The 111,868-nt window shown below is 64.7% G+C and carries 115 protein-coding genes and 1 pseudogene (1 of these 116 cut by a window edge); 51 read left to right on the top strand and 65 right to left on the bottom strand.

The window, feature by feature from the left end; genetic code table 11:
- The 3 genes from EN786_RS22340 to EN786_RS22330 all read right to left on the bottom strand — a co-directional run.
- Positions 1-190: the 5' portion of a hypothetical protein gene (locus tag EN786_RS22340; RefSeq protein WP_127309921.1), read on the bottom strand. Its footprint begins 23 nt before the window's first position; only the first 190 of its 213 coding nucleotides appear in the window; the start codon lies at positions 188-190; the stop codon falls past the left edge of the window.
- Between the two features lie 23 nt (positions 191-213).
- Complete coding sequence (locus EN786_RS22335; protein ID WP_245478233.1) at positions 214-1,764, bottom strand: acid phosphatase; 1,551 nt, start codon at positions 1,762-1,764, stop codon at positions 214-216.
- A gap of 114 nt (positions 1,765-1,878) precedes the next feature.
- Positions 1,879-3,795 carry an adenylate/guanylate cyclase domain-containing protein gene (locus tag EN786_RS22330; protein WP_135908872.1) on the bottom strand — a complete coding sequence of 639 codons (1,917 nt, stop codon included), beginning with the start codon at positions 3,793-3,795 and terminating at the stop codon, positions 1,879-1,881.
- Positions 3,796-4,007: 212 nt separating this feature from the next.
- Between EN786_RS22330 and EN786_RS22325 the strand changes: the two genes are divergently transcribed.
- Complete coding sequence (locus EN786_RS22325; protein WP_127309923.1) at positions 4,008-4,943, top strand: LysR family transcriptional regulator; 936 nt, start codon at positions 4,008-4,010, stop codon at positions 4,941-4,943.
- Between the two features lie 77 nt (positions 4,944-5,020).
- Here EN786_RS22325 and EN786_RS22320 read toward each other — a convergent pair whose 3' ends face one another.
- Positions 5,021-6,253, bottom strand: coding sequence for an aldo/keto reductase (locus tag EN786_RS22320; protein WP_127309924.1), 1,233 nt, complete (start codon positions 6,251-6,253; stop codon positions 5,021-5,023).
- A 39-nt stretch (positions 6,254-6,292) separates the two neighbouring features.
- Positions 6,293-7,207: an alpha/beta hydrolase gene (locus EN786_RS22315; protein ID WP_127309926.1), complete on the bottom strand. Its 915-nt coding sequence runs from the start codon at positions 7,205-7,207 to the stop codon at positions 6,293-6,295.
- Positions 7,208-7,707: 500 nt separating this feature from the next.
- On the opposite strand from EN786_RS22315, the gene EN786_RS22310 reads away from it, so the two are divergent.
- Entirely contained in the window at positions 7,708-8,262 is a 555-nt protein-coding gene (locus EN786_RS22310) for an HdeD family acid-resistance protein (RefSeq protein ID WP_135908870.1), read from the top strand.
- A gap of 1 nt (position 8,263) precedes the next feature.
- Here the strand turns inward: EN786_RS22310 and EN786_RS22305 are convergent, their stop codons facing one another.
- The 3 genes from EN786_RS22305 to EN786_RS22295 form a co-directional block, all read right to left on the bottom strand.
- A complete protein-coding gene (locus tag EN786_RS22305; RefSeq protein ID WP_245478544.1) occupies positions 8,264-8,638 on the bottom strand; it encodes a hypothetical protein in 375 nt (124 codons plus the stop codon).
- Between the two features lie 68 nt (positions 8,639-8,706).
- Entirely contained in the window at positions 8,707-9,699 is a 993-nt protein-coding gene (locus tag EN786_RS22300) for a bifunctional riboflavin kinase/FAD synthetase (protein WP_135908868.1), read from the bottom strand.
- Between the two features lie 9 nt (positions 9,700-9,708).
- Positions 9,709-10,569, bottom strand: coding sequence for a TIGR01459 family HAD-type hydrolase (locus EN786_RS22295; protein ID WP_127310851.1), 861 nt, complete (start codon positions 10,567-10,569; stop codon positions 9,709-9,711).
- A 315-nt stretch (positions 10,570-10,884) separates the two neighbouring features.
- Here EN786_RS22295 and EN786_RS22290 point away from each other — a divergent pair, with 315 nt between their 5' ends.
- From EN786_RS22290 to EN786_RS22280, 3 genes are all read left to right on the top strand, one after another.
- A complete protein-coding gene (locus EN786_RS22290) occupies positions 10,885-12,801 on the top strand; it encodes a TadE/TadG family type IV pilus assembly protein (protein WP_245478352.1) in 1,917 nt (638 codons plus the stop codon).
- Between the two features lie 199 nt (positions 12,802-13,000).
- The gene (locus EN786_RS22285) at positions 13,001-14,965 is read left to right on the top strand and encodes a pilus assembly protein (RefSeq protein ID WP_189340576.1); all 1,965 of its coding nucleotides are present in this window, start codon (positions 13,001-13,003) and stop codon (positions 14,963-14,965) included.
- Between the two features lie 139 nt (positions 14,966-15,104).
- Positions 15,105-15,737, top strand: coding sequence for a LysE family translocator (locus EN786_RS22280; protein WP_135908866.1), 633 nt, complete (start codon positions 15,105-15,107; stop codon positions 15,735-15,737).
- A gap of 163 nt (positions 15,738-15,900) precedes the next feature.
- Here EN786_RS22280 and EN786_RS22275 read toward each other — a convergent pair whose 3' ends face one another.
- Positions 15,901-16,605, bottom strand: a complete 705-nt coding sequence (locus tag EN786_RS22275; RefSeq protein ID WP_127310852.1) for a glutathione S-transferase family protein — start codon at positions 16,603-16,605, stop codon at positions 15,901-15,903.
- Between the two features lie 115 nt (positions 16,606-16,720).
- On the opposite strand from EN786_RS22275, the gene EN786_RS22270 reads away from it, so the two are divergent.
- Together EN786_RS22270 and EN786_RS22265 are read left to right on the top strand one after the other, a co-directional pair.
- Complete coding sequence (locus EN786_RS22270) at positions 16,721-17,074, top strand: helix-turn-helix domain-containing protein (RefSeq protein WP_127286644.1); 354 nt, start codon at positions 16,721-16,723, stop codon at positions 17,072-17,074.
- Between the two features lie 67 nt (positions 17,075-17,141).
- Positions 17,142-17,657: a CAP domain-containing protein gene (locus tag EN786_RS22265; RefSeq protein WP_127310853.1), complete on the top strand. Its 516-nt coding sequence runs from the start codon at positions 17,142-17,144 to the stop codon at positions 17,655-17,657.
- A 7-nt stretch (positions 17,658-17,664) separates the two neighbouring features.
- On the opposite strand, the gene EN786_RS22260 is transcribed toward EN786_RS22265, so the two are convergent.
- From EN786_RS22260 to EN786_RS22245, 4 genes are all read right to left on the bottom strand, one after another.
- A complete protein-coding gene (locus EN786_RS22260; protein ID WP_246688749.1) occupies positions 17,665-20,403 on the bottom strand; it encodes an EAL domain-containing protein in 2,739 nt (912 codons plus the stop codon).
- 308 nt (positions 20,404-20,711) lie between these two features.
- On the bottom strand, positions 20,712-22,244 hold the full coding sequence (locus tag EN786_RS22255) for a DHA2 family efflux MFS transporter permease subunit (RefSeq protein ID WP_127311646.1): 1,533 nt from the start codon (positions 22,242-22,244) through the stop codon (positions 20,712-20,714).
- Positions 22,245-22,595: 351 nt separating this feature from the next.
- On the bottom strand, positions 22,596-23,792 hold the full coding sequence (locus EN786_RS22250; RefSeq protein WP_135908864.1) for an HlyD family secretion protein: 1,197 nt from the start codon (positions 23,790-23,792) through the stop codon (positions 22,596-22,598).
- Positions 23,789-24,268 (bottom strand): MarR family transcriptional regulator, encoded by a 480-nt coding sequence (locus EN786_RS22245; RefSeq protein WP_127311648.1) that lies wholly within the window; start codon positions 24,266-24,268, stop codon positions 23,789-23,791. Before EN786_RS22245 ends, EN786_RS22250 begins: the two co-directional genes overlap by 4 nt.
- Before the next feature lie 194 nt (positions 24,269-24,462).
- On the opposite strand from EN786_RS22245, the gene EN786_RS22240 reads away from it, so the two are divergent.
- From EN786_RS22240 to EN786_RS22215, 6 genes are all read left to right on the top strand, one after another.
- The gene (locus EN786_RS22240) at positions 24,463-25,353 is read left to right on the top strand and encodes a hypothetical protein (protein WP_127311520.1); all 891 of its coding nucleotides are present in this window, start codon (positions 24,463-24,465) and stop codon (positions 25,351-25,353) included.
- Between the two features lie 217 nt (positions 25,354-25,570).
- Positions 25,571-26,710: an efflux RND transporter periplasmic adaptor subunit gene (locus EN786_RS22235; RefSeq protein ID WP_127311521.1), complete on the top strand. Its 1,140-nt coding sequence runs from the start codon at positions 25,571-25,573 to the stop codon at positions 26,708-26,710.
- Positions 26,707-28,281, top strand: a complete 1,575-nt coding sequence (locus EN786_RS22230; protein WP_210212325.1) for an FAD-dependent monooxygenase — start codon at positions 26,707-26,709, stop codon at positions 28,279-28,281. Before EN786_RS22235 ends, EN786_RS22230 begins: the two co-directional genes overlap by 4 nt.
- A gap of 113 nt (positions 28,282-28,394) precedes the next feature.
- Entirely contained in the window at positions 28,395-31,493 is a 3,099-nt protein-coding gene (locus EN786_RS22225; protein WP_281405018.1) for an efflux RND transporter permease subunit, read from the top strand.
- A 75-nt stretch (positions 31,494-31,568) separates the two neighbouring features.
- The gene (locus EN786_RS22220) at positions 31,569-31,979 is read left to right on the top strand and encodes a hypothetical protein (RefSeq protein ID WP_127312281.1); all 411 of its coding nucleotides are present in this window, start codon (positions 31,569-31,571) and stop codon (positions 31,977-31,979) included.
- A 29-nt stretch (positions 31,980-32,008) separates the two neighbouring features.
- On the top strand, positions 32,009-32,341 hold the full coding sequence (locus EN786_RS22215) for a hypothetical protein (RefSeq protein WP_135859303.1): 333 nt from the start codon (positions 32,009-32,011) through the stop codon (positions 32,339-32,341).
- 14 nt (positions 32,342-32,355) lie between these two features.
- Here the strand turns inward: EN786_RS22215 and EN786_RS22210 are convergent, their stop codons facing one another.
- Entirely contained in the window at positions 32,356-33,855 is a 1,500-nt protein-coding gene (locus tag EN786_RS22210; RefSeq protein WP_127285528.1) for a winged helix-turn-helix domain-containing protein, read from the bottom strand.
- Positions 33,856-34,003: 148 nt separating this feature from the next.
- Between EN786_RS22210 and EN786_RS22205 the strand changes: the two genes are divergently transcribed.
- A complete protein-coding gene (locus EN786_RS22205; protein ID WP_127285527.1) occupies positions 34,004-34,837 on the top strand; it encodes an AraC family transcriptional regulator in 834 nt (277 codons plus the stop codon).
- Here EN786_RS22205 and EN786_RS22200 read toward each other — a convergent pair.
- The 4 genes from EN786_RS22200 to EN786_RS22185 all read right to left on the bottom strand — a co-directional run bounded on the left by EN786_RS22200 (position 34,834) and on the right by EN786_RS22185 (position 39,516).
- Positions 34,834-35,769, bottom strand: coding sequence for a bifunctional helix-turn-helix transcriptional regulator/GNAT family N-acetyltransferase (locus EN786_RS22200; protein ID WP_127285526.1), 936 nt, complete (start codon positions 35,767-35,769; stop codon positions 34,834-34,836). The two genes, EN786_RS22205 and EN786_RS22200, sit on opposite strands and share 4 nt — an antisense overlap.
- Before the next feature lie 141 nt (positions 35,770-35,910).
- Positions 35,911-37,044 (bottom strand): alanine racemase, encoded by a 1,134-nt coding sequence (locus tag EN786_RS22195; RefSeq protein ID WP_127285525.1) that lies wholly within the window; start codon positions 37,042-37,044, stop codon positions 35,911-35,913.
- Positions 37,041-38,321, bottom strand: a complete 1,281-nt coding sequence (locus EN786_RS22190) for a D-arabinono-1,4-lactone oxidase (RefSeq protein WP_127311370.1) — start codon at positions 38,319-38,321, stop codon at positions 37,041-37,043. Before EN786_RS22190 ends, EN786_RS22195 begins: the two co-directional genes overlap by 4 nt.
- Positions 38,322-38,334: 13 nt before the next feature.
- Positions 38,335-39,516 (bottom strand): MFS transporter, encoded by a 1,182-nt coding sequence (locus tag EN786_RS22185; RefSeq protein ID WP_135908861.1) that lies wholly within the window; start codon positions 39,514-39,516, stop codon positions 38,335-38,337.
- 129 nt (positions 39,517-39,645) lie between these two features.
- Between EN786_RS22185 and EN786_RS22180 the strand changes: the two genes are divergently transcribed.
- Positions 39,646-40,272 carry a TetR/AcrR family transcriptional regulator gene (locus tag EN786_RS22180; RefSeq protein ID WP_187331454.1) on the top strand — a complete coding sequence of 209 codons (627 nt, stop codon included), beginning with the start codon at positions 39,646-39,648 and terminating at the stop codon, positions 40,270-40,272.
- Positions 40,273-40,278: 6 nt separating this feature from the next.
- On the opposite strand, the gene EN786_RS22175 is transcribed toward EN786_RS22180, so the two are convergent.
- The gene (locus EN786_RS22175) at positions 40,279-41,175 is read right to left on the bottom strand and encodes a LysR family transcriptional regulator (RefSeq protein WP_127287065.1); all 897 of its coding nucleotides are present in this window, start codon (positions 41,173-41,175) and stop codon (positions 40,279-40,281) included.
- Between the two features lie 107 nt (positions 41,176-41,282).
- On the opposite strand from EN786_RS22175, the gene EN786_RS22170 reads away from it, so the two are divergent.
- Positions 41,283-42,044 (top strand): SDR family oxidoreductase, encoded by a 762-nt coding sequence (locus EN786_RS22170; RefSeq protein WP_127287064.1) that lies wholly within the window; start codon positions 41,283-41,285, stop codon positions 42,042-42,044.
- Here the strand turns inward: EN786_RS22170 and EN786_RS22165 are convergent.
- Positions 42,041-42,280, bottom strand: a complete 240-nt coding sequence (locus tag EN786_RS22165; protein ID WP_245478470.1) for a hypothetical protein — start codon at positions 42,278-42,280, stop codon at positions 42,041-42,043. The genes EN786_RS22170 and EN786_RS22165 overlap by 4 nt on opposite strands.
- 286 nt (positions 42,281-42,566) lie before the next feature.
- Between EN786_RS22165 and groES the strand changes: the two genes are divergently transcribed.
- The 5 genes from groES to EN786_RS22140 all read left to right on the top strand — a co-directional run bounded on the left by groES (position 42,567) and on the right by EN786_RS22140 (position 48,033).
- The gene (groES, locus tag EN786_RS22160; RefSeq protein WP_006203049.1) at positions 42,567-42,863 is read left to right on the top strand and encodes a co-chaperone GroES; all 297 of its coding nucleotides are present in this window, start codon (positions 42,567-42,569) and stop codon (positions 42,861-42,863) included.
- Between the two features lie 69 nt (positions 42,864-42,932).
- A complete protein-coding gene (gene groL / locus EN786_RS22155; protein WP_135859304.1) occupies positions 42,933-44,585 on the top strand; it encodes a chaperonin GroEL in 1,653 nt (550 codons plus the stop codon).
- Between the two features lie 348 nt (positions 44,586-44,933).
- The gene (locus tag EN786_RS22150; protein ID WP_127284166.1) at positions 44,934-46,991 is read left to right on the top strand and encodes a pilus assembly protein TadG-related protein; all 2,058 of its coding nucleotides are present in this window, start codon (positions 44,934-44,936) and stop codon (positions 46,989-46,991) included.
- On the top strand, positions 46,991-47,596 hold the full coding sequence (locus tag EN786_RS22145) for a TadE/TadG family type IV pilus assembly protein (RefSeq protein WP_127284167.1): 606 nt from the start codon (positions 46,991-46,993) through the stop codon (positions 47,594-47,596). Before EN786_RS22150 ends, EN786_RS22145 begins: the two co-directional genes overlap by 1 nt.
- Positions 47,593-48,033, top strand: a complete 441-nt coding sequence (locus EN786_RS22140; RefSeq protein ID WP_127309758.1) for a TadE/TadG family type IV pilus assembly protein — start codon at positions 47,593-47,595, stop codon at positions 48,031-48,033. Before EN786_RS22145 ends, EN786_RS22140 begins: the two co-directional genes overlap by 4 nt.
- A gap of 78 nt (positions 48,034-48,111) precedes the next feature.
- Here the strand turns inward: EN786_RS22140 and EN786_RS22135 are convergent, their stop codons facing one another.
- A complete protein-coding gene (locus tag EN786_RS22135) occupies positions 48,112-48,714 on the bottom strand; it encodes a TetR/AcrR family transcriptional regulator (protein WP_127284169.1) in 603 nt (200 codons plus the stop codon).
- A 110-nt stretch (positions 48,715-48,824) separates the two neighbouring features.
- Here EN786_RS22135 and EN786_RS22130 point away from each other — a divergent pair, with 110 nt between their 5' ends.
- Together EN786_RS22130 and EN786_RS22125 are read left to right on the top strand one after the other, a co-directional pair.
- Complete coding sequence (locus EN786_RS22130; RefSeq protein WP_127309759.1) at positions 48,825-49,265, top strand: OsmC family protein; 441 nt, start codon at positions 48,825-48,827, stop codon at positions 49,263-49,265.
- A 17-nt stretch (positions 49,266-49,282) separates the two neighbouring features.
- Positions 49,283-49,669, top strand: coding sequence for a nuclear transport factor 2 family protein (locus EN786_RS22125; protein ID WP_127284170.1), 387 nt, complete (start codon positions 49,283-49,285; stop codon positions 49,667-49,669).
- 12 nt (positions 49,670-49,681) lie between these two features.
- On the opposite strand, the gene EN786_RS22120 is transcribed toward EN786_RS22125, so the two are convergent.
- From EN786_RS22120 to EN786_RS22100, 6 genes are all read right to left on the bottom strand, one after another.
- Complete coding sequence (locus tag EN786_RS22120) at positions 49,682-50,293, bottom strand: LysE family translocator (RefSeq protein WP_127284171.1); 612 nt, start codon at positions 50,291-50,293, stop codon at positions 49,682-49,684.
- A gap of 69 nt (positions 50,294-50,362) precedes the next feature.
- The gene (locus EN786_RS22115; protein ID WP_127284172.1) at positions 50,363-50,761 is read right to left on the bottom strand and encodes a YkgJ family cysteine cluster protein; all 399 of its coding nucleotides are present in this window, start codon (positions 50,759-50,761) and stop codon (positions 50,363-50,365) included.
- A 4-nt stretch (positions 50,762-50,765) separates the two neighbouring features.
- Positions 50,766-50,924, bottom strand: coding sequence for a hypothetical protein (locus EN786_RS37775; protein WP_187331455.1), 159 nt, complete (start codon positions 50,922-50,924; stop codon positions 50,766-50,768).
- A gap of 291 nt (positions 50,925-51,215) precedes the next feature.
- Positions 51,216-51,995, bottom strand: a complete 780-nt coding sequence (locus tag EN786_RS22110; RefSeq protein ID WP_127309760.1) for an SRPBCC domain-containing protein — start codon at positions 51,993-51,995, stop codon at positions 51,216-51,218.
- Positions 51,995-52,315: a metalloregulator ArsR/SmtB family transcription factor gene (locus EN786_RS22105; protein WP_127284174.1), complete on the bottom strand. Its 321-nt coding sequence runs from the start codon at positions 52,313-52,315 to the stop codon at positions 51,995-51,997. Before EN786_RS22105 ends, EN786_RS22110 begins: the two co-directional genes overlap by 1 nt.
- 151 nt (positions 52,316-52,466) lie before the next feature.
- A complete protein-coding gene (locus tag EN786_RS22100; protein ID WP_127284175.1) occupies positions 52,467-53,126 on the bottom strand; it encodes a glutathione S-transferase family protein in 660 nt (219 codons plus the stop codon).
- A gap of 168 nt (positions 53,127-53,294) precedes the next feature.
- Here EN786_RS22100 and EN786_RS22095 point away from each other — a divergent pair, with 168 nt between their 5' ends.
- A complete protein-coding gene (locus EN786_RS22095; protein WP_127284176.1) occupies positions 53,295-53,474 on the top strand; it encodes a CsbD family protein in 180 nt (59 codons plus the stop codon).
- An 18-nt stretch (positions 53,475-53,492) separates the two neighbouring features.
- Here EN786_RS22095 and EN786_RS22090 read toward each other — a convergent pair whose 3' ends face one another.
- Positions 53,493-54,626, bottom strand: coding sequence for a metallophosphoesterase (locus EN786_RS22090; RefSeq protein WP_127284177.1), 1,134 nt, complete (start codon positions 54,624-54,626; stop codon positions 53,493-53,495).
- Positions 54,627-54,750: 124 nt separating this feature from the next.
- Between EN786_RS22090 and EN786_RS22085 the strand changes: the two genes are divergently transcribed.
- Positions 54,751-55,338: a hypothetical protein gene (locus tag EN786_RS22085; protein ID WP_127284178.1), complete on the top strand. Its 588-nt coding sequence runs from the start codon at positions 54,751-54,753 to the stop codon at positions 55,336-55,338.
- A 33-nt stretch (positions 55,339-55,371) separates the two neighbouring features.
- Here EN786_RS22085 and EN786_RS22080 read toward each other — a convergent pair whose 3' ends face one another.
- The gene (locus EN786_RS22080) at positions 55,372-56,028 is read right to left on the bottom strand and encodes a TetR/AcrR family transcriptional regulator (protein ID WP_245494514.1); all 657 of its coding nucleotides are present in this window, start codon (positions 56,026-56,028) and stop codon (positions 55,372-55,374) included.
- A gap of 236 nt (positions 56,029-56,264) precedes the next feature.
- Here EN786_RS22080 and EN786_RS22075 point away from each other — a divergent pair, with 236 nt between their 5' ends.
- A complete protein-coding gene (locus tag EN786_RS22075) occupies positions 56,265-57,038 on the top strand; it encodes an NIPSNAP family protein (RefSeq protein WP_127284180.1) in 774 nt (257 codons plus the stop codon).
- On the opposite strand, the gene EN786_RS22070 is transcribed toward EN786_RS22075, so the two are convergent.
- The 3 genes from EN786_RS22070 to choX are packed head-to-tail and all read right to left on the bottom strand — an operon-like array spanning position 57,027 to position 60,348.
- Positions 57,027-58,535: an amidase gene (locus EN786_RS22070; protein ID WP_127284181.1), complete on the bottom strand. Its 1,509-nt coding sequence runs from the start codon at positions 58,533-58,535 to the stop codon at positions 57,027-57,029. The two genes, EN786_RS22075 and EN786_RS22070, sit on opposite strands and share 12 nt — an antisense overlap.
- The gene (locus EN786_RS22065) at positions 58,532-59,413 is read right to left on the bottom strand and encodes an alpha/beta hydrolase (protein WP_245478207.1); all 882 of its coding nucleotides are present in this window, start codon (positions 59,411-59,413) and stop codon (positions 58,532-58,534) included. Before EN786_RS22065 ends, EN786_RS22070 begins: the two co-directional genes overlap by 4 nt.
- A complete protein-coding gene (gene choX, locus EN786_RS22060) occupies positions 59,410-60,348 on the bottom strand; it encodes a choline ABC transporter substrate-binding protein (protein WP_127284182.1) in 939 nt (312 codons plus the stop codon). Before choX ends, EN786_RS22065 begins: the two co-directional genes overlap by 4 nt.
- An 83-nt stretch (positions 60,349-60,431) precedes the next feature.
- Between choX and betI the strand changes: the two genes are divergently transcribed.
- The 5 genes from betI to EN786_RS22035 all read left to right on the top strand — a co-directional run bounded on the left by betI (position 60,432) and on the right by EN786_RS22035 (position 64,750).
- Positions 60,432-61,070 (top strand): transcriptional regulator BetI, encoded by a 639-nt coding sequence (gene betI / locus EN786_RS22055; protein WP_127309763.1) that lies wholly within the window; start codon positions 60,432-60,434, stop codon positions 61,068-61,070.
- A gap of 106 nt (positions 61,071-61,176) precedes the next feature.
- A complete protein-coding gene (locus EN786_RS22050; RefSeq protein WP_127309764.1) occupies positions 61,177-61,953 on the top strand; it encodes an SDR family oxidoreductase in 777 nt (258 codons plus the stop codon).
- 283 nt (positions 61,954-62,236) lie between these two features.
- The gene (gene fumC / locus EN786_RS22045) at positions 62,237-63,634 is read left to right on the top strand and encodes a class II fumarate hydratase (protein ID WP_127284746.1); all 1,398 of its coding nucleotides are present in this window, start codon (positions 62,237-62,239) and stop codon (positions 63,632-63,634) included.
- A 113-nt stretch (positions 63,635-63,747) separates the two neighbouring features.
- Positions 63,748-64,170: a DoxX family protein gene (locus EN786_RS22040; protein WP_126055158.1), complete on the top strand. Its 423-nt coding sequence runs from the start codon at positions 63,748-63,750 to the stop codon at positions 64,168-64,170.
- Positions 64,171-64,327: 157 nt separating this feature from the next.
- A complete protein-coding gene (locus EN786_RS22035; RefSeq protein ID WP_127284745.1) occupies positions 64,328-64,750 on the top strand; it encodes a DoxX family protein in 423 nt (140 codons plus the stop codon).
- A 114-nt stretch (positions 64,751-64,864) separates the two neighbouring features.
- Here the strand turns inward: EN786_RS22035 and ppx are convergent, their stop codons facing one another.
- Together ppx and EN786_RS22025 are read right to left on the bottom strand one after the other, a co-directional pair.
- Positions 64,865-66,400, bottom strand: a complete 1,536-nt coding sequence (ppx, locus tag EN786_RS22030; RefSeq protein WP_127284744.1) for an exopolyphosphatase — start codon at positions 66,398-66,400, stop codon at positions 64,865-64,867.
- Complete coding sequence (locus tag EN786_RS22025) at positions 66,397-68,592, bottom strand: RNA degradosome polyphosphate kinase (RefSeq protein ID WP_127284743.1); 2,196 nt, start codon at positions 68,590-68,592, stop codon at positions 66,397-66,399. Before EN786_RS22025 ends, ppx begins: the two co-directional genes overlap by 4 nt.
- A gap of 214 nt (positions 68,593-68,806) precedes the next feature.
- Between EN786_RS22025 and EN786_RS22020 the strand changes: the two genes are divergently transcribed.
- Positions 68,807-69,052, top strand: a complete 246-nt coding sequence (locus EN786_RS22020) for a zinc-finger domain-containing protein (RefSeq protein WP_127284742.1) — start codon at positions 68,807-68,809, stop codon at positions 69,050-69,052.
- 19 nt (positions 69,053-69,071) lie between these two features.
- Positions 69,072-70,307 (top strand): FAD-dependent monooxygenase, encoded by a 1,236-nt coding sequence (locus EN786_RS22015; protein ID WP_127284741.1) that lies wholly within the window; start codon positions 69,072-69,074, stop codon positions 70,305-70,307.
- 230 nt (positions 70,308-70,537) lie between these two features.
- On the opposite strand, the gene EN786_RS22005 is transcribed toward EN786_RS22015, so the two are convergent.
- The 7 genes from EN786_RS22005 to EN786_RS21975 form a co-directional block, all read right to left on the bottom strand.
- Entirely contained in the window at positions 70,538-71,203 is a 666-nt protein-coding gene (locus EN786_RS22005) for a TIGR02117 family protein (RefSeq protein WP_127284740.1), read from the bottom strand.
- Between the two features lie 103 nt (positions 71,204-71,306).
- A complete protein-coding gene (locus EN786_RS22000; protein WP_127284739.1) occupies positions 71,307-72,110 on the bottom strand; it encodes an amino acid ABC transporter ATP-binding protein in 804 nt (267 codons plus the stop codon).
- A 70-nt stretch (positions 72,111-72,180) separates the two neighbouring features.
- Positions 72,181-73,338 (bottom strand): amino acid ABC transporter permease, encoded by a 1,158-nt coding sequence (locus EN786_RS21995; protein ID WP_127284738.1) that lies wholly within the window; start codon positions 73,336-73,338, stop codon positions 72,181-72,183.
- A gap of 4 nt (positions 73,339-73,342) precedes the next feature.
- Positions 73,343-74,530, bottom strand: a complete 1,188-nt coding sequence (locus EN786_RS21990) for an amino acid ABC transporter permease (RefSeq protein ID WP_127284737.1) — start codon at positions 74,528-74,530, stop codon at positions 73,343-73,345.
- 63 nt (positions 74,531-74,593) lie between these two features.
- Positions 74,594-75,622, bottom strand: a complete 1,029-nt coding sequence (locus EN786_RS21985; RefSeq protein ID WP_127284736.1) for an amino acid ABC transporter substrate-binding protein — start codon at positions 75,620-75,622, stop codon at positions 74,594-74,596.
- 440 nt (positions 75,623-76,062) lie between these two features.
- A complete protein-coding gene (locus tag EN786_RS21980; RefSeq protein ID WP_135908859.1) occupies positions 76,063-76,941 on the bottom strand; it encodes a DUF2182 domain-containing protein in 879 nt (292 codons plus the stop codon).
- A 7-nt stretch (positions 76,942-76,948) separates the two neighbouring features.
- On the bottom strand, positions 76,949-77,584 hold the full coding sequence (locus EN786_RS21975; protein ID WP_127287197.1) for a DUF1326 domain-containing protein: 636 nt from the start codon (positions 77,582-77,584) through the stop codon (positions 76,949-76,951).
- Positions 77,585-77,893: 309 nt separating this feature from the next.
- On the opposite strand from EN786_RS21975, the gene EN786_RS21970 reads away from it, so the two are divergent.
- The 5 genes from EN786_RS21970 to EN786_RS21950 all read left to right on the top strand — a co-directional run bounded on the left by EN786_RS21970 (position 77,894) and on the right by EN786_RS21950 (position 82,049).
- Positions 77,894-79,066 carry a cystathionine beta-lyase gene (locus EN786_RS21970; protein ID WP_127311951.1) on the top strand — a complete coding sequence of 391 codons (1,173 nt, stop codon included), beginning with the start codon at positions 77,894-77,896 and terminating at the stop codon, positions 79,064-79,066.
- A 216-nt stretch (positions 79,067-79,282) separates the two neighbouring features.
- Positions 79,283-80,362 (top strand): HPP family protein, encoded by a 1,080-nt coding sequence (locus EN786_RS21965; RefSeq protein WP_128275128.1) that lies wholly within the window; start codon positions 79,283-79,285, stop codon positions 80,360-80,362.
- A gap of 87 nt (positions 80,363-80,449) precedes the next feature.
- Complete coding sequence (locus EN786_RS21960; protein ID WP_127311608.1) at positions 80,450-81,127, top strand: RNA polymerase sigma factor; 678 nt, start codon at positions 80,450-80,452, stop codon at positions 81,125-81,127.
- An 86-nt stretch (positions 81,128-81,213) separates the two neighbouring features.
- Positions 81,214-81,738, top strand: coding sequence for a DUF4142 domain-containing protein (locus EN786_RS21955; protein WP_135908857.1), 525 nt, complete (start codon positions 81,214-81,216; stop codon positions 81,736-81,738).
- The gene (locus tag EN786_RS21950; RefSeq protein WP_127311606.1) at positions 81,735-82,049 is read left to right on the top strand and encodes a cupredoxin family copper-binding protein; all 315 of its coding nucleotides are present in this window, start codon (positions 81,735-81,737) and stop codon (positions 82,047-82,049) included. Before EN786_RS21955 ends, EN786_RS21950 begins: the two co-directional genes overlap by 4 nt.
- On the opposite strand, the gene EN786_RS21945 is transcribed toward EN786_RS21950, so the two are convergent.
- On the bottom strand, positions 82,010-82,903 hold the full coding sequence (locus EN786_RS21945) for a crotonase/enoyl-CoA hydratase family protein (RefSeq protein WP_127311605.1): 894 nt from the start codon (positions 82,901-82,903) through the stop codon (positions 82,010-82,012). The genes EN786_RS21950 and EN786_RS21945 overlap by 40 nt on opposite strands.
- A gap of 81 nt (positions 82,904-82,984) precedes the next feature.
- Between EN786_RS21945 and EN786_RS21940 the strand changes: the two genes are divergently transcribed.
- From EN786_RS21940 to EN786_RS21930, 3 genes are all read left to right on the top strand, one after another.
- Entirely contained in the window at positions 82,985-83,635 is a 651-nt protein-coding gene (locus EN786_RS21940; RefSeq protein ID WP_127286162.1) for a TetR/AcrR family transcriptional regulator, read from the top strand.
- 251 nt (positions 83,636-83,886) lie between these two features.
- The gene (locus EN786_RS21935; RefSeq protein WP_127286161.1) at positions 83,887-84,444 is read left to right on the top strand and encodes an OsmC family protein; all 558 of its coding nucleotides are present in this window, start codon (positions 83,887-83,889) and stop codon (positions 84,442-84,444) included.
- Between the two features lie 56 nt (positions 84,445-84,500).
- The gene (locus EN786_RS21930; RefSeq protein ID WP_281034329.1) at positions 84,501-85,730 is read left to right on the top strand and encodes an NAD(P)-binding domain-containing protein; all 1,230 of its coding nucleotides are present in this window, start codon (positions 84,501-84,503) and stop codon (positions 85,728-85,730) included.
- Positions 85,731-85,742: 12 nt separating this feature from the next.
- On the opposite strand, the gene EN786_RS21925 is transcribed toward EN786_RS21930, so the two are convergent.
- Complete coding sequence (locus EN786_RS21925; protein WP_127286159.1) at positions 85,743-85,961, bottom strand: hypothetical protein; 219 nt, start codon at positions 85,959-85,961, stop codon at positions 85,743-85,745.
- Positions 85,962-86,108: 147 nt separating this feature from the next.
- On the opposite strand from EN786_RS21925, the gene EN786_RS21920 reads away from it, so the two are divergent.
- Positions 86,109-87,632 carry a winged helix-turn-helix domain-containing protein gene (locus EN786_RS21920; RefSeq protein ID WP_189340489.1) on the top strand — a complete coding sequence of 508 codons (1,524 nt, stop codon included), beginning with the start codon at positions 86,109-86,111 and terminating at the stop codon, positions 87,630-87,632.
- A gap of 89 nt (positions 87,633-87,721) precedes the next feature.
- On the opposite strand, the gene EN786_RS21915 is transcribed toward EN786_RS21920, so the two are convergent.
- The 4 genes from EN786_RS21915 to EN786_RS21900 all read right to left on the bottom strand — a co-directional run bounded on the left by EN786_RS21915 (position 87,722) and on the right by EN786_RS21900 (position 90,435).
- Positions 87,722-87,910, bottom strand: a complete 189-nt coding sequence (locus tag EN786_RS21915; RefSeq protein WP_127310271.1) for a DUF1059 domain-containing protein — start codon at positions 87,908-87,910, stop codon at positions 87,722-87,724.
- Positions 87,911-88,256: 346 nt separating this feature from the next.
- Positions 88,257-88,715 (bottom strand): CoA-binding protein, encoded by a 459-nt coding sequence (locus tag EN786_RS21910; protein WP_127310272.1) that lies wholly within the window; start codon positions 88,713-88,715, stop codon positions 88,257-88,259.
- Positions 88,712-89,083 (bottom strand): 2Fe-2S iron-sulfur cluster-binding protein, encoded by a 372-nt coding sequence (locus EN786_RS21905; protein WP_127310273.1) that lies wholly within the window; start codon positions 89,081-89,083, stop codon positions 88,712-88,714. Before EN786_RS21905 ends, EN786_RS21910 begins: the two co-directional genes overlap by 4 nt.
- A complete protein-coding gene (locus EN786_RS21900) occupies positions 89,080-90,435 on the bottom strand; it encodes a selenium-binding family protein (RefSeq protein ID WP_127310274.1) in 1,356 nt (451 codons plus the stop codon). Before EN786_RS21900 ends, EN786_RS21905 begins: the two co-directional genes overlap by 4 nt.
- A 434-nt stretch (positions 90,436-90,869) precedes the next feature.
- Between EN786_RS21900 and EN786_RS21890 the strand changes: the two genes are divergently transcribed.
- Positions 90,870-91,142: a hypothetical protein gene (locus EN786_RS21890; RefSeq protein WP_127286070.1), complete on the top strand. Its 273-nt coding sequence runs from the start codon at positions 90,870-90,872 to the stop codon at positions 91,140-91,142.
- A 79-nt stretch (positions 91,143-91,221) separates the two neighbouring features.
- Here EN786_RS21890 and EN786_RS21885 read toward each other — a convergent pair whose 3' ends face one another.
- Together EN786_RS21885 and EN786_RS21880 are read right to left on the bottom strand one after the other, a co-directional pair.
- Positions 91,222-92,223 (bottom strand): L,D-transpeptidase, encoded by a 1,002-nt coding sequence (locus tag EN786_RS21885; RefSeq protein ID WP_127310275.1) that lies wholly within the window; start codon positions 92,221-92,223, stop codon positions 91,222-91,224.
- Between the two features lie 171 nt (positions 92,224-92,394).
- Positions 92,395-93,687: a mechanosensitive ion channel domain-containing protein gene (locus EN786_RS21880; protein ID WP_135908855.1), complete on the bottom strand. Its 1,293-nt coding sequence runs from the start codon at positions 93,685-93,687 to the stop codon at positions 92,395-92,397.
- A gap of 260 nt (positions 93,688-93,947) precedes the next feature.
- On the opposite strand from EN786_RS21880, the gene EN786_RS21875 reads away from it, so the two are divergent.
- Entirely contained in the window at positions 93,948-95,444 is a 1,497-nt protein-coding gene (locus EN786_RS21875) for an ATP-binding protein (RefSeq protein WP_127286073.1), read from the top strand.
- Between the two features lie 57 nt (positions 95,445-95,501).
- Here the strand turns inward: EN786_RS21875 and EN786_RS21870 are convergent.
- The 6 genes and pseudogenes from EN786_RS21870 to EN786_RS21845 form a co-directional block, all read right to left on the bottom strand.
- Positions 95,502-96,492 (bottom strand): annotated as a pseudogene (locus EN786_RS21870) (substrate-binding domain-containing protein).
- Between the two features lie 78 nt (positions 96,493-96,570).
- Positions 96,571-97,644 (bottom strand): ABC transporter permease, encoded by a 1,074-nt coding sequence (locus EN786_RS21865; RefSeq protein ID WP_245478264.1) that lies wholly within the window; start codon positions 97,642-97,644, stop codon positions 96,571-96,573.
- Positions 97,644-99,161, bottom strand: coding sequence for a sugar ABC transporter ATP-binding protein (locus tag EN786_RS21860; RefSeq protein WP_127286444.1), 1,518 nt, complete (start codon positions 99,159-99,161; stop codon positions 97,644-97,646). Before EN786_RS21860 ends, EN786_RS21865 begins: the two co-directional genes overlap by 1 nt.
- The gene (locus EN786_RS21855; RefSeq protein ID WP_127286443.1) at positions 99,158-100,156 is read right to left on the bottom strand and encodes a LacI family DNA-binding transcriptional regulator; all 999 of its coding nucleotides are present in this window, start codon (positions 100,154-100,156) and stop codon (positions 99,158-99,160) included. Before EN786_RS21855 ends, EN786_RS21860 begins: the two co-directional genes overlap by 4 nt.
- Before the next feature lie 161 nt (positions 100,157-100,317).
- Positions 100,318-101,544: an anion transporter gene (locus EN786_RS21850; protein ID WP_127286442.1), complete on the bottom strand. Its 1,227-nt coding sequence runs from the start codon at positions 101,542-101,544 to the stop codon at positions 100,318-100,320.
- A gap of 185 nt (positions 101,545-101,729) precedes the next feature.
- Entirely contained in the window at positions 101,730-101,975 is a 246-nt protein-coding gene (locus EN786_RS21845; protein WP_127286441.1) for a hypothetical protein, read from the bottom strand.
- A gap of 268 nt (positions 101,976-102,243) precedes the next feature.
- On the opposite strand from EN786_RS21845, the gene EN786_RS21840 reads away from it, so the two are divergent.
- Entirely contained in the window at positions 102,244-102,498 is a 255-nt protein-coding gene (locus EN786_RS21840) for a hypothetical protein (RefSeq protein WP_127286440.1), read from the top strand.
- A gap of 39 nt (positions 102,499-102,537) precedes the next feature.
- Here EN786_RS21840 and EN786_RS21835 read toward each other — a convergent pair whose 3' ends face one another.
- Entirely contained in the window at positions 102,538-103,932 is a 1,395-nt protein-coding gene (locus EN786_RS21835) for a PAS domain S-box protein (RefSeq protein WP_245478412.1), read from the bottom strand.
- Positions 103,933-104,179: 247 nt separating this feature from the next.
- Here EN786_RS21835 and EN786_RS21830 point away from each other — a divergent pair, with 247 nt between their 5' ends.
- The 5 genes from EN786_RS21830 (at position 104,180) to EN786_RS21810 (ending at position 106,825) form a co-directional block, all read left to right on the top strand.
- Complete coding sequence (locus EN786_RS21830; protein ID WP_127311445.1) at positions 104,180-104,518, top strand: hypothetical protein; 339 nt, start codon at positions 104,180-104,182, stop codon at positions 104,516-104,518.
- A 147-nt stretch (positions 104,519-104,665) separates the two neighbouring features.
- On the top strand, positions 104,666-104,833 hold the full coding sequence (locus EN786_RS21825; protein ID WP_127287442.1) for a Thivi_2564 family membrane protein: 168 nt from the start codon (positions 104,666-104,668) through the stop codon (positions 104,831-104,833).
- Between the two features lie 19 nt (positions 104,834-104,852).
- Positions 104,853-105,164 carry a hypothetical protein gene (locus tag EN786_RS21820; RefSeq protein ID WP_245478413.1) on the top strand — a complete coding sequence of 104 codons (312 nt, stop codon included), beginning with the start codon at positions 104,853-104,855 and terminating at the stop codon, positions 105,162-105,164.
- A gap of 169 nt (positions 105,165-105,333) precedes the next feature.
- Positions 105,334-105,804 carry a GFA family protein gene (locus tag EN786_RS21815; RefSeq protein WP_127311446.1) on the top strand — a complete coding sequence of 157 codons (471 nt, stop codon included), beginning with the start codon at positions 105,334-105,336 and terminating at the stop codon, positions 105,802-105,804.
- Positions 105,805-106,279: 475 nt separating this feature from the next.
- A complete protein-coding gene (locus EN786_RS21810; RefSeq protein ID WP_135908853.1) occupies positions 106,280-106,825 on the top strand; it encodes a hypothetical protein in 546 nt (181 codons plus the stop codon).
- Positions 106,826-106,833: 8 nt separating this feature from the next.
- Here EN786_RS21810 and EN786_RS21805 read toward each other — a convergent pair whose 3' ends face one another.
- Positions 106,834-107,103, bottom strand: a complete 270-nt coding sequence (locus EN786_RS21805; RefSeq protein ID WP_127311448.1) for a hypothetical protein — start codon at positions 107,101-107,103, stop codon at positions 106,834-106,836.
- A 168-nt stretch (positions 107,104-107,271) separates the two neighbouring features.
- On the opposite strand from EN786_RS21805, the gene EN786_RS21800 reads away from it, so the two are divergent.
- Positions 107,272-107,466, top strand: a complete 195-nt coding sequence (locus EN786_RS21800) for a hypothetical protein (RefSeq protein ID WP_126055200.1) — start codon at positions 107,272-107,274, stop codon at positions 107,464-107,466.
- 288 nt (positions 107,467-107,754) lie between these two features.
- Here EN786_RS21800 and msrA read toward each other — a convergent pair whose 3' ends face one another.
- From msrA to EN786_RS37765, 8 genes are all read right to left on the bottom strand, one after another.
- The gene (gene msrA / locus EN786_RS21795; RefSeq protein ID WP_127312217.1) at positions 107,755-108,273 is read right to left on the bottom strand and encodes a peptide-methionine (S)-S-oxide reductase MsrA; all 519 of its coding nucleotides are present in this window, start codon (positions 108,271-108,273) and stop codon (positions 107,755-107,757) included.
- A gap of 130 nt (positions 108,274-108,403) precedes the next feature.
- Positions 108,404-109,303, bottom strand: a complete 900-nt coding sequence (locus EN786_RS21790) for an ankyrin repeat domain-containing protein (RefSeq protein ID WP_127312218.1) — start codon at positions 109,301-109,303, stop codon at positions 108,404-108,406.
- A gap of 117 nt (positions 109,304-109,420) precedes the next feature.
- Positions 109,421-109,744 (bottom strand): hypothetical protein, encoded by a 324-nt coding sequence (locus tag EN786_RS21785; protein ID WP_127392067.1) that lies wholly within the window; start codon positions 109,742-109,744, stop codon positions 109,421-109,423.
- Entirely contained in the window at positions 109,744-109,938 is a 195-nt protein-coding gene (locus EN786_RS21780; RefSeq protein ID WP_127287363.1) for a hypothetical protein, read from the bottom strand. Before EN786_RS21780 ends, EN786_RS21785 begins: the two co-directional genes overlap by 1 nt.
- Positions 109,923-110,162: an ABC transporter permease gene (locus EN786_RS21775; RefSeq protein ID WP_127287362.1), complete on the bottom strand. Its 240-nt coding sequence runs from the start codon at positions 110,160-110,162 to the stop codon at positions 109,923-109,925. The genes EN786_RS21780 and EN786_RS21775 overlap by 16 nt, the downstream gene beginning before the upstream one ends.
- Positions 110,163-110,267: 105 nt before the next feature.
- Entirely contained in the window at positions 110,268-110,471 is a 204-nt protein-coding gene (locus EN786_RS21770; protein WP_127287361.1) for a hypothetical protein, read from the bottom strand.
- Positions 110,468-111,157: a glycosyl hydrolase 108 family protein gene (locus tag EN786_RS37770; RefSeq protein ID WP_246688747.1), complete on the bottom strand. Its 690-nt coding sequence runs from the start codon at positions 111,155-111,157 to the stop codon at positions 110,468-110,470. The genes EN786_RS21770 and EN786_RS37770 overlap by 4 nt, the downstream gene beginning before the upstream one ends.
- The gene (locus EN786_RS37765; protein ID WP_189524301.1) at positions 111,073-111,525 is read right to left on the bottom strand and encodes a terminase family protein; all 453 of its coding nucleotides are present in this window, start codon (positions 111,523-111,525) and stop codon (positions 111,073-111,075) included. The genes EN786_RS37770 and EN786_RS37765 overlap by 85 nt, the downstream gene beginning before the upstream one ends.
- Positions 111,526-111,868 lie beyond the last annotated feature (343 nt).

Here is a 111,868-nt window from a genome sequence, read left to right as displayed (position 1 = left end):
GCAGGTCCAGCAGCCTGGCCACGGCCCTGGCGCCCTTCCCGGCAATGCGTGCCGACCCGTCGTCACCCACCTCCACGGTGGCGCCGTTGGAGAAACTAAGCGACCAACCGTCGCCCTTGGCGTTGCGGCGGCGGTCGGTGAGTTCGATGCCGCCAGCAGTGACCAGGGCAACAACCCTGTCGACGTCCATCTTCGTCCTCCAGATACGCGCCCTCAATTCAGGTCGAGCCCACCGGTGAGATCGCCGAGCGGCGGTTCGCCATGCGCTGACATTGCCCTGTCGCGAACCACGATGCCATGCAGGACCGGCAATTCGAAACGCTCGGTGATGAAGCGCAGGATCGAGGTCGTGTCATAGGGCGTTTGATCGACATAGCCATGCTTGGCAAAAGGCGAAACGATGATCGCGGGGATGCGCGTGCCCGGTCCCCAGCGGTCGCCTTTGGGCGGCGCGACGTGATCCCAGATGCCGCCGTTCTCGTCATAGGCGACAACGACCAGCATATGCGGCCATTGCGGGCTCTTCTCCAGATGGCCGATGACATCGGCGATATGGCGGTCGCCGGCCTGGATGTCGGCATAGCCGGAATGCTCGTTGAGATTGCCCTGCGGCTTGTAGAAGGAGACCTGAGGCAGGGCGCCGTCGTCGATCGCCTGAATGAAGCTCACGCCAGCCAGCCCGGCGTCGCGCAAGTGTTCCCGCCTGGCCTCGGTGCCCGGCGCGTAGTTGGCGTAATAGTTGAACGGCTGGTGATGGTACTGGAAATTCGGGATCGGCGTGTGATTGCCATGGTCGAGCGTGTACTGCCAGGCGCCCGAATACCATGCCCAGCTGACCTGCTTGAGACTGAGCATATCGCCGATGGTCGGCTCCGTCTGCGGCGGCAGCGTGGTCGGCTTGGACGGGTCCGCGAGGAGCGGATCGCCGCCGGGCGCCGGATCATTGCCGCTCGGCTGGTATGGCGGCTGCATCGTGTTCACCGCGTAGAAATCCGGCGTCAGATTGCCGTCGGAGACGAATTTCGGGATACCGTCGCGCACCGATTTCGGCGAATTGTCGGCGAGCTTCAGCGCTGTGCCGCCATCGTCCGTCACCGAGATCGACGGCTTGGCCGGGTTCTTGTCGGCATCCGCGTAGTAAGGCGCGCAGGCGCAGATCAGCCACTGATGGTTGAAAAAGGAACCGCCGAAACCGCCCATGAAGAAATGGTCGGCCAGCACGTATTTTTGCGCCACCGCCCACATGTCGGTCTTGGAGGCGTCCCAGTTGCTCATCGGCATGGCGCCTGAATCGGCCCAGGCTACGAACATGTCGTTCTTGCCGCCGTTGATCTGCATCTGGTTCTGGTAGTAGCGGTGCCAGAGATCGTGCGTTGCGACGCTGAGCGGAACGTTGAACCCCTTGGGGTCGTTCACGGTGAACGGCGCGTTCGGAAGGTGCTCGGTCATCGCCTGCGTCACCGGCGGCGTGACGCCCTTGGCCGTCAGCCCGTCCCAGACAGGCGGCAGTTCGGACAGCACGGATCCGTCACGGTCACGCTGCTGCAGGCTTTCCTTGCTTGCCTGGTCGATGCCCTCGGCTCCAGGGAAGTGACCATAGAGATTGTCGAAGGCGCGGTTCTCGGCGAAGATAACGACCACCGTTTCTATCTTGGCGATGTTGGCTGGCGGATCGCCGGGCTGCGCTGCGGGCGCGGGAACCGAAGCCGCAGCGCACAGGACGAGAGTCGAGGAAAACAGGGCGAGCCCATGGGATCGCTTCATCGTCATACCTCCGTGGTGCAAATGGGATGACACCAGCTTCGCGGCATATTGGCAATAGCTGCCGCGTTGGACGGGCAACGCCATGGGGGGCGGTCCGCCAATGGCCGGGCTGTTCTACGGCTGCCCGAGAGGCTGCGCCTCGCATTCCGGCAGCCGCACAGGTTTGGCGAGTTTCGCCAGCGCCTCGGGCTTGGCGCAAGACGGAAAGCCGGCGAGCGGCATCGTTTCAATAAACCGGCTGCGCTCACTAGTGCTCAAGCCGACTTCATTGATCATGCTCTCGACGGTCAGGTCGGGGTAGTGCTTGAGAGTTTCCCTAACCGCGGCATTCGCCTCATCCATCCGACCCAGAGCCGCAAGGGAGCCGCTAAACACCACCCACCTCCAATGGTCGTAGTTGTCAGGTGTCATGCGCTCCAGCATCTTCAACGCGTCCTCATACCGGCCGGCCATAAAATAGGCAGGGCCGAAGAAGTTGGACGTCCACATCGGATAGTTCGGGTCGAGCCGCATTACCTGGTCGACCATCTGAGCGCCGCGTTCGGGTTCACCGAAGCGTGCCGCATAGCCGGTATAGAATGTCAGGATTTCGGACGAACCGGGAGCGAGACGAAGAGCCGTATCCAGTTCGGCCTTGGCGCGGGCGTTGTCGCCCTTGTGGCTGAGACTCATCCCAAACACGGCGTGTGCCTCAGCGTCGCCTGGATCGAGCCGCACCGCGTGTTCGGCCACATCGGCAGCCGCCTTGATCTCGCTCTCGGGATTGATACCGAAGCCAGCCAATATACCGTGAGCATGGTAGAGTTCTACCCAGGCGCGAGCCAGGCCGGGGTCCAGCTCAATGGCGCGGTTGAGAAGCGCGATTGCCTCCTGCTCATCGGCTACGGTGATCTTTTCAATCTTCTCGGTCCCGAGCAGATAATAGTCATAAGCATTCAGGTTTTCAGGTCGTTTGCGTTTGGCCGCGGCCCGCCCGGCCGTTTGAATCAACCCTACGCCGCCGCCCAGACGGTTGGAGACTTGCTCTGCGATCTCGGTCTGGACGGCGAACACGTCCTCAGCGGGCCGGTCCCAACGATCCGACCAAAGGTGATTTCCGGTTTGTGCATCGATCAACTGCGCGGTGACCCGCACCCGCTCATCTTGCCGCTGGATGGAGCCTTCCAGTACGAAACCGACATGGAGCGCATGTGCGACCTGGCGGGCATCCACCGGCTTGCCCTTGTAGACTTCCGTCGAATTCCGGGCCACGACGTCGAGTTCGGGAAACCGCGCAAGGTCGGTGATGATATCCTCAGTCAAGCCATCGGCCAGACGCCCGCTGGCCTCGTCGCCATAATTATTGAAAGGCAGCACCGCGACCGACGGCTTGCCCCCCAGTGACGTGGGCTGAAAGAACCACCAGGTCCCCCCACCCACCAGAGCCAGCACCACGATCGCCGCCGCAGCCGTCCTGGTCCAGTGCGGCATCGCCTGGCGTAAGGTCCGGTGCACCCGCTTGCCATCGAGCCTCACCCGGTACATCCGCACCGGGCGGTTGATATTCTTGACCTGCTGCTCGCCGACGAAATCGAGTGGCCAATCAAGCTTGCCCTGCAAATGGTCGTAGGCGGTACCTGACACCATCACCCCGCCCGGATCGGCCAGTTGCTCTATGCGAGCGGCGACGTTGACGCCGTCGCCATACACATCGCCATCCACCAGCGCCACATCGCCAAGATTGATCCCGATGCGGAACACAATCCGCTCATGCTCCGGCAATCCGCCATTGCGAACGGCCACAGCTTTCTGAATTTCGGCTGCGCAGATCACCGCATCGACGATGCTGTCGAAGACGACAAGTGCGCCATCTCCCAACAGCTTGACAATTCGACCCTGATGCAGAGCGATCGCTGCATCGGTTACGTCGGCCCGGATAGCTCTCAGGCGCCCGATGGTGCCAGCTTCGTCAATCTCGGTCGCCTTTGAATAGCCGACCATATCCAACGCAAGGATCGCCAGCAGTTTCCGGTTCAATGGAGGGACATTCATCATCCTGCCCCGGACCCAAACTGGCCAAAATGGTACACCTAACCCAGCACGCTGACGAGAGGCCGCCCCGCCAGGCCAGGAACAGGCCGAGCATCCACAGGCTGTTGACCGACCAGCCCACGTTGCCGGCGGCATCCGGGATCTATCTGGCGTTTGGAGCGGCAATCGCTTAGATGCTTAAATGCGTATGAACCCATAAGGTGGCGTGATAAGTGCGACGTAACGACCTTGGCGATCTCAACGTTTTCCTCGCGGTCGCCGAGGAACGCAGCTTCACGCGTGCCGCAGCCAGGCTAGGCCAGTCCCAATCATCGCTGAGCCAAACGGTGCGCCGGCTCGAGGAGCGGCTCGGGATGAGGTTGCTGACCCGCACGACGCGCAGCGTCGCTCCGACACAGGCGGGTGCGCAACTCATCGAAACCCTGAAGCCGGCGCTTGCCGATGTCGAGGCGCGGCTGGCAACCTTGAGCGAGCTCCGGGACACGCCAAGCGGCCTCGTTCGGGTGACCGCCGAACTCCATGCAGCCCAGACCGTGCTGTGGCCGGCAGTCTCGCGATTGATGTACGCCTACCCTGACGTGCAGGTGGAAATCTCGGTCGATGCCTCCTTCACCGATATCGTTGCCGATCAGTTTGATGCCGGTATTCGGATGGGTGAGCAGGTCGCCAAGGACATGATTGCGGTCCGCATCGGACCCGATCTGCGCATGGTTGTTGTCGGCTCTCCGTCGTACCTCGCCAAGCACGGAACTCCTCACACCCCCCATGACCTGATTCAGCACCGCTGCATGAACTTGCGCCTCCCGACAGCCGGCGGTCTCTACGCCTGGGAGTTCCAGAAGGATGGCCGCGAGCTGCACGTCCGTGTCGAGGGACCGCTCATTCTGAACGACGAGCGTCTTGCCATCACCGCCGCGCTTGCGGGGCATGGTCTCGCAATGGTCACAGAGGACAGCACCGCGCAAGCTGTTGCCGACGGGGCATTGATACGCGTGCTCGATGATTGGTGCCGGACCTTCCAGGGATATCATCTCTATTACCCGGACCGTCGGCATCCCTCCCCGGCTTTCGCTGCTCTGCTCAAGGAGTTGCGGCACCAATTGGCATCGGGTGGGCGAGCAACGGCAGCTAGAAGGTCCAGGCGCTGACCGGTTCCTTCTCGTAATGCGACGCGGCCCGGCCATGCCGGATCCCGGCATGGTTGCGCTTGCTTCCCGTCTCCAGACTACTGTTTCGGCGGAGTGTCGGCCCCGACGACGTGCTCCTCTTCCTTGGGAAGACGGGCTCCGTGAATTTCCACGCTGGCGATATCGCTATTGATCTCCTGAAATTCGGCGGCCGAGAACGTTATCGATGCAGCACCCACGTTCTGTTCCATATGGGCAATCTTTGTCGTCCCGGGGATCGGAACGATCCAGGGCTTCTGCGCAAGCAGCCATGCAAGTGCGATCTGCGCGGGCACAGCCTCCTTGCGTTGCGCCCATTTCAACACCACGGCGTAAAGGGCCATGTTGGATTTGAGGTTTTCCGGTTCGAAACGGGGAACAAGAGCACGGAAATCGAATGAGCCCGCACCGGGCTGAAGGTCGAAGGAAGCGCCGCTTCCAAACCGGGTATCGGCACTCATTTTTCCAGAAAGAAAGCCCATTCCGAGGGGGCTCCAGCAGACGAAGCCGATACCCAGTTCCTCGCATAGCGGAAGCACCTCCGCCTCCGCTCCTCGCCACAGCATCGAGTATTCGTTCTGGATGGCTGCGAGAGGCTGCTCCGCATGGGCGCGGCGGATGGTCTGGATTCCCGGCTCGGAAAGACCCCAGTTGAGGACTTTCCCTTCCGCCATCAAATCCTTGACCACACCGGCGACGTCCTCGATGGGGACGGTTGGATCGACACGATGCTGGTACAAGAGATCGATGCGGTCCGTTCGCAGTCGCTTCAGGCAGCCTTCGACCGCCCGGCGGACGTGCTCCGGCCGGCTGTTCATGCCGCGCTCGCCCATCTTGCCTGTGTCGGGATCGATATCGCCGCCGAATTTCGTCTCCAGTGCCACCTGATCACGAACAGCCTGGAGCGCTTCGCCGACAATGTCCTCGGATATGAAAGGCCCGTACATCTCGGCGGTATCGATAAGCGTCACACCTCGATCCACTGCGCTGCGAATGAGGCGGATCGCTTCGCCGCGGTCGAGCGTGCTGGTGTAAAAATCAGAAACGGTGCCCTCCTTTGGCCCAGGCAACCATTGGCAGCCAAGCCCGACCGGCGAGACTTCGAGGGAGCCCAGCCTCCTGCGGCCAGCGGCGGGAGCGGAACCCGATTGCGCTGCGGCTGTGGCCGTCCGCGCCGTGGCTGGCAGGCTCGGCATCATTGATGCCAATCCCAATGCGCCGCCCGCTAGTAGAATATCGCGACGATTCACGCGAGGAGATTGTGGGATAGCAGTGCTGCTGTCGGTAGACATGACAGATCTCCGTTCGTATCGAAGTTGGGGCGACCCGCCTCAGGCGGGTGACTTCAAATGCGTCGAATAGAAATCCGCGAACTTCGCCACGGCCCTGTCGACATATTCGGGCTTGTCATAGAGGTCGAAATGCGACGCTCCCTCGAAAACCAGCAGGTCTTTCTGGGCTGAGCCGACGCGTTCGTAGACTTCGTGCCCGTCCCGGTTGGAACCGAAAGCGCCTGGCTCGCTGCCGACGATGACCTGCAGCGGCTGGGTGAGAAGCATGTCGGCCAGATAGAAGGCATCGAACGCCAACACGGCGTCCATTCCCACGAAGCGGGATTTGTTTTGCCAGTTCGGATGCTGACCGCGGGGCGTACGGTAGTAGTCGTAAGCTTGGCGAAGATCGATGTCGCCGGATTCTTTGTATTCATCAGGGATCCACGGCAAGATCATCGGCTCGGCTCCACGAGCCTCGGCCGTGCGCTGCTCGGCAATTGTGCCAAGGGTCGCAATCGTCGCTTCCCTGCCGGCAGCCCTCATTTCTCTCCCGCCGTTGACGGGGACTGAGAGGCCGACGGCCTTGATGCGCCGCTCGGTCATCGCTGCACTGGCAGCGTAGCCGCCACCCGCACAGATACCGAGAACACCGATGCGTTTTTCATCGACGTAGGGAAGGCTTACAAGGTGATCGACCGCACCACGGACATCTTCCACGCGTGCTATCGGGTCTTCCTTGTACCGGGGCTCCCCACCGCTTTCGCCCTGGAATGACGCGTCGAAAGCGATTGTCACAAACCCTCTCTGCGCCATCTTTTTCGCATAAATGCCTGCGGTCTGTTCCTTTGCCCCGCCGGCGGGCGCAACAGTGATGATGGCCGCATATTTCCTGCTCGCGTCAAAGCCACCCGGATAATGGATGTTTCCAGCGACTTTGATGCCGTTGTTGTTGATGAACGACGTGTTTTGCATGGCTGCTGCGCTTCCCGCATTGTGTTGATGGCCTGCATCGGCGCCGGCCTCGGACGTTTCCGCCGCTGCCGGGAGGTCCGGCATCAATGACGCCAGCCCGAGAGCTGTCGCCGACAGGAAAGCGGCGCGGCGGGTCATGTTGAGGGAACCTGACGTATCCCCATTGCGATCACTGTCGGCTGGCATGATGGATGCTCCAAGTAAGGCGGCCGGCTTTATCCAACCACCGTCTTTGAAGCTTCTATCGCCCCACATGCTCAGCGATTAGGTGCTTAATTGTGCTTGTGCCTATAAGCAGGCGTAATGAATTGCTTGGGTTTGGCCATGTCACCTGAACAGACTCCAGCCCGTGATGCCGAGTCCGGACCTCCGCTTTTCGGGCGTCTCCCGGAAGGATTTTCCGCGCGAGCATGTGTCCGCCCGCTCCGCTGGACGGGCAATGCTATCGGGATTACCTTCGTTCCCAGCATGACGCGGCGACTTCCGAGGGAGATGCGGTGATGAGCTTGCAAGGCGATGCCCTGAAAGACGCAATCGGCCGGACACGGGACAAATGGGGATGGTTCGTGGCGCTTGGCGTGCTGCTCTTGATCTTCGGCGGTATCGCCTTCGGCAATCTGCTCATCGCCACCGTCGCCTCGGTCTATCTCGTCGGCTGGATGATGCTGATGGCAGGGGTGATCGAGATCATCCATGCCTTCGGGGTCAAGACCTGGGGGCGCTTCCTCTACTGGCTGGCGAGCGGCCTGCTCTATGCCGTGGCCGGCTTCTTCGCCTTCGACAATCCAGCGCTCGCCTCGGCGGTGCTGACCTTGCTGCTGGCGGCCTCGCTCGTCGCCTCGGGCGTGCTCAGGGCCTGGGTGGGCTTCCACCACCGGCCGGAGAAAGGCTGGGGCTGGCTGGTCGCGGCCGGCGTCATCAGCGCGCTCGCCGGCCTCGTCATCGCCATGGGCTGGCCGGTCAACAGCCTGTGGGTGCTCGGCCTGTTCCTGGCCATCGACCTCGTCTTCCAGGGATGGAGCTTCATCGCCATCGGACTGGCGCTGAAGAGATAGCTCAGTCCAAATTAAGCAGCGTCATCGAGACCAGCGCCAGCGCGATCCCGAGATACTGCATCGAGGAGACTTCCTCCTTGAAGACGAGCGCGCCGACCAGTACGGCGCCGGCAACGACGATCGTGTTGACCAGCGCCCCCGTCACGGCGAGGTTCAGCCTGGTGTTGATGAAGGCGAAGGCCCAGTAGGACAGCGGCGACAGCAGCATGACGACGGCAAGGCTGCGGCCGCTGCCCGTCTTGCCCCAATGCGCGCTCAACCCATCGCACAGGATGAACAGCGACGCGCAAAGGAGGACGACGCTCCAGACGGGGATGTCGGTCTTCATCGGCACGTTCTGCCCGCTCGGCAGGCCGGATTCGGTGAAGCGCTTCACGCACGCGGATCAGCCGTCTGGTCGAGTCCGTAACCCGCGTCTAAACACTTCTATCTAGTTATTTCGAGCTAGAACGCGATCGCGGCGTCAAGCTCCGACAGCGGGCGCACGCCTGCCAGCAGCGCCCTCGCCTCGGCCTCGTCGCGCTTCATCTGCGCGACCAGCGGGTCGAGCCCGTCGAATTTCAGCTCCGGCCGCAGGTAGCCGAAGAACGACACTTCGCACGTCTCGCCGTAGAGGTCGCCGGAGAAGTCGAAGACGAAGGTCTCGAGCAGCGGCGCGCCATTGTCGTCGACGGTCGGACGGCGGCCGAAGCTGGCGACGCCGTCATGCAGCGTGCCGTCGGCGCGGCGGAAGCGGACGGCATAAATCCCTTCCTTCAGGGCCGCTTCCGGCGAAAGCCTCATATTGGCGGTCGGAAAGCCCAGCGTGCGACCGAGCTGCTGGCCGCCGATCACCTGGGTCTCGACGGTGAAGCGGTAGCCGAGCAGGCCGGCGGCCTCGGCCACGGCGCCTTCGCCGAGAAGGGCGCGGATGCGGCTCGACGAGATCACCTCGGCGCCCTCGTCGCGAAAGGCATCGACCAGCGTCACGCCGAAACCATGTCGCTCGCCCGCCGCCATCAGGAAGGCGGGGCCGCCCTGGCGGTCCTTGCCGAAATGAAAGTCGAAGCCGGTGACGGTATGCGCGATGCCGAGGTTCTTCTCCAGGACGTCGGTCACGAAGGCCTCGGCCGAGAGCGCGGCGAATTCGCGCGTGAAGGGCTGCTCGACCAGGGCCGCGAACCCGAGGCGAGACAACAGCCGCGCCTTCATGGGCGGCGGCGTCAGCACGAAGAGCGGGATTTCGGGCCTGAACACCTTTCGCGGGTGCGGTTCGAAGCTCAGCACCAAGGCCGGCGCGCCGCGGCGCCCGGCCTCGGCGAGCGCGCGCTCCAGCACCGCTTGATGGCCGCGATGGACGCCGTCGAAATTGCCGATCGCCACAACGCCGCCGCGCAAATGGGCGGGCAGCGGCGACGTCGCCGAGATGCGGTCGAAGGGTTTCGAGGTTTCCGTCATGGAACGCCCCTATTGCAGTCTCGGAATGACGGCGACCGGGCGGTAGCCATGCTTTTCCAGGAAGGCGGCCAGCCGCTCGCGGTCGGGCCGCAGCGGGTCGCCATAGTCGCGGGCATGGATGCCGCCCGAGACATAGAGCACTTCGAAGCCATTGTCGGCCGCGCCCTTGATATCGGTCATCATGCCGTCGCCGATGGCCAGCACCCGCGAACGCTCGACCGGGCGACCGATCAGGCTGGCAACCTCCTTCATCGCAACGTCGTAGATCGGCGCGTAGGGCTTGCCGGCGATGAGCGTTCGCCCACCGAGCTGGGCGTAGTCGCGGGCAAGCGCCCCGGCGCACCAGATCATGCGCTCGCCGCGCTCGACCACGATGTCGGGATTGGCGCAGATGAAGGGCAGATCGCGAGCGCGCAGCCGCCGCAGCAGCTCGGCATAGTCGGACGGTTTTTCAACCTCGTCGTCGAACAGGCCGGTGCAGACCACGCCCGAGGCCTCGAACTCCTCGACCAGATCGACGCCGAGCCCGTCATAAAGGGTGAAATCGCGGTCGGGACCGATATGGAAGATCTTCCTCGGCCCTTCGGCAATCAGGTCGCGGGTGACATCGCCGGAGGTGACGATGCGGTCGTAGGCGTCAGTGGGGACGCCGATCGCGTTCATCTGCGCCACTACATCGGCACTGCGGCGGGGCGAGTTGGTGATCAGCACGACGGGCACGTTCGCCGCGCGCGTCGCGGCCAGCGCCTGCGCGGCCTGCGGAAAATGCCATTCGCCATTGTGCACCACGCCCCAGACATCGCACAGGATGGCGTCGTACGAGCCCGACAGGTCCGCGAGCGAGCCGATGATGTCGGGCGAATCCGCCATGCCGTTTTCCCAAGGTGGTTGTTGCGAGAGCCGCCGCCGACGGTCCGCCGCGGCCGGTCCCGCATTAACCGAAGCGCCTCATCCTGTCACCAGCTTTCGACAGGCACCGGCCGCGGCGGCGGGACGGATGCTGAAGACCGGACCTGCGTCGCGGTGGAATTCCCGGGGCATCCGCGCAGCTGGCCCGATAGTTAACGAGCCTTGAAAACGCAGGTTGATGTTGGATGCATTCGCGCAACCTGAAATTTAATGATCTGTGGGCATGGTCGCAGATCAATTACGACTTTGGTCGTACATTAGCGGGGGCTAAAGGCGATGATCCGCAGATTCGAAGCGACGATGCGCAGGTTCGCGCGCGACAGGCGCGGCAACTATGCCTTGATCGCCGCCATCGCCATGGTGCCCCTGATGGGCGCGGTTGCGCTTGCGGTCGACTATACGGACCTGGTGCGCCAAAAGCAGGAAACGCTGAACGCGCTGGATGCCGCGGGCGTCGCCACCGCGCAGCAGATCGTCGCCAATGTAAGCGACGCCGATGCCAAAGCCTATGCGAAGAACTTCTTCGAAGCCAATCTGTCGCATGTCAGCCCGGCTGACACGGCGCTGAGCGTCACCTTGCCCAGCAACAATGCCGGCGGCGGCACGCTGAAGCTTTGCGCGACCCTGCGCTACCATCCTTATTTCCTGCCAGCCGCGGCGATGCTGATCGGCAGGACTGCCGGCGACACGACTTTGACCGCGTGCTCGGAAGTTCGCCTCAAGAACACTCTCGAGGTTGCCCTGGTGCTCGACAATTCCGGCTCGATGAGCACGAATGGATCCGGTACCGGCCAGCAGCGCATAGAGCTGCTCAAGACCGCCGCGACCGAACTCGTCAACACGTTGGCCCTGCAGGCAGGGCAAATGAAGCAGGTCACCAAGCCGGTGCAATTCGCCCTGGTACCCTTTTCGGCCTCGGTCAATGTCGGCTCTGCCAACAAGGACAAGACCTGGATGGATCTCGACGGCATCTCGCCGATACATCATGAGGATTTCGACTGGACCCAGATGTACAAGACCGTCTCCGGCGTCGATCCGAACAAATACATCGAGAAAGTCGGTGCCGCCTACTACCAGAGGGGCACCGGCTGGGGAGCGGACGCGGGCAAGGCAATGACCCGCTTCACCCTCTACCAGGATATGATGGCCACGACGCGAACCTGCACCAAGAAGAAGAACGGCTCGTGTCAGACTTATGTCGACACGACCGCCCAATACCAAGCCTGGAAAGGCTGCGTGGAAGCAAGGCCGTATCCTTACAATGCCGACGACACGACGCCGACAACGTCCACACCCGCCAGCCTGTTCGTGCCGATGTTCGCTCCGGACGAGGCCGGCAATTTCTGGACCGACTCCACCCACGCCAGCACGACGTCATGGGGTTACCCGAACAATTGGTGGGTGGACTCGGCCGACAGCCTGGCCGTCGCGAAACGCCAGTCGGACATGCGAAAGTATTTCGTCACAAAGCCCTACAATGCGGCGGCGGAGCCGGTTGACGGCGGCCCCAACTCCGGGTGCACGACTTCCGCCATCACACCGTTGCAGGACATAACCACGACCACAGGCAAGAGCACCATCACAAACGCCATCAGCGCAATGACGCCGACGGGCAACACCAACGTGCCGGAAGGGCTTGCCTGGGGCTGGCGGGTGCTGTCGAGCAATGAGCCTTTCACGGACGGTCGGGCCAACAGCGAAAAAGGCAACGACAAGGTCGTCATCGTGCTGACCGACGGCGCAAACACCTACAGCCCGATCGCCGACGCCACCTATGCCAAGAACATGTCGACTTACGCCGCGTACGGCTACACGGGCCTGACCTATCCAGGCTCCGGTACGGTGACCCGGCTGTTCATGAACACCAGCGCTTCCGTTGGCAAGACGACCTACACCGGCGCCAACTACACGACGGCGCTCGACGAGCAGATGCAGACGCTTTGCGCCAATGCAAAGAATTCGAACATCATCGTGATGACGGTTTCGCTTGACCTCGTGGACACCAAATCCGCGGAAAAGGCCGCAATGACCGCGCTGAAGACGTGTTCCTCGGACTCGAGATTCCGAAAAGACCCGGCCGACCCGACCGGCAAGACCGCGGCCAAATTGTACTGGAACGCGACCGGCGCCACGCTGTCGAAAAGCTTCAAGGAAATCGCCGACGAACTGTCGAACCTGCGCATCGTCGGCTGATCGACGGGCAATCGACGCGGCGAAACGCGCTGCCTTCGCGGGGCGTTTGCTTGAACGCGGCGGCCTTGCCCGGCGCGATTGGTTAGCGTTCGGTGAAACACCGAGGCTGCAATCGAGCGGTTTCCCACACCCGTCCTTCAGCGTTTTGTGAAACGGTGGCCCTGGGCAAAAAATCCGCAGGCGGGGCCGCTTACAACACATGCGTGGATTCTGGCGTGACTTCTGCCGCGACCGGCGCGGCAACTATGCTCTCTTGACCGCGGTCGCCATGGTGCCGCTGATGGGCGCCGTGGCGCTGAGCGTCGACTATTCCGGCGTGGTCAACGAGAAGCAGAGGGTGGTGAACGCGCTCGACGCCGCCAACTTCGCCACCGCCCGTCGCCTTGCCGAAGGCGCCACCGACGACCAGCTGAGGGCCTACGCGCTGGAGTTCTTCAGGGCCAACCTCGGCGACAGCATCGATCCGGCCAACACCACGCTCAGCGTCACGCTGCCCAGCAGCACGACCGGCGGCGGCCTGGTCAAGCTCTGCGCGGCGCTGGTGTACAAGCCCTATTTCCTGCCGGCAGCGGCACTGCTGGTGGATAAAGAGTCTTCGGACGTCAATTATTCCGTCTGCTCGGAAGTGCGCCTTAAGAACACGCTCGAAGTCGCCATGGTGCTCGACAATTCCGGCTCGATGAGCAACCTCGGCACCGGTGCGGGGCAGAAGCGCATCGACCTGCTCAAGCAGGCCGCCAAGCAGCTCGTCGACACGCTGGCGCAGCAGGCGGCCGCGATCAAGCAGATCGACAAGCCGGTCCAGTTCAGCATCGTGCCCTTCGCCGCCTCGGTGAATGTCGGGACGCAGAACGACAATGCTTCCTGGATGGACACCTACGGGCTGTCGCCGATCCACCACGAGAATTTCGACTGGACGACGCTGAACGCCACCAACAAATACGCGCAGAAGATCAACGGCATCTGGTACAAGAAGGGCTCAGACTGGGGCGAGCAGGAAGGCCAGATGCTCACCCGCTTCTCGCTCTATCGCGACATGAAGGTGGTCACCAGCCACGAGCGCATCGTCGGGTCCAAGCGTGTCGTGTGCGACGAATACCGCTCCAACCACACCTGCAAGCGCAGCCACGACGAATACGACTATAACGACACCTATGGCCCGTTCGCCAGCTGGCAGGGCTGCGTCGAGGTCAGGCCCTACCCCTACAACGTCAATGACGCGGCGGCCTCCGGCGGCCCCAACAACACCGGCACCGGCGTCGGCGACCCGGCGACCATGTTCGTGCCGATGTTCGCGCCGGACGAGCCTGGCAACCACTGGTATTTGACGCAGGATCCCGACGAGGCGAAGCCGGTGACCTACGGCGCCGCCAACAGCTGGTGGAACGACGATCCGACAAGCACGACCGGCAAGACGCGGCAATCCAACATGGCCAAATATTTCCAGCCGCGGCCGATCAATGCGCCGGTGCTGTCGACCGGCGCCGGTCCCAACTACAGCTGCACCACGACACCGATCACGCCGCTGACCGATGTCACCCAGGCGGCGGGTCTGACGGCCATCAAGGCGGCGATCGACCTGATGCAGCCGAACGGCAACACCAATGTCCCGGAAGGCATGGCCTGGGGCTGGCGCACCGTGTCGAGCACCGAGCCCTTCACCGAAGGGCGGCTGGAGAGCGAGCGCGGCAACGACAAGGTCGTCATCGTGCTCACCGACGGCGAGAACACCTATTCGACGGTCAGCAGCGACCCGGCCGGCAACAAGTCGACCTATGCCGCCTATGGCTACACCGGCCTCGCCTATTACGGCACCGCCGTGACCCGGCTGTTCACCGGCACATCGAACGCCATCGGCCAGTTCAACTATTCGTCCAGCAACTACACCGCCGCGCTCAACGAGCAGATGGCGAGCCTGTGCGACAACGCCAAGGCGGCCAACATCATGGTCATGACCGTCGCGCTCGACATGTCCGCGACCGATGCCGGCGACAAGAAGGCGATGGACGCGCTGAAGGCCTGCTCTTCCGACTCGCGCTTCCGCAAGGATCCGACCGATCCCAGCAAGCCGGCCAAGCTGTTCTGGAACGCGACGGGCGCCACGCTGTCCGACAATTTCAAGGAAATCGCCAACGAACTGTCGAATTTGCGGGTGGTGGGGTAAAGCACCCGGCGTTGGAGGAATGGCGCCGGCGCGGACGCTGCCAATTTTCAACGCTGGAGCAAGAACTCCCGCCGGCATGCCCTTGCGGTCGATGAAAACGCGTGGTGAATGGGCCCCGCCACCACCCGGAGACGCATCGATGCCCGACACCGCAAACCACTTCGCTTTCGCGCTGGTCTGCCTCGGCATGGTGCTGACGCCCGGGCCGAACTTGATCTACCTGATCTCGCGTTCGCTGTCGCAAGGGCCGAAGGCCGGGCTGATCTCGCTCGGCGGCGTCGCCTGCGGCTTCCTGTTCTACGTGGTCTCGGCGGCCTTCGGCATCACCGCGCTGCTGCTCGCCGTGCCCTTCGCCTATGATGCGCTACGCATCGCCGGCGCGCTCTATCTTCTGTGGCTCGCCTGGCAAGCGGTGAAGCCCGGCGGGCGCTCGCCGTTCGAGGTTCGCGAATTGCCGAAGGATGGACCGCGCAAGCTGTTCGCCATGGGGCTGATGACCAATCTGCTCAACCCCAAGGTGGCGGTGCTCTACCTTTCGCTGCTGCCGCAGTTCATCAGTCCCGGCAAGGGCCATGTGCTGTCGCAGCTTCTGGTGCTTGGCGTCACCCAGATCTCGATCAGCCTCACCGTCAACGCCATCATCGCGGTGACCGCCGGTTCGATCGCGACGTTCCTCGCCGGACGGCCGTTGTGGATGGTCATCCAGCGCTGGATGATGGGCACGGTGCTGGCGGCGCTGGCGCTGAGGATGGCGACCGAGGCGCAGCGCTGACGGCGAAAGTATCCAGCCGTTCGGCGCCGCCAAGTTACACGGCCTCCAGCATGGAGGACGACGACCTTTCAGGCACCTTTCGTCCTGGCTCTGGTGAAATAGGTCCTATTCGGGCGGCGCCAGCCACGCTGGCGCCGCCCGTTGACCAAAGGCGCGTCGTGTATCAGGCCGCGAAGCGGTCGATCACCTCGGCCAGCGGGACATGCCCCAGGCAGGCGCCCGAGCCGACAGGCATTTCGCCATTCTCGACGGCAAGCGCGTAGCGCACCTCTGGCACGGCCTCGATGCGGCGGCGCAGGGCGGCAAGCCTGGGGTAATCGGCGCCCTCGATGGCCTGGTGAAATTCGGCCCAACGCGCCACGCCGATCAGCGTGGTATCGGCCAGCGTCAGCCGGTCCCCGGCCAGGAACTCGGTTCCGTTGATCATCTCCTCAAGCTGGTCGTGACGCTCGGCGACGGCCTTGCGGCCGAAGTCGCGCAAGGTCGCCTGCAGCACCGGATCCGGCGACGCCATTTCCAACGCCGCCCAGAGCGGCATGAAAGCGGCGGTGAAGCCGGTGTTCACGAAAGCCACCAGCTGGTGCATCCGATCGGCTTCCGGCGTGCGCGGATCGAAGCTGATGCGGCGCTGCGTATCGCGGGCCTCGAGCCATGCGGTGATCGCCATGGTCTCGGTCAGCACCTTGCCCTCGTCCGTGATCAGCACCGGCGTTTCCTGCCGGCCGTTGATGCCGGCATAGGCTTCGTTCTTCATGTCGGCCAGCATGTCCACCCGGCACAGCCGGTAGGGCAGCCTGAGGCGTTCGAAGGCAGCGACGAGCCCCATCGAGCTTCCCGCCGGGAAGCCGTAAAGGAGGATAGGTTCCATGTGTTGTCTCTTCCATGTTCGAGGGTCACGCCGCGCAGCGAAACTTGACCCTAAACACCGGTCGCCCCATGTAAATTACGCACTATTCTGTAACCACGCGTCCAGGTCCCTCCCCATGAAAGATGTCGTCTCGCGCTGCCCGATCGAAGAGACCATGCGCGTGCTCAGCGGCCGCTGGCCGACCTTGCTGCTCTACTATCTGAAGGACGGCACCAAACGCTTCAGCGAACTCAGGCGCGACAATCCGACCGTTTCGCACCGCATCCTGGCGCTGGAACTGCGCAAGCTGGAGGACGCCGGCATTGTGCGGCGGACCGCGCATCAAGGCTACCCGCTGCGCGTCGACTACGACCTCACGGCACCCGGCCGCCAGCTCGTGCCGCTGATCGATGCGCTCGGCGCCTGGTGGGTGCACACGGCCGGCGATCGGACCGGCGGCTCGGAAGCAAATCTCGAAACCGCAGCCTAGGGCCGTCTGCCGAGATTTTCGCCGCCCTGCCCGGCAAAAGCCATGATCACCATTATTTCAGGCGGGCATGACCGTTGCGCGACTCGAAAACCACCCGATCCCGAACCCGAACAGGCGCCTGCTGCTGAAGGGTGCGGCTCTTGCCGCGCTGGCGGGCCTTGCCGCCTGCTCCACCACCGTGCTGCCGACCGGCGAAGGCGCAGGCGTCTCCTCCTCCGCCACGACGACGCTCGCCGGCATCCGGTCCACCGCCGGGCTGCCGGCGCTGGTTCCGGACACGCAGCTCGAGCAGGCAGCCTTGCAGCAAGCCGGATACATGGCGTCACGTGCCCGGATGACCCACACCACCGGCTGGGGCAAGGATTTCGCCTCGCGCATGAAGGACAATGGCGTGCGCGGCGCCGCAGGCGAGAACATCGCCGAGGGCCGCTTCGACCTGCAGAAGCTGTTCGACATCTGGATGCATTCGGACGGCCACCGCCGCAACATGCTCGACCCGGACTTCTCCCGCTTCGGCCTCGCCTATGTGCGCGACGGCCGCGATCCGAGCCTGCGCTACTGGAGCCTCGTGCTCGGGCGATAGGCCTCGCCTATCTCTGTTTTGTCGTCAGGGTTCCCGACGCCGGAACGCCTTGGCCGTCATCCGCCACGCTCGCCGTGTGGAGCAGCTTCTCGATGCCCTGGGCAGAGACCGGCTTGCTGAAATGATAGCCCTGCATTTCATCGCAATTGTTCTTGCGCAGGAAGGCCACCTGGTCGTCTGTCTCGACGCCCTCGGCAATGACCCTCAGGTGCAGATTCTGACCCAGCGAAATCACGGCGCTGGCGACAGCCTGATCGTTCTCGTCGGCGGCGAGATCCTTGATGAATGACTTGTCGATCTTCAGCCGCGCCACGGGAAAGGTCTTGAGCGCGCTAAGGCTGGAATAGCCTGTTCCGAAATCGTCGATCGATATCTGAACCCCCAGGCTCTGCAAGGCGTCCATCGTCGCGACCGCCAATTCGACGTCCTGCATGATAAGGCTCTCTGTTACCTCGAGCTCGAGATATCTGGCCTCCAGGCCGCTGTCCGTCAGCGCGTTCACGACACGGCCAATCAGGTTCGGTTCCCTGAATTGCCGCGCCGAGACGTTTACGCAGACCGTCAGGGGCGGCAGACCGGCATCCTGCCAGGCCTTGTTCTGCCGACAGGCTTCGTGCAGGACCCAGTCGCCAATCGGCACGATCAGCCCGGTCTCCTCGGCGGTCGGAATGAACGTGTCCGGCGCCACCATGCCTCGTGTCGGATGCTTCCAGCGCAGCAAGGCTTCGACTGCAAAGACCTCTCCTGAGCGAAGATCGACCTGCGGCTGGTAGAGCAGAATGAACTCCGAGCGCGCCAGGGCATTTCGCAATTCCTCCTGAAGCAGGAATTTCTCATGCGCCCTGGTGTTGAACTCGGGAGCGTAGAACTGGAAATTGTCGCGGCCGAATTCCTTCGCGCGGTACATTGCGGCATCGGCGTTGGCCAGCAGCTGATCCGGACTCGTCCCATCCTTGGGATAGTTGGCGATGCCGATGCTGGCCGTCGCCCTCAGCCGATGCCTTCCCAGATGAACCGGCTCCGCGATCGCCGCCCGGATCTTTTGCAGGGTCTCCGAGATCAGATCGACGTTCGTCGGCTGGTCGAACAGGACTATGACGAACTCGTCGCCGCCAAGCCGCACGACGGTGTCGGTCGGCCTTACGCAGTCTACCATGCGGTTGGCAACGGTCTTCAGCAGCACGTCGCCGGCATTGTGGCCGAGCGTATCGTTGACGAGTTTGAAATTGTCGAGGTCGATGAACACCACCGTCACCCAGCGATCGTATCGCTGCGCATAGAGCAGAGCCTGCGAGAGCCGGTCCTCGAGCAGAGCGCGATTTGGAAGCCCTGTCAGCACATCATGGTTGGCCATGAAATGAATCTGGTCTTCAGCCAGTTTGCGCTCGATGGCGATGCCTGCAATCCGCGTCGTGAAGTCGATCAGCCGCGTTTCGGCCTCGGTCGGTTCGCGCACCGTCATCGAATACATCGCAAAGACGCCGAGCACGGCGCCTTGATGCGACAGGATCGGGGTCGACCAGCAGGAACGATAGCCGAAGGGCGCCACCACCTGGCGGTATTCTTCCCAAAGCGGGTCCTGCATGATGTCCGCGACGATGACCGGCTCCCGCCGGTAGACGGCGGTGCCGCAGGATCCAACCTTGGGGCCGATGGCGATCCCGTCGATGGCAGCGGTATATTCCTTCGCCAGGCTCGGCGCGCCGCCGTGCCGCAAATGGCTGCCGTCCTTGTCCAGCAGCAGGACGGAACCGAAGATCCCGGTCAGCTGCGACTCGACGAGGCGCATCAGACGGTCGAGCACGTCTTCGAGCAAAGCGCTCATCGCGATCATTTCCAGGATGTGCGCCTGCCCCTCGCGAAGGACGTCCGCCTGCTTGCGTGCGGTTACATCGTGAGCGATGCCGACCAGACCGATGATGTCATTGTGGGCATTGCGCAACGGCACCTTTGTCGATGACACCCACTTGCCGGCGCCCGACGCGTCGACAATGAACTCTTCCTTGTCGATCATGGGTTGGCCGCTGCTGAGCACGTTCTGCTCCACCGCGCGAAATTTCTGCGCAAGTTCCGGGGCATGGAGATCAAAATCGGTCAAGCCGATCATGTCACTCGTCTTCCCCCGCCCGCTGTCGACCGCAAGCGCCCTGTTGGCCACGACGAAGCGGCTCTCCGTGTCCTTGACCCAGAGATAATCGGGCACCCAGTCGATCAGCGTTTGCAGCGAGATGCGCTCGTCGACGATCTGTCGGTTGGCAACGAGCGCAGTAATGTCCTCATGCGTGGCCACCCAGCTGCCGTCGGCCATGGGCTGATGGCAGACCTGAACCGTCCGACCGTCGGCGAGGTTGGCGGTCCATACCCTTGGAGCCATGCCCGAATTGACGGAGCGGGCCAATGCAAGATAGGCGTCGGCATCGGTCACAGATGTCCCGGCGGCGACGCGATGTTCGACGATTTCCCGGAGCGTCACACCCGGCTGCAATTGCTCTGGCGCAATGTGGTAGATTTCAGCGTAGCGGCGGTTGCACAGGATCAGCCGTTCGGCGGCGTCGAAAAAGCAGATGCCCTGCGAAACATTGTCGATCGCCGTCTCAAATCGCAGCGCCTGCCCTTCGAGCGTTGCGATCCTGGCTCGCAGATCGCGCTCGAGCGTTTCGTATGAAGCGATGGTCAGCTTCGCCAGCGCCGCCAGATTGGCCGACTCGGGTGTCTCGGCGGCTTTCCTGGATGATTTCTCGCCCAAACAGAGTTCCTCCAGTTTGGTGCCGGCGCAAAGCAACACGGCTCGCTTTCAACCCAAAAGCGACGACATCGTGATCGATATATACTAATGGTAGATGAACCAGGCGCAGTCGGTTGTAGATATCCGAGAATCCTTGCGCTGTTCTCCCGGCCACGATTTCAGTCCCGGATGCAGGCGCGGCGGCTCCGCCTCGCGATCAGAGCAGTTCAGCGTCTGGTAGAACCGCTGAACTGCTCTGACTATTTGTTTGTACGCAATTCCGGACGGAAAACCGTTTCACACTTTTCCTGGAATTGCTTCAGCAACCGTCAGTCCATGTGCGCGGCAGGGGCGCCGGCGGCCGGCGCCGCCTTCGGCTTGCGCAGCAGGAAGACGAACGGGATGGCGAGCAGCGTCATCACCATCAGGATCTTGAAGTCGTTGACGTAGGAAATCATCATCGCCTGGAGGTTGACCAGCCGATCGACCTGCGAAAGCGCCGTCGGATCGCCGCTCGCAGCCGCCGGCGAGGCCGACCACAGATTGGGGTTGAACGGGTTGATGAAGGCCGCAAGCTCGGTGTGGTTGATCTGCGTGTTGCGCACCATCAGAACCGTCACCACCGAGACGCCGATCGAGGAGCCGAGATTGCGCACCAGGCTGAACAGCGCGGTGGCATCGGTGCGGTAGCGCGCGTCGAGCGTGGCGAAAGCGATCGTCGACAGCGGCACGAACACCATGCCCATGCCCAGGCCCTGGATGACGCCGGAGGTGAGGATGAGCCAATTGTCCATCTGCGGCGAGAAGCTGGACATGGTGTAGAGCGACTGCGCGGTCAGCAAGAAGCCGATGACGACGAGGATCCTGGCGTCGACCCTGTGCATGATGCGGCCGACCAGGAGCATCGAGATCATCGTGCCGATACCGCGCGGACCGATGACGACGCCGATGGTCATGGTCGGATAGCCGAAAATGTTCGCCAGCATGGGCGGCAGGAGCGACATCGAGGCCAGGATGAGCACGCCCATGACGAAGATAAACGCCAGGCCGGTCACGAAATTGCGGTCGAGGAATATCTTGGGGTCGATGAAGGGGTGCTCCGCCGTCACCGTGTGGATGGTGAACACCCAGAAGCCGGTGATGGCAAGGCCGAGCTCGATCCAGATCTCGACGGAGGAAAACCAGTCGACCTCGCCGCCGCGATCCAGCATCAGCTGCAGCGCACCGACGCCGAGCGAGATCATGGCGAAGCCGAAGAAATCGAAGCTGCGCACGCGCTTGGCGACCGGAGGCAGATAGGCGGCCATGCCGAGGAAGGCGAGGATGCCGACCGGCAGGTTGATGAAGAACACCCAGCGCCAGTTGAAGTTCTCGGTCAGCCAGCCGCCGAGCGTCGGGCCCAGGATCGGCCCCAGCATGATGCCGGCGCCCCAGATGGCCATCGCCTGGCCGTGGCGCTCCCTCGGGTTGATGTCGAGCAGGAAGGTCTGCGACAGCGGCACGATCGCGGCGCCGAATACGCCTTGCAGCAGCCGGAACAGCACGATGGTCTCGAGGCTCCACGCCAGGCCGCACAGCATGGAGAAAATGGTGAAACCGACAACGGCCGTCAGGAACAGCTCCTTTCGGCCGAGCCGGTCGGCAAGCCAGCCGGTGACCGGCGTCATGATCGCCGCCGCGACGATGTAGGAGGTCAGCACCCAGTTGATGTTGTCCGGGGAAGCGCCGAGATCGCCGGTCATGGTCGGCAGCGCGACGTTGGCGATCGTCGTGTCAAGCGCCTGCATGACGGTGGCCAGCATCAGCGCGACGGTGATCAGGCCGCGGTGCGGTACTTCCTTGAAGGGTTCTGGCGTGCTCATGATGCGGAACTTCCAGCAGGTAACAAAAGCGTGTACACGAGGGTTTCCGGGCGGCGAGGCCTTCCGTTTGGAGACCCTCATCGCGGTGGGACGCGACTATCGATGTGGGGGTTACATCGAACGAAAGTCTCTGTTGATCGGACGCCTGCCGCCCGGAAACCTGAGGACCGAAGAGGTCTGTGTCGAAGGCTTCAGGTTTCGATCAGGCCGCGACGCGGCCCGGTTCAAATCCCGATCCTCCCCACTCCTCCCATCGGACCAATCCCCTGCCGTTTTGCTTCCACCCGCCGGGTCCCCGGCAGGCTTCCGCCACTTGTCCATTCCGGCCGCCAGGACGTCCGGGATCGTCGCTTACTCGGCCGCCTCGCTGGCCGTGGCGTGGCCGAAGATCTTCGGCAGGCCGCGCGCCACGCCGGTGTCGACGGTGACGGTGGCGCTCATGCCGGTGCGCAGCGCCATTTTGGCGTCGGGGTCGGTCAGCTCCAGGCGTACGGGAATCCGCTGCGTGACCTTGACCCAGTTGCCGGTGGCGTTCTGCGCCGGCAGCAGCGAGAACTCCGCCCCGGTGCCGGCGCCGATCGCCTTGACGGTGGCCTCGAAGGTCTTGCCCGGATAGGTGTCGACGACGATCTCCGCCTTCTGGCCCGGCTTCATGTGGGTGAGCTGGGTTTCCTTGAAATTGGCGTCGATCCAGGTGTCGCCGGTCTCGACCAGCGAGAACAGCGGCGTGCCGATGGCGACATACTGGCCGACCTTGAACGAGGAGGCCTGGCTGACGACACCGTCGGCCGGCGCCGTGACCGTGGTCTGCGCCAGGTCATAGGCGGCCTTGTCGCGCGCGGCCAGCGCCGCCATCACCGTCGGGTGCTTGTCGGTCTCGATGTCGGGATTGCCGCCGAGCGCCGCCTTGGCGCTGATGATGCCCTGCTCGGCCACCGCCAGCTGCTGCCTGGCCTTGTCGAGGTCGTTCCTGGCCTCGTCCAGCGACGACTTGGCGTTGATGCCCTTCTGGGCAAGGTCGGCGGCGCGGTCGTATTGCGACTGCGCGTAGGCGACTTCGCTGGTGTCGGACTTCTCCTGCGCCATCGCCTGGCTGTAGGCGGCGCGCAGCTGCTCGACATTGAGGCGGGCGGTGGCGACCGCCGCTTCGGCCTGGGCGAGCGCGATCCGGTAGGATTCGGGGTCGACAGCGAACAGCACGTCACCCTGCTTGACGAGCTGGTTGTCGGCGATGCCGACCTTGACGATGCGACCCGCCGTGTCGGAAGCGATCGACACCTTGGCCTGCTGCAGATTGGCGTTCTCGGTCTCCTGGTAGCGGCCGCCGGTGACCCAGACGTAGGCGCCGCCGGCAAGCAGCGCCGCGGGCAGCGCGACCATCAGGAGGAAGCGGCCGGCGCGGCGCTGCTTCTTCGGCGCCGGCTGCGGCGAGGGAGCGAGCTCCGCCGGGGCGGCCGCCGGCTGCGCCGGCGCCTCGGCGACCGGCTGCGCCGGCGCTTCCCGTTCCAGCCTGGTGACCTTTTCGTCCACCTTTGCTACCGCGTTCATGCTGCTGTGCCTTCCGTAGTCTTCATTTTTTCCAGCGACGACGCTTCGCCGTCGGCCAGGTTCTGCACGATCGTATCCAGCGCCCGGATCAGGACGCGGCGATCTTCCGGCGACACGCCGACCAGCGATTCCTCATAGACCTCGCCGGCGAGGCTCTTGACGTGGGCATAGGCCTCGCTCGCCTTGGCGGTCGGGAAGATCATGCGCACACGCCGGTCCGTTGCGTCGGGGCGACGTTCGATCCAGCCGCCCTCCTCCATCCGGTCGACGAGGCGCGAGACGCTGATCGGCTCGATTTCGAGAAGCTCGGCCAGTCGCGCCTGGGCGACACCCGCCTCCTTGGCGACACGGACCAGAAGCCGCCACTGCGCCGAGGAAAGGCCGAAGCCGCTGGCGCGCGCCTCGAAGCGCTTGCGCATCAGGCGCTGCACGTCGTGGATCAGGAAGCCCAGTCTGTCGATGCCGTCGGAAACCATGAGCGGCATATATAATAAGCGTGCTTAGTATTCAAGGGGACGGCGTTGATCCAGAAGGCCGCAACAGTGCATGGCAGACCCGCGACGCCAGCATGGTTAGCGGTTGGTGAACACCGAACCTGGCCTGACACAGGCTGTTTCCGCGGCGTGGTTTGCTGCATAGATGCCGGGCTCGACGCGGGGACTACGGGGAAATGGCCGACATCTGGCAGGTGGGGATCGTTCCAGTGCCGATCCAGGGCGTTCTTGCCGCCGACGGCCTGGACAGGCGCCGTGTGATCTGGCTGCCGCCGCAAGGCTCGTTCCGCTTCATCGCCGACCCGTTCGGCCTTCCCCACGGCGATCGCTTCACCGTGCTGGTCGAAGACTATGACCACCGGGTGAAGCGCGGCGAGATCCACTACTACAGCTACGACCGGGGCTGGACGCTGAGGGAGCGCGGCATTGCGCTGAAGGAGCCGTTCCATCTTTCCTACCCGCAACTGATCCGGTCGGGCGAGGACATCTTCATGCTGCCGGAGGCCTACCAGAGCGGCCGGCTGACGCTCTATCGGGCGGTCGATTTCCCGACAAGGTGGGAGCCTGCCGCCGTGCTGCTGGAAGAGCCGGCGGTCGACTCGACCGTCTTTCACCATCGGCAGCGCTGGTGGATGTTTCATGCGCTCTTCGGACCGGACGGCAGGGACACGCGCGAACTGCATGTCGCCTTTGCCGACAGCCTGACCGGCCCGTGGCACAAGCACAAACAAAACCCGGTGCGCACGGGCCACGCATCGTCGCGGCCTGCCGGCTCGCCGTTCCTGGACGGTGACAAGCTTTATTTCCCGACACAGGACTGCACGACCGGCTACGGCCGCGCCATCAATCTGCTCGGCATCGACCGTCTGACGCCTGAGGAGTTTTCGGCCGATATCGTCAGGCGCCTGTCGCCCGAAGGCTGGCACGACGGTTTCGACCAGGGATTTCACACGCTTTCGGACGGCGGCGGCGTCACCTTGATCGACGTCAAGCGCATCGACCGCTCGCCGATGCGCCACCTGATCAAGCTGCAGCACTGGCTGCGCAGGCAGGCACGCCGGGTTTGAACGACACCTGAAGCCGGGAGACCGACGCCCGCCAGGGAATCGTCTCAGCCAAACATCGGAAAATTTTCAGAAACCGTTCGGGATTTCGCGGACCCGGAGTCGCAAAAAGATCGGGCTGGCAAAAGACAGGCCGCAACGCCCGATCGTCCCCAGCCAAACGCATTTTCCGGTCGCCGCATCCTCCCAGCGCGGCCGCAACCTTGGTCATGGAGACAACATGATTGCCGAACTTCTTCACAACAGGCCGCTGAGACGCCGCCTTGTCGCCGGATCGATCGCCGTCCTTGCCTGCGGCGCCGCGATGGTCTGGCATGGTGCCAGAAGCGAAGCCTCGAACGCAAAGCCTGACGCGCCGGAGACGAAGCTGGTCAAGGCCGTCGAGGTGACGCCGGTTGCCAATGCCGATGTCCGCACCGCCATTGGCGAGATCCGCCCAAGGCTCGAGAGCGACCTCGGTTTTCGCGTTTCCGGAAAGCTCATCGAACGCATGGCCGAGATCGGCTCGACGGTGAAGAAGGGCGAGGTGCTTGCCCGCATCGACGACCAGGATTACCGCAACCGGCTGCTCAGCGCCGAGGCGGATGTCGCGGCGGCGCAAGCCGTGCTGGTCGAGGCGAGCGCAGCCGAGGCCCGCATCGGCGCGCTGCTCGCCAAGGGCTTCACGACGCGCGCCAGCTACGATGCGACGCTGAAGAACTTGCGTTCAGCCGGGGCCAAGCTGAAGTCGGCGAATATCGCCTTCCAGATGGCGAAAGACCAGCTCGGCTATACCGAGCTGCATGCCGATTTCGACGGCATCGTCACCGCCACCGGCGCCGAAGCCGGCCAGTCCGTCAATGTCGGGCAGATGGTGGCGCGCGTCGCCGATCCGAGCAGCCGCGACGCGGTGTTCTCGATCGCCGAAGCCGCCTTCGCCAACACGCCCGACACCAGGCGGCCGCCGAAGGTCACGGTTTCGCTGCTCAGCAATCCGGCGATCACGGCAACCGGTACCGTGCGCGAGATCGCGCCGGATGCCGATGCCGCGACCCGCACCTTCCAGGTCAAGGTCTCGCTCGAGAATGCGCCCGCCGAAATGCGCTTCGGCGCCAGCGTCGGCGGCCGCGCCGAAATCGCCAGCGCGCCGGTTGTGGTGCTGCCCGGCAGCGCGCTGTTCGACAAGGACGGCAAGCCGGCGGTCTGGGTCGTCACCGCGACATCCGCCGTCGAGCTCAGGCCTGTCGCCGTCGCCCGCTACGAGACCGACCGCGTCGTCGTCAGCGACGGGCTCGCCAAGGGCGACCTCGTCGTCACCGCCGGCGTCAACCGGCTGCGCGAACATGAAAAAGTCCGCACCGCTGAAGGGGAAGAGAAATGAACATGTCAAAGACCAAGGTCCTGATTGCCGGCGCCGGTCCGACCGGCCTGACGCTGGCGCTGTGGCTGACCAGGCTCGGCGTGCCGGTGCGCATCTTCGACAAGGCCGCCGCTCCCGGCGAGACCTCGCGGGCGCTTGCCGTCCAGGCCCGCACGCTGGAGTTCCACCGCCAGATCGGCATCGTCGACGACGTGCTCGCCGCGGGCGTGCGGCTGGAGCGGCTGACCCTGCACACACCGGCCGGCGTCGCGGCACGGCTGCCGCTGTCGGATTTCGGCCGCGGCATCAGCCCGTACTCCTTCGCCTTCGCGCTGCCGCAGGACATCCACGAACGCTTGCTGATCACGCATCTCGAGCGCGCCGGCGTCGAGGTCGAGCGCGACACCGAGCTGGTCGCCTTCCAGGACAAGGGCGAAGCGGTCATTGCGACGCTGAGCAGGAACGGCCGCACCGAGACTGTCAGCGCGGCCTATCTCGCCGGCTGCGACGGCGCCCGCAGCGCCGTTCGCCATGGGCTGAACATCGGCTTCCCCGGCGGCACTTACGAGCAGTCCTTCTACGTCGCCGACGTGAAAGGCAGCGGCGAAATCACGCCCAACGGCATGGACACGACGATCAGCAGTTATGGCTTCGCCATCGTCATGCCGGTCCGGCAGTCGGGTTCGGTCAGGCTGATCGGCATCGTGCCGAAGGCGCACGAGGCGGACGAGACGATCACCTTCGAGGCGATCCGCGCCGATGTCGAACGCGACACCGGCGTCAAGGTCCATGAGGTCAACTGGTTCTCGACCTACCGCGTCCATCACCGCGTCGCCGAGCGCTTCCGCGCCGGCCGCGTATTCCTGTGCGGCGATGCCGGCCACATCCACAGCCCGGCCGGCGGCCAGGGCATGAACACCGGCATGGGCGATGCGGTAAACCTTGCATGGAAGCTCGCCGCCGTGGTCCAGGGCCGTGCCGATGCGCGCCTGCTCGACAGCTACGAGCCGGAGCGCATCGCCTTCGCCCACAAGCTGATCGAAAGCACCGACAAGGTGTTCCGCTTCGTCACCAGCCGCTCGCGGCTGGTCGGCCTGTTCCGGCGCTATCTGATGCCGAAGATCATGAACGCCGCGCTGCACACGTCGTTCGGCTCGCGCGCCTTCTTCGGCGTGATCTCGCAGGCGGCGATCGAGTACCGCGCCGCGCCGATCAGCGCGGGCACGGCCGGCAAGGTCAGCGGCGGCGACCGCCTGCCCTATGTGGTCGGCGCGAGGGGCGACAATTTCGAGCCGCTGCGCTCGCTCGACTGGCAGATCCATGTCTATGGCGAGGTCAACGCCGAATTCCGGGCGATGCTCGCGCCGGCCGGCATCCCGGTCCATGCCTTCGCCTGGTCGGAAGCGGCCGGCAAAGCCGGCCTGCAGCGTGACGGCGCCTATCTGGTGAGACCGGACGGCCATGTCGCGCTCGCCTCGCCGGTCCAGGAGGCGGCGACTTTCCAGCGCTACCTCGCCGGCCTCGCCATCAGGCCGAGGACCGCCGAGCGCGCGCCCTACCGTGTGCCGGGCACCATGCACAGCCTGGCCTGACTTGCGACGGCGCCCGCCACGCGGCGGGCGCTGTCCGAACCCAACCATCATTTTTCGCTGGCCGGCAAACGCCGGCGGAACGCGCCTTCACGCGCGCTGAGAGGGATTGCATCATGACCAGCTTCAACCTTTCCGAATGGGCGCTGCGCCACCGGAGCTTCGTCATCTACCTGATGATCGCGGCGGCGCTTGCCGGCCTCTACGCCTATCAAGGCCTCGGCCGCGAGGAGGATCCGCCCTTCACCATCAAAACCATGGTGGTGAAGACGATGTGGCCGGGCGCCACGACCAGCGACACGGTGGAGCAGATCACCGACCGTATCGAGAAGAAGCTCGAGGAGCTTCCCGACCTCGACTACGTCAAGAGCTACACCAAGCCCGGCGAATCCGTGGTCTTCGTCAACCTCAAGGACACGGTCGCCGGCGACCAGGTGCAGCCGCTCTGGTACCAGGTGCGCAAGAAGCTCGACGACATCAAGCCGACGCTCCCTTCCGGCGTCCAGGGCCCGTTCTACAATGACGAGTTCGGCGACACCTATTCGCTGATCTACGCGCTGACCTCCGACAGTCCAAGCCATCGCGAGCTGAAGGACCTGGCCAGCAGCCTGCGCGCCGGGCTGCTCACCGTGAAGGATGTCGCCAAGGTCGATCTGGTCGGCCAGCAGGACGAGAAGATCTACCTCGAATTCTCGACGCAGAAGGTGGCGGCGCTCGGCCTCGACGTCGGCACGCTGTCGCAGGCGCTGCAGGCGCAGAACGCGCTGACGCCGAGCGGCACGGTCGATGCCGGCCCGGAGCGCATCGCCATCCGCGTTTCCGGTTCCTTCACCTCCGAGGAGAGCCTGAAGGCGATCAACTTCTACGCCAACGGCCATTATTTCCGCCTGGGCGACGTCGCCGAGGTCAAGCGCGCCTATTCCGATCCGCCGCAGCCGATGTTCCGCTTCAACGGCAAGCCGGCCGTCGGCATCGCGGTCTCGATGACCGCTAGCGGCGACGCGCTGGCGCTGGGCGAGAACGTCAAGGAGAAGATGCACGAGATGGAGGCCGAACTGCCGCTCGGCGCCGAGCTCGGCCTGGTCGCCGACCAGTCGCATGTGGTGGAAGAGTCCGTCGGCGAGTTCACCAAGAGCCTCGGCGAAGCGATCGCCATCGTGCTTGCCGTCTCGCTGCTGGCGCTCGGCTGGCGCCCCGGCATCGTGGTGGCGGTCGCCATCCCGCTGGTGCTGGCGATCACCTTCGTCACCATGGAGTATTTCGGCATCTCGCTGCAGCGTATCTCGCTCGGCGCGTTGATCATCGCGCTCGGCCTTCTGGTCGACGACGCCATGATCGCGGTCGAGATGATGATCTCGCGCATGGAGGAAGGCCACGACAAGATCTCGGCCGCCACCTATGCCTATACCTCGACCGCCTTCCCGATGCTCACCGGCACGGTGGTGACGATCGCCGGCTTCGTGCCGGTCGGCTTCGCCAAGAGCGGCGCCGGCGAATACTGCTTCTCGCTGTTCGCGGTCGTCGGCATCGCGCTGGTCGTCTCCTGGATCGTGGCGGTGCTGTTCACGCCGCTCACCGGCGTCTTCCTGCTGCCGGAGCGCATCAAGGGCCATGACAGCCATCAGCCGTCGCGCATAGCCCGCGGCTTCCAGGCGCTGCTCGAAATGGCGATGCGGGCGAAGTGGCTGGTGTTGTCGGCGACCGCCGGGCTGTTCGCGCTGTCGGTCGTGGCCATGGGCTTCGTCGGCCAGGAGTTCTTCCCGAAGTCCGACCGGCCCGAGGTCATGGTCGATCTCACCCTGCCGCGTACCGCCTCGATCAAGGCGGCCGACGCGGTGGTGGAGCGCGTCGAAAAGCTGCTCGCGGCCGACCCGGACATCGACCACTGGAGCTTCTACGTCGGTCAGGGCGCGGTGCGCTTCTACCTGCCGCTCGACGCGCAGCTCGCCAACGACTTCTTCGCCCAGGCGGTGGTGGTGACCAAGGGCCACGCCGTGCGCCAGGCGGTCATCGACCGGCTGGAGAAGAAGCTGTCGACCGGCTTCGACGATGTCATGGCCCGCGTCACGCCGCTGGAGCTCGGACCGCCGGTCGGCTGGCCGCTGAAGTTCCGCGTCAGCGGTCCGGACCCGGACAGGACTCGCAGCCTGGCGCAGCAGTTCGCGCAGGTGCTGGGCAGCGATACCGCGGTGCGCAACATCAACTACGACTGGAACGAGCCGGCCAAGGTCATCAAGGTCGAAGTGGACCAGGACCGGGCGCGTGCACTCGGCATCTCCTCGCAGCAGCTCTCCGAGACGATCAACGCGGTGCTGTCCGGCTCGAAGATCACGCAGATGCGCGACGACACCTACCTCGTCGACATCGTCGCCCGCGCCGTGGAGTCCGAACGCGCCAGCATCGACACGCTGCGCGGCCTGACGATCAGCGCCTCGGGCGGACGCCGCGTGCCGCTCGAACAGGTTGCCAAGCTCTCCTACCAGACCGAGCCGCCGCTGATCTGGCGCCGTGGTCGCCTGCCGACGGTGACCGTCCAGGCCGACGTCGCGCCGGGCAGCGATGCCACCGCGGTGACGCGCAAGCTGGAGAAGGCGATCACCGCCTTCAAAGCGGAGCTGCCGGCCCGCTACAGCGTCGAACAGGGCGGCGTGATCGAGGACAGCGCCAAGGCGCAGGCCAGCATCTTCGTGGTCTTCCCGCTGATGCTGTTCATCATGGCCACGGTGCTGATGATCCAGCTGATGAGCTTCCAGCGCCTGGTGCTGGTGCTGCTCACCGCTCCGCTGGCGCTGATCGGCGTCTCCGGCGCGCTGCTCATCTCCGGCGCGCCGATGGGCTTCGTCGCCATACTCGGCGTGATGTCGCTGATCGGCATGGTGATCCGCAACTCGGTGATCCTGATCACGCAGATCGACCAGCACATCGCCGACGGCGAGGAGCCATGGGCGGCGGTGATCAGCGCCACCACGCACCGGCTGCGGCCGATCCTGCTCACGGCGGCGGCCGCCATCCTCGGCATGATCCCGATCGCGCCGACCGTGTTCTGGGGGCCGATGGCCTACGCGGTGATGGGCGGCCTGATGGTGGCGACGGTGCTGACGCTGGTGTTCCTGCCGACGCTTTACGTCACCTGGTTCGGCATCAAGGCGCCGGCCGAAACGACAGCAGCGGCGGCCGCCGTGGCGATCGCCGAGCCGCAAGCCATCGCCGCCTGAGGCGGCGACGCATCCCGGCCAAGCCACGGCGGAATGCCGCCGTGGCAGCCAAACACGAAACCGAAGGAAACGACCATGACACCGTTCTTTGGAAACCTGCTCGTCCGCGTCAACGCCGGCTTCCTGATCCTGGCATCGGCCGGCGGGCTCGCCACCGACATTGCCGGCTCGTTCTTCGGGCGCGGCGCCGAAGCCATACTGCTCGCCGACGCGCCCGGCACCGGCATCGGCTTCATCGAGGCGCACGGACTGGCCCTGATCATCGGGGTCACGCTCTCGCGCATCGCCTATTCGCGGACCTGGCATGCCTTCCTGGCTGCCGTCCACATGCTGCTCGGAACGGCAAACCTGTTGTTCTGGCAGTTCTTCATCGCCGCCGACGTGCTCGTCGTCGGCTACGTCACAACCGCGGCGCACTTTCTGTTCGTGGTTGCTCACCTCGCGGCTCTGGCGGGCACCGCCCGCCTTGCCGCGTCCCCCCGTTGAACTTCGATCGAGCCTTAAGGAGAGAGAACATGCGTATGAAATCAATAACGAAAATGCGTTCGGCCGCTGCCCTGCTCGCCATCGGCATGGCCGCCGTCGAGATCATCGGCGGCACGGTGCCGGCGCTGTCGCTGGTCGGCGCGGCCGAGGCCCGCGTCGGCCATCCCTGGACGCCGCGCAGCGCCGCTGGTGTCGCCCGCCGCAACACGACATGGCGGGTGCTGAGGCACACCACCGCCTGGGTCGCGACCTTGCCGGCCGGCTGCGTCCGCACCAAGGTCAACGGCTTCGACGTCTGGCGTTGCGGCGGCACCTACTACCGGGCCTATCAGGGCCGCTACATCGTGGTCGTCGTCGATTGACGATCGGCCTCGGGCTAAACCTCGCCGAGGGCAATTCGCACGCCTTCGGCGAGATGCTCGGCATCGGCCCGGTTCTCGAAGGGCACGCCGCGCAGCGCGTAGTCGAGCGGCGCAAAAGCATCGCCCTCCTCGATGAGGGCGATCTGCCGCCGCGCCTTCTCCATGTCGCCCATCTGGGCATAGCAGGCCGCCAGTCGCGTCCGGATCCAGGGTGCCGGACGCGTGGCCAGTTCCAGCGCTTCCGCCGCCTGCCGGTATTCCCCCATCATATAGAGCGCCAGCGCACGGTCGAACTGGTACCAGTGCGGGTGCAAGGGATCGATGCGGATGCCGCGCGCCAACCAGGTCAGCGCCTCCAGCGGCCGGCCGCGCATGGTCAGCAGCATGCCCATCTGCTCGATGCTGTCGGCATCGCAGGGATTGAGCTGCAGCGCGATGCGCATGTGGTGCTCGGCCGCCTCGTGGTCGCGCATGTAGAGGCGGATCAGCGATTGCACGCGATGGCCGGTCGGCTGGTCCGGCGACAAGGCCAGGCCCTTGTCGGCAAGGTCACGCGCGTTCTGCAGCACCGCGTCGCTGGCGCGGCCGAACTCTCCGTCCAGCGAGCGCGCCAGGGCGAGATAGGTGTAGGCCAGCCCATAATTCGGATCCTTGGCGATGGCCGCCTCGAACAATGCCTCCGCGCCGCGCTGGTCGGTCTGGGCCGGATCGCGCAGCAGCGCAAAACCGCGCAGCAGAAGCTCATAGGCGGCGAGGCTGGTCACCGGCTTGCGTGAGGCCTGCTCCAGCCCGGCATTGGTGACCCGCGTGACCAGCCGGCTGACGATCTGCTCGACGATCTCGCCTCCGGTCGCGAACAGGCCAGCGCCCTGCGACTGGTAGCGGTCGCCCCAGAGCTGGCTGGCGGTCGCGATGTCGACCAGGCTGACGGCCACCACGACATGCTCGCCCTGCCGGCGCAGCGACCCTTCGACCAGGTAGTCGGCGCCGATGCGGGCACGGATCTGCGGCCACTCGCCACGGCCGAACGAGGAGAAGGAAAAGCTCGAATTGCGCGCCAGCACGGTGACTGTGCCGAAGCGGGCCACGCCGTTGATCAGATCCTCGGCAAAGCCGTCGACCATCGCTTCGTCGGCCGGATCGCCGCTCTCGTTGCGAAAGCGAACGACCGCCACGATCGGCTGGGAACTCATCTCTGGCGCGGGTTCCGCCTCTGCGGCAAGCATGTAGCCGCGCTTGGAGACGGTGCGCACCATATCCTCGCCAAGCACCTTGCGGATTTCGCGCACCGACTGGGTGAGCGAATCCTCGGTGACGTAGACGCCCGGCCAGACAACGTCCATCAGCTCCGCTTTCGGCACGACACGGCCCATGTTGCGGGCAAGATGCGAAAGCAGGGCGTAGGCCTTGGGACGCAGGAACAGCGGCTCGTTGACGCCGCGCAACGTGCCCATGGCGAGGTCGAGCGTGAATCCGCCAAACCGGTATACCTGATCGGCAGCCGCCGTGGTCATCGGGACACCCCTTCCCCGGACAAGGATCATGCCGCTTCGATTCCCACATCGACGAGGCATGACCGACGCATTATTGCCCACTGCGCAATTTGGATCAAACTGGCAGTCCGCGCGGGCATTATCGTCGGCCGGCCAAATGCGAGGAACCATGAATCCGACCGAGAAAGCGCTGTGGTTTGTCGAAAGCCACCTGCCGGACGCGATTTCGCTCGACGATGTCGCGCAAAGCAGCGGCGTGTCGCGCTTCCACGTGACGCGCGCCTTCGGCGCCGCCACGGGGCGCTCGGTGATGGGCTACATGCGCGCGCGCCGGCTGAGCGAGGCGGCGCGCAAGCTTGCCGGCGGCGCGCCCGACATCCTCTCGGTCGCGCTCGATGCCGGCTACGGCTCGCATGAGGCTTTCACCCGCGCCTTCCGCGACCTGTTCGGCACCACGCCGGAACTGGTTCGCGCGCAAGGCTCGACCGACACCCTAGACCTCGTGGAACCGATCCTGATGGACCAGTCGTTTCTCAGCAATCTCGAACCGCCGCGCTTCGAGACCAGCCGCCCCTTCCTCATCGCCGGGCTCGGCGAACGCTACAGCTGCGAGACCAGCGCCGGCATTCCGATGCTGTGGCAGCGTTTTGGACCCTATATCGGCAACATCCCCGGCGAGACCGGCGACGTCGCCTACGGCGTCTGCGTCAACGGCGACGACGCCGGCAATTTCGATTATGTCGCCGGCGTCGAGGTCAGCGATTTCTCGGAAGTGCCGAAAGAGTTCTTCCGCGTGCGCGTGCCGGCGCAGAAATATGCGGTGTTCTCGCATCGCGAGCACATCTCGACCATCCGCCGCACGGTCAACACGATCTGGAACAAATGGCTACCGGCCTCCGGCCACGAGGTCGCCGACGCGCCGGAGTTCGAGCGCTACGGCCCCGAATTCGATCCGCGCAGCGGCAATGGCGGCCTGGAGATCTGGATACCGGTGAAGGGTTAGAGCGACAAATTCCAGGTCTGGCCGACCAGATCCTTGCCGAAGGAATGGTGGCGTTCTTCTTCCGTCAGTTCGAAGCCCGCCGCCTGATAGATGCGGCGGGCCGAGCCGAGGATGTCGTTGGTCCACAGCGTCAGCGTCCTGTAGCCTTTGACGCGGGCAAAGCCGATGCATTCATCCACCAGCCGCCTGCCGATACCAAGGCCGCGCGCGGACGGCTCGACATAGAGCAGGCGAAGCTTCGCCACCTGGTCCGACTTGCGCACGAGGAAGACCGAGCCGACGACCTCTCCTTCCCGCTCGGCGATCCAGGCACGCTCCCATTTCGGATCGAACTTCCTGACGAACTCGGCCAGGATCTCGGCGACCAGCGCCTCATAGGTTTCGTCCCAGCCATAGTCCTGCGCATAGATGAGGCCCTGGCGCCGCGTGACCCAGCCGATGTCGCCGACCTGCAAGGGCCGCAATACATACGGCACCCTGGGTTCCGGCTGATCGCCGAGCAGGCGCTGCACGGTGCCCATCGCCTTGACCAGCCTGTCCTGCTCGGCCGGCGGCAGCTTGTCGAGCAAGGCCTGGACCTGCGCATGCGAGTCCTTGTTGAGCGGCGCGAAAGCATCCCTGCCCGCCTGGGTCAGCGCGATCGAGGAGCGCCGGGCGTCGGCTTCGGTAGCGGCGCGCTCGACGAGACCGCGTTCCTCGAATTTCTTCAAGAGACGGCTGACGTAGCCGGCGTCGAGGCCGAGGTCGCGAACAAGGTCGCTGGCGACGAGGCCATCGTGATGGGCGAGCTCATAAAGCACCCGCGCCTCGGTCAGCGAGAACGGGCTCTTCAGCAGGCCTTCGTCGAGCAGGCCGATCTGGCGTGTGTAGAAGCGGTTGAAGGCGCGCACGGCGTCGATGCGCTCCTTGCCGGGTGGATGATGGATGGTCATGGCGCTTCTCCTGTCAGGGAGAAGATCGGGTATTTAGTTGACGGAGTCAAGTAAATGCTTGCTCGAAGCACCAGACAGAACGCCTGAGGCTGGCAGGACAGAGGGGGGCGCGAAGGATCACGGCAACGGCCGTTGGCCACCTCACCCCATCGGCAAGGCCGGCCAACGCTCGACAATGCGCCCGCCCGAAAACACCGCGATCGAGCCGAAATGCTGCAGCACGGCCTCGCTCTGCGTCGGCCGGAGGAAGGCATAGTCGCCGGGCTTTACGTCGGCTCCGGTCGGCAGGGCCATGAACTGCTGGTTGGAGGACAGGCCCATCAGGCCGTTCACCTTCATGCCCTGCGGAAATACCGGCCCGGCCATCCACTTGCCGCCGTAGAGATAGCAGCCCTTGCGCGGGAACAGGCCAAGCGCCGTGAGCATCCGCGACACCGAGGCCGGCCCCGGCAGCACCGGCTCCACCACCTTCAGGATCGGCGTCGCGATGAAGGCAGCAGGCTGGAGGCCATCCAGGCCGGGCACGTCGAAATCGCTGGGCAGCACGAAAGCGGAGCCGATCGAGACTTCGTTGGCGACCCCGCCATGGTGCAGCAACGCCGTCTTCGAGCCGCCTATGTTCAGGATGCGCCGCTGATCCTCGCCGAGGCTGTCGGCGAATTCCTCGGCCAGCGCCTGGGCTTTCCTCAGCGCGCCGCCCTGGCCGCCGAACAGGCCGGGGATTTCCGGCGCGTGCGCCTCGTAGGCCATGATGCCTTCGCAGCGCAGGCCGTTCGGGATGGTCAGCGCCTTTATGTCTTCGGGGCTGGCGAAGCCGCCGCGATGCAGCCCGACATCGACCTCGAAGGCAAAGCGCAGGTCGGTGCCAAGTTCGGCCGCCAGCCCGCCATACTCGGCCAGCCGCTGTTCGGTGTCGATCAGCCAGCAGACGCGCGACCAGCCGGCGCCTCCCTTGGTGAGCGCGCCACTCGCCGCGCCGACCGGCATCGGCTTGCCGTAGAGCAGATCCGCCTCGGGAAAGGCGTCGAGCACGGCCTGCGTAATCGGCGGATGGAAGGTCATGAAACGGCTGGAGCCGAGCCCGCCGGCAATATGCTGAAGCAGCGGCATGCAGGCGAGTGACTTGTCGACCAGCCGCACGGCGAGGCCCGGCGCCAGTCTTTCCTTCACCAGCGCGATGTTGCGGTCGAGCCGGTCGCGGTCGAGCACGAGCGCGGGCTGGAAGATGCCGGCTTGCCTCAGCGCCTCGGAGAGATCGGCGAAATAGGCGCTCATGTGTCGATGCCGAACAGGCTGGCCATGTAGGGCGACACGAAGCGGTTTTCGGGATCGATATCGCGCCGCACCGCCATGGCGTCATCCCAGCGCGGATAGAGTTTCTTGAAATCCGCGGCCTTCAGGCTGTGCATCTTGCCCCAATGCGGCCTGCCGCCATACTTGCGGAAGATCGGCTCGGCCGCCCGCATGAAGGGCTCGGGATCGTTGGCCGCATCGTGGTGGATGGCGATCGAGCAGGTGAGCCTTTTGTGGAAGGGCGAAAGCCAGAATTCGTCCGGCGCAACCGAACGCACCTCCATCGGGAAGTAGACTTCCGGGAAGCGCTTCTCGGTGAGCTCGATGATCTCGGCCAGCGCCTTCGGCCCCTCCTCGAACGGCAGGTGATATTCCATCTCGTTGAACTTGGTCTGCCGATCGCTGGCATAGACGTTGAGCCAGTCCTGCACATAGTCCTCGGCCGGCAGCTTGGCGATCGCGCCCAGGATCAGCCGGCGGCGCAGCGACGGCAGCCAGGCGAGCGCGATGCGCAGCTTGCGCAGCGTCGCCAGCCCCGCCTCGTCCTCCTCGGTCGGTCGCGCGGTGGTCGCGGCGTCGGAGAGATCGCTGGCGATGAACTGCGCGTAGCCGGAGAACGGTATGTAGTAGAACTCGGCCGAACGATGCGCAGCCATCATCGTCTCGAAGTCTTTCAGCATCTCGGCGATCGGCAGCACCCATTTGCGGCGGCGCAGGCGGTAGGTCGGCATGTTGTTCATCGTCACTTCGGTGAGGATGCCGAAGGCGCCGAGCGCGACGCCGGTGGCGTGGATCATGTCCTGGTCCCCTGCCCGGCTGTATTCGCGCAGTTTCCCTGTCCCGTCGACGAACTGCAGCGTCTCCAACTGCGTATGGTAGGCGCCGAGCTTCGGGCCGGAGCCATGCGTGGCGGTGCCCAGCGCGCCGCCGATCGCCTGCTTGTCGATGTCGCCCATGTTGGGCAGGCCCTGGCCGATGCCTTGCAGCAAATGCATCAGCGGGCCGAGCCTCGTGCCGGCTCGCAGCCGCGCCCTGCTGGTCGCGGCATCATGCGAGACCAGCCCCTCGATCTTCTCCATCGAGACGATGGTGCCGTCGGACTTGACCAGCGGCGTGAAGGAGTGGCCGGCGCCGGCGACGCGCAGCGGACCGGGCGCGATGCGCACCAGATCGGCAAGCTCACCGGCATCGGCGGGAGTGGCGATCAGCTTGGGCGCGGCCTGCACCAGGCCCGACCAGTTGCTCCAGGCGTTCGGCATAGCGCTTCTCCGCTCAGGCGACGGCGCGGCGGCGCCGCGTCACGAGGATGAACAGGCCGAGCAGCGCGACGCTGGCGGCGGCGCTGGCGGCGGCGAATTCCGGCACCGGCCGGAAATCCTTGTCGATCAGCAGCGAGGCGGCAATCGGCCCAATCGCCAGGCCGAAGAGCTGGGCCGCCGGCACCAGAAGCACCGCGGTGCGGGTCTCGTCGGCGGTGATCGCCAGGCGGATCTGGTAGGGAACGATGAACAGCAGGATGAAGCCCATCGCCAAAGCGGCGACCCAGAATATCGTCAGGCCAGGTCCGCTGGCGAAAATCAGGGAGCAGACAAGAGCGACGGCGCCGATGGCGGTGATCGCCAGGCGATAGTCGAGGCGCGCCTCGAAGACCGTCGCGGTCAGGGCGCCTACCACCTGAGCGGCGAGGCTTGCCGACACCATCAGGCCGACCGTGCGGCCGTCGATGCCGAACTGCGCCCCGAGCGGCTCGAGGAAGGCCCAGATCGCGCCGAAGAACATGAAGTAGCAGAAGATCGAGAGCAGCGCGGCGATCGATCCGGGCGTCAGCACATTGGCGAAATGCTCTTCCTTCGGCAGGTCGGCATAGTCGTCCGGCACGATCCAGGCGACCGCCAGCGAGGCGAGGCAGACCACGCCGAGGGCGAGGAAGCCGCCGGACGCGCCGGCGACCGGGACGACATAGAGCGCCAGGGTCAGCGCCAGCGCGCATTGCGCCAAGGTCTGCACGGTGACGAAATAGCCGCCGATGCGCTCGGCCCGGCGCGACCGGGCGATCAGCTCGGTGGCGACGGCGACCAGCCCGCCCTCGGCAAGCCCGGCCAGGCTGCGTGCGCCGATCAGCGCGTTGGCGCCGGCGGCATAGGCCGTCCACCAGTTGGCCGCCGCCAGCAGGAGCAGGAGGATGGCGCTCTTCCAGCGCATGTTGCGGGCCGACAGGGCCATGGCCACGACGCCCGAGCCGACGGCGATGGCGATCATCTCGGCGGTGGCGACCAGCGCCAGCTCGTCGCCGGTGACATGGCCTTCGGTGTAGAGCGCGCCGAGCAGCACCGGCTGAAGCCCGAGGATCAGCAGGCCGACCGAGCCGATCCACAGCGCCGAAGCGAGCTGCAGGCCGCTTGGATTGCCGACCAGCCAGTCGCCGCCGTCCGTCTCGCCGGCTTGTGTAACCAAAGGCGCCTCCTCAACGTCCTTGCCGCATCGCCAAAAAACTGACAATCTGTCAGCATTTCTGGAAACTGATAGTTAATCATGTTTCTTGTCAACCGGAATTTTGGACCTCTCGCGAGAGGATCGGGCGCAATGAGCGAAGCAAGGCGATTGGCGACGGCGCCCAGGCGCAGGCCGAAGCAGGAGCGCAGCCGCGAACGCATCGACGCGATCCTTTCGACGACCATGCGGCTGATCGGCGAGAAAGGCATCGACGCCGTCACGATGAAGGAAGTGGGTGCGCTGGCCGGCGGACCGATCGCCACCGTCTATCACTATTTCCCCAACAAATCGGCAATCCTGGCGATGCTCTACGAGCGCTTCGCGGAGGAGAGCCGCGCGCGCTTCGGCGCCATCATCGCCGGGATCCGCGGGGTGGACGATGTGACGTCGGCCGCGGATCGGCTGCTCGACGACTACTACAGCCGCGTGGCGGCGGATCCGGCCATCCAGGACCTGCAGAACGCGATCCAGGCCGACAAGGCGCTGCAGAACCTCGACATCGCCGAGACCAGGCAGCAGGCGAAAATGTTCTGCGACCATGTCGGCCCGATGCTTGAGCCGGAGCGGCGCGAGGCGTTCGGACGCGTGGTTTTCCTGGTCTTCCAGCTTGCCGGCGGCGTGGTGCGGCTGGCGCTGACGCAGGATGAAGCGGAGAGCCGGCGCACGATCGATGACTACCGGTCGATCATCCACACGCAGTTGCGGCTGTTCCTCTGATCGGCGTCAACGATCCAGCTTTGGCCCAAGAATCTCCACCAGCCAGTCGACGAACACCCGCACCCTTGGCGAAAGCTGGCGGCTGCGCGGATAAAGGACCGAGATCGGCGTCGGCGTCGGCGGATTGTCTGGAAGCACCTCGACCAGACGACCGGCCTCGATGTCATCGGTAAAACGGCGACGCGGTGCCTGGTAGAGGCCGAAACCCTGGAGCACCAGCGTGGCGGCCGTGTCGGAGTTGGAAACCGTGACCCGCGACGGCAGCACGATCTCGCGCACCTTGCCGTCGACGGTGAATTCCAGCGGCATCACCTGCCCGGTGCGTGACGAGACGAAGCCGATCATCACATGGCCAGCCAGCTCGTCCAGGTCACGCGGCAGGCCCTGGCGCTCGACATAGTCGGCGCTGGCGAGCGTCGCCTCGCGCGCGATGCCGATGCGGCGCGCGATCATGTCGCTGTCCGGCAGCGTGCCGGCGCGCACCACGCAGTCGACGCCCTCGCGCACGAGGTCGACGAGGCGGTCGCCCTCGCCGATATGCAAGCTGAGCCCAGGATAGCGGGCGAGCAGCGCCGGCAGTTCCGGGATGACGACGGTGCGAGCCAGGTTGCCGTTGATGTCGATGCTGAGCCGCCCACGCACCTCATGCGCGCCGAAGCCGCCCTCGGCATCCTCGATGTCGGCGAGGATGCCGATACAGCGCTGGTAATAGGCGTCGCCGTCGAGCGTGGTGGTGACGTGGCGGGTGGTGCGCCGAAGCAACTGCACACCCAGGCGCTCCTCCAGCTGCTTGATCGCGGCGGTGGCGCTGGAGCGCGGCAGACCGAGATCGGCGGCGGCAGCGGTGAAGCTGCGCCTTTCCACGACGCGGGTGAAGAGCCGCATGCTGTCGAACCTGTCCATCAGCGATTGTTCGCACAAGCTGAATAGTGTTGGCAATCCGTGCCCGATTATATCGTCCAGCAAGGCGAGTATATGCATCTCCATCCAAAACAGAAGGAGTTCTCGCCATGACCACTCGGCCCATCGCTCTCATCACCGGCGGCAGCCGCGGCCTCGGCCGCAACACTGCGCTCAGCCTCGCCCGCAAGGGCGTCGACGTCATCGTTACCTATCACTCGCGCGCCGACGAAGCTGAGGCGGCTGTCGCCGAAATCGAGGCTGCCGGCGGCCGCTCCGCAGCACTCCAACTCGACACCGGCGGCATCGCCACCTTCCCCGCCTTCGCCGAGGCGTTGAAGAAGACGCTGGAGGAGACCTGGCAGCGCGACCGCTTCGACTATCTCGTCAACAATGCCGGCACCGGCCTGCGCAAGATGATCGCCGAGACGACCGAGGAGGAGTTCGACACGCTGATGAACACCCACCTGAAGGGCGTGTTCTTCCTCACCCAGGCGCTGCTGCCGCTGATCAATGACGGCGGCCGCATCATCAACATCTCCAGCGGTCTCGCCCGCTTCGCCGCACCCGGCTCGTCGGCCTATGCGATGATGAAGGGCGGGATCGAAGTGTTCACCCGCTATCTCGCCAAGGAACTCGGCCAGCGCGGCATCACCGCCAACACCGTGGCGCCGGGCGCAATCGCCACCGACTTCAACGGCGGTCATGTGCGCGACAATGCCGAGATCAACCGCATGGTGGCCGGCGTCACCGCGCTCGGCCGGACCGGCGTCGCCGACGACATCGGGCCGATGATCGCCTCCCTGCTGTCGCAGGACAATCGCTGGGTCAACGCCCAGCGCATCGAAGTCTCGGGCGGCATGAATATCTAGGTAACCTGGCGGATCAGCCCTTCGAAGCCGTCGGCGAGATTTGAATTGCCGGCGGCGACGAAGCTCGAAAGGCGCCTGGCTCGCCCAGGAGTCTTGTTGGCATCGAGCAGCACCGCCCTGCCTTCATGCATGACGAAATCGAACTTGCCATAATCGAAACCAAGTTCACGCCTTATAGCGCGAAGCTCGTCGGGAACCGGAACAGGTTCGCGGCGGATCGTATCGTCGCCGTTCACGAGACTTTGCGGAGAGCGATGCCCGCTGCTGGTGCTGCGCGCGCCGAGGCGTTAAGGGGCACCGATATATTCCTCCGCGATCCCGTCGGCGAAAGACCGCGTTCCTCGTGCGAATGCGGGTCGGGAAAAATTTCGCGCGGTTCGCTCCTTGCGCGCGCCTTGACTCTCGAAACCCTCCGGCCTATCTCAGCGCCACGTTAGCACTCGCCTTGCGTGAGTGCTAACTCATATCCGGCTTCGCCGGATGGAGGAACAGTTCTCACCGTTCTCATCGAGGAAGACACTAATGGCAAAGTCCAAGTTCCGCCCGCTTCATGACCGCGTGGTCGTTCGCCGGGTCGAATCCGAATCCAAGACCGCCGGCGGGATCATCATCCCGGATACGGCGAAGGAAAAGCCGCAGGAAGGCGAGATCATCGCCGTCGGCTCCGGCGCCCGCGACGAGGCCGGCAAGCTCGTGCCGCTGGACGTCAAGGCCGGCGACCGCATCCTGTTCGGCAAGTGGTCCGGCACCGAAGTCAAGCTCAATGGCGAAGACCTTCTGATCATGAAGGAATCCGACATCATGGGCATCATCGGCTGAACATCGGCCTCACCGTCAACTGAATCTTGAATCTGCGGGTTCGACCCGAACCCCTGACAGGAGCTTACAATGGCTGCAAAAGACGTAAAGTTTTCCCGTGATGCCCGCGAGCGCATGCTGCGCGGCGTCAACATCCTCGCCGACGCGGTGAAGGTGACCCTCGGCCCCAAGGGCCGCAACGTCGTCATCGACAAGTCGTTCGGCGCCCCGCGCATCACCAAGGACGGCGTCACCGTCGCCAAGGAAATCGAGCTTGAGGACAAGTTCGAGAACATGGGCGCGCAGATGGTCCGCGAAGTCGCTTCGAAGACCAACGACATCGCCGGTGACGGCACCACGACGGCGACCGTTCTGGCGCAGTCGATCGTCCAGGAAGGCCACAAGGCGGTTGCCGCCGGCATGAACCCGATGGACCTGAAGCGCGGCATCGACCTCGCCGTGACCGAAGTCGTCGCGGCGCTCGGCAAGGCCGCCAAGAAGATCAAGACCTCCGAGGAAGTCGCCCAGGTCGGCACGATCTCGGCCAATGGCGACGAGTCGGTCGGCGCCATGATTGCGGAAGCGATGCAGAAGGTCGGCAACGAAGGCGTCATCACGGTTGAAGAAGCCAAGACCGCCGAGACCGAGCTCGAAGTCGTCGAAGGCATGCAGTTCGACCGCGGCTATCTCTCGCCCTACTTCGTCACCAATGCCGACAAGATGGTTGCCGATCTCGAGGACGTCTACATCCTCCTCCACGAGAAGAAGCTCTCCAACCTGCAGGCCATGCTGCCGGTGCTCGAGGCTGTCGTGCAGACTTCGAAGCCGCTGCTCATCATCTCGGAAGACGTCGAAGGCGAGGCCCTGGCCACGCTGGTCGTCAACAAGCTGCGCGGTGGCCTGAAGATCGCCGCCGTCAAGGCGCCGGGCTTCGGTGACCGCCGCAAGGCCATGCTGGAAGACATCGCCATCCTCACCGGTGGCCAGGTCATCTCGGAAGACCTCGGCATCAAGCTCGAGAACGTGGGCCTCAACATGCTCGGCCGCGCCAAGAAGGTGTCGATCTCCAAGGAGAACACCACCATCGTCGACGGCGCCGGCAAGAAGGCCGAGATCCAGGGCCGCGTCGCCCAGATCAAGCAGCAGATCGAGGAGACCACCTCGGACTACGACAAGGAGAAGCTGCAGGAGCGTCTCGCCAAGCTGGCGGGGGGCGTCGCGGTGATCCGCGTCGGCGGCGCGACGGAAGTCGAGGTCAAGGAAAAGAAGGACCGCGTCGATGACGCCCTCAACGCGACCCGCGCGGCCGTGGAAGAAGGCATCGTCGCCGGCGGTGGCGTGGCCCTGCTGCGCGCTTCGGGCAACCTGAAGGCCACCGGCGCCAACTCCGACCAGGCCGCCGGCATCAACATCGTGCGTCGCGCGCTGCAGGCTCCGGCCCGCCAGATCGCGGCCAACGCCGGTGCTGAAGCCTCGATCGTTGCCGGCAAGATCCTGGACAACAAGGGCGCCACCTTCGGCTACAACGCCCAGACCGGCGAATATGGCGACATGATCGCCATGGGCATCGTCGACCCGGTCAAGGTCGTTCGCACCGCCCTGCAGGACGCGGCCTCGGTCGCCGGCCTCTTGGTCACCACCGAAGCCATGATCGCCGAGGCTCCGAAGAAGGAGTCGGCTGGCGGCATGCCCGGCGGCATGCCCGGCGGCGGCATGGGCGGCATGGGCGGCATGGACTTCTAAGAAGTCCATAAAGCACGCCCATCAACTAACAATGCTCAAGCCCGCAAGCGGGCTTGAGTGGCGGCATGGATTTCTAATCCAGCCTCTCTCGCGAAGCATACGGAAAGGGCGCCGAAAGGCGCCCTTTTTCGTTGTCGCTAACGCTGCCTCGGCGAAGGCCCTTGCTGCTCTAAGTCCTGCATGCTGACTCTTTCCTGAGCAAATTGGCAACCAAATCAGCTATTTCGATCAAGCGCTTGTGACGCGAGCCAGAAATTGTAGGACAATAAATTTTAACACATTCACGGTTACTAAAGAACGGAGCACCGCAAGGTTGCTCGAGATTGCAGCGTTCTTCAGGTCAGCCTCATGCAGATTTTCCGGCGGTTTTCGCGTAGCCGCGACGGCAACGTCCTCATCATCTCGGCCCTGGTGCTGCCGCTGCTCATCGGCATGGCGGCGCTGGTCACCGAATATGGCGGAGCCCTGGTCGAGCGCTCCGACAACCAGCGCATCGCCGACCTCTCGGCGTTTGCCGGCGCGCTTGCCTACAACGCGACGAAGTCCACCGATCAGATGAAGGCGACGGCGGTCAATGTCGCCGTCCTCAACGGGGTGCCCGCGGCCGACGTGCAGGCCTCGCTGGTGACGTCGCCGAAGACCAGCGGCATGAAAGCTGTTTCGGTGACGATCAACACACCGAAATCGCTGATCCTGGCCCGGGTGCTGCAGGACCGCCAGCAGTTGAACATCCACGCCAACTCGATCGCAGAAGTCGGTGCGGCGGCGTCGACACCCGGCTGCATGCTGGCGCTCGACGGCACCCAGACCGGCATCACGCTTTCCGGCGGCACCAAGATCAGCGCGCCGAAATGCACGGTCTCGTCGAACAACACGGTGACGGTGCCTTGCGGAACGACCATCTCGGCGATCGGCGTCAACTACAATTCGACGACAGCACCAAGCCAGCCCTGCAGCGGCATCACCGGCACGATCTCCAAGAAGTACACGGCCGATCCGCTGGCCGGCAACACGGCCGTCGCCGCCGCCGTCGCCCGTATCACCACCGTGGCGGCGCTTTCGACGACGAGCGCGCCGACGGCGCCGACCACCCCCACCGGCAGCGATATCGCCTTCGCGTGGAACCAGAGCTCGACGCAGAGCCAGGCAACCACGCTCGGCTGCACGGCCAGCTGGGCATCGGCGACCTCGACCTGGACGCTGAATTGCGGCAGCAAGACCACGGTCAACCTGGGCACCATCACCATTGGCGGTGGCATCAACCTCAATTTCGCCACCAGTGGTGCTGCGAGCACCGTCTACAACATCGCCGGCGACCTCACGACCAGCGCCACGACCAAATTCGGCCCCGGCACCTACAATTTCGCCAAGACGCTGACCACGGCCGGAACCACGACCTTCGGCGCCGGCACCTACAATTTCGGCAAGCAGGTGACGACCGCCGGGATAACGACGTTCGGCGCCGGAACCTTCAACTTCACCAAGGGCCTGACGACCGGCGGCGGCGCCACCACGACCTTCGGCGCCGGCACCTTCAAGATCGGCATCAGCGACAACACCTGCGGCGGCACCGCGCGTGTCAGCCTCTGCAACACCAGCACGCTCACCTTTGGCGGGCCGAGCACGTTCGAGCTGCCCGGTGGCTTCAACAACACCGGCGGCGCGACGCTGACCTTCGGCTCCGGCACCGCCAACAGCTACAAGATCGGCCCCGGCAGCAATGGCGATGCCATCACGCTCGGCGGCGGTTCCAAGACTATCCTGGCCGACGCCACCAGTTCGGGCGTGTTCCAGGTGGTCGGCAATGTGAACGGCGGCGGTGGCGGCAGCTGCTTTGTCGTGCCGGCCACGGCGCAGCACGACATCGAAGGCAACTTCATCGGCTCGGGCGCCATCCTGCTCGGCGCCGGCATCTACACGGTGGACGGCTATTTCGCGCTCGGCGGCAGCGGAGGCGGCAGCGCCAGCTGCGGCGGCTCGACGATCAGCATCAGCGGCACCGATGTGACGCTGGTGCTGTCGGGCAAGGCCAAATCGAGCTCGGGAAGCTGCAACGGCTATGTCTTCTGCGTGGCGGCCGGCTACAGCAACATCGTGCTCACCGCGCCGCAGACCGGCGCCACGGCCAAGCTCGCCGTGATCGGGCCGACCTCGACCTCGGTCACCGCCGGCGCCACCTTCGCCGAAGGCGGCTCCAATGCGCAGATCTCCGGCGCCTTCTATTTCCCCTATGGCCCGATCATCATGAACGGCGGCTCCAGCGTGCTCGGCTCGGCCACCGACGCCACCAAATGCCTGCAGATGATCGGCTCGCGCATCACGCTGTCGGGCGGCACGGCCGCTGCGAGCGAATGCATCGCCGCCACGAGCGCCTCCACCGCGAGCAAAGTGAGCTTGGTCCAGTAATGATTTCAAACATCCTTCGCCGCCTGCCGCGCTTGTTGCGCGGCTCGGCCCTCGCCCGCTCCCTCTGCCGCGATCGATCCGGCGTCTCGGCGGTCGAGTTCGCGCTGGTCAGCCCGGTGCTGATCACCATCCTAGCCGGGACCGTCGATATCGGCGCTTCGCTCAAGGCAAAATTCGATCTGACCTCGGCGATCTCGGCCGGCTCCAATTATGCCCTGCTCGGCGCCGACAAGGTGACCTCGACCGGCGGCGCCACGCTCGCCGCCAACATCATGGCGGTGGTGACCAGCGGCCTCAGCGGCACCGGCGGCACCATCAAGGTGGTGGTCAACAATGGCGCGTCGATCACCTACAACGCCAGCACGGCCACCGCGAGCCAGAGCGGGACGGCATCCAACGCCGACCTCTGCTATTGCCCGACCGTTTCGGGGACCACCGTGACCTGGGGCACCTCGGTGACCTGCAGCGCCGCTTGCCCCAAGGGCGGCATTTCCGGAAAGTTCGTGGCCATCACCGCAAGCAGGCCGTTCGCGCCGCTGTTCGGCGGCCTCGGCATCGTCAAGAGCGGCAACATCGGCGTCGAGGCCATGGTGCAGCCGCAATGAAGGGCCTGTCGTCATTTCTCCGCGACAGGTCCGGCGCCAATGCGGTCGAGTTCGCGCTGCTTTCGGTGCCGCTGCTGATGGTGCTGTTCGGCACGGTGGAGTTCGGCCGCATGTACTGGGTGCAGCACGCGCTGCAGGAAACCGCGACCTCGGCGGCGCGCTGCGTTGGCGTGCTGCAGAGCGGGTGCACGAAAAGCGGCGTCTACAACTCGGCCAGCACCGTCAGCTACATCAGCACCATGGCCGCGACCGACGGCATCGCGCTGAGCGGCAGCAACATCACCGTCAACAACAACACGACCTGCTCGGGCCTCAGCGGGTTTTCGACGGTGCGGATATCCTACACATTCTCGACCGTGCTGCCGACCTTCCTGACCGCGCTGGCCAATGGGCCGCTGCTCAGCGCAACGGCCTGCTTCCCCAACCAGGGCGCCTAGAGCGTTTCTCCATTTCACGGAGACGGCGAACGCCCTATCTCTCTGCTTTGACACAATTCCGGAGGCGCATGAACTGCTCTAAACGGTAGCTTCCTCGCGCTCCGCCGCCTTGCCGGCACACACCGCCGCCTCCACCAGCGCCGTCACTTCATCGGCCACGGCCGTGAGCGGCCCGTGGTCGCGGGTGGCTCGGGCGATCACCATCAGGCCCTCGAGCGAGGATTCGACGAGCAGCGCAAGCGCCTGCGCGCGCCGCTCGGGCACCCCTGCCCTGACGAATGCCTGGCGCAGCAGGCCAATCCACTGCTCGAAGGCCGAGCGGCACAATTCCGCCAGCTCCGGTGTTGGCGAGTCCAGCACCACAGGCGCGATCGGACAGCCGAGCGAGAACTGGTTCTCCTCCAGCATGGTAGCCACCGACTGATAGATGTGGCGGACCGATACGGCCGGGTTGTCTTCCGCCGCCAGCGCAGCACCCAGCCGCTCCGTCACCTCGGCGACGCTAGCGCGCGTCACCTCGATGACCAGTTGGTCCTTGCCGCCCGGAAAATGGAAGTAGAGCGAGCCGCGGGGGGCCGCGCTGGCGCTCAAAATGTCGTTCAGCGAGGTGCCGTGATAGCCGCGCTGCCTCAGCAGCAGGCCGGTCGTCTCGAGTATGCGGGCCCGGGTGTCGTTCGCCATGTCAACCTCTGTCAGGAGCAACCATTATAGGCCTTGCGCAGAATATGACAATCGGTCTACATAATATGCAGATCGGTCTATATATTCACTCGTCGACCCAGGAGGACACGATGACAATTCGCGAGGCTTCGGCCGAATGGCAAGGCGCGCTGAAGGAAGGTTCGGGCCGCCTGCGGCTTGGCAGCGGCGTCTTCGAAGGCGCCTATTCCTTTCCGTCGCGTTTCGAGAATGGCCCCGGCACCAACCCGGAAGAGCTGATCGCCGCGGCGCATGCCGGCTGCTTCTCGATGGCTCTGACCTTTGCTCTCGGCCAGGCGGGTCCCGTCGCGCGGAACATCCGCACCATTGCCAGGGTGCATCTCGGTGCGACTGCGGCGGGGCCGACGATCACGCGCATCGACCTCGAAACGGAGGCGGAGGTCGCGGACCTCGCGCAAGACGAATTCGAGCGCCTTGCCCAATCCGCCAAGGCCGGCTGCCTCGTCTCGCGCGCGCTGGCCGGCGTGCCTCAGATCAACCTCAGGGCGATCCTCGTCGGTGCCGGACAATGACCTCAGGAGAAAACGCAATGAAACCCGATAGCATCATCGACATCCACCCAGACGACCAGTCTCGAGAGACGGCCGAGATCATGCGGCGCTTCAACGACGTGTTCCAGCGCCACGACCCGTCGGCGCTGGCCGAACTGGTGGGCGAGGACTGCGTGATCGAAAACACCGTGCCGGCGCCCGAGGGTGCCCGCCACACAGGTGGCGAGGCGTGCGTCGGGCTATGGAGGGCGATCGCAACCGAGGCCGGCACGCGCTTCGACCTGGAAGAAACCTTCGTCGCCGGCGAGCGGGCGACGATCCGCTGGCGCTACTGGATGGCGGACGGCAATTCGCTGCGCGGCGTCAACCTGATGCGCGTTGCCGGCGGGCGCATCGTCGAGGCGATGGGATATGTGAAGGGGTAGCGCCGATTGGCGCTACCGGTCCGTCAGCGCCAGCTTGGCGCCGAGCATGACGAAAGCGCCGGCGAAGGTGCGGCGCATCCAGGTCAGCACCTTCGGCCGCGACACGACATGGCTGCGGATCGAGGCCGCGAAGATGCCGTAGCCGGCGAAGACGAAGAAGGTGACGAGCATGAAGACGCCGGAGAGCTCCAGCATCTTCGAAAACGCGTTCGGTTCGGTGGTGCTGACGAATTGCGGCAGGAAGGCAAAGAAGAAGATCGACAGCTTCGGATTGAGGATGTTGATCAGGATGCCGGACGTGATCACCTTGCCGGCCGAGCGCGGCGCGACGTTCTCGTCGACGCTGAGGCCGCCCTTCTCCTTCAGCGTGTTCCAGGCCATGTAAAGCAGATAGGCGACGCCCAGATATTTCAGCGTCTCGAAGGCGACAGCGCTGGTGTGCAGCACCGCGGCGAGGCCAGTGATGGCGGCCGCCATATGCGGGATGATGCCCAGCGTGCAACCGAAGGCGGCAATGATCGATGCGCGAGCGCCGCGCGAAAGGCCGGCGCTGAGCGTGTAGAGAACGCCGGTGCCCGGCGAGGCGACGACGATCAGCGTCGTCAACAGGAATTCGATGCTCATAGATCCTCCGCAGCCCCTGCCCGGCGCGGAAGGTATCGGGCCGCTTGAGGCGGGGCAAGCGGGCGCGAGCTAATCTCCCCCGCAAGGGGGGAGACGAACTAGCGGCAGCCCATGCGCGGCACGCGCCATCAGGCAGTCGTCGCCGCCGGGCATGCAGGCGCGGCAGACATCGGGGCGGAGCTCATAGATGCCGCAGGCCGTGTGCTTGCCGATCTCGCCGGAGAGCGCGGAACAGCGCACGCCCTCGCAGCGCATGCCGGACAGGTCGGCCGACACGAATTTCTCCGGGATGCGATCGAGCTGCGCGTCGTCTTCCGTCGAGAAACGCGGCCATTCGGCCGAGTAGGAACAGCAGGCGCCGCAGCTCTGGCAATCAAAGACGACGCCTTCAGCGACACCTGTCCAGCCGAGGCCGCTGGCAAAGCCGGATGGCCAGTTCGAATCTTCGTGATCGGCCTCGTGCGGCAAAGCGCTATTTCTTCTTTTTGGTCTTGCGAGGCGGCGTTTCCGCCGACCCGTCGAACAGGTCGGTCGCGGCCGGCTTATCGGCCTTCGGCGCGGCGGCCGGCTTGGCCGGCTTGGCTGCAGGCGGAGACGCGGATGGAGCCTTGGCGGAGAATTTGATGGCCATGTCTTTCCTTGCCGTGAGCATGGGGTCGCGCGGCACTGCGCGTCGATCGACGAATCCCAGCCGGTCCTAGCACAGATCGGCGCCGCGGAAACGGAAAAGGCCAGCCTTGCGCCCGGGTGCCGCACAGTCGCGCTGACAGAGGCTGCAATTTTTCTTCGCCGGCTGTGGAACCGATGCCGAGGTCAGCCGTTATGGTGATGTCGTCGGTTCATGAGAGCAATCTCAAGTTTTCGGACGGCAAAAGGACGCCCCCACGCAATAAACCGCGCGAGGGGCGTTCTTTTATGGCGCTCACATGATCACGCTCATCATCGGCAGCACCTCGTAGCGGAAGCCGCGGCCCGACCGCACAACCGGATCGGCATCGGTCACCGCCCTCGCCTCGGCTTCGGTGCCGACGCGAAGGATGCACAGGCCCCAGGGCCCGGTCGGGTCGGCGACCGGGCCAGCGATCATCATTCTCCCCTCGCGAAGCTGGGTCCGCAGATAGTCGGCATGGCGGCCCATCAGTGCCCGCTCCTCCTCAGTCAGGGTGAAGGCGAAATCCGGGCGCGGCGGGATCAGCCGGCAATGGAACACGCCGGACGGCTTGATGCCTGCCTCGGCGGCGAGGAACTGACCGAGCCAGCCCAGCACCCGCTCCCAGCCGAAGCCATGGTCGCGGCAGGAGTCGTGGCGCGCGCCAAAACCCTCGTGGCGCAGCGTCAGCCGCGTTCCGGTCTCCACCGGCTCCAGCGTGTAGGTGACGGTCGTCACCTGGTCGCCGTCCCACGGCGCCCTCCAGGTCATCACCAGGCGGTGCGGCGGCTCGACCTCGACATATTCGCCCTGGACGTGGAAATCACGGCCGTCGGCGCCCTTGCCTTCGGAGCGCCAGGCGCCGCCCGGCCGGACGTCGGCGGTGTGCTTCGTGGTGCGGTACATGTCGTCCGCACCCCACCAGAGCGGGATCTGGTCCGCGGCGGTGATCGCGCGGAACACCCGCTCCGGCGGCACGGCGATCGTCACCGTGGCCAGGATGGTGCCAGCCGACACGTCGGCGATCGCGCGTGGTCTGTCGTTGCCCGCCATCACTCTTGCTCCAGATAGGATTTCAGATTGCCGAGGCTCGCCTGCCAGAAGTCGCGGTAGGGCAGGATCCAGTCGGCGACGTCCTTCAGTTCGGCCGGTTCCAGCCGATAGAGCCGCTCGCGGCCGTACTTCTGCTCGGAGACGACGTTGAGCTCGCGCAGGATGCGCAGGTGCTTGGAGATCGCCGGCCGGCTCTGCGAAAAGGCCGCGGCCAGTTCGTTGACCGGCGCCGGACCCAGCCGCAAGCGGTCGAGGATGGCGCGGCGCGTCGGGTCGGCGATAGCGCGGAAAACGGAGCGGTCAGGATCAGCTTGCGGCATAATACGTATCCATTTGGTTACGTATTATGCCGAACCGGGATGGTGGTCAATTTTCTTCACCCGATATGTCGTTGCCGAGGCTGAAAGCCCATGCCGAAACCGCCCCGGCCGTCGAGGATCGCCTTGAGCCTGTCGGAGGCCCTCCTAGTGGTCAGTCCTGTTCGTGAGGACCGGGCTCCGGCCACGGTTCCTTCGCCGCCTCCGCGTACCAATGCCGCATCGCCGGTGTCGACAGCACGGCGTCGACATAGGCCCGCGTATCGGGCGCGAGTTCCCCGCCATAGGTGTCGAAGCGGGTGATGATCGGAGCGTACATGGCATCGGCCGCGGTGAAATGGCCGAACAGGAACGGGCCGCCCTTGCCGTATTCGGCGCGGCATTGCCGCCAGATCGCCTCGATGCGAGCCCGCTGGACCTCGCCCTCGGGATCGAGCGGCTTGTGGCTCTTCGGCCGGCGCAGGTTCATCGGCCAGCCATAGCGGACCTCGCGAAAGCCGGAATGCATCTCGGTCGCCACCGAGCGCGCCAGGGCGCGGGCGCCGAGATCGTCCGGCCAGAGCTTTTTCTCGGGATAAAGGTCGGCCAGATATTCAAGGATCGCAAGGGTTTCCCAGACGATCCTGCCATTGTGATTCAACACCGGCACCAGGCCGGTCGGCGACACCTTGGCCAGATTGGCAAAGGTCTCCGGCGTGCGCAGGCGCACAAAACTCTCCTCGAACGGGATCTCCAGATGCCGCATCGCCACCCAAGGCCTGAGCGACCAGGAGGAGAAACATTTGTTGCCGATGAAGAGCGTGAATTCAGCCAAGGCGGTTCCCCTGTTTTCCCGCCACCTTAGTGGCGCGCGGCGAAGCGGCAAAGCGTTTCGCTGACGATATTGCCATCCAGCGCCTTCGCGCGGCTCGCTTCGACTGTGCGGAACCGGGAGGCACATCAGCCCGTTTCTCTCGCGATTGGATCTCCGGGAGATGCGGAGATGGTGAACATCGACCAGATTGCGGGCCTGGCCAAGCAGATCAAAGGCTCGATCCGGCAGACGGTTGGCAAGGCCACCGGAAACCGTCCGATGCAAATCAGGGGCATCGCGGACAAGGCTACGGGCAAGGTGCAGAAGGCCTGCGGCGACATGAAAGCCGTGATCAAAAAGGCGATGTGATTTGGCAGGCCTTCGCGGTCATGCCTGAAGCGCCTTCGTGAACGCGTTGGTGAAGACAACCTCGCCATGGTCGCCGGCCGCTTCGCCGAGCACCACGTCCATGCTGTCGCCGGTCACTCGCGCCAGCGCGAAGCCGCCCATATAGGCGGCCTCCGGCTTGAACAGGTCGAGCCCGTCGCGGCGGTAGATCATCGGCACCTCGTGCTGATGGCCGTGGAAGATTGCGATGACGTTGTAGCCCTTGAGGGCCGCCAGCAGCGCCTGGCGATCCGCCTCGCCCCACCAATGCGGTGCGCCGGTGCCGCCGTCGTCATAGGTCCGCTTGGCCGGATCCCAGCGCTCCGTCGAAAAGATGTCCCAGCCATAGTGCTGGAACAGGACGACCGGGCGGCCGTCGCCGGCATAGGTAGCCAGGTCCTGCTTCAGCCATGGCAGGCTGCTCGGCGCTCCATGGCCGGTGTCGCCGGCGAAGCGGTGCGTCTGGACGAGATGCAGGCCGCCCCAATCCCAGGAATAGCAGTCGGTGTCGACGTCATAGTCGGTCGCCGGCACCGGCGGCTTGAAGAACACGCCGGCGCGATGGTTGACCTCGACATAGTCGCGCAATTCGCGGCGGTACCAGTCGACATGCGGCGGCGAGCCGTTCTGGTCGAGGTCGTGGTTGCCGAGCCCGACATAGACGGGCATGTGGACGCGGTCTGGGCCGATGCCCTGCTGGTAGCGCTGGCTGAACTGCAGCAGCTGCGTGCCCTCGCTGGGCTCGGTGACCTGGCCGCCGCCGTCGTCGGTGATGTCGCCGCCGGTGACCAGGCCAAGCGGCGTGCCGATGCGGCTGCCGGCCGAACGCAGGCCGGTGGCGACACCGCCGATCTCGGCCGGCCATTGCTTGTCCGCGATGCCGTTCAGCGCGGCGACGCTGCGCAGCAGCGCGGCATCGGTCTTGCCCTCCTGCAGGCAGTTGGGGCTCAGCCCGCTCGCCATGCGGCAGGCATGGATATCGGCGATGAACAGGAAGGTGGCGTCGATCGGCTGGATGCGCTTTCCGGTCTGGCCGTATGCCTGGCGACCAAAAGCGCCGGCCGCCGCAAATCCCGCCATCCGCGCCAGGACAGCGCGACGGGAGATCGAATGGGTTCGGCTGCGATTCATCATGGCCGAGATTCAGCACAGGCGGCGCCCGGCCGTCCAGTTCCCTCCCCGACCCGCCAAGCATCGACATGGCGGTATGGGTCTGGCAGTCTTGCGCCTTCAACTTGAGCGGGAAGAGGAAGATTCGATGAAAGCCGCAACGATCGGCATGGCCCTGCTTGCCACGGCGGGCACCGCGCATGGCGCCGAATGCGTCGATGCCATGACCGCCAAGACCGGCTTCGTGCTGGAGATGCCGGGCGTCCGCAGCGAGTTCCGGCCGGCGGCCGGCGGCATGGTTTCGGTCGCCAACACATACCAGTCGGAATCGCCGCAGACGCAGTATCTCTATGCCGGGCTGATCGAGGTGTTCCGCGACAGCACGACGGGCCATCTGGCGATGATCCCGCTTGGCGACCTGAAAAAGCTGTTTCCGCTCAAAGCTGGCGCGAAGAGCACGACGCAGTTCGTCGAGCTGTCGCCGAAGAAGCAGCCGAAAGGCACAAAGACGCTGGAACTGGCGGTGAAGGGCAAGGAGACGTTCAGCCTCGGCGGCTGCAAATACAATGTGCTGGCGGTCAAGGAGACGATCAAGAACCAGGCCGGCGAGACGCTGGACACGTTCACCGCGCTCTACGCGCCGGATCTCGGCGCATCGCTGGCCCGGCGCTATGACGAGGGAACGAATTCGGAGAGCGTGGTCGGCTACGAGACGATCAAGCCGCTGCCGCAGTAGCGCCTGACGGCCGGAAGCGCTGGCGGGCCGACATCAAAGGGTTCTCGGTCGCGGCAGCACCCTGCGGCGCCGCCTCGCTGCCAATCCGTTCTGTGAGGACGGGGCGCCCTGCTCCAACCCCGCCAGGCAATCCCGCAGCAGACCCGCATCCTGCGCCGTCTTGGCCATCGACATGGCGCCCGAATAGGCGGCGACCGCCAGCGCGGCATAGCGCTCGGGGTCCGTGCCCTCGTCCCGGCCTACTTGCCGGTCGACCCGCAGCTTATCGGCGATCGCCAGCCGCCAGCCGGCAAAAATGCCGGCCAGCGCGATGCGGAAGTCCGGGTCGGCGAGCGACAGTTCATGCGCGAGGTTGTTGAGCGGACAGCCGCGCACAAAACCTTGCCGTTCCAGTTCCGCCGCCACCGCCTCGAACACGGCGCGGACGCCTTCGCGCGCCGAGGATGCGGCGCGCACCGGCGCGATCCAGGTCTGATCGACGGCGGCGGCCACCCGCTCCTCGATCACCGCCAGCGCCAGCGCCTTCTTGGTCGGGAAATGGTGATGCAGCGCGCCGCCGGTGACGCCCGCCGCCGCCATCAGGTCGCCGAGACTGGAGGCATGATAGCCCCGCGCCTGGAAGGATTCCTCCGCCACATCGAGCACGCGCCGGCGCATGCCTTCCGGGTCGTTGGTGCGTTTTTGGCGCATCGCCATCTCCTCCATCTTCCCTTGGGAGAGAAGGTGCCTGAACCAAGTGAAGGCGGATGAAGTATTCCAGCCTGGCAAGGACGGCGATCCGTCCGGCACCCTCATCCGTCTTGGCGCTGCGCGCCAATCCACCTCTCCCCGCAGAGGGAGAAGGAAGAGAGAAATAGCAGATTGACAAAACAGGACAACCGGTCTGTTTTACAAAACAGGACGATCACCCTGTTTTGGAGTCGACAATGGACCTTGCTCGAAACGAAACCTCTGCACGCCTTGCGTCACCGATCGTGGAACTGAGGCAGTACACGCTGAATCCCGGACGGCGCGAAAAGCTGATCGACCTCTTCGAGCGCGCGTTCATCGAAAGCCAGGAGGCGGCGGGCATGACCATCATCGGCCAGTTCCACGACCTCGACCGTCCGGACATGTTCGTGTGGATGCGCGGCTTCGCGGACATGGCGGCGCGAAAGGAGGCGCTGACGGCCTTCTATGGCGGCCCGGTGTGGGCCGCGCACAAGGAGGCCGCCAATGCGACGATGATCGATTCCGACGACGTGCTGCTGCTGAAGCCGGCATGGCCGGGCGCCGGGTTCGACCTGTCGAGGGTGCGACGGCCAGCTTGCGACGGGGTCGAAAACCGAAGCGATAAGAGGTGCTTGCCTGGCATTGTTGAGATTCAGATTCATCATTTGCATCCGGGCGCCGAAGCCGACTACGCCGAGCGTTTCGAAACGGATGCCGCCCCGCTGCTCGCGGCGAACGGCGTGCGCCTGCTTGGCGCCTTCATCAGCGAGCATGCGGAAAACAGCTTCCCGCGCCTGCCGGTGCGATCGGGCGAAAACGTCTTTCTCGGCGTCAGCGGCTTCGACGACGAAGACGCGCGCCGGCGGTCGCAAACCGCCCTCGCCGCCTTGCCGGCATGGCAGGCGCTTCTCGGCAAGCAGCGGACAGACCAAACCAGGCCGACGGAAACATTGCGGCTCTCGCCGACATCGCGATCGCTACTCGGCTAGCCTTGCGGTAATCGCTCCATTCCGGGGGCAGGTGCCGCCCAACTCGATGGCGAGCGCGGCAAGCCTGGCCTGGACGGGCGGACGACGCTTGCTCCAACCGGTTGCCTGTTCCAGCGCGTAGGAAATTCCAAGCAGCCTATGGTCCTCGTTGGGCCGACCGGCAAGCTGAATGCCGATCGGCAGGCCGCCTTCGGACAGGAAAAGCGGGAGGCTGGCGGCAGGTTGTCCGGTCACGTTGAAGATTTCCGTGAACGGCGCGAAGCCGTAGGCCCGATCCACCCATGCTGCATAATCGAACGCGGCGTCATCGCCACGGACAGCGCCAATCAGGCGCGGCAAGTCGGCTGTCGCCGGCGTCATGATCAGGTCGAACCCGTCGAACGTCCTTGCCATCGCCAGCGATGCCCGATGCTGTCGGGCCTGCGCCTTCAAATAGTCGGCGGCCGAGGAGCGGCGGAAACGGTCCAGCGCATGCAAGCTCAGCGCTTCGATTTCGCCGGGCAGTGGCATGCGGCCGATATCGTTGGCCCGCTCGTCGACGAGCAACGCGACCTCCGACATCCAGAAAATGCTCCATTCGGCGCCGCCATCGGCCTCCGGCGGAAAGCGGGCCTCAATCACCTCGTGCCCCATCTCTTCCAGCAGCGCCATGGCTTGCCGGAACTTCTCCTCGATCTCCGCCGCCACCGGCGCGCCATCCGGCCGATGCGCCACGCAGGCAATGCGCATGCGCTCGGGCGGCGACGACAGCCAATCCAGATAAGAGGGCACCGTTCTCGACACGAAGCATGGCGCGCCCGGTTCGGGGCCGACAGTGATGTCGAGCATTGCGGCAGTGTCACGAACGGTTCGGGAAAGAACGTTCTCGACGAAAAGTCCGGCGCCGACCTGATCGCGATAGGGGCCGACGGGATTGAGGCCTCGCGACGGCTTCATGCCGAACACGCCGCAACAGGCCGCCGGCACCCGGATCGAGCCGCCGATGTCGGAACCGTGGGCAACCGGCACCATGCCGCTTGCCACCGCGGCCGCCGCGCCGCCGCTCGAACCGCCCGCCGTCACCGACAGGTCCCACGGGTTCAAGGTCGGGCCGTGAACAACGGGCTCGGTGACGAAGTCATTGGCGAATTCCGGCGTGTTGGTCTTGCCGAGCAAGGTCAAGCCGGCGGTCCGCCAGCGCCAGACGATTTCGCTGTCGGGTTTCGGCGCGGCATCCCTGAAATAGAGTGACGCGTGGGTGGTCGGCCACTCCCGCACATGGACGCCGGTGTCCTTGACCAGGAACGGGACACCGGCCAGCGCGGCCTTCGCATCGCAGTTCGCAGCGGCGGCAAGCGCGCGCTCCGCATCGATCAGCGTCACCGCGTTGATCGCCGGGTTGAGCAATTCGATCGCTTCGATCGCGGCTTCGGCGATTTCGACGGGGGACAGTTCGCCGGAGCGGACGTGGCCGGCCAGGGCGACGGCGTCCGATGCCATGTATTGCGCCAGGTTCATGAGCGCCCTCGCCTCGAAACGGCTCCGCCCATGCGGCTTTGCCCGTTTTCGGTCCGCGTCTGGACGTAATCGGAGATGGCGGCCGCGACCAGCGCCGGATCTTCCCAGTGCGGATTGTGCCCGCAATGGGGCGCGTCCATGAGCTTCGCGGCGGGAATTTCCTCAGCCAGCCGTCGCTGATGGGTTGCGTCGAAGATCGGATCGCGCCCGCCGCCGATGACAAGTGCCGCGACACGTAAGTTGCGGGCGGCGGCGGTGAGGTCCGTTGCGCGTATTTCGTCCAGGATCGCGCGCCAGCGTGACGCCGGCATCGCCGACGCCTCCTTGGCGGCGGCGGCGAGAAAAGCCTGCGGCACGCCGGGCTGACAGGCATGCCACCAGGCATAAAACGGGTCCGCCGGCGATATCGGATCGCGCAATTCCCGCACGCCTGCAGCCATTGGATGGTCCACTGCCAGATCGGGCTTCAGAGTGCCGGCCAGAAGCACCAGCCCGTCGATGAGTTCCGGCTGCCGTGCAGCCAGCTCGAGCGCGATCATGGCGCCCAGCGAATGGCCGATCACAACCGGCCGCTCCAGCCGCAAGCTGTGGACCAACCCCGCGAGATCGCTGGCGAAGTCGCCGATGCCATAGCCTCTTCCTGCCAGCGAGGCGCCATGGCCGCGCAGGTCGGGAATGATCAATCGGCGGCCGGCAAGGTGCGGCGCCAGAAGCGAGAAGCTGCGGCTGGTGTCGGTGAAGCCGTGCACCAACAGCAGCGCCGGTTCCGATCCGGCGAACTCGACATAGGCCATTTCGAGGCCGTCGAGGTCGATGACCCGCTTGCGGCTGGCCCAGGCTTCCTGTTCCGGCCAAGGGGCGAGCGCCGCAGGGCTCACAGGCCGAGCTTTTCCTTGACGGCGGCAAGACCAGGCTTGCCCTCGAAGGTGGTCACGCCGGCGAGCCAGGCGTCGAGGCGATCCTTGTTGAGCGTGATCGCCTTCAGTCCAGCCTCTTCGGGCTTCATGCCGTCATTGATCAGATAGCCCATGCCGACATTCTCGAAATCGACATCGAAGGCGAGATTCTTCAACAGCTGCGCGACATTCGGACATTGCTGGAGGTAGCCCTTGCGGACCTGCGTCGTCACCGTCGCTGCGCCGAAGTTGGGCCCATAGAACTTGTCGCCGCCGGTCAGATACTTGAAGTCGTACATGGTGTTCATCGGATGCGGCGCCCAGCCCTGGAAGACGATGAACTGCTTTTCCTTGATCTCGTAGCCGACCTCCGAAAGCATGCCGGCTTCGCTCGACTCCACGACCTGCCAGCCGCCGAGGTCCAGCGACGGGTCGGCTATGGCGTCCATCATCAACTGGTTGGATCCGGGCTCGATGCCGTACATCTTCTTACCGAACTTGTCGGCGAACTTGTGCAGGTCCGAGAAGTCCTTGACACCGGCCTCCCAGACATAGGTGGGCACCGCGAAGGTGTATTTGGCGCCCTCGAGATTGACGCGCACATTCTCGACCGAACCATCCTTCTTGTAAGGCTCGTAATAGGTGACCATCGCGGGATCCCAGTAGCCCAGGAACAGGTCGAGATCGTTGTTCTTCATGCCCTCGTAGATGACGTTGATGCCGAGCACCTGGCTCTGCGGCTGATAGCCGAGCGCTTGAAGCAGGACGTTGGCGATCCCCGTGGTGAAGGCGAGATCGTTCCAGCCGGGTTCGGCCATGCGAACAGCGCTGCATTCCTTGGACTCGGCCGCAAGGCCCGGTTGCGTCGAGAGCGCCAGCACGCAGAGCGCGGCGCCTGCCCCTATCAAGCGATGCATTTCGGTTCTCCTCATTCGCGATTTGTTGACCACTTGGCTTGTATATTGTCCCACTGGTCAATTCTTGATCTCGGTGGACGAAAATGTCAACCTCGATTCTCGATGCACGGAATTCGCCCTTGAAACTCAAGCGTCTCAGCGACATACGCCGCACGGAGCTGCGGCAGGCGGCCTTTGCCGTGCTTCAACGCGAAGGCATTGCCGGCGCCACAATCGAGAAGGTCGCCGCGCAGGCAGGCGCCTCGAAGGGCATCGTGCTGCACTATTTCAGCAGCAAGCAGGAACTCTTCGAGCATGCGATGCGCGAATCGAACCTCGTCCTGCGCAAGGCCGTGGTGGCGCGGCTGCGGCACGCGCAGACGCCGATGCAGCGGGTGGATGCCATCATCGACGGCAATTTCGAACCGCACCTGTTCCAGCCATCGCTCTGCTATGCCTGGCTGTCGCTCTGCGCCGAGGTGCCGCGCGACGCGAAGCTGGCGCGAATCCAGAAGGTGCTGCATGGGCGCATGCGCTCCAATCTCTTGTCCGGTCTCAGCGCCCTTGCCTTGCCTGAGGACGCCGAGGAGATCGCGCTTGGCGTCACGGCGCTGATCGACGGGCTATGGCTGCGGCTCGGCCTGCAGCCTGGAAGCGTGTCGCGCGAACAGGCGATCCGACAGGTGAAGAGCTATGTCGCGGCGAGGCTGGCCATGCGGGAGCCTGTCCCGGCCGGCGGTTAAGCGCAGACTGCCTCCGCCAGCCGAAGTTCATACTGTACGATAGGCCTTCGGCTTGACCGCGCTTGCCCGTCAGCGCTGCACTCGTCGCGCAATGACGGAGGATCCCATGCGACTTCACGGCAAGCGGGCGCTGGTGACGGGCGGATCGGACGGGATCGGCCTGGCGATAGCGGAGGCCTTTTTGCGCGAAGGCGCCGATGTGCTGATCGTCGGCCGCGATGCCGGCAAGCTGGCGACGGCGCGCGACGCGCTGGCAAGCGAGGCGAAGGGTGGCGCGGCGGTCGAAACGCTATCGGCCGATCTCGCGACCGGCGCCGGCATCGATGCGACGGTTGCCCGGGTGAAAGCATCCGGCCAACTGCTTGATATTCTCGTCAACAATGCCGGCGTCGCCTATCTCGTGTCGTTCGAGACGGTCAGCGAGGCGCAGTTCCAGCATTCCTTCGCGCTCAACGTGACGGCGGCGTTCTTCCTGACGCAGCGGCTGTTGCCGCATTTCGGCGCCGGTGCCTCGATCATCAACATCTCCTCCTACTTCGCCAACAAGATGATCCCGAACCGGCCGTCGAGCCTCTATTCGCTCTCCAAGGGCGCGCTGAACTCGCTGACCAAGTCGCTCGCCTTCGAGCTCGGACCGCGCGGCATAAGGGTCAATGCGATCGCGCCGGGCACGATCGACACCGCAATGCGGCGCAAGTCGATCGAAAACCTGCCGGCCGCCGCGCAAGACGAGTTGAAGGCCCATGTCGAGCGCAGCTATCCGCTCGGGCGTATCGGCCGCACCGGCGACCTTGCCGGCATCGCCGTCCATCTCGCCAGCGACGAGGCTGCCTGGACCAGCGGCGGCGTCTTTGCCATCGACGGCGGCTACACGGCGGGGTGAGAGGCGTTCTCTTCCTTTGTGGGGGAGATGGCCGGCAGGCCAGAGGGGGGCGCTGTCCCGCCAGCGTTTCAGCCCATTGAGGGCCGGATGAAATGGCAGCTCGGATCATCCCAGGTGCCGTGATCCTTCGCGCCCCCCTCTGCCCTGCCGGGCATCTCCCCCACAAGGGGGGAGATTAGCTAACTCTTCAACCGATTTGCATCTTCTTCGCCCCCAATCTCCGCTTGATGCCATTTGTGCAACGCGATACGCCGTTGCCGAATTCGACAACCGGAGACCTCCAGTGAGCGCTGAGAAGACCAGAACCGAAACCGACACATTCGGTCCCATCGAGGTCGCCGCCGACCGCTACTGGGGCGCGCAGGCACAACGGTCGCTGGGCAATTTCAAGATCGGCTGGGAAAAGCAGCCGGCGTCGATCGTGCGCGCGCTGGGCATCGTCAAGCGCGCCGCGGCCGAAGCCAATATGGAGCTGAAGCGGCTCGATCCCGCGCTCGGCAAGGCAATCATCGAGGCCGCTCAGGAGGTCATCGACGGCAAGCTCAACGACCATTTCCCGCTGGTGGTGTGGCAGACCGGCTCGGGCACGCAGTCCAACATGAACGCCAATGAGGTGATCTCCAACCGGGCGATCGAGCTGCTCGGCGGCGTCATGGGCTCGAAGAAGCCGGTGCACCCGAACGACCACGTCAATATTAGCCAGTCGTCGAACGACACCTATCCGACGGCCATGCACATCGCCTGCGCCGAACGCATCGTGCACGACCTGCTGCCGGCACTGAAGCACCTGCACAAGGCGCTGGAGGCGAAGAGCCAGGCGTTCGCGCACATCATCAAGATCGGCCGCACGCACACCCAGGATGCCACGCCGCTGACGCTGGGACAGGAATTCTCCGGCTATGCCGCACAGGTCGCCTCCTCGATCAAGCGCATCGAGATGACGCTGCCCGGCCTGCAGGAGCTGGCGCAGGGCGGCACCGCCGTCGGCACCGGCCTCAACGCGCCGATCGGCTTCGCCGAGAAGGTGGCGGACCGCATCGCCGCCATCACCGGCATCGCCTTCGTCACCGCGCCGAACAAGTTCGAGGCGCTTGCCGCGCACGATTCCATGGTGTTCTCGCACGGCGCGATCAACGCGGCAGCGGCGGCGCTGTTCAAGATCGCCAACGACATCCGCTTCCTCGGCTCCGGCCCGCGCTCCGGGCTCGGCGAGCTGTCGCTGCCGGAAAACGAGCCGGGCTCCTCGATCATGCCGGGCAAGGTCAACCCGACCCAGTGCGAGGCGCTGACACAGGTCTGCGTCCAGGTGTTCGGGAACAACGCGGCGCTGACCTTCGCCGGCAGCCAGGGCCATTTCGAACTCAACGTCTACAACCCGCTGATGGCCTATAACTTCCTGCAGTCGGTGCAGTTGCTGACCGACGCCTCGGTCTCCTTCACCGACAATTGCGTCGTCGGCATCGAGGCGCGCGAGGACAACATCAAGGCGGCGCTCGACCGCTCGCTGATGCTGGTGACGGCGCTGGCGCCGACCATCGGCTACGACAGCGCCGCCAAGATCGCCAAGACGGCGCACAAGAAGGGCACCACCCTGCGCGAGGAAGCACTGGCGACAGGCCTGGTCAGCGAGGCCGACTACGACCGGCTGGTACGGCCGGAGGACATGACGCATCCGGGGTAAGCTAGTATCACCGACGTAACCGGGTGAACAATCTGTCGCCACATCGGCATCTTTGGTGAACAGTCTGCCTGCTCTATCTGGGTTGTCATTCCAATCCTCCCGGAGAGAGTCCCATGTCCATCAACACTTCCGTCGCCGGTTCCGGCGTCGCTTCCAACAGCTCCACCACCATCCTGCTCGGCCGCATCCTGCTGGCCGTCATCTTCCTGCTTTCGGGCTTCGGCAAGCTCACCGCGATTGCCGGCACCGCCGGCTATTTTGGCAGCCTCGGCCTGCCGCTGCCGACCGTGACCGCCGTCCTCGTCGGCCTCATCGAGCTGCTCGGCGGCCTCGCCGTCCTCGTCGGCTTCCAGACCCGCATCGTTGCCTGGGTGCTGGCGATCTTCACGGTTGCCACCGGGCTGGTCGCCCATACCGGCTGGGCCGACCAGATGCAGATGATCCAGTTCCTCAAGAACCTCGCCATCGCCGGCGGCTTCATCGTGCTGGCTTCGTCTGGCGCCGGTTCCTACTCGATCGACGCCAAGCGCGGCTGAGCCCCGCTCAAATCCCGAACTAGACAAAGCGGCGCGGAATTTTCCGCGCCGCTTTTTCGTTGTCCTTAGAGCAGCCTCGTTAGCCAATTCCCGTGCGAGCCCCGGCAGCGTAGACTGATCGGCATGCCGGGCCGGAGTCGCCGGCAGGGAGGTGATGATGCCCCGCAACGTGCTGCTTCTCCTGTCCCGGCTGCTGCTTGCCGCCCTCTTCATCCCTTCCGGCTTCCAGGCGCTGACCAATATTTCCGGCACGACCAGCTATTTCGCCGGCCTCGGCCTGCCCCTGCCGGCGCTCGCAGCCTGGGGCACCGGCCTGTTCGAGCTGATCGCCGGAGCGCTCATCCTCGTCGGCTTCCAGACGCGGATCGTTGCCCTGCTGCTCGCGGCCTTCTGCATCGTTGCCGGCTTCATCGGTCATTACGGCCAGGGCGGCGACGACGCGATGCTCGCCTTCCTGCACCAGCAGATGCTGATGAAGGACATCGCAATCGCAGGCGGCTTCCTGGCGCTGGCGATGGCCGGCGCCGGTGCCTGGTCGGTCGACGGGCGGCTGGTTGGAATCGCAGATCAGCTGACTTGACCAGGCCGGCCAATTGGCCGGCTCGCTCAGGCGCGTTGGAAATTGGCGGCGATGATTTCGCGCCAGATGCGGGTGGGCCTTTTTGGCGCTGCCCACCATTTTCACCGAGACACCCTATTTGACCGAGACGCTTGGCCCATTCTCGACCGCCAGCACCAGCCGGCGATTGGTGATCCTGGCCAACTGCGCCAGCCGACCGGCCGGCCGCTCGCCATAAAGGTCGGCGAGCGAGGCCGGCAGCACCAGGGCCAGCGCGCCGTTGGGTCGGTTTTCCCATTTCAGCCGGGGCATGATGCCCGGCATCGCCGCCGTCAGCAGGTAGACGACGCGCATCATCGCCGCCAGCAGGCGGGCGCGCTCCAGGATGCGCGGCGGCGCCAGCGCCTTGATCTCGGGGGCGATGCCCTCGTTGAAGATACCGTCATGGCGGTAGGCGCCGGCCAGCGCCAGATAGGCGCGGCCGGGATGGTCGACGCCTATGAAGGAGGCATGCGCGATGATGTTGAGCGACTGCCGGCCGCGATATTCGGGATGCGCGCGCCAGCCGATGTCGGCCAGCAAGCAGGCGGCATGGCGGTATCGTGCCTCGTCCCCGGTCTCGTCGATGCCGAAGGCGGCGAAGGCCTTGCCGGTCCACTCGACCAGCTCATGGGCGTGGTGGACCGAGCGCGAGCGCAAGAGCGCAAGCTCCTCGGCGGCCGAGATCAGCGGATCGGCCTTCTGTTCGGCCTCGTCGAGCAGCGAATAGAGGAAGCCCTCGCGCACGCCGAGCGCCGAGACGACGATCTTGGACGGCTGCATCGCCGCCATGATCTCCTGCAGCACGACGGCGCCATAGGGCAGCAGCGAGCGACGATTCTTCGAGACGCCCTCGATGCCCCTGACCTTCTCGATCTCGGCCTTCGTCACCTGCTTCAGGAAGCTCAGGACGCTGTCGGCCGGTATCTCGTAGTGGTGCATGACGCCGAGCGGATAGTTGCTCATCTCCATGTGCAGCCGGGCGAGGTTTCGCCAGGTGCCGCCGACGGCGTAGAAGACCCTGCCCTGCCCGCCCTTCAGCAGCTTTGCCCGCGCCAGTTGCTCGCGCGCGATCTTCTGCGCCTGGGCGAGCGAGTTCTTGGCCATGTCCTGCAGGCGCAGGCCGCCGAGGGGCAGGGTGATGCCGTCGCCGATCGCCTCGCCATTGATGTCGATCAGCTCGAGGCTGCCGCCGCCAAGGTCGCCGGCGATGCCATTGGCCGGGTGGAAGCCTGAGATGACGCCGAGCGCCGAATAATGCGCTTCCTGGCGCCCGGAAAGTACCCGGATCTCGGTCTTCAGCACATCCTCGGCGCGGTGGATGAAATCGGGGCCGTTGACCGCCTCGCGCGCGGCGGCGGTCGCCAGCACATACATGTGCTCCGCGCCCGCCTGATCGGAGAGCGCGCGGAAGCGGCGGAACTCCTCCATCGAGCGGGTCACCGCCTCGGGATCGAGCTTGCCGGTCGAAACGATGCCGCGGCCGAGGCCGGCCAGCATCTTTTCGTTGAACAGCACAGTCGGCGAGCGCGCCAACCCTTCGTAGACGACGAGGCGGATCGAGTTCGAGCCGATGTCGATGATCGACAGCGGCCGCCGGTCCTGGAGCCGGCCCTGGGAAGTAGAAATCACGCGGCGCCGTTCTTCTTGCGGCGCTTGAACTGGGCTATGCGCTTGGGCGCATGCGACTTCAGCGCGTCACCCCGTCCGGACAGGCTCGGATTGGTCATGAAATATTCCTGCGCGTTGAACGGTTCCTCGCCCTCCTCCAGCACGACGCGCCGGGAGGTTCCGTCAGCCAATACGTCGAAACTTTGCTGGTTGTCCATGATGTTGCCCAGCATGATCTGGCCAAGCACCTGTTCATGCACAGTTGGATTGGTGATCGGCACCATGGTCTCGACGCGGCGGTCGAGATTGCGCGGCATCAAATCGGCCGAGGAGATGTAGACGATAGCCTCGTCCGAAGGCAGGCCGTGGCCGTCGCCGAAGCAGTAGATGCGGCTATGCTCGAGGAAGCGGCCGACGATCGATTTCACCCTTATGTTTTCCGACAGGCCGGGCACCTGCGGCCTCAGGCAGCAGATGCCGCGCACGACGAGATCGATCTCGACGCCGGCGCGGCTGGCGTCATAGAGCGCGTCGATGATGATCGGATCGACCAGCGCGTTCATCTTCATCCAGATGCGGGCCGGACGGCCCTCGCGCGCATGGGCGATCTCGTCCGAAATGTGCTTCAGGATGCGCTTGCGCAGCGTGAACGGCGAGACCGCCAGCCGCATCTCCTCGGCCGGCTCGGCATAGCCGGTGATGAAGTTGAAGAGCTGGGCGACATCGCGCGCGATCGTCGCGTCGGTGGTGAAGAACGACAGGTCGGTGTAGATGCGGGCCGTGACCGGATGGTAGTTGCCGGTGCCGAGATGCACGTAATTGCGCAGCTTGCCGTCCTCGCGCCGCACCACCAGCGACATCTTGGCGTGGGTCTTCAGTTCGAGGAAGCCGAACACGACCTGAACGCCGGCGCGCTCGAGGTCGCGTGCCCAGCGGATATTGGCCTCCTCGTCGAAGCGCGCCTTGAGCTCGACCAGCGCCGTCACCGACTTGCCGGCCTCGGCCGCGTCGACCAGCGCGCGGACGATCGGGCTGTCGTTGGAGGTGCGGTAGAGCGTCTGCTTGATCGCCACCACTTCCGGGTCGGCCATCGCCTGGCGCAGGAACTGCACCACCACGTCGAAGGATTCGTAGGGGTGGTGGACGACGATGTCCTTCTCGCGGATGGCGGCGAAGCAGTCGCCGCCATGCTCGCGGATGCGCTCGGGAAAGCGCGGATTGTAGGGCGTGAACTTCAAATCGTCGCGCGCGACGGCGACGATCTCGGAGATCTGGCTCAGCGCCAGCGGACCGGTCAAGACGCTGATGCGGCTCGACGAAACGCCGAGCTCGCCGGCGACGAAGTCGCGCAGCGCGGGCGGCATCGACATGTCGAACTCGATGCGGATGACCGAACCGCGGCGACGCCGCTTCAGCGCCGTCTCGAACAGGCGCACCAGATCCTCGGACTCTTCCTCGACCTCGATATCGCTGTCGCGGATGAGGCGGAAGGTGCCGGAGCCCTTGACCTCGTAGCCCGGGAAAAGCTTGCCGATATAAAGGCCGACCGCTTCCTCGAGCGGGATGAAGCGGACATGGTTCTTGCGGTCGGGCAGGCGGATGAAGCGCTTCAGGGCCACCGGCAGGCGCAGCAGCGCGCTCATCTCCTCGCCGTTCTTGCGGTGGCGCAATTGCAGCGCCATCGAGAAGCCGAGATTGGGGATGAACGGGAACGGGTGCGCCGGGTCGATCGACAGCGGGGTCAGCACCGGGAACACCTGATCCTGGAAATGTTCTTCCAGCCAGGCCCTCTCGTCCTTGGTCAGCGCGTCGCGCGTGATGCTCTCGATGCCTTCCTTGTTGAGCAGCTGCATCAGCGCCGACAGGCTTTTCTGCTGGTCTTCCTGCAGGCGCTCGACCTCGCGCAGCAATTGTTCGAGCTGCTGCTCCGGCGTGCGGCCGTCCGGGCTCTTGAGGGCGATGCCCTCGCGCACCTGGCCGGCGAGGCCCGCGACGCGGACCATGAAGAACTCGTCGAGATTGGCGGCCGAGATCGACAGAAAGCGGACCCGTTCGAGCAACGGATGGTTCGCATTCAGCGATTCTTCCAGCACGCGGCGGTTGAACTGCAGCCAGGAGAACTCGCGATTGACGAAACGGTCTGGATTGCCGGCTTCCGGGCTTGCCGCCTCGATGGTGATGAATTCGCTTTGCACCGGCTTCAGTTCGTTCATGATTCCTGCTCTTGCCCCTGCCCCGGTTTCCCTGAACATCCTTGTGGCGCCAGGCACTACGCCTGGCTGCAAAAATGCTCCAGCCGGTTAACCGGCTCAACTTATCCTCTGACAGGCTTTTGCGACAGTTTCATTTCATCGATCTTGCAAAGAGGCCGGTTATGATCCAGATGCAACTGGCCGAAAGCAGGCCGAGACCAAATTGGAGACGACGATGGCAGGCGGTTCCATTCCCCATTTCCAGAACGATGCGGGCCATCCGGCGATCGACATCGGCGTCAGGGAATTCATGTGCACGGGCGCCAACCCGCCTTTCGACCATCCGCATGTCTTCCTCGACATGGGTGACGACAACGAGAAGGTCTGCCCCTATTGCTCGACGCTCTACCGTTATTCGTCGAAGCTGAAGGCGACGGAAACGGTGCCGCCGGGCTGCCTCTATATCGACCAGGCCGCCTGACTCTTTCGCGACAGATCTGATGGACGACGCGCGCTCCCGGCAAGTCGTCATCGCCGGAGCGGGTATCGCCGGGTTAACCGCGGCCATTGCGTTCGCCGAACGCGGCCATCCCGTGCAGATTTTCGAACAGGCGCCGCGACTCGAAGCGGCCGGCGCCGGCATCCAACTTTCCCCCAACGCGACGCGCATCCTCAGGCAACTCGGCGTGCTCGATCGGTTGCTGCCGCATGCCGTGCGGCCGGAGGCGGTGGTGCTGAAGGACGCCGCGACGCTCAGGGAATTGGCGCGGGTGCCGCTGGGGCAAGCCGGCGAGAGCCGTTGGGGTGCGCCCTATCTCGTCGCGCACCGCGCCGACGTGCAGGCGGCGCTTACGGCGCAGGCCGCGGGGTGCCGCGACATCGAACTTGTCACCGGCGCGCGCGTGACAGGCCTTGCCAACGCGCCGCAAGGCGTTGCGGTGACGGTCGAAGCGGATGGGCGCAGGATCGAGGCCAGCGGCCAATTGCTGGTCGGCGCCGACGGCGTCTGGTCGTCGCTTCGCGAAAAGCTCGCCGTCATGGAGCCGGGCTTCGGCAAGAGCCGCTTCTCGGGCGAGCTTGCCTGGCGCGCGACGGTCGCGGCTGAAAGTGCCGCCGGAGAAGCCTTTGCAACGGTCGGCGCCACGGACTGCGTCACCACCTTTCTGCATCCTGGCTTCCACCTGGTGGCCTATCCGGTGAGCCAAGGCAGCGCCTTCAACCTCGCCGCCTTCACCAGGGGCGAGCGCATCGCCGAAGGCTGGTCCGGCCATGCCGACCCGGCCATCCTCTCAGGCGCCATGCGCGGCACGGCGCCGGCGCTGGCAAGGCTTGTCGCGCAGGCCAGTCCGTGGACGGCGTTTCCGATCCATACCGTCGCCCAGCAGCGCTGGACGACGCCAGCCGGGATCGCGCTCATTGGCGACGCCGCGCATGCGATGACGCCGTTCTCGGCGCAGGGCGCCGCCATGGCAATAGAGGACGCCGCGATGCTTGCCGGCATGGTCGCCGACTTCCCCGACGATCCAGGGCAGAGCCTTGCCGTCTGGGAGAACCTGAGGCGGCCGCGCATCGCGAAGGTACTGAGGCGCGGCGCGCTCAACCGGCTTGCCTGGCATGCCTGGGGGCCGGTGGCGATCGCGCGCAACCTGGTGCTGGCGACGCGCCCGGCGGAGAAGCTCGCGGCCGATCTGGACTGGCTCTACGGGTGGGAGGCGCGGAAGGTGGTGCGGCGTTGACCGCCTTAGTGGGCGATCGCAATTGCGATCGCCTGGCGGGACAGCGCCCCCCTCTGTCCTGCCGGACATCTCCCCCACTTGGGGGGAGATCAGCAGTCGCGCCGGCTTTCGCCAATGTCCAACGTTGCAGGGTCAGCACCGGCGGCGAAACCGCCAATCTCCCCCCTCGTGGGGGAGATGTCCGGCAGGACAGAGGGGGGCGCGAACGAATGAGGCGCTCATGATTGGCTTCAATCATACAACCGCATCGACCACCCCAGCGACACCGGCAGCGGGTTCCACCAGCCGGTGCGCAGGCCGGCGGTGCGCAGCGCGGCTGCCGTCCAGGTGTTGCAGCCGACCAGCGCGTTGAAATGGCCGTTGGCCTCGTAGAAGCGATCGAAGCGGGAATAGCCGGTATTGTCGATGGCCATCGGGCCGTCCGGTCCCTGCCGGAAGCTCGCCGCTATATAGTCGAGCAGTGCTGAGAAACGATCGTCGTCGATGTCGAAACCGGCGACATCGGGATGCGGTTCGCTGATTGCGCCGGCGACATCGACATGCATCACCGAGGCGTTGAGCGTCAGCGCCTTGAGCACCGGCACCGCCTTCAGCTCCGACCATGTCGGCGTTTCCAGGTAGAAGGCACGGCCGCCCCAGCCGAAGACGATGTAGCGCACCTCCGGAGCGTCGGCCGGGATGCCGGCATCGGTGAGGAAATGGAAACGCCGGCGCACCTCTTCATCGACGGGGATGGCGATGTCGGTGTGGATCGGGTTGCTCAGCACCAGGATGCGCCTGCTGCCCTCGCCCGCTGCGGCCGCCGGCCAAAGCGGGCGCGGCACCAGCGTGCCGAGCGCCGCGGCGAGCGCGAACGCGGCCGGCAGGCCGACAAGCAAACGCCAGAACCTTCTCATCGACGACACCTTTGCCGCATCAGGGCCGATAGCTCCGGCCCGTGCATATGAAAAAAGCCCGGCCGCATTGCGGCCGGGCTTCTGCGTTCGATATGGGAACCGCTCAGTGCAGGATCTGCGACAGGAACAGTTTCGTGCGCTCGTGGCGCGGATGGTCGAAGAACTCGGCCGGCGTGTTCTGCTCGACGATCTGGCCCTGGTCCATGAAGATCACCCGGTTGGCGACCTTGCGGGCAAAGCCCATCTCGTGGGTGACGCAGAGCATGGTCATGCCTTCCTCGGCCAGACCCACCATCGTCTCCAGCACTTCCTTGATCATTTCCGGATCGAGCGCCGAGGTCGGCTCGTCGAACAGCATGATGCGCGGGTTCATGCACAGCGAGCGCGCGATCGCCACGCGCTGCTGCTGGCCGCCCGAAAGCTGGCCCGGATATTTGTTGGCCTGCTCAGGGATCTTGACGCGCTTGAGGAAATGCATGGCGATCTCCTCGGCCTGCTTCTTCGGCGTCTTGCGCACCCAGATCGGCGCCAGCGTGCAGTTTTCAAGGATGGTCAGATGCGGGAACAGGTTGAAGTGCTGGAACACCATGCCGACCTCGCGGCGCACCTCGTCGATCTTCTTCAGATCGTTGGTCAGTTCCTTGCCGTCGACGATGATCTTGCCCTTCTGGTGCTCCTCCAGCCGGTTGATGCAGCGGATCATGGTCGACTTGCCGGAGCCGGACGGGCCGCAGATGACGATACGCTCGCCGCGCATCACCTTGAGGTTGATGTCCTTCAGCACATGGAACTCGCCGTACCATTTGTGCATGCCGACGATGTCGATGGCGACGTCGGTCGTCGAGATGTGCATCTTCTTGGCATCGACCTTGAGGTCGTCCGCGCTGACGGCGTTTTCGGTGGTCATGGCCAATTCCCCTTATCGTTGTCTTTGATGCATGTCGTTACCCCAAAACCGCATACTTAGGCGACCTGCATCAGCGTTTGTAGCCGGTGTCGAGCCGGCGTTCCGTGTACATTGAATAGCGCGACATGCCGAAGCAGAACAGCCAGAACACGAAGGCGGCGAACACCAGGCCGGATTTCGCGGTCTGCGGCGTCGCCCAGTTGGCGTCGGAGAAGTTCTGCTTGACGACGCCGAGCAGGTCGAACATCGAGATGATCAGCACCAGGCTGGTGTCCTTGAACATACCGATGAAGGTGTTGACGATGCCGGGAATGACCAGCTTCAGCGCCTGCGGCAGCACGATCAGGCCCATCTTCTGCCAGTAGCCGAGGCCGAGCGAATCGGCGCCCTCATACTGCCCTTTCGGAATCGCCTGCAGGCCGCCGCGCACCACCTCCGCCATATAGGCGGCGGCAAACAGCGAGACGCCGATCAGCGCCCTCAGGAACTTGTCGAAGGTGACGCCCTCCGGCAGGAACAGCGGCAGCATGACGCTGACGAAGAACAGCACCGTGATCAGCGGGATGCCGCGCACCGTCTCGATGAAGATGACGCACAGCATCTTGATGATCGGCATCTTGGAGCGCCGGCCGAGCGCCAGCACCGTGCCGAGCGGCAGCGAGACGGCGATGCCGACGAAGGACAGGCTGAGCGTGACCAGCAGCCCGCCCCACAGCGAAGTCTCGACAGGCGGCAGGCCGAACACGCCGCCGAGCAGCAGGAAGAACGAGACGATCGGCAGAACCAGGAACAAGAGAATGGCGTTCAACCCCTTGCGCGGCACGCGCGGGATCAGCATCGGCACCAGCAGCGCCACGAACAGGATGGCGACGAGGATCGGCCGCCAGCGCTCCTCGATCGGATAGCGGCCGAACATGAACTGGCCGAACTTGGCGTTGACGAAGGCCCAGCAGGCGCCGCTCCAGCCGTCCGGCTGGATGCCGCCCTGCGCGACGGTCGCGCAGACGGTCCGATCCGGACCCGTCCACTGGGCGTTGAGCAGAGCCCAGTTGATGACCTGCGGCAGGATCCAGGCGACGATGAGAATGCCGAGGATGGTCAGGATGGTGTCGCCGGGGGTGGCGATCAGGTTCTTGCGCACCCAGGCATAGAGCCCGCGTTCGCTCGGCGGCGCCGGCTGGGCGAGAGCCATCTCGGTACGCACCCAGGACATATCATGTTCCTGCATGGTCCTACCTCTCCACCAATGCCATTCTGGCGTTGACGACGTTCATGACCGCGGAGGTCACGAGGCTCAGCACCAGATAGGCGATCATCATGATCAGCACGCCCTCGACCGCCTGGCCGGTCTGGTTGAGCACCGTGCCGGCGGTGGCGGTGAGATCGGGATAGCCGATGGCGATCGCCAGCGAGGAGTTCTTGGTCAGGTTGAGATACTGGCTGGTCAGCGGCGGGATGACGATGCGCATGGCCTGCGGCACCACGACCAGCCGCAGGATCGGGCCCGAGCGCAGTCCCAGCGCCCCGGCGGCCTCGGTCTGGCCTCTGCTGACGCCCCTGATACCGGCACGCACGATCTCGGCGATGAAGGCCGCCGTGTAGCAGGACAGCGCCAGATAGAGCGACAGGAATTCCGGCTTGACCTGGAAGCCACCTGTCAGGTTGAAGGTCGATTGCTTCGGAAAATCAAAGCTCAGCGGGAAGCCGCTAAGCGCGTAGGCAAGCAGCGGCAGGCCGGCGATCAGCGCTATCGACGTCCAGAACACCGGGAACTGCTGACCGGTCACCATCTGCCGCTGGCGGGCCGTGCGGGCGACGAACCACGCCATGGCCAGGCCGACGAGGAAGGCGACCAGGATCAGCCAGGAGCCGTCACCCCAGATGGCGCGCGGAAAATAGAAGCCGCGCTGGTTGAGGAAGGAGCCGAAGGGCAGGTTGTAGCTCTCGCGCGGCGGCGGCAGCACGGCGAGCACACCGGAATACCAGAAGAAGATGACCAGCAGCGGCGGGATGTTGCGGAAGATTTCGACATAGACCGTGCAGATCTTGCGGATCAGCCAGTTCTGCGAAAGACGGCCGATGCCGACGACGAAGCCGATGATCGTGGCGGTGATGATGCCGGCGACGGCGACGATGATCGTGTTGATCAGCCCGACGATGATGGCGCGGCCATAGGTCGAATCCGACGTATAGGCGATCGGCGTGTCCGAGATATCGAAGCCGGCCCGCCCCTTCAGGAAGCCGAAGCCGGAGGCGATGTGCAGGCGTGCCAGATTGTCGATGACGTTCTGCACGATCCACCAGACCGAGCCGAACAGAATGACGATGACCAGCGTCTGGAAGAAAAGGCTGCGTACCTTAGGGTCATTGATGAAGGAAGCCCTGCTCGGCTCCTCGCGAAGGATTTCCTGCGATGCCATGCGACCGTCCCCTGGAAAGAGAAACCGGGAGGCAGACAGCCTACCTCCCGGATCACATTTCGATCAGCGGATCGGCGGAGCGTATTGCAGACCGCCTTTGGTCCAGAGCGCGTTGATGCCGCGCGCGATCTTGAGCGGGCTGCCCGAGCCGACATTCTTCTCGAACACTTCGCCGTAATTACCGACAGCCTTGACGATGTTCACGACCCAGTCGTTGGAGACGCCGAGATCGGTGCCGATCTTGGTGTCAGCCTCCTGGCCGAGCACGCGCTTGATCTCGGGGTTGTCGGAGGCCTTCATCTCCTCGACATTGGCCTTGGTGATGCCGAGCTCCTCGGCGTCGAGCAGCGCGAAATAGGTCCACTTGACGATGTGGTACCACTGGTCGTCGCCCTGGCGCACGGCTGGGCCGAGCGGCTCCTTGGAGATGATCTCGGGCAGCACGACATGGTCGGCCGGCGAACCCAGCGTCAGGCGGATGCCGTAGAGGCCCGACTGGTCGGTGGTGTAGACGTCGCAGCGGCCGGCGTCATAGGCGGCGTTGACCTCTTCCAGCTTCTCGAACACGACGGGGTTGTACTCCATCTTGTTCGACTTGAAGTAGTCGGCGAGGTTGAGCTCGGTCGTGGTGCCGCTCTGCACGCAGACGGCGGCGCCCGAAAGCTGCAGCGCCGAGTTCACGCCCGGCAGCTTCTTGGCGTTGATCATGAAACCCTGGCCGTCATAGTAGGTGACGCCGATGAAGTTCAGACCAAGCGCGGTGTCGCGATTGATGGTCCAGGTGGTGTTGCGCGACAGGATGTCGACCTCGCCCGACTGCAGCGCGGTGAAGCGTTCCTTGGCGCTGAGCGGCGTGAACTTGACCTTGGAGCCGTCGCCGAAGACGGCGGCCGCGACGGCGCGGCAGAAGTCGGCGTCGATGCCCTGCCAGTCACCCTTGTCGTCCGGCGCCGAGAAGCCGGCCAGACCGGTGGAGACGCCGCACTGGATGAAGCCCTTCTGCTTGACAGTGTCGAGCGTGCCGGCCGAAGCCGCCGATGCCGTAAACCCAAGCGCGGCGGCGCCGAGAATGCCGAATGCAATATGTTTCATGACCCACATACCCTTTTCTGTTTTACAGGTGACCCTGTTCTCAGGCGACCCTGATCTTTTTCCCGTGTGAACGCAGCTCCCTTTCCGGCCACTCCCGGATCCCCGCATCGCAACCGACGCGCTGCCTCCCATTCACGAACTGCATCGAAGGCGATTATTCCTGTGAGGTCAAGGGAAATGACCGTTTCCCAAAGAGTTTGAAAACCGATTGCCGCAAATGCCCGAATTGCGGCCAAACGCGCCCGCAAATTAGCCAGCGCGTGCAACCAGAGTCGGCAAAGTCCGCCCTTCCACATGAGCCCAATACCGGCAAAGATCAGGCTGGCGTTTGTTCCTGTTTCACTGGGGAAGACCTCGCCGGCGACCGCCACGGGCGAACCGGACGACCGGCTGCATTCATCAATACAAATCAACATGCATGATGATCAGCAGGCGGACGATCACCCGGCGCCGGCGAGCAGCCAGACGCCGATCGCCACCATCACCGCGCCGGAGATTCGCGGGAGCGCCCGGCCCGTCGGGACAGTCTTTTCCAGCAGGATGAGGATGGCGATCGCCGCGATCCACAGCACGTTCATGACGCCGCCGACGAACAGCAGTGCCATCAACGCCCAGCAGCAGCCGAGGCAATAGGCGCCGTGCGCGATACCCAGCCGCAGCGCGCCGAGCGGCGCGGTGCGGAATCCGCCATGTCTGGTCAGGAAGGCGATCGGCGCCTGGCATTGGCTGAGGCAGACGCCCTTCATCGGCGTCCATTGGTAGAGGCCGGCGGCAATCAGGATGACGCCGCCGAGGATGCCGCTGTTGGTCGCCATCATCGGATCGAGCAAGGCGAGACGGGCGAGCAGCCATTGCGCGCCGGTCGCGGCAAGGCTGAAGCCGATCCAGACCAGCAGATAGCCGCTGAAGAACCATCCTGTCGACGCGATGGTGCGCCCGCTCGCCGCGGCCTTGTGGCCGACGCCGGCATAGAGCAGCAGCATCGGCGCCACCGACGGCGTCATCATGCCGACCATCATCACCGCCCACATGGCGAAGATGAAGCCGAAATCGGCCGCCGCCCAGGCGCGGAAAGCCGGCGCGACCGCCTCGCCCATATCCATGCCCGACATGTCCATGCCGCTCATGTCCATGGTGCTCGTATCGGACATGTTCATGCCGGCCATGTCGCCGCCCACCCGTGCGGGCGTGGCGGGCATGCCCATGTCGGCTGCGAGCCACAGCAGATACGCCCAGGCGAGCACCGCAATGACGACGAGCGCCGCGGCGACGACCGCGCGGTCGCGTCGCAGCACCGCCTCGAGGGCCGTGTCGGTCATGGCGGCGTCAGTGCACGACGCCGCTTTGCGAAAGGTGGATTTCGGCGAAGTGGCTGTGCGTGTCCGCGACCTCGAATTTGATCGGGCCGGTCGCCTTGGTCCAGCCGCGTCCGGCTTCAGCGAGCGTGTATTCGAAGCCATGCGGCAGGTCGATGCGCGCCCGATGCTCGGCGCCGGTAACCGGGTTCTTGATCGGCTCGCCGTGCCCCTCGGCAATGCCAGGCACGCTCAACCGGGCCGTTCTTGCGTCGATGTCGACGTTGAAGTCGATCGCGGCGAAGATCGGATCGTGGACTTTCTCCAGCGTGGTCGAGAAGACCTGGAAGATGGTGGCGCCTGGCTCGGTATCCTGGCCGCTCAGGATGCGAAGCAGCGCATCGCGCTGCGCCTGCGTCGCCCGCTCGTCGATGACCACCGCGGCCTCGCCCTTGCCGTGGTGGATCGCACCCGGCCAGCGAAAGACGCCGGCGAAGCGCAAGCCGTCAAGCCTGGTGTCGCCGTGCTGGCCCTTTTCGATTTCCATGCCGACCACCGCCTGGCAGAACCCCTCGGTTGGCAAGGCGTTGAACTGGCACGGACAGCCATAGGCGCAGTTGCAGTTGACGAATTCGCGTGCCTTCATCGTCCACTTGACGTCGGGCATCACAGTCCTCCCTTGGTTAGCGCGAAGTGCCTGCATTGCGGGGGGAGACGGGACCGCGGCCAGATAAATTGTCCGGCGCGCATCAAGGCAACCCGGCAATGATCATATTAGACGTGTAACATATAACGTTCCCACACGGCCTGATAGTCGGATCAAAGTCCGATCGCCGGCGCCTAAGCCAGGCTCCGCCGCGGTCCGCCCGGCAAGGATTTGGCACATTGAAACACCGCCGACTGGCGGGCACCGGGCGGTTGCGTGGTCCGAGCCGCCGCATTATGGCTGGCGTCACCCCCACCACAGGCGAGAGACATGGCAAAAGACAACGGCGAAATGGGAATCAACACGCGGCTTGCCCATTCCGGCAACAATCCGCGCGACTATTTCGGCTTCGTCAATCCGCCGGTCGTGCATGCCTCGACGGTGCTCTATCCCGACGCGGCGTCGATGGCGGCGCGCAGCCAGAAGTACACCTACGGCACGCGCGGCACGCCGACCATGGACGCGCTGACGCAGGCCGTCGACGCCCTGGAGGGTTCGGCCGGCACGATCGCGGTACCCTCCGGCCTGGCGGCGGTGACGGTGCCGCTGCTCACCTTCCTCGCGGCGGGCGACCATCTCCTGATCGTCGACAGCGTCTATCACCCGACACGGCACTTCGCCGACACGATGCTGAAGCGACTGGGCGTCGAGGTCGAGTATTACGATCCGCACATCGGCGCCGGCATCGCCGCGCTGATCAAGCCCAACACCAAGGTGGTGTTCACGGAATCGCCGGGATCGAACACCTACGAGGTGCAGGACATCCCGGCGATCGCCAAGGCGGCGCATCAAGCCGGAGCCATCGTCATGATGGACAACACTTGGGCGACGCCGCTCTATTTCAAGCCGCTCGACCATGGCGTCGACATCTCGATCCATGCGGCGACGAAATACCCAGCCGGCCATTCGGACGTGCTGCTCGGCACCGTCTCCGCCAACGAGACGTACTGGAAGCAGCTCTACGAGGGTTTTTGCACGCTTGGCTGTTGCTCCGGCCCGGACGACATCTACCAGGTACTGCGCGGCCTGCGCACGATGGGGGTCCGGCTCGAGCATCACCGGAAGAGCACGCTTGCCCTGGCGAGCTGGCTCGAGGAGCAGCCCGGCGTGGCGCAGGTGCTCTACCCGGCGCTGGAGAGCCATCCCGACCACGCGCTCTGGAAGCGCGACTTCTGCGGCTCGAGCGGCGTCTTCTCGATCGTGCTCAAGGGCGGCGGGCAGAAGGCGCAGCACGCCTTTCTCGACGCGCTGAAGATCTTCGGCCTTGGCTATTCCTGGGGCGGCTATGAGAGCCTGGCGGTGCCGGTCTTCCTCGGCGACCGCACCGTCGCCAAGGGCTCCTATGAGGGGCCGCTGGTCCGCCTCCAAGTCGGGCTCGAGGACGTCGACGACCTCAAGGCCGACCTGTTGCGCGGACTGGCGGCGGCGGCGGCAACGGCCTGACCTGCGAAGACAACCCGGGTTGAGGGATCGATTCCGCACACGACCGCAAGGCCTTGGCGCGATTGAGAAAGCGAAGGCCGCAGGCGACAGCCCTCTGACCCGCGTCGCGCAATAATATTCTCCGCAATCGCAAAAGCGCGGATTGGTTTGGCTTCCAAATCCGCGACCGCGGCTGCATTGCGGGCAGCGCAATTTCTCTTGCATGCAGGATTTGCCATGGCGTTCCGCCTTTTTGTCCCCATCCTTGCCGGCGCAACGCTGCGCGAGCGGCTGCTGGCCTGCATCGGCGCCACGATCGGCATCGCGCTGACCGGCGTGATCAGCGGGCTGGCGATGGGCGGCGGTCCGCATGTGGCGCTGCTGGTGGCGCCGATGGGCGCCTCGGCCGTGCTTCTCTTCGCCGTGCCGGCGAGCCCGCTGGCGCAGCCCTGGTCGATTATCGGTGGCAATTCGATCTCGGCGCTGGTCGGCGTGACCGTGGCGCATTTCGTGCACGATCCGGTGATCGCGTCCGGCCTTGCCGTGGCGCTGGCGATCGCGGCGATGTCGTTCACGCGATGCCTGCACCCGCCGGGCGGTGCCGCCGCGCTCACCGCCGTGCTCGGCGGTCCGGCGGTCATCAGCGCCGGTTTCCTGTTCCCGTTCGTGCCGGTGGCGCTGAACTCGACCATCCTGGTCACGCTCGGCTTCCTCTTCCACCGTCTGGCGCGGCGCAACTATCCGCATGTCGCCGCTCCCGCCGCCAACAGCCACGGCACCGCCGATCCGGCGCCGCGCGAGCGCGTCGGCTTCCGGCCCGAGGATATCGACGCGGCGCTGACCGCGCTCGACGAGACCTTCGACATCGGGCGCGACGACCTCGAACGGCTGCTCAGGCAAGTCGAGCTGCAGGCGATGGTGCGCACGCATCGCACGCTGCTTTGCGAAGACATCATGTCGCGCGACGTGATCTCGGTGCCTGAAGATGCCTCCGCCGAGGCGGCGCGGCAGCAGCTTCTCGACCACAACATCCGCACGTTGCCGGTGATCGACGCCGAAGCGAGGCTGGTCGGCGCCGTCGGCCTGCGCGAGCTGACGAAAGCCACCGACACGGTGAAGGGCGTGATGTCGAAGGCCGGCACCGCCTCGCCCGACACGCCGGCGATGAGCCTGCTGCCGGTGCTGACCGACGGGCGCAGCCATGCGGCGGTGATCGTCGATGGCGAACGGCGCATCCTCGGCCTGATCACGCAGACCGACCTTTTGGCCGCAGCCGCGCGCGTGCAAACGGCAGACAAGGGCCTGGCGGCGGCTTAAAATAGCTGCGCCGAAATCCGGGAACCTTTTTGCGGCCAGCGCGTCCAATGTCTCGATGGAGCGTCTGTGCAAGGAGATCGGGGCGTGATGAGGAAGCTTGCCGCTGTCGCGGCGCCCGAAACAGCATCTGGCGACATGGCGCTTGTGCGCCGTGCGCTGGCGCGCGAGGCGGACGCCTTCCGCCTGATCATCAAGACGCACAACCAGCGGCTCTACCGCATCGCGCGCGGCGTGGTACGCAACGACGCCGAGGCCGAGGACATCGTCCAGGAGGCCTATGTCCGCGCCTTCGCCAGCCTCGCCGCCTTTCGCGGCGATGCCTCGCTCTCGACCTGGCTGTCGCGCATCGTCATCAACGAGGCGCTCGGCCGGCTGCGGAAACGAAAGCGCACCGTCGCGATGCCTGAGAATCCGGATGCGCAGATCATCCCGTTTCCCCTCAACGCGAGCGACGATCCGGAGCGGACGATGGCGCAGCGGCAGATCCTCGCACTTGTCGAACGGGCGACCGACAGCCTGCCCGATGTCTACCGCAGCGTGTTCATCGCCCGCGTCATAGAGGGCTTCAGCATGGACGAGACCGCCGACTTGCTCGGCGTCAAGCCCGAGACCGTCAAGACGAGGCTGCACCGGGCGCGCGCCCTGGTGCGCAAGGCGCTGGACGACGAGATCGGCCCGGTGCTGCTCGACGCCTTCCCCTTCGCCGGCCGCCGCTGCGAGCGGCTGACCGAGGCGGTGATGAAAAGACTGGGGATCGAGGGCTGATTCCCGGGAACGTTTCGGGCCTTCCCGCATCCAATCAGCGTTAACCGAAGAACGCGAGCCCGGCACCACCGGGCGAAGGAGATGCCATGTTTACCCGATCGAGCGTTGCCCTCGCCGCCCTGCTCATGCTCGGCGCCGCGCCGCTGGCGCAGGCCGCCGACAAGCCGACCGATCCGCAGATCGCCCACATCGCCTATACGGCGGGCACGATCGACATCGAGGCGGCCAAGCTGGCGATCGAGAAGTCCAAGACCAAGGAGGTCGTGGATTTCGCCAACGACATGGTGCGCGACCATGAGGCGGTGAACAAGCAGGCGCTCGACCTGGTCAAGAAGCTCAATGTCACGCCGGAGGACAACGCCACGAGCCAGGCGCTGGCCAAGGCGGCGGCCGAAGAACGCGGCAAGCTCGCGAAGCTCGACGGCGCGGCCTTCGACAAGGCCTATGTCGAGAATGAGGTGGCCTACCACAAGCAGGTCAACGGGGCGCTGGAGACCCTGCTCATCCCGTCGGCGAGCAATGCCGAGTTGAAGAGCCTGCTGGAGACCGGGCTGAAGATCTTCCAGGGGCATCAGCAGCATGCCGAGCATGTCGCCGGCAGCCTGAAATGACGACGCTGACACGGCCCGCATTAGCGGCGCTGGCGCTGGCGCTCACCGCCAGCCCGGCGCCGGCGGAGACGATCACGGTGACCATCGACAAGCTCGTCTTCTCGCCGGCAAGCGTTACGGCCAGGGTCGGGGACACGATCGAGTGGGTGAACAAGGATGCGTTCGCCCACACGGCCACGGTGAAAGGCGGCTGGGAGGTGATGATCCCGCCGAAATCGACGGGAAAGACGACCCTCAACGAAGCCGGCGCGGTCGACTATTTCTGCCGCTTTCATCCCAACATGCGGGGCCGGGTAGCCGTTTCGCCCTGAGCCGCCACGCGGTCCATTGCCATCGAGGCGCGCCTTGCCTCGCTTGGCCGGGTGATGTGCATCCACGAACCGCCAAAGGCGGGTTTGCGGCGCTCCATCCAGGCGTCAAGGCCCTCGCGCAGATCGGCGGTCGGAACCAGCCGGGCGAACTGCTCCGCCTCGACCAGCAGACCCTCGGCGATGCCGAGGTTGATGCCGCGCGCCACCGCGGTGAGAATGCCGGCCACCGCGGTCGCCGAATGGCTGAGGATGCGCCGGGCGAGATCCCGGGCCGCAGGCATCAGCTCGGCGTGCGGCACGATCCTGTTGACGAGGCCGAGCTCGACGGCGCGCTCCGCCGAAAAGGACTCGCCCGTCAGAAGCAACTCCAGCGCCCGCTTGCGGCCGGCCAGCCGCGGCAGGCGCTGCGTGCCGCCGAAGGTCGGCGGCATGGCGAGGTTGATCTCGGGCTTGGCGAACAGCGCGCGGTCGCAGGCGATGGCCAGCGGCACCGCCTCGGCGATCTCGCAGCCGCCGCCGAAGGCAATTCCATTGACGGCGGCGATGACCGGCTTGCGGAAGGCTTCGAGCCGCGCCGTCAGCCGCTGGCCGCGCATGACGAAGTCGCGCAGCGCCACATCCGCGCCGGTGGCGACGCTAACCGAAAATTCGTGGATGTCGGCGCCGGCGGAGAAGGCGCGCTCGCCTGCTCCGGTCAGGATGACGGCGCGAACCGCATCGTCGGTCTCGATCATGTCGAGCATTTCGAGCAGGCGATCGATCAGGGCGTAATTCAAGGCGTTGAGTTTCTCGGGGCGATTGAGCGTCAGCACCGCGACGCGGTCGTGGTTTTCGCAAAGCACAAGCTCGGCCATTTTTTCTCTCCGTCATGGAACTGCCGGAAAGGATCAGCTTTTGCGTTGTGTGTATATTCACTAGTCGGTATACTTGCCGACATGAGCGAGCCCAGCCCCACCCGCAAACGCATCGTCGATGCGGCGACGAAGCTGTTCTATGCCGAAGGCGTCGCTCGGGTCAGCGTCGACGCGGTGGCCGAAAAGGCGGGGCTGACCAAGCGCACGCTCTACTATCATTTCAGGAGCAAGGACGATCTGATCGCCGCCTATCTCGACGGCCGCGACCAACCCAACATCAAGCAGATGGGCGGCTGGTTCGACGCCGCCGAGGGCGGCGTCGACAAAAAAGTCGCGGCGATCTTCACCAATCTGGCGCGCGTGGCGCGGCACCCGAAGTGGAAAGGCTGCGGCTATCTGCGCACCGCCGCCGAGCTCGCCGCCATGCCCGGACACCCGGCGGTCAAGGCCGGGTCGCGCCACAAGACCAATTTCGAACAATGGCTGGCCGCAGAGCTTTCAAGCCACAACGTCAGCGAGCCCGGCATGCTGGCGCGCGAGATCGTGCTTTTGATGGACGGCGCCTTCTCCAGCATGCTGATCCACCACGATCCCGACTACATCGGTGCCGCCGGCCACGCCGCGGCGACGCTGGTCAAGGTGAGGATGACAGAGCCGGCTCCGCCAGCAGCCAGTCGATCATCGCGGCGGCGTGGGCGGGTGATCGGTCGGGCGCCAGGATCGAAAGGCTGAGGCCGGTCGGCACGCGCTTTTCGAATGGCGCCACCAGTGAGCCGGCGGCAAGCGGGCGCGAGACCAGCGCGGGCCGGGACGGCCTGATCGAAATAGCTATTTCTGGCTCCGAAGGGCGACCATGCCCGCGCCGGAAACAACTTGTCGAAACGCCTGGCTGCCCATACCATGCCCGCCCCACGGCCAAAGCTGATCAGGAGGTCAGTGAAACGGTCGGGTTTTTCAGCCAGTGCAAGGTAGGGAGGATAATCATGGCTTCCGCAGTACAGGCCGACAATGGCGTCAACGTAGAGGCGCTGCTCGCCGCAAAAGAAGCGCTTACCAACGCCCCGGAGGCCGCGCAGTTCAAGTGGCGCGCGGCATGCGAATGGAAGGATGGCACCCACAGCCACTCGACGGTCGAGAGTTTTTACGGTCTCGGACAGGACCAGCATCGCAAGACCACCTTCGCATTCGACGCCGACCATCCGGAGGTCTTCGCTTCCCTGGATCAGGGCGCCACGCCTGTCGAATACGTGCTGGTCGGGCTGGCCAGTTGCCTGACCGCCGGCATCGCCGCGGTTGCCCAGAACCGCAACATCCAGTTGAAGTCGGTGAAGGCGACCATCGAAGGCGACATGGATCTCGCCGGCATACTCGGCATCGACAGCGACGTCCGCAACGGCTTCAGCGGCATCACGGTGAAGTACGCCATCGACGCCGACGCCAAGCGCGAGGACATCGAGGCGCTCGTCGCCCAGTCGCAGAAGCGGTCGGCCGTCTATGACATCGTCACCAATCCGACGAACGTCACGGTCGTTGTGAACTGAAGGGCGGTTCGAGCCGTAGCTTTTGCTGAGAGGGCGCGATTAGTTCCGTCACCACAGTGATCGTCGGCGCAGGGCACGCGGGGCTCGCGATGAGCCGCTGCCTCGCGGAGCGCTCCATCGACCATGTGCTGCTGGAGCGCGGCGAGATCGCCAATAGCTGGCGCACCGAGCGGTGGGATTCGCTGCGGCTGCTCACGCCCAACTGGCAGAGCCGGCTGCCCGGCTTTCGCTATGACGGCGACGACCCGGACGGCTACCGGACGCTGCCCGAGGTGATCGACTTCCTCGGCAGCTATGCCAGGGCGATCTCGGCGCCGGTCGAAACCCATACGACAGTTACCTCGGTGCGCGGCGACGGTACGGGATACCTGGTGCGCACGGACCGCGGCGAGTGGCGGTGCCGGACCGTGGTGCTGGCGTCGGGCGCCTGCAACATCGCGCGCCTGCCCGATTTCGCCGCCCGCGTGCCGCCGTCGGTCGCCATGCTGACGGCGCAGTCCTACCGCAATCCGGGCCAGGTCGCCGACGGCGGTGTGATGGTGGTGGGCGCGTCGTCGAGCGGCACCCAGATCGCACAGGAGTTGCAGCGTTCGGGGCGTCAGGTGACGCTGTCGGTGGGCGAGCACATAAGGGCGCCCCGCATCTATCGCGGCAGGGACCTGGAATGGTGGATGGACGCCGCCGGCGTGCTCGACGAGCGCTACGACGAGGTCGACGACATCAGGCGGGCGCGGCGTGTGCCTTCGCTGCAGCTTGCCGGCACGCCCGACCGCACCACCCTCGACCTCAATGCGCTGCTCGACCGCGGCGTCAGGCTGGTCGGCCGTCTCGCCGGCATCACCGAGGACGGCAAGGCGCAGTTTGCCGGGTCGCTGCGCAACATGTGCGCGCTTTCCGATCTCAAGATGGCCCGGCTGCTCGACCTTATCGACGAATGGGCGCGCGACAACGGCCTGGACGCGACGGTCGGGCCGCCGGAGCGCCCGCCGCCGACCCGTGTCGAGGACAACCCGCCACTCGGCCTGGATCTCGCCGGCGGCGCGATCAGGACGATCATCTGGGCCTCCGGCTACCGGCCGGACTACTCCTGGCTGGAGCTGCCTGTCCTCGACCGCTGGGGCCACGTCCGTCACGACGGCGGGGTGGCCGACCAACCGGGCCTCTACCTGATGGGAATGCAGTTCCTGCGCCGCCGCAAGTCCGCGCTGATCGACGGTGCCGGCGATGACGCGCGCGATCTCAGCGACCATCTGGCAGCGTATCTGAGGCAAGGTTCGATCCCCTAGGGCGTGGACTCGTCACCAATTGGGATCCCGACCTTCGAGATCATTGTCCGGCACAGCCCGCGGCCGGCCCACGCGACTGCTGTAGGGAGCCACGTAGGCCATGTTGAGTGCATCGCCCACCAAATTGGACATGGCGGCAAGCAACGCGCCGATTGCGAGCCTCGGAAAGTCCGGCCGTGGCAGGCTGAGGCGGCGGATGGTGATCGGGGTGGTTGTGGAGATCTCGGCCATGGTGTCCTCCTGTGACGGTGAGAATGACACTGCTTCCCACTCAGGTCCTTGGCCGGGAGCTGAAGAGTCCTGAACAGCCCTGAAGTTCGCCTTCGGGGCGGTCTTGCATTATCCTGCCCGCGACGGACGGGTTCTGGGCCAATGGACTTGGAGTTTGGCAACTATCGTTTGAAACGAGCCGAACGGCTGCTGCTGGGGCCGGAAGGACCGCTGGAACTTTCTGCGCGATCCTTCGACATCCTCGCCACGTTGCTGGAGAGGCCTGACGAGGTGGTCGCCAAGACCGACCTCTTCGATGCAGTCTGGCCCGGCATGGTGGTCGAGGAGAACACGCTGCAGGTCCACATTTCGGCGCTGCGAAAACTGCTGCCTGCCGAGATGATCGTTACCGTGCATGGGCGCGGCTACAAATATGGTGGCCCGAGGCCCCTCGAGGCCTCCGCGGAAGCTCCGGCGCCGCTCAGACCGTCCATTGCCGTTCTTCCCTTCGACAACATGAGCGGCGACCCTGAACAGGATATTTTCTGCGAAGGATTGGCGCTCAACATCGTCGCCAGCCTCGGGCGCTTTCACGAGTTGTTCGTCATCGACAGGTTTTCGACCCTAGCCTACCGGAACCGGCCTGTGACATCGGCTGAGGCCGCGCGTGAACTTTCGGTTCGCTATGTTCTGGAGGGAAGTGTTCAGAAGGCTGGGGGCCGCATCCGCGTCTCGGTCCAACTTGTCGACGGAGCCGAGAGCCGGCAGCTTTGGACCGAGACCTATGACCGGGAACTGACGGATATCTTCTCGGTCCAGGACGAAATCACGGGGACGATCATCGGCACGCTTGCGTCTGGCTATGGCGGCAGGCTCGGAAAGGCCTGGCGTGACCGAAGCAAGTCCGCCGGGCTCAAGAGTTTCGTCGCCCTGGACCATCTCCAGCGCGCCATTGATGCCTGTCGTTTCAGCAAGGAAGGAGAGAGCCTTGCCAGGGAGCATCTGACCAGGGCAATCGAATGTGATCCGAGACTTGCTAAGGCCTATAGCAAAATGGCAATGAGTCACACGGTCGACGCCTGTTGCGGCTGGGCCGACGACCATGACGCTTCAATGGAACTGGCCCGCCGATGGGCCGTGAAGGCGATTGCCTGCGACGACGGGGATTCCTGGTCCTATTGGGCTTTCGCCAACTATCATTTGTATACTTTGAATCATGGCGTGGCACTTGAGGCCTTCCGGAAGGCCCTCGAATGCAATCCCAACGACGCCGACGTGACCACCGACTACGCTCTTTGCCTGAGCTATGCGGGCAGGGCGAAAGAGGGCATCGAGCACGCGCGAAAGGCCATGCGCCTCAATCCATTTCACTATGAATGGTACACTTCCCAACTGGGCCAGATCTATTTCGACGCCCGCCAATACGACAAAGCCATCGCCACCTTCGCCAGCCTGCGCTCGCTGGATAGCGCCATCATGCGCATCTATCAGGCCGCCAGCTTCGCTGCCGCCGGGAACCAGCAGCAGGCCCAGAAATCGGTGAAACGCGCTGTCGAACTCGATGCCGGCGCCACGCTGGAAAAATGGACCGATCCGAAGCTCGCGCCCTATGGTGATGCCGCGTACTTTGAGCATTTTCGCAAGAATCTCCGCAAGGCCGGCCTGCCCGAGCGGGCCGCATACACGCCCTAGTCAGTAACCGAGCGCCGCAACCGTGTGCTTGAATAGAGCCAGCGATCCTGTCGCGCCGTCGGCTTTGCTCTGCTCAAAATCCCGTCAACCTAGCTGGCGACAATCAGGTTTTGGACTTGCTCCCGGTCACCTTGCGACCACTGTTTCGGGTCTTCATCGTGGGCGACTTCAGCGTGTAGTTCGACGTGCTTCATTACCTCTGACGCGTTCTCTGCCGTAAAGCTCGCCGGGCACGCTTCCATCCCCGGATAGTCCCTGCACCGATACGTGTACGGCATCGCTGCCTCCGTATATTAGAGAACACTTTAAGAAAGCGAGTGGACGCGAGTTTTGTCAATATACCTTTCCAGGCCGCAGCAGTTTTGGCGCTAGGAGCAGCATCGGCCCTCGGCCGCCGCGCTCACCCGTGGGATCCAAAGTGAAGCCAGCGCCCACGAGCGTGGCCGTCACTTCTGCCAATGCCGGGAAGCGGTACACGTCGGCTGGAAACGCAAGGCAGTTTTTGTCCTCGTCCGATCTGAACACCAGCGCCAGGCGCCCGCCCGGCTTTGGAACCCGCACGATCTCGCGAAGGGCGAAGGGCGGTTGGTTGCCGCGACAACGCCGAATTCCGCGACCCTGCAGTCATATCCCCAAATGCAGCTTCGGCTTCCAGAAGGGGCGGAACAATTCGATCTTGGGACAGCGGTTCATCACCACTTTCAAGCCCGCCTCCTCCGCCAGCCGGGCGGCAGCGTCATCCCTCACCCCGATCTGGCCCCACAGCACCTTGGCATTGATGGCGATGGCTTCCTGCGCGACTTCCAGCAGATCCTCCGAGCGGCGGAACACCTCGACCATGTCGACAGGCCGGTCGATGGCCGCCAGCGATGGGTACACTTTAAGTCCGCGAATTTCCTTGACGCCGGAACTGGGGTTGACCGGGATCATGTCGTAGCCGGTTTCGTGCAGCACCCTCAGGACACCATAGGAAAACTTGGTCTTGTCGGGGCTGGCGCCCACCATCGCGATGGTTTTGACCGATTTCAGGATTTCTTGCAGATAAGCCTCCGGATAGGGCTCATCGTGGTTCATATGGGTCATTTCTTGTCGTCCAGCGGGGTCGCGATATCGGCTTTCAACTCATGCGCGGCCAAGGGGTCGAGGAAGGGGTTGCGGTAGAGCTTGTCGTGGCTTTCGACGCCGACCTCCAGCGTGCAGTCGCTCAGCGGGCGGGCAACGCAGAGGATGATGTAGCCATTCGCGATCTGGCGGTTGTTCAGCGCTACCTGCGCCCTCTGATCGACCTTGCCGCTGATCATCTTGGCCGCGCAGGTTATGCAGCCGCCATACTTGCAGCCGTAAGGCAGGTCCACGCCCTGCTCGCGCAGGCTCTGCAGGAGCGGCTTGCGGCGATCGACCGCAAAGGCCGCGCCGCCCTGGTTGGCGAGCGTGATGGTGAAGCTGGTCATACCCAGATGTCGCTCGTGCAATCGCCGCCGGGATAACGGGTTTCGTGGCAGCGGCTCGGGCCATTCGGTTCCTTGCCGAAATCGACGACAAAGCGCGGATCAATTGCCATGCCGCCGTTTTCCGTATCGCAATTGACCATCAGCATGCAGCCGCCATTGGTGCGGATTTCCGGATAGAACTGGTTGTCCCAGGTCGAGAACAGCGAGGTCGTCACATAAAGGCGTTTGCCGTCGAGGCTGAGCTGGATCATCTGCGGCCCGCCAGTGACTTTCACGCCATTGACCTCGGGCGCGCGGCCGAGCAGTCCGCCCATCCACACTTGTCCGGTAAGCTTGGCGTTGTGAGGGTCGGAGATGTCGTACTGGCGGATGTCGCCATGCAGCCAGTTGCACAGATAGAGGTATCTGTCGTCCATGCTGAGCAGGATGACCGAGATCACGCCGGGTATCGGGATCGGCCATTCGGGATGCGGCTCATTCTCGACGTCGACGATTTTTTCCCATTGCCAATCGCCCGCCGCGTCCTTCCACCAATGGATGATGTTTGCGGAAAGCGCCGCGCCGACAAAACCGTGGCTGCTGTCGGGATTGTGATGGAAGCGCACTTCCAGCGGGATCAGGCCGTCCTCACCAAGATAGAATGTCTGCCTTGGCTCCTTCTTCTCGAAATCCCAGAAATGGATCTCGCGGCCATATTTCAGATGGCCGACCTCTTCGAGGTCGAACCCGGGCATGAAGGTGTTGGGCGCGGCCCATTCCGAGCTGACCATCACGTTGTGCCGCGGCTGGTACCAGAAATCATAGCCGAACTTGATGCCGCCCATGGAGTTTTCCCAACGGCCGACGATCTCGAACTCCTTGCTGAGCTGCAGATAGCCGCCGGGGGCATTGCCTTGCGCGTCGCCAAGCATGGAGACGATGATATCCGAGCCGAGGCAATGCACCGTGTGCGGCGCCGACAGATTGGTCCTGGCCTTGATCTCGGCGCCGTCGATGACCTTGAACAAGGTCGGATTGCGGGGATCGGTGCCGCAATCGACAATATGCAGATTGGACGAGCGCACCCCCGGCACAATCAGGTATTTCCGCTCCATGCTGGCATCGCCATGGCACGACGAGCAGGCATTCCAGCCCGAATGATGCAGCTCATCGCCGATGCCCGGCATTTGCAGGCGTGAAATCACCTGGCTGTAGGTCGGGCTCTGCGGGTCGACATCGATGGTGCACAGATAGTCCGGCTTCTGAATGCCCGTGCCGGTGTAGATGGCAATCGTATAGAGCAGCTTTTCGCGCGGCGCCCGCATCGCCTCGGCGGGAGAAGCATAGCCCGGTCCACAGCAATGATTGGTCATGGGTACTTCCCCATTTGAACAGATCGCCGGCCAGCCCCAAGGGGGTTAGGCTGGAATGTTAGTGCATGCTCGGCGCTGGCGCTACGGCTGGGGCGGCGGTGGAGCCTGCGCCGTGATGACAACTCGGCGGCACGGCACCGCGCGGTGGAACAGCGGCGCTCCTCGCGCGTTGTTTAATTAGGAGTATCTAATATGAGATTCGTGGTGGTCCGGGAGCCAACCGACACTTGGGCCGTATTTGACACGATCGTTAACGAGCCGGCGGGATTCGCCAGCCAATGCCTCATCGGGTTGACGCGTGAACAGGCCGAGTGGTTCGCGTCAAGGTGCAATCAACAAATGTCGCGAAGCGTTCGGCGCGTTCAGGACATGCCGCGCAGTGTTGTGCCACTGATGCCGAGGGATGTGAATGAAACGATTCGTCGGCAGGCCACATGATGACCGAAGATGCGATGGCGGCTGTTTTGGCAGTCAGGAACACGGCGGCCGAGATCCTGGGGGTAGTTGACAGCGCCAACAAAACCGATGCCGCTGTCGACGTCCGCCGTCTGGGCGAGGCCGTCCAGTTCCTCGCCAATGCTCAGATCCTGGGCTACGATGTCCGTGCCGCGATGGTTTTGTACGGCGACCTGGGAACGCCATCCCTTCGAGCCAGAGACTGCGAGCAGCTGTGGGCCAAATACGGAAAGGCCTTGCTCGCGTATTGATGAGATCAGATGACTTCATCGCCTGCTGGAATGCGCCCGCCGCCAACGCGCGAGCCTGTCCTGCGTTGCGCCTGTTGCACTACTGAGGCGTGTCGCCTGCGTTCGCCATTTCGTCCTTGAAGCTCACCTTCGTGCTTTTCCTCACCATGGCCGCGAGGTCCCCGGCATCCCAGTTGGTCAGCCTGATGCAGCCATGCGAGAAGGTCGCGCCGATCTTGCCGGGCTCGGGCGTGCCGTGAATGCCGTAGCTCTCAATGGAGAGATCGATCCAGACAGAACCCACGGGATTGTTGGGGCCGGCAGCAATGGTGAATGGCCGCTTTGCCTTGACCCCCTTGAAAGCGAAGTCCGGATCGTAGTGATAGGTCGGATTGCGCACCACGCGCTTGACCTCCGCCTCGCCAGTCGGCGCCGGCTTCTCGTCGCTGCCAATCGAAGCCGGGAAGACCGCGAGCCATTTGCCGGAAGGATCAAGCACGCGCACCTGGCGCGCGCCCTTGTCGACCTCGACACCGGCAATGGCGGCGGGAGGATCCCCCCGGCCAACATCCGGCACCAGCAATTTCGTGCCGACCTTCCTGAAGCCGATGCCCGGATTGAGCCGCCTGAGCAATTGCTCGCTGATATGGAAGCGCTCCGCCAGCCTCTCCGTCGCATTGTGATAGCCGAGCCTCGGCAGGCGGGCCATCCGCTCCAGCCGGGCCGGGATATGCCTGGTGAAAGGTCCGCGCACATCCTTGCGCGTCAACTCATAGGCAACCAGGACCGGGCTCGTGGAGGTTGCCATCAGCCTGTCCCAGGTCTCGCGCGTGAGCTTGCCGTCCGACGGCAATCCGTTCGCCGTCTGAAAGGCCCTGACCGCCCTGGCGAAATTTTCCGATGCACGGCCCTCGATCAAGCCTGGCGAGAAACGGGCGCGATCCAGAAGAATCTCTGCCTTCAGCAGGACGGGGCTGAAGCCCTTCGGTTCCTCGACGGTGAATTGCGCCTCGTTGACGGTGGCTGGGTCCAGCTTGGCCGCCCCTGCCCCGCCGCAAGCGAGGGCAAGCACCACAGCGACCAACAGAACGAGCCGGGGCATCGAGGTCACTCCACGAAAACCTGCTTGTATTATGACGCGGCAGGGCTCTTCTGGTTCCGTTCACTCGCAGCTGCAGGGGAGAACCTGACCAGATGAGGCACTCCAGCCGGCGATGAAAAGAACTCTGCCGAGGGTCTTGCAATCTTGCGATGCGACGCCCGGCCACCGGCCTTATCGCCCGCTCGGCGCGCCCGGCTTCATAATGATCTCCCGGTGCGGATACGGAATGCTGATGCCATTGGCCTTGAACGTGTCCCATAGCGCCAGCAGCACCTTGCCGCGCACATTGGTCAGGCCTTGCTGGGGGTCGCGGATCCAGAAGCGCAGGACGAAGTTCAGCGAGGAGTCGCCGAAATCGGTCAGCCAGCAGACCGGCCGCCGGTCGGCCTCGACCCGGCCGACGCTGATCGCCGCCTCGATCGCCAGTTCGCTGACCTTGTGCGGGTCGGCGTCGTAGGAGACGCCGAAGTTCACGTCGAGCCGCACGAGGTTGTCGCTGAACGACCAGTTGATGACCCGTTGGGTGATGAAGTCCTCGTTGGGGATCAGGAATTCGCGGCCGTCGCGCGTCACCACCGAGACGAAGCGCGCCCGCAATTCGCGGATCCAGCCGAACGTGCCTTCGAGAGAGATCGTGTCGCCGGGCTTGATCGACTTGTCGAGCAGGATGATGACGCCGGAGACGAAGTTGGAGACGACCTTCTGCAGGCCGAAGGCGAGACCGACGCCGACGGCGCCGGAAAACACCGTCAGCGCCGTCAGGTCGAGGCCGACGGCCGATAGCGCGACGGCGCCCGCCACCAGCACGAGGCCGATCTTGGCCACCTTGCCGACGAGGACGCGGATCGACGGCGTCAGCTCCTCGGAGAGGCGGACACGCTCATCGATGTAATTGCCGATGACCACCGCCAGCCAGACCGTCGCGACCAGCAGCAGCGCCGCCTTCAGCACGATGAGCGCAGAAAGGCGAACCGCACCGAGCGGGATTGCCAGGCTGTCGAGGACCGTGGCCGCGTCGTCGCTGACGTGCAGGATGACAAGGGCCGCATAGATCCACGCCAGCCAGCCCAGCGTGCGTGCGACGAGGCGGTTGCGGATGATGCGCGACAGCACCGTCGCGAAGAGCCACGCCAGCGCGAGCAGCAGCGCGACCTGGATGAGATGGGTGCGGCTTGGCCAGGTGACGGCGCGCAGCAGGCTGAGCGCGGCAAACAGGAAGAGCGTGAACAGGATCCAGTCGGTGCGCCGCAGCAGGGCGATCACCACCCGCAACAGTCCGGGATGGCCCTTGATCTGGCGCGCCTGGCCCTCTACCAGCGGCTCGACGCGCAGCGCCGCGAGCTTGGCCAGCGCGAACAGTGCGGCCATGATGCCGAGCTGATAGACGAACCACGGCGTGGCGGCATAGTCGAACCATCCGCCGGCCCAGGCCAGCGATCTTTCGATGGCGTCGCGAAAATCCATTTGCCACGACCACTTGGCTAAGGAACTGCAACTTGTGGTCCACAATGTCGCCGGGCTTGAGAATGGTCAAGCGGACTTCGCTCGGCCCCTGGCCTGCGCCCACTCCGGCGCGTGTCCGGCGAATTCGGGGTTTGTGCGGCCAGGCGTGAACGGCCACCGAAGAGCTGGGGAACAATGGCCCGTCCATGCCCGGCGCGCTCGACCCGCCGCGCTTCGGTTGATAAGCCCTGTCGCCGCAGTAAAGGTTTTCGAGTCGAAATATGACGGTTGCGATCGAGATGGGCGAGACGAGCGCGGGGGCCACGGCGGCCCTCGACCTCGAGGAGCTTTTGGCGACCCGGCTTCTGGTGCAGGGCAATTCCGGCTCCGGCAAGTCGCATCTCTTGCGCCGGCTGCTCGAACAGAGCGCGCCCTGGGTGCAGCAGACCATCATCGACCCTGAAGGCGACTTCGTCTCGCTCGCCGAGCGCTTCGGTCATCTGGTGATCGATGCCGAGGAGCACACCGAGCGCGGCCTGCAGGCGGCCGGCGAGCGGGCGCGCATCCACCGCGTCTCCACCGTCCTCAACCTCGAGGGGCTCGACGCCGAGAACCAGATGCGGCGCGCCGCCGCCTTCCTCGGCGGGCTGTTTGAGGTCGCGCGCGACCACTGGTATCCGATGCTGGTGGTGGTGGATGAGGCGCAGCTGTTTGCGCCGGCGGTGGCGGGCGAGGTTTCCGACGAGGCGCGCAAGCTTTCGCTCGGCGCGATGACCAATTTGATGTGCCGCGGCCGCAAGCGCGGGCTGGCCGGCATCATCGCCACGCAGCGGCTGGCGAAGCTTGCCAAGAACGTCGCGGCGGAAGCCTCCAACTTCCTGATGGGCCGCACCTTCCTCGACATCGACATGGCGCGCGCCGCCGACTTGCTCGGCATGGAGCGGCGGCAGGCGGAGGCGTTTCGCGACCTCGAGCGCGGACAGTTCATGGCGCTCGGTCCGGCGCTGTCGCGGCGTCCGCTCGGCCTGCGCATCGGCCCGACTGATACAAAACCGCGCAACGGCACGCCGCGGCTGATGCCGCTACCGGAGGCGGCCTTGGAGGATGCGCGCGCGATCATCCTCGCCGCGCCGCCGCCCGAGACGGTCAGGCCGCAGCGCCGGGCGCCCTCGCCCGACCTGCTCGACCAGCTGATGGCGGCGAAATCGGCGGCGCTGGAGATCCGCCCCGAGCCGGCGGAGGCCGCACCCAGCGCCGAGGATCTTGCCGAGCGGCGCGAACGGATGGACCGCGTGCTCGGTGCCGTGCTCGCCGAACCCGATGCCGGTTTTCGCGTCATCGGCGTGCTCTACCAGGAGTTCGTCGTCCGGTGCCGGATCGAGGGCCTGGCCTCGGTGGTGCCGGACCTTGCCGAGTTCCGCCGCATGCTGACGCGGGCGCGGGCCGGCCTCGGCTCCGAAATGGCGGAAGACGACGCCTGGCGCGACGTCTCGGTGCGCGCCTCGCTGCTGCCCGAAGACATGCAGGGCGTGTTCATGATGATCGCCCGCGCGGCGAAGGAGAGCCGGCCCTGCCCGAGCGACGCGGCGATCGCGCGCGCCTATGGCTCGCACTCGCTGCGCCGCGCGCGCCGCCTGCTCACCTATATCGAGGAGCAGGGCCTCATCGTCTGCCAACTCGACGGCACCGGCCGGCGCACCGTGACGCTGGTGGAGCTTGCCTGGGCGACGGCGCCGGGCGATCCCAATGCCGAGGAGGCGGAGCTAGGCGTTTCGTGACGAGAGCAAGGCCCCGTACGGGGCCTTACCCTATCGCCATCGAGTCTAGCGTGCTGCCTATTTGCCCATCAGCTGCTTGGCGTTCTCCGCCGTGATCGCCGTCGTCTCCACCGTCACCGTCGGCTCCACCGCGGTCGCGCAGTCGAGCAGGATCTTCTTCGACATCTCGATCGCTTCCTTGGCGCCGGTCGGATAGGTGAAGGTCGCCGCCCAGTCGCCCTTGGCGACGGCCTCGATGCCGCCGGCCGGGCCGGGCAGGCCGTCGGTGCCGATGATCTTGACGTCCTTGCCGGCGCCCTTGGCAGCCAGCAGCGCGCCCGCCGCCATCATGTCGTTCGAGGCGTAGAGCACCTTGATGTCGGGATGCGCCTGCAGCATGGCGGCAAAGGCGGTCTGGGCTTTATCCGGAACCCAGTCGGCGGCCTGCTCGGCGACGACCTGGATTTTGGCGTTCTCCTTCACGCCGTCCTTGAAGCCGTTGAGGCGCTCCACCGCCGGCGTCGAGCTCGGCAGGCCTTCCAGCACCGCCGTCTCGCCGCCGTCGGGCAGCAGCGTCTTTGCCGTGTACTTCCCGGCCTCGAGCGCGATCTTGTAATTGTCGCCGCCGATGAAGGCGGTGTAGTCCTTGCCGGGATCGCCGACCGTCTTGCGGTCGAGCTCGATCACCGGAATGCCGGCATCCATGGCGCGCTTGACGGCCGGCGTCAGAGGGGCGGCCTCGAAGGGCGAGATCAGCAGGAGATCGACCTTCTGAGTGATGAAGTTGTCGACCTGCGACGTCTGCGTGTTGACGTTGCCGGCGCCGTCGGCGATCTGCAGCGTGAACTGCGGAACGTCCTTGGCCGCGGCCGTCAGCTCGTCATTGACGTGCTGGCGATAGGGCTCGGCGTTGTTGGCCTGCGAAAAGCCGATGACGAACTGGCCGTCCTTGGCGCAGGCCTTGACCATCGGGGCGGCGGCCTGGGCGGTGCTTGGCGATGCACAGGCCTGCGCCTGCCAGAAGCGCGGCCTTGAGGGCACGCTTCGATCCTCTCAGTGTGGTTTTCATGCTCACTCTCCTCCTCGTCTGGCCGGGGGCGGACAGACCTTTGGTTTCAGTCTCGGGGGTATGCTTGCCGCCGGCCTCCTACCTGCCCAATCCCTCGCGGCGGCGAACGAGGGATTGGAGCACTGCCGCCAGCACGATGATCGCGGCGGTCGCGAGCAGCTGCGTGGCTGGGGTGATGTTGTTGAGCTGAAGGATGTTGGCGAGCGCACCGAGCATGATGGTGCCGGCGACGGTGCCGACCATCGAGCCGGCGCCGCCGAACAGGCTGGTGCCGCCGATGACGACGGCGGCGATCGCCGTCAACTCGTAGCCCATGCCGTCATTGGCGCTGCCGAAATTGAACTGGCCGGCATGCACGATACCGGCAAGTGCTGAGGCAAAGCCAGTGATGGCGTAGACCGAGATCTTCACCATCGACACCGGCACGCCGGAAATGCGCGCGGCGCGCTCGTTGCCGCCGACGGCAAAGACGTAACGGCCGAAACGCGTGGTGTTGAGCACCACCGTGGCGATCGCGGCAAAGGCGATGAAGACGATGGTTGCCACCGGCACTGTGTTGTCGAACAGCCGCTCGCCCAGCACCGCGAACACCGGCGGCGCCAGGCCCGGGCCCTCGCCATAGGAGATGTTGATGTACTGGTTGCCGGAAACGATGAGCGCAAGGCCCCGCGCCGCCTGCAGGCCGGCGAGCGTGACGATGAACGGTTCCAACCGGAAGCGGGTGGAGATCGTGCCCTGGACGATGCCGAAGGCGATGCCCATGGCGAGCACGGCCAGAATGGTCGGGATCAGTCCGAAGCCGCCGGAGATCATCATCGTTGCGGTCACCACGGCGGACAGGCCGAGCACCGCGCCGACCGAGAGATCGATGCCGGCGGTGATGATGACGAAGGTCATGCCGATGGCGATGATGCCGGTCTCGGACACGGCGCGCACGATGTTGGCGATGTTGTCGGGGTTGAGGAACAGGATCTCGCCATGGCGCCTGGGCGAGAAGATGACGCCGCCGATCGCCACCAGCACGAGGCCGATCAGGCTCTGGAAGCGCACGATGATCGCCAGCGGATCGACGCGCCTCGCCGCCGGAGCAGCGGGTACCGAAGGGCTTGAAGCTGCCGGGCTGGCAGCCACCGAAATCTTCTGGTCCGACATCAGGCCTCCCTGCCGTTTGCCGCGGCAAGCACGGTGTGCTCGTCGACGCCGCCAATGAATTCCGCCACGTTGCGCCCCTGGCGCAGCACCACGATGCGGTCGCAAAGTCCAATCAGCTCCGGCATCTCGCTGGAGGCGACCAATATGCCGAGCCCCTGCGCCGCGAGTGCTCTCAGCCGCGCATAGATTTCGCCCTTGGCGCCGACATCGACGCCGCGGGTCGGCTCGTCGAGGAGCAAGAGCCGCGGATTGCCGAGAATTTCCTTGGCCAGCACCACCTTCTGCTGGTTGCCGCCCGAAAGCGCGCCGACGGAAATGTCCGGGTTCTTCGGACGGATGTCGAACTGGCCGAACGACTGTCTCACCGCTTCCGCCTGGCGGCGCGGCGACATCAGGCCGGCCGGCGAGATGCGGCGGATCACGGACATGACCAAGTTGAGGCCGACGGCCATTCGCAGCATCAGGCCGCTGCCGCGCCGGTCGTCGGTGACGAAGGCGATGCCGGCCTTGCGCGCCGCGTCGATGGAGTCGAGTTTCACGGGCTTGCCGTCGACTGCGACCTCGCCCTGCCAGCGTCCGGCGAGACCGGTGCCGTAGAGCGCGGACAGCAGTTCGGTGCGCCCTGCTCCCATGATGCCGGCCAGGCCGACGATCTCGCCCTCCTTGACCTCGAGCGAAATCCCGCTCGGCGGCTGCCAGCCGGCGCTTTCACGGGCGAGCCTGAAGCTGGCATCCTTGAGGCTGAGCAGCGTCTTGCCGGCGCTTCTGGCGCGCGCCGGGTAGAGTTCATCCAGCGAGCGGCCGACCAGAAGTCGAACCAGTTCGGCCTGCGGCGCGTGCGGCTCGGTGACGCCGGCGACGCGGCCGTCGCGCATCACCGTCACGCGGTCGGCGATCTCAGGCACTTCCTCCAGCCGGTGCGAAATGTAGACGATGCCGACGCCGGTAGCGGCGAGCTTGCGCATGATGTCGAACAGGCGCTCGACCTCTCCGACGGTGAGCGCGGCCGTCGGCTCGTCCATGATCAGCACGCGCGAGGCATAGGACAGCGCCTTGACGATCGCCACCACCTGGCGCTGGCCGATGGAGAGGTCGGCGACGAGGCGCGCGGGGTCGATGGCGAGTTCGATCGCCTCAAGCCGCCGCTTCGCCTCGCGGCGCATCGCGGGCACGTCGAGCAGGCCGCCCGGTCGCATCAATTCGCGGCCGAGGAAGAGGTTCGCCGCGACATCGAGCGAGGGCACCAGGTCGAGTTCCTGGAAGATTGTGGCGATGCCGGCTGCCTGCGCCTCGCGCGGGTTGTTGAAGGTGACCGGCTTGCCGTCGATCTGGATTTCGCCCTCGTCCGGCGTGTAGACCCCAGAGAGAAGGTTCATCAGCGTCGACTTGCCGGCGCCGTTCTCGCCAAGCAGCGCGTGAATCTCGCCGGGCTTGAGGTCGAAGTCGACGCCGCGCAGCGCCTGCACGCCGCCGAAGCGTTTCACCGCACCGGTGACCGAAAGCAGCGGCGCGCTCATCTCGGCCTCGCGCAGGACTGGCGTGCCTGCAGCCTTGCCTGCAGCCGCACGGCACGCGGCGCTGCGTGGCTGGAGGCGATGCGCTCGCTGAGCAGCGCCGCCGCCTGGTGCCCGATCTCGGTGCAGGGCTGTTCGACCAGCGTCAGGCGCGGCTCGAAGCAGTCGGCCCATTCGAAATCGTCGAAGCCGACCAGCGACAGGTCGCCGGGAATCGAAAGACCCTTCTCGCGGATGGCGCGGACTGCCCCGATCGTCGTCATGTTGTTGCCGGTGACCAATGCGGTGGGCGGCGTCGGCAAGGCCAGGATCGCATGCGTCGATGCCGTGGCGCTCGCCGTGTCGACATTCTCCGGCGAGACATAGCGCGGCAGGCATTCAAGTCCATTGGCGGCGAGCGATGCGCGAAACGCCTCGATGCGCTCGCGCGTGGTGGCCAGCCCCGGCTGGCCGGCAATATAGCCGATGCGCTTGTGGCCGAAGGACACGACATGGTCGATGAGGGCTTGCATCGCCGTGTCGTTCTCGACACCGATCTGGTCGAAGCGGTCGTCGGCGAAGCGGTCGATCAAAACGCAGGGCAGCTTCTTTTCGGCGAGATAGTCGATGGCGCGCTCGGGCGAGCCAGACGGCGCCAGGATGACGCCGTCGACGCGGCGCTGGTGGAAGGCGCGCACCACCTGAAGCTCGCGGTTCGGGTCTTCCTGCGTGTCGGAGAGGAACACCATCAGGCCGAGCCGGGCGCATTCGGCCTCGACCGCGCAGATGATGTCGGTGAAGTAAGGATTGGAAATCGCCGAGATGGCGAGCCCGACGCTGCGGGTCGAGGCGACCTTCAGCGAGCGCGCCAGTTCGTTGGGCTGATAGCCCATGGCGGCGATGGCCTCGTTGATCAGTCTCGCCTTCTCGGGCGAAACAAAGCGGGTGCCGTTGACAACGTGCGAGACGGTCGACACCGAGACGCCGGCGCGGCGCGCGACCTCAGCCATTGTCGGCATGACGGCTCGTGTGGAGTGCCCGCAAGCGCTCCTCCCTTGATTGCGTTTCCCGACCGCTCTTCGGCGGATTTATGGAAACCATAGAGCCATCGAAACGTTTGCGCAATCGATTCGATAAAAGCTCGCGACAAATTTTTTGTCGCGGGCTGAAAACTTGGAAATCAGGTGGTGAAAGCCAACCAGGCCGTGCCGGCGGCAAGCGTGACCAGCGTCAGCGGCAAGCCGACCTTGAAGAAGGCGGAGAAGGAAAGCTCCTTGCCCGCCGCCTTGGCCTGCTCGGCGACGATCAGGTTGGCGACAGAGCCGAGCAGCGTGAAATTGCCGGCCAGCGTCGAGCTCATCGCGACCACCAGCCAGGCGCGCTCGGGGTTTTCAAGCCCGGGGACAAAGGGCCTCAACGCCAGCACCGCCGGCACGTTGCTCATGATGTTGGAGAGCACGGCGGTGAAGCCGGAGAGCCGCCAGACATCGTCGAGTCCGATGTTTTTCGCCCAGGCGATCATCTCGGGCGTCAGCAGCGTCTTTTCGGCGCCGGCCACGACCACGAACAGGCCGGCGAACATGAACAGCAGCGGGCCGTCGATCTCCCGGTAGATGCGATGCGGCTTGATCGCGCGGGTGACGAGCAGGAAGGCGCCGGCAATCAGCGCCGCCTTGGCAACCGCAACGCCGGCGAAGAACGCAACCGCCAGCATGACGCAGACGATAACCGCCTTCAGCACCTGACCCGGCAGCATGCGGCCGCGATAGACTTCGGGACTGAGGTCCACGGTGCGGGCGAATTCGGCGCGGTAGGCGATGCGCAAGATGACGATGACGGCGAGAAGGCCGAACAGCGCCACCGGCGCGAGAGCGGCCGAAAAGGCAGGATAGGAAATGCCGGACAGCGCGCCGATCACCATGTTCTGCGGGTTGCCGGTGATGGTGGCGACACTGCCGCAATTGGAAGCCGTGCAGGTGGCGATCAGATACGGAACCGGGTTGCGGTTGATGACGCGCGTGACATGGACGACGATCGGCGCCATCACCAGGCAGATTGCGTCATTGACCAGGAAGGCCGAGAGCACGCCTGTCAGCAGCGTCACCATGACCAGGAGCATGAACGGCGCGTGCGCATGCTCGATGGCAAAGCCGCCGAGCGCGCGGAAGGCGCCCGAAACCTTCAGATGCGCGACCACGATCATCATGCCGAGCAGCAGCGTGATCGTATCGAAGTTGATGGCGCGGTAGGCATCCTCCATGCTGATCGCGCCGACGGCGATCATGGCTGCGCCACCGAGCAGCGCAATGCCGGCGCGATCGAGGCGCAGGCCCGGAAAGCGGCCAACGGCGACACCGGCATAGGTCAGGATGAGGATCAAAAGTGCCGCCGCGCCAGTCCATGTCATTGGCAGAAGTTCCGTCCGAACTCGCCGCTCCCCGGCAGATTCTGCCCGGCGGCATTCTTCGCTCCACCTTTAGCAAGCGGGCGGCAAAGCGAAAGCGGTGGAAGCGGTTGTGCGGTTGAAACTTTTCGTGCGACCCGACGATAAGGCCGCGGCGTCCGAACAAGACAGGCGGGTTTGCTCAGTGGCTAGTCTGCAACCGGCTTGCCCTCGGCGCTATCGTTGCGTTCCGGCTCCAGAATTCCAAACTCCTGCGATTTCAGCCCCTGCTCGGCCTTGAGGAACCCTTCCGCGGCAAGGCCGCGCCGTAGCAGTTCCCGCACGGCCGCCGACCGGCTCGGCATACGCTTTTCGAAGCGCCAGTTTTCCAGTGCAGCCAATTCGTCAGCCGTCAGCATGATCTGGAGCCGTTCAGGTCGTTCCAGTTCGCCCATTTGTGCCTCCGCCAAGACCAAAATGCAGTGAGTTAGTATCTGGCTCACTAACAGTAAAATTAGGATTTGACGCACATCCCGTCAAGGGTGAGCGATGGGTGATCGGCGCAAAGGCCCAACGATGAGGACAAGGCATCGACCAAGCAATCAACAGACTATACTAACTAATTGATTTTATTTCAATATTTTTGACATTGCGCTTGCTATCGCAATGTGTCGGGCGCATGCTCGAAAATGAGGGAAAACGCCTCACCGGAAGGCAACTGCCATGCGCGACAGCTATTCAAGCCAATTGCGGGAAGACCTCAACTCCCTGGTCCTGGCCGCGATCCATTCCACGGGCGTGGTCAATGTCGCTGTCGTGGCTGAGCGTGTGCGTCTGCGAAACCTCGACGAAAACGTCGCGCGCGAAGACCTCGAATATATGGTCGTGCAAATAGCCGAAACGTATGGGGCAGCCATGGAGTTCGACTGCGCGCTTGTCGCCGAGATGGCCGAGCGCGCCTGTTCGGCGACGCAGTAAGGAGAGGATGTCAGCACGAAGTTTCGGCCGGTCGCGCCGTCAATCCATCTCGTCAAGAGAGTTTTTCACGTATCGCAAAGGCGCTTCGAGCCTCCAGCTTACACCGTGCTCGCCGAACTCCAGCTGTCCGGTGCCGCCCAGCGCCTGCGGCGCGATCCGTTTCAGCACAACCGATCCGAATCCGCGACGTGTCTCTCCGTCCAAGGGCGGTCCATCGTGCTCGTGCCAGACAAGCCCGAAGGTTTCCTCGCCATCGGCGGCGGTGGTTATGGCCCATTCGATCTCGACCTGCCCGACCGGGTTAGACAAGACCCCGTACTTTGCCGAATTTGTCGCCAGTTCGTGGAAGGCGATGCCGAGATATTGGACGGCGTTCGGCTTGAGCATAATCACCGGCCCCTTTGCCGACAGGCGCGACTGCGCCGCGAAGACCCTTACCTGCGCCTCGACCAGTTCGGCGACCGTCGCGCCGCGCCACTCGGCATTGACAAGCAGATCGTGCGATTCCGAAAGCGCCAGGATGCGTTCGCGCACCTGTTCCAGAAAGACCTCCGGGCTGCTCGCTTGTTTGCTCGTCTCGCGGATCATCGAGATGATGACCGAATACTGGTTCTTCACGCGATGATTGACCTCGCGCATGAGCAGGCGGATGCGCCGTTCGCTCTCCTTGTGAGAGCTGATGTCGCGCGCGATTTTGGACGCGCCGATGATCCTGCCGATGCCGTCGCGTATCGGCGAGACGGTCAGCGAAACAGGAATGCGCGTGCCGTCCTTGCGCTGGCGCACCGTCTCGTAGGACGGCACGACCTCGCCGGCGCGAATGCGGGTGATGATCGAGACCTCCTCATCCAGGTGGTCGGGCGGGATGAGGATGGTCACCGGCCGGCCGATCGCCTCCGCCGGCGTGTAGCCGAAGAGGCGCTGCGCCGCGTCGTTCCAGCTGGTGATGATGCCGTTTATGTCCTTTGAAACGATCGCATCCATCGATGACTCGACAATGGAGGCAAGCCGCGTGCGGGCTTCGTCCGCCATGGTCTGCGTGCGCAGGTCGAGCAAGGTGTTGATTGCGCCGATCGTGTCACCGGTCTCGTTGCGAAGCAGGACGGGATGTGCGCTGAATGGGATGAGTTCCCCGTTGGGCCGCTCGGCAATCGCCCGCCCCCAGCGAACGTCCTTTTCTTCGCGCAAGGCAATGGCCATCGGGCATTCGTCGTGCGCCATCTTGCGACCGTCGAGATGACGCAGCTTCCACGATCCGCACCACCGATCCTCGTTGAGGACGGGACGATGCCCCCAAAGTTCGGCTGCGGCTTCGTTGAAGAATGTGATGAGGCCTTGCTTGTCGGTGGTGTAGACGGCGACTGGCAGCGCCTGCAGCAGATCGAAGGCATGGGCGCCCGGGAGCCCGATGCCGCCATGTTCAATCGTATCCACCGACCCCCTCGCCTTTCGATGCTGGAAAATTAACTCGACAAGGAATGCGCGTGAGGGATTTCGGTTCCCGGCGCGCGGTGTCCGGCCGCGAACGCCGGTTCCCGACTACGCTTGCGCAGTCGTCAGGGGCGGCAGGAGGTGTCGGCGACCTCCCCATCCAAATGAACTTGCGAGGGAACCATCACCGGCGCGAGCGGTTCCCCCAAAAGTCGCGACGCGACGAAGCCACAACCAAATGGAGACCGCCATGACCATGAGAATCCTCGCAGCCGCCTTGCTGACGCTTGGCCTCGGCACATCGGCGATGGCCCAGACCGCTGGCGACACGGCCGGCTCAGGCATGGCCGACGGCAGTGGAAAATCGGTTGTCGTCGACCCCGATGGCCCCAACACGGTCGATCCGAACGGCCCCAATGCCATCGATCCCACGCCGACCTACAGCATCGACGGCATGAGCCCCTATGCGACGAGCCCGACCCCGGATCAGAACTGTCCGGTCGGCCCGCAGGGCGCACAGCCTGACGCAACCGGGACATCGCCCGGGACAAGCACACCGACGGTGAACGACAATCATTGCGGCAAGTAACCGGCGTAGCGCCGAACTGAGGCCGCGAGCCGCCTGGCTTCGCGGCCTCCGCCGTTTCCAGCCGGGAACCGATCCGGCCGCTACGACGTTTGCCAATTTGTTTGTTCGTAAACATTTGAGCTCGAAACGATACCAGGGAGACAGGACGTGGCTTCATCGGCGCTCATCGGCATCCTGATCACGTTCCTGGTGATCATCCTCGTGCTCTACCTCGTCCAGCGCCTCCCGCTTGACGGCCGCACGCGACAGATCGCGCAGATCGTCGTTATCATCATCGGCATCGTTTCGCTGTTGAAGTATCTGGCCGTTTTCTGATCGTTTCTCTAAGAGAAGGATGTTCAAGCTGGGGTTGCCGATGAAGGCTCGTTCGATCGCATGGATTGCCGGCGCGTTGTTGTGTGCCGCCACCACGGCTCATGCCCGCCCCGACACGCGTGCAATGAGCTGCGAACAGGTACGGTCGCTGATCCAAAGCCAGCGTGCGGCCGTGCTGACCACCGGCCAAAACACCTACGAGCGCTATGTGCGCCAGTTCGGCAATGAATGCGACTGGCCGGAGGTGCCCACCGCCGCCTCCGTTCCGACGCGCGACGGCCAGTGCCGCGTCTACCGCTGCCAGGAGCCGGTTTTCGACTTCCCGAACTGACAACTCGCCGAAGCTGACAACCTGCGCAAACTGATTGCGGTGGCGTCGCCCTCGACGCCGCGCAGCGTGGAACCGTTTGCGCCTCGCGCGAATTGATTCGGGTTAGACATTTCCCGGCATGTTGTCGCGGCCGGCTGACCAGAGCGGCGCGACCCAGGAGGAAACAGCCATGTCCAGTGATGTCAGGCGCAGCGGCAGCTGCCTATGCGGCGGTGTCCAGTTCTCGGTGACGGGCGAGCCGCTTCGGATCGGGCTTTGCCACTGCAAGGATTGCCGCAAGACCAGCGGATCGGCCTACCAGGCCTTCGCCATCTGGCCGCTCGAAGCCTTCGAGACGGCCGGCATCGTCAGCACCTATGGCGGCAGAAGTTTCTGCCCGACCTGCGGCGGCCGCGTAACCACTGTCGGCGAGGAGGAAGTCGAAGTGATGCTCGGTAGCCTAGATGTGGCGCCGACGGAGCTCGAGCCCACCTACGAACTGTGGATCGTGAGGCGCGAACACTGGCTGCAGCCGTTGCCCGGCGCGCAGCAATTCGAACACGATCGCGTCGATGGCGAATCGCCGGCAGACGAGCCGGGAACTACGGCGGACAGTAACGAGGCGCCCTCGGACAACCTACTCCAGCGCAAGCTGGCCTAAGAGGCAGGCCGGCTTCCATCTGGATCGACGGGTAAATCGGCTTGCATTTTGCAACCGATGGTCGGTTTGCCGCTGCCCCAATGCTCAGTTAAGATTCGACTTGCGGTGGACTTCTGGAAACCGCTTTGGCCGGCGCGGTTCAGGCAACGTTCCCAACATTGCCGCGTCGGCCTCGCAGCCGTGCGGAGTTGTTCTTCAGGCAGACCGGCACAACCTTTGCTATTATTTTGCCAGTCTTGTAGCTTGGTTATCTTGTGAAGTACCAAGTTATGGTTGCGCTACCAGGCCAGACATTCTTTCCATGAAAGAAAATTCTCCCCAAGTTATTTTTTTCACGACATCAATTACGCTACCCAAGTACGCAAACCCTCTGACGCAACGTGATCCTTGATGGTCTTGTACAAAAGGCCACCTTGTTTCTTTTCGCCTATGTTACATACTATTGCGAATCTTGAAGCCGAACGGGGCGGTTTTCATGGCGGCGATGCCTGCAGGAGGTCGCAGCGTTCATCTGCGATATCCACCGATCGACGGGTTCTGGACCTGGGACATCAAGCGAAACCGTGTCTACGGTGACGCCAACCTCTCCGACTATTTCGGACTCACGCTCGAGGAGTTCTCGCGTGGCGCTCCCCTCGAAAGATGCATGGAAAGCATCGAGGCCGAGGACCGGCTGCGGGTCAATGTTGCGATCCGCCGGGCGGTAGAGCGCCGATCGAGCTTCCGCGAGGTCTGCAAAGTTCGTTCGGAGAAGATGGGCCTTCGCAAGATCCTGGCAGTCGGCCAATGCTATGTCGACAGCCTTGGAGAAGCGGCTGTCTATCCCGGCTGGTTCGTCGACCTGACGCAAGAAGAGGATTGCGAGGAGGCCTCCTTGCGCGAGATCCATCAGCATATCGAGCAGGGCAAGGAAATCTCGCGATCGATCGGACAGGATCTGCTGTTCTACTTGCTGGACAATGCCCACGAAGAGGTGCAGCTGCGTCTTGGCGGCGGATCGAGGAGGCGCAAATCCTCCTAGCGCGCACCCTAGCTTCCGGGCGGACCCTTGCCGTGCTTGCTGACTTCGGCAGTGACCAGACGGGCGAAATGCGACTGCGGCGAGCGCCGCTCAAGCAACTTGGCACGTTCGAGCGCCGTGTCGCCGTAGAATTGGACCAACACCGCGGCCGCGCTGGCCGCGTCTGCCTTCAGCTTGCCGATATCGGACTGCTCGCTGTGGCTCGAAGGGCCGTTCCTGGCAATCACATCCAGCATGGCTTGCAACTTGTCAGGAGTGCTGCCCTCGTCTTCGTGCATCGTCGCGGTCCGATTGGTCGCGCAAAATATCGACATTTCCGAAGAATGTCCAACAGCTTCGTTGATCGGACGCCGACACAACCGAGCACAGCTTCGCCGTGAGTCTCGCCAAAATCTTGATGCAAGCAACAGTCAGCCAGAATTCACATGCAGACATTGGGGGCAGCGATGGACCAGCCGAGCAAAATGGAAAACCTGCAGTTTGCGCAGGGGATCTTGCGTGAACTGCGTCAGAAAGCCGAAGCCGATGGCGAGAAGCTTCTGACCTATCTGATCGACATGGCTTATCTCGAAACCAGCGACCGCATCCGCGCGCACTGGATCGGGAACCATGAAAGCGACGGCCGTCGCGCCAAGGGCTAGATCCGGACGGCATTGGCGGCCGCGGCGGGAGCCCCGGGCGTTGCCGGGACCTGAACGCAAAAAAGCCCGCCGTGCCTTCTGGCACGACGGGCGAAATTGGTGGGATCGGCAAGTCCAGGCCGAGTTATCGACACAAGCAAGCCCGCGCCTCTCGCAGGGGACGCGGGCTGGATCGGGATGCCGGCCCCGATCAGGCAGCAAACCGTTACGCGCTGCCGGGGGATGAACTCTTAGCCAGAACTAATGTTCCGGCGCAGGCGGGAAAAACCTGCCGAGCACCGATCGGGCTTACGACGCCGCCTTTTCACGAACCGGAAGCTTCCACCCCGGCCTGACGAAATGGCAGGTATAGCCGTTCGGATATTTCTCCAGATAGTCCTGATGCTCGGGTTCGGCTTCCCAGAAAGGGCCGACCGGCGCGACCTCGGTGACGACCTTGCCCGGCCACAGGTGCGAGGCCTCGACATCGGCGATGGTGTCGTCGGCAACCCGCTTCTGGTCGTCGCTGGTATAGTAGATCGCCGAGCGATAGCTCATGCCGACATCGTTGCCCTGACGGTTCTTGGTCGTCGGATCGTGGATCTGGAAGAAGAATTCGAGCAGCGTGCGGTAGCTGATCCTGGCCGGATCGAAAATGATCTCGATGGCCTCCGCATGGGTGCCGTGGTTGCGGTAGGTGGCGTTGGGCACGTCGCCGCCGCTGTAGCCGACACGGGTCGAGATCACACCCGGATAGCGCCGGATCAAATCCTGCATGCCCCAAAAGCAGCCGCCAGCAAGCACCGCTCGTTCGGTGGAAGTCGCCATATCATATCTCCCTTGGATTTCTCCATAGATGGGGATTGTGGCGCTCTTCGTCCAGCCGCTCAAGCGTCCTGGTAAGGCCGCAGCGGCGACAGCCGCCTGGATTGAGGACGGGAGGACATCAAAATCAATTCTAGGGAAGCGGCAACGGTGTGTCACTCAAGGTCCGCAGGTATGCGATGAGGTCCGCTCGCTGCTTCTCGTCCTGCAGGCCCGGGAAAAGCATATCTGTTCCAGGCAACGCGAGCGCGGGATTTGAGATGAACAAATTGAGTTCCTCAAAAGTCCAATCGCCACCGGCATCCTTTAGACTCGACGAATACTCGACATCGCCTTGCGAGGCCTTCGGCCGCCCTACGATGCCCCACAGATTGGGCTTGGGATTCTTGACCCCCGGCACGACAAGATGACAAGTCCCGCACGTCTTGCCGAAAAGTTCTTTGCCCGATTCAGCGTTCGCCGATGCAAGTCGTGCCGAAATCGGCGCAATGGCCGGTCGGCTGGCGCCATGACTGCGCAAGTAGGCCACGACGTCGTCGTGACCACTCAGCTTGGCCAGATGTATGGGCGGACTTCCATTCGATGTCAGCGCGTTGACCTCTGCTCCGGCATCCACGAGATGGATGACGCACTGGAGGCAGCCATTCTCGGCAGCTACGTGAAGCGGCGTTTGCGCTTTCGCCACCTGATTTGGGTCGGCCCCGTTGTCGAGCAACAGCTTCACGATGTCAGCGTACCCGCCCTTGTTGGCGGCGTAGAGCGGCGTTCTTTGCCAACTGACGGGCAGGCTAACGTCCGCCCCACGCTTGATCAGAAGTTGTGCTAACTCGACATTTCCTTTTTCGCAGGCGATGTAGAGCGCCGTAACACCGTCAATTTCGTTAATGGCGGCGCCTTTGTCCAAGGCGGAAGCCACCGCTGCGACGTCGCCCTTCTTGACAAGATCATTCAAGTTGTTCGCCTGGGCGGGCAGTGTAAAAAGCCAAAGGACCCACAAAGTCCTTACTACGCAGATGCGTCCCAGCTTGATCATTGTGCCCTCTCATTGGTCAGAAAAAGCGCACAGGTTTGGCTCCGATTGCGGCTCCATGCACAGAACAAATATTAGCAGATGCTTATTCGAAGACCAAGGAGCGCGCGGCGCGGCAGATCACTCTTCGCTTGTCGGCTTGAATTTCCGCACAACGACCTCGAACAGAATGTCCGAGATCCACATCGCCGAGACGCCGATCAGGAAGGCGGCAGCCAAGGTCGTGGTGTCGTCGGCAGGATCGGGGATCGGCAGGCCGCTTGCCTTGAACCAGGCCACGGCCGGCAGCGTCAGATAGGCGGCGGCAAGCGCGCCGCAGATCGGCGAAGCGATCATTTCGCGCAGCTTGTAGCGGTGACGCGACAGGGCCCGCAATGCGCCGCCTGCCAGCCCCGCGGCCACCACAGGGCCCTTGATGCCCAAGAGATCGAACAGATCCTGCATCAGGGCCTCCAGCCGCAGAGTTTCTGGCCCTTGCGATTGTGCGCGAGCAGTGCCCTCGCTTCCTCGTCCGACAGCGCGTCAACAGCTTTGGCGGAGAGGCGCAGCGGCCTGGAAACGGCGCAGAAGCCGCCAGTGCTCGTGGTACATCCGGCCAAAGCCGCGGCAAGCAGCATGACAATCAATCCCTTGCCCATGCCTTCAACTCCTGTTTGGCCGCGCCCGCGGGCAGCGCGCCGATGTCGTTGTCGACCCGGTCGGCGAGCGCGCGGGCCGCTGCCTCGGATTTGGCCTGCCTGCTGCGCTCGGTCTCGGCCCCGGCGAACCGCTGGCGAAAGCCCCAGCCGAGCGCGGCGACGACCGAGGCCAGCAGGCCAAGGATCGCGGGATTGTCGGACAGAAAAGAAAGAAGCGCCGTCATGACAGCCACCACGCGACAAGTGCCGCAACGATGAGGAGCGCGCCCGCCAGCCAGGGCAGCGCCTGGTGCAGGAGTTCGGTCAAGACCTCGTTCATTTGGACCCCCTCACCTTTGCCAGTGGAACTTGCGAGCGAGCAGATACCAGGCCTCGGTGACCAGGCTGATCGCCAGGCCGATGCCGGTTTCGAGCGCCATCTGGATGTCGGGGTCGCCCGACAGGGCGGCAGCGTCGCCGGCGCCGAGCAGGCCGCGGGCGACGAGGATCGCCGCGCCGTAGCGCAGCGCGATGCGGATGATGACGGCAATCATGATTTCTTGCCTCCAAGGATCGGTTTGAAAATGGCGAGCAATAGCCGCCAGAACGCATTGCCGACGGGCGCGGCGAGATTGGGCGTTGCCTCTGGATGTGCGGCTTCAGTCGAAGGCGCGGACGAGGCCGGCGGTTTGGCCACCGACAACAGCAGCGCCTCGGCCCGTACCGAGCCGACCCGTTGGCTCCAGCCCCGGCCAAAGGTCGGCCAGGTCGACAGCCGCTTGAGAAACGCCAGACGCGCGTCGCACAGCTCATCGATGACGACATCGGCGGGCCGGGCCCTGACGGCACCGAGCGTGGCCGGACCGATCCGGCCGTCCTCGGTGGCGCCGACGATCGCCTGGAGGCATTTCGCTGCCCTGCCCGGCCCGCTGTTCACGGCAAAGTCGAACACGGCATAGTCGAGGCCGGCGGGGAGTTCGGCGCCGGCGACGGCATCCCAGTAGAAGCGGCGGTAGAGGCGAAATTCCTCGAACCAGTCGAGCAGCGTCGAAAACACCTTGAAGCGGCCGGACTGCATGCGGTCGAGCATCTCCATCAGCCCGGCCTCGACCGAGACCGAGCCGTCGGCGAAGCGGGCGTGGTTGCCGAGCATGTTCAGGCCGTGCGCGGCGTATTGCCTGGCGAGCGCGGTGCCTGCGCCTTCCAGCGTCTCGCGGCGGCCGTCGCGCGGCATGCCCATGGCAGCCATTCGCCCCAGGGTTTCAGGGCGAGCGCCTGCATCGCCGGTGTCTGCTGCGAGGCGCGCGCCGCCTTGGTGACGTAGACGACATCGGCCTCGCTGTCCCAGGCGAGCTCGACCGCGGCCGAGGGATGGTCCCAGCCGAAATCGAGCGCGCCGATGCGCGGCCACCAGCGCGGCAGCCGGAACGGCTCGCAGGCGATCATCTCCTCCGGCACCGGAAAGATGCGGCCCGAGCCCAGCACCGGAACGCCCTTCGCCCGCGCCTCGCGCTCATGCTCGGGATAGGCGGCGATGATCGCCGCGCGCTCGGCCGGCGTGTAGTGCTCGGCGTCGTCGATGGTCATGAAGGTGACGTGTCGGGACATGGCGGTCCTTTCCCTTCTCCCCTTGTGGGAGAAGGTGGATCGGCGCTCAGCGCCGAGACGGATGAGGGGTGCGCGAAGGAACACGGCGGCAGTGATTTTGCGGACGCCGGCGTCAAGCTGGAACACCCCTTGTGTGTCTGGAATCGTGCATTGTTGAGGGGTGCCACGGACCAGGTGCTTGCCTGATCCGTGGCGGCGGTCGAGAGCCCGTCACCCCTCAGGTAGCCTAAACCGTGGATGAGCTGGGGCCCGACCGCCTTCTTTTGTGAACCCGAACAGTTGCAAGGGGCAAGCCCCCGCACACAAGGAAGGGACCGAGAAGATGGCTGCAGGAACGGTTCAG

The organism is Mesorhizobium sp. M4B.F.Ca.ET.143.01.1.1 (assembly GCF_004792275.1).
GTDB lineage: Bacteria > Pseudomonadota > Alphaproteobacteria > Rhizobiales > Rhizobiaceae > Mesorhizobium > Mesorhizobium abyssinicae.
Note: the sequence above shows the minus strand (reverse complement) of the source record. Positions and strands in the feature narration are given on the sequence as shown.

Coding starts and splice junctions, on each gene's coding strand:
- EN786_RS22335 (WP_245478233.1), bottom strand. CDS start 1,764: ATGAAGCGATCCCATGGGCTCGCCCTGTTTTCCTCGACTCTCGTCCTG.
- EN786_RS22330 (WP_135908872.1), bottom strand. CDS start 3,795: ATGAATGTCCCTCCATTGAACCGGAAACTGCTGGCGATCCTTGCGTTG.
- EN786_RS22320 (WP_127309924.1), bottom strand. CDS start 6,253: ATGTCTACCGACAGCAGCACTGCTATCCCACAATCTCCTCGCGTGAAT.
- EN786_RS22315 (WP_127309926.1), bottom strand. CDS start 7,207: ATGCAAAACACGTCGTTCATCAACAACAACGGCATCAAAGTCGCTGGA.
- EN786_RS22310 (WP_135908870.1), top strand. CDS start 7,708: ATGAGCTTGCAAGGCGATGCCCTGAAAGACGCAATCGGCCGGACACGG.
- EN786_RS22300 (WP_135908868.1), bottom strand. CDS start 9,699: ATGACGGAAACCTCGAAACCCTTCGACCGCATCTCGGCGACGTCGCCG.
- EN786_RS22295 (WP_127310851.1), bottom strand. CDS start 10,569: ATGGCGGATTCGCCCGACATCATCGGCTCGCTCGCGGACCTGTCGGGC.
- EN786_RS22290 (WP_245478352.1), top strand. CDS start 10,885: ATGATCCGCAGATTCGAAGCGACGATGCGCAGGTTCGCGCGCGACAGG.
- EN786_RS22285 (WP_189340576.1), top strand. CDS start 13,001: ATGCGTGGATTCTGGCGTGACTTCTGCCGCGACCGGCGCGGCAACTAT.
- EN786_RS22280 (WP_135908866.1), top strand. CDS start 15,105: ATGCCCGACACCGCAAACCACTTCGCTTTCGCGCTGGTCTGCCTCGGC.
- EN786_RS22275 (WP_127310852.1), bottom strand. CDS start 16,605: ATGGAACCTATCCTCCTTTACGGCTTCCCGGCGGGAAGCTCGATGGGG.
- EN786_RS22270 (WP_127286644.1), top strand. CDS start 16,721: ATGAAAGATGTCGTCTCGCGCTGCCCGATCGAAGAGACCATGCGCGTG.
- EN786_RS22265 (WP_127310853.1), top strand. CDS start 17,142: ATGACCGTTGCGCGACTCGAAAACCACCCGATCCCGAACCCGAACAGG.
- EN786_RS22255 (WP_127311646.1), bottom strand. CDS start 22,244: ATGAGCACGCCAGAACCCTTCAAGGAAGTACCGCACCGCGGCCTGATC.
- EN786_RS22250 (WP_135908864.1), bottom strand. CDS start 23,792: ATGAACGCGGTAGCAAAGGTGGACGAAAAGGTCACCAGGCTGGAACGG.
- EN786_RS22245 (WP_127311648.1), bottom strand. CDS start 24,268: ATGGTTTCCGACGGCATCGACAGACTGGGCTTCCTGATCCACGACGTG.
- EN786_RS22240 (WP_127311520.1), top strand. CDS start 24,463: ATGGCCGACATCTGGCAGGTGGGGATCGTTCCAGTGCCGATCCAGGGC.
- EN786_RS22235 (WP_127311521.1), top strand. CDS start 25,571: ATGATTGCCGAACTTCTTCACAACAGGCCGCTGAGACGCCGCCTTGTC.
- EN786_RS22230 (WP_210212325.1), top strand. CDS start 26,707: ATGAACATGTCAAAGACCAAGGTCCTGATTGCCGGCGCCGGTCCGACC.
- EN786_RS22225 (WP_281405018.1), top strand. CDS start 28,395: ATGACCAGCTTCAACCTTTCCGAATGGGCGCTGCGCCACCGGAGCTTC.
- EN786_RS22220 (WP_127312281.1), top strand. CDS start 31,569: ATGACACCGTTCTTTGGAAACCTGCTCGTCCGCGTCAACGCCGGCTTC.
- EN786_RS22215 (WP_135859303.1), top strand. CDS start 32,009: ATGCGTATGAAATCAATAACGAAAATGCGTTCGGCCGCTGCCCTGCTC.
- EN786_RS22210 (WP_127285528.1), bottom strand. CDS start 33,855: ATGACCACGGCGGCTGCCGATCAGGTATACCGGTTTGGCGGATTCACG.
- EN786_RS22205 (WP_127285527.1), top strand. CDS start 34,004: ATGAATCCGACCGAGAAAGCGCTGTGGTTTGTCGAAAGCCACCTGCCG.
- EN786_RS22200 (WP_127285526.1), bottom strand. CDS start 35,769: ATGACCATCCATCATCCACCCGGCAAGGAGCGCATCGACGCCGTGCGC.
- EN786_RS22195 (WP_127285525.1), bottom strand. CDS start 37,044: ATGAGCGCCTATTTCGCCGATCTCTCCGAGGCGCTGAGGCAAGCCGGC.
- EN786_RS22190 (WP_127311370.1), bottom strand. CDS start 38,321: ATGCCGAACGCCTGGAGCAACTGGTCGGGCCTGGTGCAGGCCGCGCCC.
- EN786_RS22180 (WP_187331454.1), top strand. CDS start 39,646: ATGAGCGAAGCAAGGCGATTGGCGACGGCGCCCAGGCGCAGGCCGAAG.
- EN786_RS22175 (WP_127287065.1), bottom strand. CDS start 41,175: ATGGACAGGTTCGACAGCATGCGGCTCTTCACCCGCGTCGTGGAAAGG.
- EN786_RS22170 (WP_127287064.1), top strand. CDS start 41,283: ATGACCACTCGGCCCATCGCTCTCATCACCGGCGGCAGCCGCGGCCTC.
- groES (WP_006203049.1), top strand. CDS start 42,567: ATGGCAAAGTCCAAGTTCCGCCCGCTTCATGACCGCGTGGTCGTTCGC.
- groL (WP_135859304.1), top strand. CDS start 42,933: ATGGCTGCAAAAGACGTAAAGTTTTCCCGTGATGCCCGCGAGCGCATG.
- EN786_RS22150 (WP_127284166.1), top strand. CDS start 44,934: ATGCAGATTTTCCGGCGGTTTTCGCGTAGCCGCGACGGCAACGTCCTC.
- EN786_RS22145 (WP_127284167.1), top strand. CDS start 46,991: ATGATTTCAAACATCCTTCGCCGCCTGCCGCGCTTGTTGCGCGGCTCG.
- EN786_RS22140 (WP_127309758.1), top strand. CDS start 47,593: ATGAAGGGCCTGTCGTCATTTCTCCGCGACAGGTCCGGCGCCAATGCG.
- EN786_RS22135 (WP_127284169.1), bottom strand. CDS start 48,714: ATGGCGAACGACACCCGGGCCCGCATACTCGAGACGACCGGCCTGCTG.
- EN786_RS22130 (WP_127309759.1), top strand. CDS start 48,825: ATGACAATTCGCGAGGCTTCGGCCGAATGGCAAGGCGCGCTGAAGGAA.
- EN786_RS22125 (WP_127284170.1), top strand. CDS start 49,283: ATGAAACCCGATAGCATCATCGACATCCACCCAGACGACCAGTCTCGA.
- EN786_RS22120 (WP_127284171.1), bottom strand. CDS start 50,293: ATGAGCATCGAATTCCTGTTGACGACGCTGATCGTCGTCGCCTCGCCG.
- EN786_RS37775 (WP_187331455.1), bottom strand. CDS start 50,924: ATGGCCATCAAATTCTCCGCCAAGGCTCCATCCGCGTCTCCGCCTGCA.
- EN786_RS22110 (WP_127309760.1), bottom strand. CDS start 51,995: ATGGCGGGCAACGACAGACCACGCGCGATCGCCGACGTGTCGGCTGGC.
- EN786_RS22105 (WP_127284174.1), bottom strand. CDS start 52,315: ATGCCGCAAGCTGATCCTGACCGCTCCGTTTTCCGCGCTATCGCCGAC.
- EN786_RS22095 (WP_127284176.1), top strand. CDS start 53,295: ATGGTGAACATCGACCAGATTGCGGGCCTGGCCAAGCAGATCAAAGGC.
- EN786_RS22090 (WP_127284177.1), bottom strand. CDS start 54,626: ATGATGAATCGCAGCCGAACCCATTCGATCTCCCGTCGCGCTGTCCTG.
- EN786_RS22085 (WP_127284178.1), top strand. CDS start 54,751: ATGAAAGCCGCAACGATCGGCATGGCCCTGCTTGCCACGGCGGGCACC.
- EN786_RS22080 (WP_245494514.1), bottom strand. CDS start 56,028: ATGCGCCAAAAACGCACCAACGACCCGGAAGGCATGCGCCGGCGCGTG.
- EN786_RS22075 (WP_127284180.1), top strand. CDS start 56,265: ATGGACCTTGCTCGAAACGAAACCTCTGCACGCCTTGCGTCACCGATC.
- EN786_RS22070 (WP_127284181.1), bottom strand. CDS start 58,535: ATGAACCTGGCGCAATACATGGCATCGGACGCCGTCGCCCTGGCCGGC.
- choX (WP_127284182.1), bottom strand. CDS start 60,348: ATGCATCGCTTGATAGGGGCAGGCGCCGCGCTCTGCGTGCTGGCGCTC.
- betI (WP_127309763.1), top strand. CDS start 60,432: ATGTCAACCTCGATTCTCGATGCACGGAATTCGCCCTTGAAACTCAAG.
- EN786_RS22050 (WP_127309764.1), top strand. CDS start 61,177: ATGCGACTTCACGGCAAGCGGGCGCTGGTGACGGGCGGATCGGACGGG.
- EN786_RS22040 (WP_126055158.1), top strand. CDS start 63,748: ATGTCCATCAACACTTCCGTCGCCGGTTCCGGCGTCGCTTCCAACAGC.
- EN786_RS22035 (WP_127284745.1), top strand. CDS start 64,328: ATGCCCCGCAACGTGCTGCTTCTCCTGTCCCGGCTGCTGCTTGCCGCC.
- EN786_RS22025 (WP_127284743.1), bottom strand. CDS start 68,592: ATGAACGAACTGAAGCCGGTGCAAAGCGAATTCATCACCATCGAGGCG.
- EN786_RS22020 (WP_127284742.1), top strand. CDS start 68,807: ATGGCAGGCGGTTCCATTCCCCATTTCCAGAACGATGCGGGCCATCCG.
- EN786_RS22015 (WP_127284741.1), top strand. CDS start 69,072: ATGGACGACGCGCGCTCCCGGCAAGTCGTCATCGCCGGAGCGGGTATC.
- EN786_RS22005 (WP_127284740.1), bottom strand. CDS start 71,203: ATGAGAAGGTTCTGGCGTTTGCTTGTCGGCCTGCCGGCCGCGTTCGCG.
- EN786_RS22000 (WP_127284739.1), bottom strand. CDS start 72,110: ATGACCACCGAAAACGCCGTCAGCGCGGACGACCTCAAGGTCGATGCC.
- EN786_RS21995 (WP_127284738.1), bottom strand. CDS start 73,338: ATGCAGGAACATGATATGTCCTGGGTGCGTACCGAGATGGCTCTCGCC.
- EN786_RS21990 (WP_127284737.1), bottom strand. CDS start 74,530: ATGGCATCGCAGGAAATCCTTCGCGAGGAGCCGAGCAGGGCTTCCTTC.
- EN786_RS21985 (WP_127284736.1), bottom strand. CDS start 75,622: ATGAAACATATTGCATTCGGCATTCTCGGCGCCGCCGCGCTTGGGTTT.
- EN786_RS21980 (WP_135908859.1), bottom strand. CDS start 76,941: ATGACCGACACGGCCCTCGAGGCGGTGCTGCGACGCGACCGCGCGGTC.
- EN786_RS21975 (WP_127287197.1), bottom strand. CDS start 77,584: ATGCCCGACGTCAAGTGGACGATGAAGGCACGCGAATTCGTCAACTGC.
- EN786_RS21970 (WP_127311951.1), top strand. CDS start 77,894: ATGGCAAAAGACAACGGCGAAATGGGAATCAACACGCGGCTTGCCCAT.
- EN786_RS21965 (WP_128275128.1), top strand. CDS start 79,283: ATGGCGTTCCGCCTTTTTGTCCCCATCCTTGCCGGCGCAACGCTGCGC.
- EN786_RS21960 (WP_127311608.1), top strand. CDS start 80,450: ATGAGGAAGCTTGCCGCTGTCGCGGCGCCCGAAACAGCATCTGGCGAC.
- EN786_RS21955 (WP_135908857.1), top strand. CDS start 81,214: ATGTTTACCCGATCGAGCGTTGCCCTCGCCGCCCTGCTCATGCTCGGC.
- EN786_RS21950 (WP_127311606.1), top strand. CDS start 81,735: ATGACGACGCTGACACGGCCCGCATTAGCGGCGCTGGCGCTGGCGCTC.
- EN786_RS21945 (WP_127311605.1), bottom strand. CDS start 82,903: ATGGCCGAGCTTGTGCTTTGCGAAAACCACGACCGCGTCGCGGTGCTG.
- EN786_RS21940 (WP_127286162.1), top strand. CDS start 82,985: ATGAGCGAGCCCAGCCCCACCCGCAAACGCATCGTCGATGCGGCGACG.
- EN786_RS21935 (WP_127286161.1), top strand. CDS start 83,887: ATGGCTTCCGCAGTACAGGCCGACAATGGCGTCAACGTAGAGGCGCTG.
- EN786_RS21925 (WP_127286159.1), bottom strand. CDS start 85,961: ATGGCCGAGATCTCCACAACCACCCCGATCACCATCCGCCGCCTCAGC.
- EN786_RS21915 (WP_127310271.1), bottom strand. CDS start 87,910: ATGCCGTACACGTATCGGTGCAGGGACTATCCGGGGATGGAAGCGTGC.
- EN786_RS21910 (WP_127310272.1), bottom strand. CDS start 88,715: ATGACCCATATGAACCACGATGAGCCCTATCCGGAGGCTTATCTGCAA.
- EN786_RS21905 (WP_127310273.1), bottom strand. CDS start 89,083: ATGACCAGCTTCACCATCACGCTCGCCAACCAGGGCGGCGCGGCCTTT.
- EN786_RS21900 (WP_127310274.1), bottom strand. CDS start 90,435: ATGACCAATCATTGCTGTGGACCGGGCTATGCTTCTCCCGCCGAGGCG.
- EN786_RS21890 (WP_127286070.1), top strand. CDS start 90,870: ATGATGACCGAAGATGCGATGGCGGCTGTTTTGGCAGTCAGGAACACG.
- EN786_RS21885 (WP_127310275.1), bottom strand. CDS start 92,223: ATGCCCCGGCTCGTTCTGTTGGTCGCTGTGGTGCTTGCCCTCGCTTGC.
- EN786_RS21880 (WP_135908855.1), bottom strand. CDS start 93,687: ATGGATTTTCGCGACGCCATCGAAAGATCGCTGGCCTGGGCCGGCGGA.
- EN786_RS21875 (WP_127286073.1), top strand. CDS start 93,948: ATGACGGTTGCGATCGAGATGGGCGAGACGAGCGCGGGGGCCACGGCG.
- EN786_RS21865 (WP_245478264.1), bottom strand. CDS start 97,644: ATGTCGGACCAGAAGATTTCGGTGGCTGCCAGCCCGGCAGCTTCAAGC.
- EN786_RS21860 (WP_127286444.1), bottom strand. CDS start 99,161: ATGAGCGCGCCGCTGCTTTCGGTCACCGGTGCGGTGAAACGCTTCGGC.
- EN786_RS21855 (WP_127286443.1), bottom strand. CDS start 100,156: ATGCCGACAATGGCTGAGGTCGCGCGCCGCGCCGGCGTCTCGGTGTCG.
- EN786_RS21850 (WP_127286442.1), bottom strand. CDS start 101,544: ATGACATGGACTGGCGCGGCGGCACTTTTGATCCTCATCCTGACCTAT.
- EN786_RS21845 (WP_127286441.1), bottom strand. CDS start 101,975: ATGGGCGAACTGGAACGACCTGAACGGCTCCAGATCATGCTGACGGCT.
- EN786_RS21840 (WP_127286440.1), top strand. CDS start 102,244: ATGCGCGACAGCTATTCAAGCCAATTGCGGGAAGACCTCAACTCCCTG.
- EN786_RS21830 (WP_127311445.1), top strand. CDS start 104,180: ATGACCATGAGAATCCTCGCAGCCGCCTTGCTGACGCTTGGCCTCGGC.
- EN786_RS21820 (WP_245478413.1), top strand. CDS start 104,853: ATGTTCAAGCTGGGGTTGCCGATGAAGGCTCGTTCGATCGCATGGATT.
- EN786_RS21815 (WP_127311446.1), top strand. CDS start 105,334: ATGTCCAGTGATGTCAGGCGCAGCGGCAGCTGCCTATGCGGCGGTGTC.
- EN786_RS21810 (WP_135908853.1), top strand. CDS start 106,280: ATGGCGGCGATGCCTGCAGGAGGTCGCAGCGTTCATCTGCGATATCCA.
- EN786_RS21805 (WP_127311448.1), bottom strand. CDS start 107,103: ATGCACGAAGACGAGGGCAGCACTCCTGACAAGTTGCAAGCCATGCTG.
- EN786_RS21800 (WP_126055200.1), top strand. CDS start 107,272: ATGGACCAGCCGAGCAAAATGGAAAACCTGCAGTTTGCGCAGGGGATC.
- msrA (WP_127312217.1), bottom strand. CDS start 108,273: ATGGCGACTTCCACCGAACGAGCGGTGCTTGCTGGCGGCTGCTTTTGG.
- EN786_RS21790 (WP_127312218.1), bottom strand. CDS start 109,303: ATGATCAAGCTGGGACGCATCTGCGTAGTAAGGACTTTGTGGGTCCTT.
- EN786_RS21785 (WP_127392067.1), bottom strand. CDS start 109,744: ATGCAGGATCTGTTCGATCTCTTGGGCATCAAGGGCCCTGTGGTGGCC.
- EN786_RS21780 (WP_127287363.1), bottom strand. CDS start 109,938: ATGGGCAAGGGATTGATTGTCATGCTGCTTGCCGCGGCTTTGGCCGGA.
- EN786_RS21775 (WP_127287362.1), bottom strand. CDS start 110,162: ATGACGGCGCTTCTTTCTTTTCTGTCCGACAATCCCGCGATCCTTGGC.
- EN786_RS21770 (WP_127287361.1), bottom strand. CDS start 110,471: ATGATTGCCGTCATCATCCGCATCGCGCTGCGCTACGGCGCGGCGATC.
- EN786_RS37770 (WP_246688747.1), bottom strand. CDS start 111,157: ATGGGCATGCCGCGCGACGGCCGCCGCGAGACGCTGGAAGGCGCAGGC.
- EN786_RS37765 (WP_189524301.1), bottom strand. CDS start 111,525: ATGTCCCGACACGTCACCTTCATGACCATCGACGACGCCGAGCACTAC.